Source organism: Rhodoferax sp. ZS1R8 (assembly GCF_056521325.1).
Genome location: NZ_JBWMBA010000006.1, coordinates 1 through 113,484 on the forward strand (window position 1 = coordinate 1; position 113,484 = coordinate 113,484).

The window sequence follows — 113,484 nt, forward strand, 5'->3', positions numbered from 1 at the left end:
CTGTGCTCCTGTTGTGAACCGAGGCCAATTGCCTCATTGCACAACATAGGCATGCACAGGTACTCAGCGCAAACTACATGCGCTGGAGAGGGGCTACCGCGCGAGCGGTTTAGTCCTAAGGCCCATTGCGTACTTTCGCTAGGCGCCAAAGTGGACGTTCAAATCCAGCATTGACGTTTGACTTAAGCGGCGGGACGAAGGCGCGTTCGCTTGAAGGAAGGAAGGGTTAGGCCGTACTAGCGACCTCGTGGCTTGGTATGAGTACCGAGCGAACGCCTACTTTTGTGTACCCGTATTTCTCGAAGAGGCCGAACGAGGCTACCTCAAAGCCGGGTGCAAGGCATGCATGCGTTGCACCCAGCAAGAGCGCCTTGCTCTCAATTGCAGACATGATCACGTTGCAGAGACCCTTCCTGCGGTGCTCTGTCTTAGTAAACATGTCCGACACGTAGCCGAATTCGCCGGATAGGTACACGAGCTGCCCCTTGGCAATGACTTCGCCGCCACTGACGGCGTAGAAGTTATGGATTGATGAGTCGCGTGCAGCGCCTGGATTGGAGATTCCAGGGAGGGAAGCGTAGCGCTCCATATCCTCCGGGGACACGACCTCACACACCGTCACTCCAGTTCCTAGTGGGCGGGCCAACTGATTACTGAGGTTGCGGCCAAGGACGTTACTCACCCACGCCTGCACATACCCTGCCTCAACGAACTTCGCAACCTCGGAATCGAGTTCGGGCGAGAAGAAGTTGACGACATGCTCTTCAGTCTTGGCCGTCCCGCCGCGGATTGCTTCCAGGCTCTCGCTGGGAGAGCCCTCAGAGAAGAACTCCCGCGTGTACGCGAACTGCCGCGGCCACGGCCAATCAAGTGCCGACGCGTATCGGACCTCTGTCGTCATTCCGATCTCTTGCACTAGGGCACCGACCTCGACGCGCTCTCGGTGGGCCAGGGATCGGATGAAGGCGTGGACGGCGTTGTATTCCATGCTGCGAGTGGAAAGTACGGTAGACAGTGCGGCCTAACGAACAATGTTTGGAAGAACCATGAGAATCGTACCAAACTTGAAGTCTACGACTGACTCATTACCGGCATCTCAGTAGACGTCCCGTAAGCCGACTTTCGCGGATGACAGGTTTCGCCCCACTTCGGACCGATGGCTTCCCAGCGTGGGGCTGACAATTTGAGTCAATTGTGTTCCAGAAAGTGGCCACAGACCGAAGGCCGCAACTGGCCCCGACCAGCGGTGGCCGCGAATGTCCGCACCGTAGTTGTAGGCAGACCAGTTTTAACTCACAGCATTCGCTTCGTGCGTCTGGGTCATCCGAGCATTAACCCTCGCCGCGTGCGGAGGGGTGACCACGTGCAGTTTGCAAGGCGGCAAGCTCGACCAGTGCGCGGCGTGACGATTCTTGTCGCGGTTCGTTGAGTTCTATTCGAATCGCGAGGGCCTCAGAGATACGTGCCCCCGCATCGGCGAATCGCTGCTGCTCAGCGAGACTACGGCCCCAGTGGTGCAGCACCAACGCTTCCAGTCGACGCCAGCCGCTTACCCTCGCAAGTTCAACGGCCTTAACGAAGAACAGATCGGCCTGGTCCCGTCTACCGCAATACTGAAGGGCGGTTGCATATGCATTCCAGAACCAGCCCACTGGCTCATATTGGAGATGCATCTCAGCATGAACCATATGCTTCTCCAGGAGCAATACTGCTTCAGCTTCCAGTCGCGCGGTGGTGAGCATGCTTCCGAGGTCGGCTGCCGCATCGACAATTGCAAGGGTCTCGCCAGTTTTAACTGCGGTTGCCAACTTGGCCCGCATTTCGGCAATGCTACCCGCAAGTGCGACAGGGTCCGGTGCGCCAAATCGCATGAACTCGGCTACGGGGTAGGTCACGCGTCAGTTCGCTTCGAAGGTTGACTTCGCGATGTTCAAAGCAGTCGCGGCAGTTGGCCAGCCTGAGTAGAAGGCAAGATGGGTAATCGCTTCAACAATCTCCTCCTTTGTGAGACCGTTTTCCAGGGCTTTCTTTAAATGAAAAGGCAATTCGTTCTGCCTGTAAAGCGATACCAGGGACGCAACCGTAATCAAGCTGCGTTCTCTCTTTGAAAGGCCCGGACGTTCCCATATGTCGTTGAAGAGAACGTCGCTGCTCAACTCAATGAATTTCGGTGCCAGTTCGGCAAGTGGGTGTGAATCAAGTGTCGTGTTTGAGGTTGTCATACGCGGCGTGGGTTCATGGGGGAATGTCAACTGCTTCAATCACTGGCTGACCAATTCAAATCAGTATAGGCGGGCTGTGGCCGGGGCATGCGGGAGATCCGTGACGCTAAGAGAGTGCCGGCCCCACCAGCGCTATACCCCAGATTTTCTGTTGGGGGCGACAAAGCTCTACTGGGGTTAAGCTTCAGGTTTCCTCGCCTAGAACCTCGTCATGAAATCAACTCTTCTCAGTTTTATCCCTACTTTGGCACTTTCCACAGCGCTTGGGCTCGCTGCCAATGCCAACGCTTCGGGCCCGAAAATCGGTAGCTTCGGCGTTGACCTGAGCGCGCGTGATTTGTCGGTCAGGCCCGGCGATGACTTCAACCGCTATGCCAACGGCCAATGGCTGGACGCCTATCAATTCAAGGACTATCAGGTCAGCTTCGGTTCATTCAACAGTTTGCGCGAAGACTCAGAGGTACAAACGCGGCAGATTTTCGACGCCTTGGCCAAGCGCACTGATCTTGCACCAGGCAGCAACGAGCAGAAGGTGCGAGACTATTACGCCAGCTATATGAACCGTGATGCGCGCAACGCGGCCGGTATCAAGCCGCTTAGACGGGTGCTGGACAAGATTGCGGCGATCAATTCAATGCCGGCGCTCGTTGCGGCCTTCGGCCGTTCCAATGTGGATGGTACGAATGCTCCCGTTAACGCCAGCGTTAGCCTTGATCGCAAAAATCCAGATCGCTACCTGATCGACATCAGAGTTCGCGGGTTCGGATTGCCGGACAAAGACTACTACGTCAATCCGGAACCGCGCTTCGTCGCGATCCGCGCTGCGTATGTAGAACATATCCAAAAAATGCTCGGCTTTGCCGGTGTGGAAGACGGCAAATCTCAAGCAGAAGCAGTCTTTACACTCGAAGCGGCGCTGGCCAAGGAGACCTGGGAGCGGGCTGAGTTGCGCAACCGCGACAAGACCTTTAATCCAACCCAGTTTGCCGATTTGTCGAAGCTGTATCCCGGCTATGACTGGACCATGCACTTTAAGGCGCAGGGTCTGCCGATTCCCGCTGAGGTCAACATCGACACGCCGAGCGCAGTTGCACCAATTCTCAGCATCGTCAACCAGACGCCCTTGCCGGTCTGGCGCGACTATTTGACCTACAGTGCCATCGACCACAACGCAGGCCTGCTCAGCAAGGAAATCGACGACGCGGCGTTCGCTTTCAAAGGCACGATTTTGTCCGGGCAAAAAGCACAAAAAGACGACTGGAAGCGTGCGATCGAGATCGTCGGTGGCAGCCGGGGTTTGGGCGATGCTGTCGGCCAGGTGTATGTGGCCAAGTTCTTCACCCCCGAATCGAAGGCATCGATGGATGCATTGGTGGCCAACCTTCGCCTGGCCTTGCGCCAGAACCTGAGCAAGATTGATTGGATGGGTGAAGCCACCAAAGCGCAAGCCTACAAGAAGCTCGACGCTTTCAAGCCAAAGATCGGTTATCCAAACAAATGGAGAGACTATGAGTCGGTCAAGATCGTGCCCGACAACCTGATGGCTAACGTATTGGCGATGCGCCAGTACTACGCGAATGACGAAAGCGCCCGCATTGGCAAGAAAACCGACCGCGACGAGTGGTTCATGACGCCACAGACAGTGAACGCTTATTACAACGGCGCATTCAACGAAATCGTGTTTCCGGCGGCAATTTTGCAGCCTCCGTTCTTTGATGCAAATGCCGATGCGGCGGTGAATTACGGCGCTATCGGTGCCGTGATAGGCCATGAAATGGGCCACGGCTTCGACGATCAGGGCAGTAAATCTGATTGGCAGGGCATACAACAGAACTGGTGGACCGATGCCGACCGTGCGAATTTCGAAGCACGGGTGAAAGCGCTCGGTGCGCAATACAACCGGTTTTGTCCGTTGGACAAGATTTGCGTCAACGGAGCCTTGACCATGGGTGAAAACATTGGCGATCTCGGCGGCTTATCGATGGCATACACCGCCTATCACCTGAGCCTGCAAGGCAAGGAAGCACCGATTCTCAACGGACTGACGGGAGACCAGCGTTTTCTCTTGGCCTTTGCCCAGGTCTGGAAAACAAAATACCGCGACGAGGCTCTGGTCAATCAGATCAAATCGGATCCGCACTCGCCGGCAATGTTTCGCGCCAATGGGCCGGTGCGCAATTTCGAACCCTGGTACAAGGCGTTTGATGTGAAACCGGGCGACAAACTGTATCTGCCACCGGAAGAACGCGTTCGCATTTGGTAAGCCGACAAAGCGGGGGCGTTCTCCCCGCCGGTTTAGCCTAAGCCTCACTCCCCGCTCTGCTGCTGCAACGCCCACATCTCCGCATAACGCCCCTGTGCCGCAAGCAGCGCAGAATGATTACCCCGCTCGATAATCCGCCCGGCATCCATAACCAGGATTTCATGGGCATCTACTACCGTGGACAGCCTGTGCGCGATCACCAGCGTGGTCTTGTTGCGGGCGACGCTTTGCAGTTCGGCCTGAATGGCGCGCTCGTTAGCCGAGTCCAACGCCGACGTGGCTTCGTCAAAGATCAATATCGGCGGATTCTTCAGCAGGGTGCGGGCAATCGCCACGCGCTGCTTCTCGCCACCAGATAGTTTGAGACCACGCTCGCCCACCATGGTGGCGTAGCCTTTGGGCGTGGAACTGATGAAGTTGTGGATGTGCGCAGACGCGGCGGCGTCTTCCACCTGCTCGCGCGTGGCGCCGGGCTTGCCATAGGCGATGTTGTATTCCACGGTGTCGTTGAACAGCACGGTGTCTTGCGGCACGATGCCAATCGCCTGGCGCACGCTGGCCTGCGTCACCTGCTTGATGTCCTGCCCGGCAATCAGAATGCGGCCTCCCTCGTGCGGGTTGCTGACATCGTAAAAGCGGAAAAGCAGCCGCGCCAGGGTGGACTTACCCGAGCCCGACGGACCAACCACGGCTACTGTCTTGCCGGCAGGGATTTTGAAACTGATGTTGTGCAAGATGGTGCGGCCGCCCCCGGGATTGGCTGCACTGGGCAGGTCGTAGGAAAAGCTGACATTCTCGAATGCCAACGGCGTATCGCCCTGCAGCTGCAGCGGCTGCGCGCCGGGTAGGTCTGCAATCTCGCGCTCTCGCTCCATCAGTGTGAACATCTTTTCCAGGTCGGTCAGGCTCTGCTTGATCTCGCGGTAGATAACGCCCAGAAAATTCAACGGAATATAAAGCTGAATCATGAAGGCGTTGACCATGACCAGATCGCCCAGCGTCATTCGACCATCTACAACGCCCTGGGTGGCGCGCCATAGCATAGCGACGAGTCCGGTGGCGATGATGAGTTGCTGGCCAGTGTTCAACATGGACAACGTGGTCTGGCTCTTGAGCCGTGCACGCCGCAGACGCTCCAGGCTTTCGTCGTATCGCTTGGCCTCAAAGCCTTCGTTGTTGAAGTATTTAACGGTCTCGTAGTTCAGCAGTGAATCTATTGCCTTGGAGTGGGCGGCCGAATCAAACTCATTGGCCTCGCGGCGGAACTTGGTGCGCCACTCGGTGACCAGCACGGTGAAGGTGATGTACAGCGCCAAAGCACCCAAGGTGATCCATGCAAACCAGACATCGAACTTGACCGCCAGAATGGTCAGCACCATGGCCACCTCCAGCAACGTGGGCACGATGCTGAACAGAGAGAACGAGATCAGCGACTCGATGCCGCGCACGCCGCGTTCAATGTCGCGCGTCATCCCCCCGGTCTGGCGCTCCAGGTGGAAGCGCAGGCTCAAAGCGTGCAGGTGTTCAAAGGTCTGTAGCGCAATGCTGCGCGCTGCGCCTTGCGTGGCCTTGGAGAACACCAGTTCGCGCAGTTCGGTGAATGCTGAAGTAGACAGGCGCAGCGCACCATATCCCAACAACAGCGCAACCGGCACGACCAACACCGCAGCCGGGTCACCGGGCTTGTAGCTCATGCGGTCCACCAAATTTTTCAACAGCAGTGGCACGCCCACGTTGGTTAGCTTGGCGCCCACCATGAAAAGCAGCGCAAAGACCACGCGCCACTTGTAGGCCCATAGATACGGGAAAAGCCGCCGCATCGTGGCCCAGTCAGATTTGGGTGGGGTGGCGGATGCTGTGGGTGTGGGTACAGGAACAGAGGCTGGGTGGCTAAGATCGCGCATGGGGGAGAAGTATTTTGGTCAGTCCTGCAAGAGGTTAGGATTGTGCCTATGTCTACGAATTCAAGCCCATCCGGCCTCCAACTGCCCAAAGACGAGGAACTGGTCCTCAAAGTCATCCCCATGCCGGCGGACTGCAATGCCAATGGCGACATCTTTGGCGGCTGGGTCATGGCCCAGGTCGACTTGGCCGGCTCCGTACTGCCCGCGCGCTATACCCAAGGCCGCATGGCGACAGTGGCCGTCAACGAGTTTGTGTTTAAACACCCGGTACGGGTCGGTGACATCCTGTCGTTCTTTTCCAAGGTCACGCGCATCGGGCGCACATCCATCACGGTCAAGGTGGAGGTCTACGCCGAGCGCTATGGCACACAGGGCCAGTACATCAAGGTGACGGAAGCATCTGTGACCTATGTGGCGATTGACGACCAGGGACGGCCGAGAGAAATTCCCCGCGCGTCGACGCCTGCCTGACAGGCCACCGGCCGTGCGCAAAACCAAATAGTGCATGGAAATGGGGCGGCTTATTGGCGGATTGGCATCCGGCATATTCCTGAAAATCTGGGTACAACACTAGGCCTAAGAGCGTTCTTCGCACACAGGCCGGTGCTATTACCCAGCGTAAAGGAAGCACCATGTCCGTATCCAACGTTCACAACACCACGACCAATGCCGTTGCCAGCGCGAGCGCCAGGAACAGGGCCGCGGCAAACACCGCCGCATCGTCGTCCTTTGCCAGCGTACTGAGCACTGCCAGCAACGGCACACCCTACACGGACGAAGAGGTGAAGAATTTCTTCGCCAGCAAGCCCACGGCCAAGCAAATAGCGGACAGGGCGGCATCCCTGGGGCTCACCGAAGACCAGATCGCGCAGGCCATGACCGTCGGTGGCTTTGAGGGCAGCAAAGACAATGCACTGAAGGCCCAGATCGAGGGCTTCGTAGCCAACGCCGGCAATGGATTTGCGTGGGATGCGACCGGCGTGCTGACCACCGCAAAATCCACCGTGCAGGCAGCATCCACCGAAAAGGTCATGCCTGCGGCAGCGGATATCAAAGCCTTTTATGCCAGCCATCCCACCGACGCGCAAGTGACGGAAAAGGTCAAGTCGCTGGGGCTCAATGCCGCGCAGATGGTGCAGTTCCAGGCCACCGGAACCGGGATGAACATGAAGCAGATCAGCGCGCCGGTGCTGGAAACCATGTTTGTAGACGCCGCAAACCGCTTGGGAACAGATATTGGCGGCGGCAAGCATGGCGGGTGGACATCGTATTTTTCGCCGACGTTGGGACGTGCCATCAACAAAAGCGAAATGCAAACTTTCTTCGCTGGCAAGCCCAGCCAAAGCCAGATATTCCAGAAGGCCTCGGAATTGGGATTGGGCGTTTCGGCCGTCAACAACATGATGATTGGCCTGGGGATTACCAAACCTCAAGACATGAACAGTGCCTACGCCCAGATGGACTTCTCACTGTTCCAGGGCAAAGACGGCTACAGCCAGGACCAATACGGACACATCGTTGCAGGCGGTGGCAAGGTCTACGTCGAAGCTCCCGACCACTCGAGTGGATCCTGGCAGCCCAGAACGTCAGGCGACGGCTCGACGGCGACTGCATAACACCTAGCAGGCTGGTAAGCTCGCGGCTATCGGTACCCTTTTTTACTCCCCTTCTGCTGCTGCCGGGTTGTCAGCACTGGCATACTCGAGCAGAGAAAATGGCAGATTAAAAAAAGGGAGTGTCCATGCAATTTTTGAACGTTAGCCGCGCCGCCGCGATAAGCGGTGTGGTTGTGGTGCTGACCGCGTGTGGCGGCGGAGGTAGCGGCAGTAGTTCGACTAGCGGGTCCACCCCGACACCCGTAGCGCCCACGCCTTCCACCCCGGCGCCCATCGCAACCAATCCTGCCCCACCCATCCCAGCTGCCAAGTGGCGCGCCACAGGGGCACTTCAGACGGCACGAGCTGCACACACAGCCACTGCATTGCCCAACGGCAAAGTTCTGGTTGTCGGCGGTTCCACCTCAGCCGCTGGCGTCGGCACCTCCGGTGTCGAGTTGTATGACCCCGGGACGGGGTCCTGGTCAGCAGTCGGAGCGCTACTATCTGCCCGGTTTTGGCACACCACCACGCTGCTACCCAACGGCAAGTTGCTAGTCGTTGCAGGTTTCGTGCAAGGCACGCGCAATGTTGAGCTATACGACATGGCCAGCAATGCCGCGACAGCCGGCCCCAATCGACCCACCACCAGCAACCGCGGCCACACAGCTACGTTGTTGCCAAACGGCAAAGTGCTGGTCACCGGTGGCTACGCGGGTGACAACACCAACCTTCGCGCAGCCGATCTCTACGATCCAGCAACCAATTCCTGGACAACTGCCGCGCCCATGACCCAACCGCGCAATGGACACACGGCCACGCTGCTTCCAGATGGACGCGTGCTGGTCTACGGTGGTGGTTCCTCGGCAAGCGGGGCCGAAATGTATGACCCTGCATCCAACACCTGGACGGCCGTTGCCAAGCCTCCCGTCGAGCACTACATGGTTTCAGCCACACTGCTGCCGAACGGCAAAGTGCTATTTGTCCCAAGCCTCGGTATCGATGGGCAAGCGGCCGAACGCAGGGCAGCAATGTATGACCCGGCTGCCAACACGTGGACGCTGGCAGGCACAATTTCCACAGATCACGTGAACCACACTGCAACGCTGTTGCCCAATGGCACGGTGCTGGTAACCGGTGGCGGGCGCTACTCCGCCGCAACCGGATTCACGACGGCAACGGACATCACCGAGCTGTATGACCCGGCGAGCAATACCTGGTCAATCACCAATGCACTGGTGGTGGGTGCGCGATCGGGGCACTCGGCAACCCTATTGCGCAGTGGCTCCGTGCTGGTCGTCGGCGGATCAGAGATCGATGGTTTTGGACAGCCCCCACGTGCAGACGCGGCCCTTTATGAATAGTTGGACGTTCACCCAAACTTCAGCAGACACCCAACGCAGTTGACGCACGCTATTTAAAGCATAGCAACTTGACGAGCACTGGCCGGGGCTGTAGCTTAATTTTCTTTGAACTCGCCATGCCGCCCATCCCCCGCAGCGAAGCGCGCGGCGCCTTCCAGTCCGTCCGCAATGCAGCCTTTGCCACGCACCCATTCCTGGTGCAGCGCATGCGGCATGTCCAGATCCCACTGCGCGTAGGCGCTGGCTCTATCTGCCAGCATGGTGTGCTGTGGAAAGCGGGCCAACTGCTCGGCCAATGCCACAGCGGCGGCTAGCGCTTCCCCAGTGGGAACCACGCGATTGCACAAACCCATCCGCAAGGCCTCTGCTGCTTGCACCTTGCGCCCCGTCAGTATCAGATCCATCGCGTGGCCCATACCGATCAGGCGCGGTAGACGCACGGTGCCGCCATCGATCAAAGGCACACCAAAGCGACGGCAGAACACGCCGAAGTAGGCGTCCTCCTCCATGACGCGCATGTCACACCACAGCGCGAGTTCCATGCCACCGGCCACCGCAGCGCCGCTAACGGCGGCAATCACGGGCTTGGACAACAACAAGCGCGACGGGCCCATGGGGCCGGCCGGCCCGGGCCTTGCGCTTGCATAGTCTTCGGTAGCAAAGTCCAGACTCGCAAAGGGATTCGTACCCTTTTGCATCTGCCCTGCCATGCGTGCACCGGCCTGCAGATCCCAGCCCGCACAGAAGTGCCCATGTGCCCCATGGAAAACCGCCACGCGCGCGTCGGGGTCAGCATCGAACGCCACAAACGCGTCGTACAACATGCGGGCCGTGTCGGCATCAACGGCGTTGCGTACGTCGGCACGATTGAGTGTTACCACGATGACAGCGCCTTGCTTGCGGGTTTCTACGGGGGCTTGCATGCAATGCATTAAACAGTCTCGCGGGAGACACCGTGATCAGTGACAACCCTAACGGGGAATCGGGTAGCACCAGCTATAACCGTGGAGCAAAAAAATAATAGGAGACGATGTGCTGTTTCTTCAACTGGTGATCAGCGGGATTGCACAAGGGTGCATCTACGGGCTGATTGCACTGGGCTTCGTGCTGATCTACAAGGCCACCGAGACCGTGAGCTTCGCGCAAGGCGAGCTGATGATGCTGGGCGCCTTTGGCGGACTCGTGGGCATGACCATGCTGGGTTTCCCTTACTGGCTGGCCGTCATCAGCGCGATTGCGGCCATGGCCCTGTTCGGCGTGGTGCTGGAGCGCGCGGTCATCCGTCCCATACTGGGGCAGCCCGCTTTTTCGGTGGTGATGCTGACGATTGGCATCGGCTACGTGGCACGCGGCGCCATCACCATGGTGCCCGGTATTGGCACCGACACACAGGCACTACCGGTTCCGTACAAGGATGAAATCTGGAACGTCGCCGGTGTGGTGCTCAATGTGGAGCACATGGCGGTGATTGGTGCGACGGCGGTGTTGTGTGTGCTGCTGTTCGCGCTGTTCCGCTACAGCAAGCTCGGCATCGCGATGCAAGCTGCTTCGCAAAACCAGTTGGCCGCCTACTACATGGGCATACCTGTGCAGCGGCTCAATGGCATTGCCTGGGGTCTGGCCGCTGCGGTGGCGGCGATTGCAGGTCTGCTGCTGGCGCCCATCACTTTCGTGCATGCCAACATGGGCTTCATCGGGCTCAAGGCTTTTCCCGCTGCCGTTGTCGGGGGCTTCGGCAGCCTGCCCGGCGCCATTGTGGGTGGGCTTGTGATAGGCATCGTGGAGTCGCTGTCGGGCTTCTATCTGCCTGACGGTTTCAAGGACACCGCAGCCTATGTGGTGGTGCTGGTCATGCTGATGGTCAAGCCCAACGGATTGTTTGGTGAAAAGCTCAGGAAAAAAGTCTAATGCGTTTCATCTTCAAAACTGACTACGGCCAGGACATCAACCTCGCCAAACATGGCGGCCATCTGTTTTGGTACGGCGCATTGCTGCTTCTATTGCTGGCAGCGCCCTGGCTGTTTGCTGAGTACTGGCTGGCACAACTGACTTTGGTCCTGATCTATTCCATCGCAGGTCTGGGCCTAATGCTGCTTGCCGGCTTCACCGGCCTGTTCTCGATGGGGCATGCGGCCTTCCTTGGCGTGGGGGCCTATACGCATGCGGTGCTGACGAATATGGGCGTGCCCTTCCCGATTGCGCTGGCCTGCGCCGCCGGCCTGTCGGCAGCCGTGGGTTTGGTCGTGGGGTTGCCGGCCCTGCGCGTCAAGGGCATTTACCTGGGCATCGCCACGCTGTCCTTTGGCTTCATCGTCGAAGAGGTGTTGGCGCGCTGGGAATCGGTGACCGGCGGCAACGCTGGCATTCACATCAAAAAGCCCAATATCTTCGGCTGGGTGCTCGACTCTGGCGAGCAGTTCTACTTTCTGTGCCTGCTGATCACCGTGGCGGCCACACTAGGCATCCTGAATTTGCTGCGCTCCCCCACCGGTCGCGCGTTTGTGGCGATACGCGATTCAGAAATCTCCGCACAGAGCATGGGCATCCATCTGGCGTACTACAAGACCCTGTCTTTTGCGATTTCCGCCGCGCTGGCCGGCGTTGCAGGTGCTCTGTATGCACACAACCTCCAATTCATTTCGCCGGACCAATTCAACATCCTGCAGTCCATCGACCTGCTGTTGATGATCGTGATTGGAGGCGCGGGTTCGGTACACGGGGCGTTTCTGGGCGCCATCTTTCTGATCAGCATGCCGCAAGTCATCGCCATGTCCAAAGACCACCTGCCGGCCGTAGTAGGCCAGGCCCCGGGGCTGCAGGGCCTGGTCTACGGCCTGGTACTGATTGCCTTCGTGCTATTTGAACCCCAAGGCCTGTACGGGCGTTGGCTGAAGATCCGAACCTACCTGCAGATGTTCCCGTTCTACCGCAAGGGCATGTTCAAGCGGCAAAAGTCTTTCCAGAAATCTGACAGGCTGAAGTAATGAACAACACTCTCCTTTCAGCCAAAGATCTCAGCGTGCGCTTCGGCGGAGTGCTGGCGGTAAATAACGTCAGTTTTGACGTCAAGCCAGGCGAGGTGTTCACGCTTATCGGCCCCAATGGCGCCGGCAAGACCACAGTGTTCAATCTGATCAGCCGCATCTATACGCCCACCACCGGAAGCATCGATTTCCACAGTTCCAAGGGCATGCTCCAGCTCACTGCGCAGCCGCCGCAGAACGTGGCCTCGCTGGGTATAGCGCGCACCTTCCAAAACATCGAACTGTTCGAACACGCCTCCGTGCTGCACAACCTGTTGATCGGCCGGCACACGCACCGCGCCACGGGCTTGTGGCAAGACCTGTTCTTTACGTCCAAAGTCCGCGATGCGGAGCTCAAGGCGCGCGAAAAAGCTGAAGAGGTCATAGAGTTTTTGAGCCTGCAACACTACCGCGACACCTTTGTAGCCGGCCTGCCCTACGGCGTGCGCAAGGTCGTCGAGTTGGGGCGCGCCCTGTGCACCGAACCCAAGTTGCTGCTGCTAGACGAACCCTCCAGCGGATTGAACGTGGAAGAAACCGACGACATGGCCTTCTGGATTCAGGACATCAAACACGAGTTGGGCATCACCGTGCTGATGGTGGAGCACGACATGTCGCTGGTCTCCAAAGTATCGGACCGGGTGCTGGCCATGAACCAGGGCGAAATGCTGGCCATGGGCACACCACGGGAGGTTCAGAACGACCCTGGCGTTATCGAAGCCTATCTGGGCTCGGTGGATGATGTGTCATCGCTGCGCCGCCAGGCATCTGGCCAAAGCTTTGTTGCGGGGCGCGCATGAGCACATTGCCCCCGCCCATCAGCGATCTGCCCGTGCTGAAGCTGCTCAACGTCGAGAGCGCTTACGGGCCCATCAAGGCTATACGCGGCGTAAGCCTGCAGGTGCGCCGCAGTGAGATTGCTACGGTTCTCGGCTCCAACGGCGCCGGCAAGACAACGATTCTGAAGACCATCTCCGGCATCATCGATCCGCGCAAGGGCAGCATCGCGTTCAAGGGCGAAGACATCACAGCGCAGGACCCTGCCCTCATCGTGCAGCAGGGCCTGAGCCACGTGCCTGAAGGGCGTGAAGTGTTTCCGCTTCTCAGTGTCTACGACAACCTGCTGATGGGTGCCTATACCCGCTCGGACCGCGATGGTGTTGCCAAAGACATGGAGACCGTCTACGCCTACTTCCCGATTTTGAAGGAGCGCGCCACACAACCCGCAGGCCTGCTGTCGGGCGGGCAGCAGCAAATGCTGGCGATCTCGCGCGCGCTGATGGCCAACCCTGATCTGATCCTGCTAGATGAGCCCAGCCTGGGGTTGAGCCCGAAGCTCACCAAGGAGATTTTTGAGATCGTGGTGCGTATCAACCGGGAACGCGGCACCACCATCCTGCTGGTAGAGCAAAACGCCAATATGGCGCTCAACGCATCCGACTACGGCTATGTACTGGAAAACGGCCGCATCGTCATGGAGGACACCTGCGCCCACCTGCGCGAGAAGGACGACATCAAGGAGTTCTACCTGGGGCTTAAGGAAGACGGTGTACGCGGCGAGCGGCGCTGGAAGAAAAAGAAGACCTGGAGATGAATGTGACCCCCACGCTCCACCGCTCCGCGGGTCGCTGCCCCCCAAGGGGGCCAATTTGCCTTGGGGCGGCCCGGCGGCAAATCGTGACCCCCACGCTCCACCGCTCCGCGGGTCGCTGCCCCCCAAGGGGGTCAATTTGCCTTGGGGCGGCCCGGCGGCAAATTTTTAGGACCTTTTCATGAGCCAACTCTGGGACACATCCAAGATCCAGCCGTGCAACGACATTGTCCTGCCAGGCGAGACCATTCCCGCCATGTTCTGGAATGCGGTCACCCAACGCGGCCCCAATGTCTGGATGCGACAAAAGCATCTGGGCCTGTGGCGCAGCTGGACGTGGACACAAACCGCAGAGGCCGTACGCGAAATTGCAGGTGGCTTGCTAGCGCTGGGGTTTGCCAAGGGCGATTGCGCCTCCATCCTGGCCAACACGGTTGTCGAGTGGGTCTTTGCGGATCTGGGCGTGCTGTCCGCGGGCGGCGTGTCCAATGGCATCTACCCGACCGATGCCGCTTCGCAGGTGCAGTACCTGTGTGCGGACTCACGCACCACCATTCTGTTTGTCGAGGACGACGAGCAACTGGACAAGGCGCTTGAGGTCCGTGCGCAACTGCCTGGCCTGCGCAAGATCGTCGTATTTGACATGGACGGCCTGCGCGACCTGAACGACCCCGGCGTCATCAGCCTAGACACCCTGCGAGCGGTGGGCCACGACTACCTGATCAAAAACCCCGGCGTGGTCGAGCAACGCGTGGCTGCGTGCAAGCCCACCGACTTGGCCATTCTGGTCTACACGTCCGGCACCACCGGCAAGCCCAAGGGTGCCATGCACCTGCACCAGGGGCTGGTGTTTACCGTGCGCGGCTACAACGCCCTCGTCGCCCAGGACGCGCGCGATGAGCGCATGTGCTTTCTGCCGCTGTGCCACATTGCCGAGCGCATGGGCGGTGAGTATTTTGCGATGTACACCGGCGCCAAAATCAATTTCGTCGAGAACCCCGAAACCATTCCGGAGAACGTGCGCGAGATTGCGCCCACCGTCTTCACCGCTGTGCCACGGGTCTGGGAAAAGTTTTACTCCGGCGTGATGATTTCCTTGAAGGAAGCCGGGCGCGTGCAGCAGGCGGCCTATGCCTGGGGCATCGGTGTCGGCACAACCATCGCCGACCGTGTACTGGCGGGTCAGCCAGTCAGCAGCTGGCTCAAGCTCCAATTTACGCTGGCACGCTGGCTCGTGCTGAACAATGTGCGCAAGCTCATTGGCATTCACCGCGCGCGTTTTCTGGTAACCGGCGCGGCCCCGATATCGCCAGACCTGGTGCGCTGGTACCTGGCGCTGGGCGTGCCCATGCTGGAGGTATGGGGTATGACCGAGACATGCGGCGCCTCGACCGGCGTTCCGGCTGGCAAGATCAAGCCTGGCTCCATAGGCCCAGCCGCAGCCTTCAACGAGGTCAAGCTAGACCCAGCCACCGGCGAAATTTTGGTGCGCGGCAAGAACGTGTTTGCCGGCTACTTGAACCTGCCCGAGAAGACCGCCGAGACCCTGGACAAAGACGGCTGGCTACACACCGGTGACGTGGGTGTCGTGGATGCGGATGGCTATTACCGCATCACCGACCGCATGAACGACATCATTATCACGGCGGGCGGCAAGAACATCACGCCCAGCGAGCTGGAAAACGACCTCAAGTTCTCGCCTTACATCACCGACGCGGTGGTCATTGGTGACAAGCGCCCTTACCTGACTGTCATCATCATGATCGACCAGGAAAACGTGGAGAAGTTTGCACAGGACGCCGATGTGCCTTTCAGCAACTATGCGTCGCTGACGCAATCGCAGGCCGTACAGGCGCTGATTCAGGCCGAACTGGATCGGGTGAATCATAAGTTTGCCCGGGTGGAGCAACTGAAGAAATTCTTCCTGCTCGAAACACAGTTGACAGCCGAAGACGAGGAACTCACACCCACCATGAAGCTCAAACGCAAACTGGTGGAGAAAAAATATGCAACCCAAATTGACGCCATGTATGTCTAATGGCCCCCGCCCTACACCCGCAACCCCTTCCACAACCCCTCCCACGACCTACTGGACGCCCATGAAAACTAAAACTGCCCTTACCCTCGCCGCCCTCACGATGCTGGCCGGCACCGCCTTTGCTCAGCAGGGCATCAGCAAAAACGAAATCCTGATCGGCACGATCCAGGACCTGTCCGGCCCACTGGCGGGCTACGGCAAGCAAGCGCGCGCCGGCATGGAAATGGCCATTGAAGAGATCAACGAACAGGGCGGCGTCCATGGCCGCAAAATCAAGCTGCTGGTTGAGGACTCTGGCTACGACCCCAAGAAGGCGATTTTGGCGGCGCAAAAATTGGTGAACCAGGACAAGATCTTCATGATGGTTGGGCATATCGGCACAGCGCAAAACGAGGCCGCCATGCCCGTGCAGTTTGAGAAGGACGTCATCAACTTCTTTCCGCTGACCGCCGCACGCTCCATGTACGAGCCGTTCCACAGACTCAAGTTCTCGGTGGCCCCCACCTACTTTGAGCAAATCCATTTGTCGTTGCCCAAGCTGATACGCCAAAAGAACGTCACCAAGGTCTGCACGATTTACCAGGATGACGATTTTGGCCAAGAGGTTTTGCAGGGGACTGAAGAAGGGCTGAAGGCCGCCAAGATGACGCTGACCGACAAGGCTTCGTTCAAGCGCGGTGCGACCGACTTCTCGTCGCAAGTGGCCAAGATGCAGGCCAGCGGTTGCGAACTGGTTGTGCTGGGCACGATCATCCGCGAGACCATTGGCACGATAGGCACCGCCCGCAAAATGGGCTTCAACCCCATTTTCATGGGCAGCAGCGCTTCCTACACCGACATCATCCACAAGGTGGGTGGCAAGGCTGTGGAGGGCTACTACGCGACCAATACCGCGCAATTCCCCTATGCCGATGACGCTTCGCCGGCCGTGCGCCGCTGGGCCAACAAATACAAGACCCAGTTCAACGAGGACCCGTCTGTTATCTCCGTATTTGGCTACACCTCGATCAATGTGTTTGCCAACGCCATGCGTGACTCCGGCGACCGCCCCAGCACATCCAAGTTCATCCGCGCCATGGAAGTCACCAAGGTTCCGGGCGATATATTTGGCGCGCCGCCGCTGAAGTTCACACCCACGCGCCGGCTGGGCAGTGATGAATCCCGCCTGTCGCAGATTCAGGACGGCCGCTGGAAGGTCGTCATCGATTACGCCAGCAAGTAACTGAGCGCCACCACGCCTTCTTGTAGCCGCCCCCCTCTCAGGACACCCATGATGCAATTCAACACTGCGCTAACTATCGCAGCCGTAGCGCTGGCCGGCACGGTTGCGACGCACGTCTGCGCCTCGACCGCGACCTCCCAAGGCGTGAGCAAGGACGAGATTTTGCTCGGCTCCATTCAGGACTTGTCGGGCCCCATCGCCGGATTTGGTAAACAGGCTCGCCTGGGAATGCTTCTGGCAGTGGACGAAATCAACGAGCAGGGCGGCATCAACGGCCGCAAGCTCAAGATCATCGTGGAAGATTCTGCCTACGACCCCAAGAAGGCAGTGCTGGCTGCGCAAAAATTGGTCAACCAGGACAAGATCTTCATGATGGTGGGCCACATTGGCACGGCACACAACATGGCCGCCATGCCGGTACAGTTTGAGAAGAACGTCATCAACTTCTTCCCCATCACCGCCGCGCGGGAAATGTACGAGCCCTTCCACAAGCTCAAGTATTCCTATGCTGCCACTTACTTTGACCAGATGCGCAATGCTGTGCCCAAATTGATCAAGGAAAGAGGCGTCAAGAAGGTCTGCACCATGTACCAGGACGATGACTTTGGCCTGGAAGTGCTGAAGGGCGCAGAGGCTGGCCTGAAAACGGTCAACATGGAATTTGTCGAGAAAACATCGTACAAGCGTGGCGCCACAGACTTTTCGTCGCAGGTGTCCAAGATGCAGGCCGGCGGCTGCGACATGATTGTGCTGGGCACCATCATCCGAGAGACCATTGGCGCCATTGCCACGGCGCGGAAGTTGGGCTACAACCCCATCTTTCTGGGCTCCAGCGCCTCGTACACCGACCTGATCCACAAGCTGGGTGGCAAGGCTATGGACGGCCTATACGCGACGATGACCGTGCAAAACCCCTATCTGGATGAGGCATCGCAACCGATCCGCTTCTGGGCCAGCAAGTACAAGACCAAGTTCAATGAAGACCCCACCGTATTCTCGGTGTACGGCTACTCCATCGTTACCAGCTTTGCCATGGCGGCCGGCCGTGCGGGCAAAAACCTGAATACCGAAAGCTTCATCAAGGTCATGGACAGCCTGACTATCGAGCCTGATTTCTTCGGTGGCGCAGTGCAGTCTTTCACTGCAACCAAGCGACTCGGTAGCGATGCATCGCGCCTGTCGCAGATTGTGGATGGCAAGTGGAAAACAGTTTCCGACTACTTTGGCAGCACCGCAGCAGCAGCGCCTGGCAAGAAATAGGTTCAGCCCAAGCACACACAACAAAGAGCCACCCGCGGGTGGCTCTTTTATTCCTGCAGCGCTACTTTGCCTGCGGTGCGGCCGCTATGCCGGGCGGCTGGGGGTGAAAGCGAACCATGGCATGGGTGTCGGTGAATTGACCGTCGCGCATGGCGTAACCCCGCATCGTGCCCTCGATCTCAAAGCCGAATTTTTTGTACAGGCCGATCGCCCGGACGTTGTCTACATAGACGGTGAGCTCCAAGCGCAACGCACCCACCCAGCGGTCCGCGTATTCGCACATCGCCGCCATTAACGCACTGCCCACGCCCTTTTCCTGAGCGGTGGCGATCACAGATATACCCAGCATCCACGCATGGCGGCGGCGTTGCGATGCGCCTGCGGGGTGCAGGCCGGCTGTACCGACCACCGCCCCGTCCAGCTCGGCCACCAGCAACAGATCGGTCTTGCCGGGCGCTGCGCTCTCAACCAGGCGCGAGCGCCACAACTCTTCATTGGTGTAGGGCATCTGCATCAAACCGGGGTACACACTGGGGTCGCCCATGATGCGGGCATAGGCTGCTGCGTCTTGCACGCTGGCACGGCGAACGGTGAGGGACATGGTGGCTGGTTCCGCGCGGGGGCGGTCTGAACAAGGAACCCCGTTTGTATCAGGAAACGATGTACGCGCCAGCCCCGGTGGACAGTAGCTTGCCATCAGCACCCAGAAACTCCATGCGCGTGGACGCCACGCGCGAACCCAGGCGCATGACTTCGGCCCGCAGCTCGAAACTCTCGCCAATTCCGGGGCGCAGGTAGTCAATACGCAGGTCGATCGTCCCCAGCTTGCTAAAGCGGTGCAGGCGCTGCAACGGCGCCTCATCCATGTGGCGCGCACCAATGGCAGCCATCACGGCCAGGCCGCCCATGGCATCCAGCCCGGCGCTGATGACGCCACCGTGGATGCGGTTGAAGCTGTAGTGACCCACCAGCTCGGGCTTCATCGCGATATGGGCGATGACCTGCTCAGGTTTGATGGAAGCTATCTTCAAGCCCAGCACTTTGTTGAAAACGATGGACTCTTCAAAGATGCGGGTCAGGCCTTGCAGGAATTCGGGTTCGAACGCGACGGCGTCGGGCGTCGCGGCTGTATGTGGTGTAGTTTTAGGCATGGTGCAGTATCAGATACCGAGCTGACGAGAGGCCAACTCTTTCATGATTTCTTCGGCACCACCGCCAATCATCATGACCTTGACCTCGCGGTAGATGCGCTCAGAGGCCGTGCCGCGCATGAAGCCCATGCCACCCAGAATCTGTACCCCCTGATCGGCGCAGAACTGCATGGTTTGGGTGGCGTGGTTCTTTAGCAGGCAGACCTGGGCCACCCACTCCGCGCCCTTGGCCGATTTGTCGCCCCGGTCACCGGCATCGGCGCGGGCGGACACGGCGTTCAACCACGCGCGCGTCGACTCGATGCGCATCTTCATGTCCATCAGCTTGTGGCGGATCACCTGGTGGTCTACCAGCGTAGTACCAAAGGTTTTGCGCTGCTGCGCCCAGGCCAGCGCTTCGTCGTAACAGCACTCGGCAAAGCCCAGCGCCATGGCCGACATGGACAATCGTTCACCATTGAAGTTGGTCAGAATGATCTTGAAGCCTGAGCCCTCTTCGCCGACCAGATTGCCCACCGGCACGCGCACGCCGTCAAAACGGATCTGTGCCGTGTCGGAGCACAGCCAACCCATCTTCTTGAGAGGGCTGCGTGACAGGCCCATCGCATCGCCCGGAACCATCAGCATCGAGATCCCCATCGGTCCCTTGTTCTGCAGGTCCGTGCGCACCGCCACCGTCAGCCAGTCGGCACGTACGCCGGAGGTGATGAAAACCTTTTCGCCGTCGACAACGTACTCGTCGCCCTCTCTGCGCGCCGTGGTTTTGAGCGCAGACACATCGGTGCCGCCACCGGGTTCGGTGATGCACAGCGCAGCGATCTTCCTGCCGGCCAGCACATCGGGAATCACCTGCTGCTGTAAGGCGGCGCTGCCGTGGCGCACCACCGGCGGCAGACCAATGTTATGGCTGAACAGGCTCGCCATGAGGCCGCCGCTGCCGCCGTGGCGGGCTAGTGCAATCGTCATTGCATTGCGCAGACTCCACGGTGCGGGCGTGCCGCCAAACTGCTCGGGGTAGCCCATGGCCAGCCAGCCCATGTCGGCGGCGCGCTGGTACAACTCGCGTGGGAACTGACCCGCCTCTTCCCAAGCCTCCAGATGCGGTTTGACCTCGGTCTGCACGAAGCGGCGCACGCCGTCCTCTATGGCGGCAATATCTTCTGCGCCAACGGTGAAGTCATCCATGCTCATGCGGTCTTGCGTTTTGCCACGCCCATGGTCTTGGCGATGATGCCCATCATGACCTCGTCCGCACCACCACCTATCGACCCTAGCCGGCCATCACGGAACAGGCGTGCCACCTTGTTCTCCCAGGTGTAGCCCATGCCGCCCCAGAACTGCAGGCAGCCATCGGCCACGATGCGGTTGAGCCGCCCGGCTTTCAGCTTGGCCATCGATGCCAGCTCCAGCACGTCCTGGCCGCTGACATACAGCTCGCAGGCGCGGTAGGTCAGCGCACGCAGGGCTTCCACCTCGGTCTTCATCTCAGCGAGCTTGAACTGCACCCACTGCTGGTCGGCCAGTGTGGCGCCAAACATCTTGCGCTCCTGTGCCCACTCCACCGTCCATTGGATGCAGTTGTTCAGACTCTGCAGGCCACTGGCTGCGCACCACAGGCGCTCTTCCTGGAACTGCTGCATCTGGTAGACGAAACCTGCACCCTCCTGACCGATCAGGTTGCGCTGCGGCACGCGCACCTCGTCGAAATAGATCAGGCCGGTGTCGCTGGAATGCATGCCGATTTTTTTGATCTTCTGCGCCACCTCAATGCCTTTGCGAAGCTTGCCGTTCTCTCGCATGGGCACCATGACCAGGCTTTTGTTCTTGTGTGCGGGCCCGTCGCCCGTGTTGACCAGCATGCACATCCAGTCGGCCTGCAGGCTGTTGGTGATCCACATCTTCTGGCCGGTGATGACATAGTCGTCGCCATCCTTGCGCGCCCGGCTGGTGATGGCCGATACATCGCTGCCCGCACCCGGTTCGCTGACACCGATGCAACCCACAGCGTCACCGGCAATAGCCGGCACCAGGAATTCTTTCTTCAACTCTTCGCTGCCAAAGCGGGCCAGTGCCGGCGTGCACATATCGGTCTGCACACCAATAGCCATGGGCACGCCACCGCAGTCCACATGGCCCAGTGTTTCGGCCATGGCCATGCCATACGAGTAGTCCAGCCCCATGCCGCCATAGGCCTCGGGTTTGGTCACGCCCAGCAGGCCAAGGTTGCCCAGCTTCTTGAAAACCTCGTGCGCCGGGAACTGCTCGGCTGCTTCCCATTCGTCCACATGGGGGTTAATTTCGGCGTCGATGAAACGCTTCAGGGTTTTCTGGATTTCGAGGTGTTCGTGGGTGAATTGCATGGTATTGCTCGCAAAAAATTGTGCGGTCTAGACCTGAAACACCTTCGGTGTCTCGGCCCTATGAAAACCGTTGAAGGGCTTGACCGCATCGCGCGCCTGCACGGCGGCATCGGGCACGCGCATGGGGTAGCCGGTGCGCGCCTGCGGCCGGGCACCGTCTATGCGCAAGGTGGTGCCGCTGATGAATGACGCGGCCGGGCTCAGCAAGAACACGATGCCGGCAGCCGTCTCCGCCTCGGTACCAAAGCGGCCGGCGGGAATGGTCTTGGCCATCTCGCGGATCATGGGCGCCATCTCGGCGGGATAGTTGTCCATGCCGCTGGATGCGATATAGCCCGGCGCCACCGCGTTGACCCGCACGCCTTTGCCCGCCCACTCCACCGCAGCAGTTTCGGTGAAGCTGACCATACCGGCCCGCGCTGCGCCGCTGTGGCCCATGCCGGGCATGGAGCCCCACATGTCAGCCACGATGTTGACGATCGCGCCACCCGTCTTGTTCATACCTTGCAGATAGCATTCGCGCGCCATCAAAAACCCGCCGGTCAGGTTGGTGTTGACCACCGCCTCCCAGCCCTTGGCGCTGATGGCTTCCAGCGGTGTCATGAACTGGCCACCGGCGTTGTTGACCAAACCGTAGACCGGGCCGTGCTGCACATTGACGGCCGCCACGCACTGCTTGACCGCATCTTCCTGGCGGATGTCACAGACCTGGAAGCTGACCGTGCCACCGTCCTCTGTGATCTCGTCCGCCACCTTTTGCAGCTTCTCGACCTTGCGGCCGACCAGCGCCACGGTGGCACCCAGCGCCGCCAGTTCATGCGCCGCGCAGCGCCCAATGCCCGAGCCACCGCCGGTGACGATGACGACTTTGCCCGCGAATAGGTCCGGGGCAAATACAGAACCGTAAGACATCATGATCCCTTCAAAAACAAATCCATCGCAGCGTCCGACAGCTCCTGCAGCGACGCACCTTTCGTGGCATCAAACCACTGCACCGACCAGTTCAGCGCACCCAGAATCAGCAGCCGGGCCAGGCGCACCGGCGCACGCAGTTCACCGCTGGCCTGCAATGCGTTTAACACCGGCAGCCAAAGTGCCTCGTACTCGGCAATCAACTGCCCCAGCGCCTTGTGCTGGCGCGGCGGCAGCGAGCGTGCCTCGTACAGCATGACCGGCACGAAATCACTGCCCGGCCCCAGCAGCACGTCGAAGTGCACGGTGACCAGCACGCGCAGTTGGGCCGCCGGCGACAAGTCTGCATAGCCCGGCCCCTGCGTAGCGGCCAGCAGACGGGCCAGTGCAGAGCGCATGCCCTCCTCCATGACGGCATACAGCAGCGCATCCTTGCTTTTGAAGTGGTAGAACGGTGAGCCGCTTTGCATGCCGGCGGCGGCGGCAATGTCGCGCGTGGTGGTTGCGGCAAAGCCCTTTCGCCTGAACAGCTGGGCGGCGGACAACAACAAGGCCTGGCGGCGGTTGCCATCGTCACGCTCGTCCACCGTTTTGCGGGGGCGGCCACGCGGGCGCTTGGGAGAGGTGTCGGGCGGCGGCGGCGCTACGTCTGGCTTCATGCCGCTGACGATACCAAATCCAGCTATTTATAGCAAGCGTTTGCTTTGTAAAAATATAGGGCTAGTGGCCATGCGTGCATTTTGAACCAATCTCTAGAGCCAAAATGGCCTGTAGCCCTCGTGGAACGAGCGTAAGCAGCTCCTGAATTTATAGCAATCAAGAAGGTTTGGCTTGCGGCAGCACACGGGGCAGCACCAAGTTAAAGTGCGTGCCGCCGCCCAGCACGGACGTCACGGTGACGCGGCCGCCAAGCGTCTTGCTCACCAGGTTGCGCACAATGGCCATCCCCAGGCCGGTACCGCCCTTGCCGATCTTGGTGCTGAAGAAGGGCTCAAACAGCTTGGCCAGATGGTCGGGTGCCATGCCTACGCCGTTGTCGATGAACCCCAAGCGCACCTGGTCGCCGTCTTGGCGCGCTTCAATGGTCAGCACGCCGTTGCTGCGGCCCTCAAATGCGTGCAGATACGCGTTGTTGACCAGATTGATGACCACCTGCCCCAACGGGCCGGGCAGGCTGTCCATGGCAAGGCCTTCGGGTATATCCACCACCACTTGGTGCGGGTGGTGTTTGAGGCCGGGGCTCAGCGTGTGCAGGATCTCATTGACCATTGCGGCCAAGTCAAAGTTGCGGCGCTGCTCGCTGGCCTGGTCGGCAGCCACCTGGCGGAAATTTGCAAGCAATTCAACCGAGCGTTCCAGGTTGCGCTCTAACAGAGCCAACCCTTCGCTGGCCTGCTCCATGTACGTCGCCAAGCCCGATCGCTTGAGGATACCGGCGTGCATGTCGCGCACCACATCGCGCGTGTGCTCGGACAGTGTGCCTGCCACCATCTTGCAATTGCCCAGCGGTGTGCCCAGCTCGTGCGACACACCGGCGATCATCGTGCTCAGCGTGGCATTGGCGGCGCTGTGGGCCAGCTCTTCTTGCGAATGCTGCAGGCGTTCCAGTGCGTGCAGCAGCTCTGCAGTGCGTTCGGCGACACGGGTTTCCAAATTTTGGTTCAGGTCTTGCACCTGGCGCAGGGTCTGGCGAAGCATCAACTGCGAACGGACCCGCGCCCGGACCACCGAGGCGTTGACAGGCTTGGAAATAAAGTCCACTGCCCCGAGACGCAAGGCAGCGGATTCTTCCTCCGGGTTGTTATGACCCGTCACAAAAATAATCGGAATGTCGCGCGTGCGGGCGTCAGACTTCAGGTGCATACAGACTTGGTGACCGTCCATGACTGGCATGACGACATCCAACAAGATCAGGTCTGGCAGTTGCCGTGCGCACAGGGCCAGCGCTTGCGCGCCGGTCGTGGCTGAGCAGATTGCGTAGTCGTCTTTGAAGATATGGTGCAGCAGCTGGATGTTGAGTATCTGGTCATCCACCAGCAACAAGGTCGGTTTGTGCGTTGTGGATGCTGTCATATCAATGACAGACTCTGCGCTAAAACGATCCGCAAGGCAAGCGGTGGCCAGAATTTGCTGGTCCACGCGCTGCGGGGAAGGGATCGGCAGCATCGCCCCTGCACAAGGCTTCAGGGCTTTGCGGTCAATCCCTGGGAAGTGCCCAGAGGCTGGTTGTTGACGACCTTGTAGCGCAGCGTGCCCTCCTGCCACCCATACTGGCCCAGACGCTCGGTCGGCACGCCGGACAGCAGAAGATCCGCCACGAGACTGTAGTGCTGCCCCTTTACGATGACGGAGGCCGTGGCATCGAGTTCGATGCGAAAGGTAGCGCCACCATCCATGCCCATCAAGGCATTGCGCAGGTCGACCGGGTCGGCAAAAGCCGGGTACAAGGCCTGGTTGTTGCCCTGGGTATCAATGAAATGCCAATAGCCGTCGCTGCCCACCATCAACCGCGCATTGCCGGTGACCGCCTCTGCCTGCACCGACACACTGGGCTGCACCACATAACGCACATCACCCAGCGTGGCCGTGATGACGCCGTTGTCCGCCAGCACGGCGTTCAGGCCGGGCAGCAGAGACGCCAGCTGGTCCAGGCTCACCAGGGCCGGAATGATGGTCAGCGATTGGCCCTTGCGCACCACCTGGTAGCGCCCATCACCCACGGGGTAGACGCCATCGGCACGCGGGTCGCCCCCGCTCTGGTGATTGGCTGGCATGAACGCCAGCTTGCCGCCCCTGTAGCCACTCAGCGTCACGGTGCCCTGCGCGTTCTGGCCTAGCAACTGCAGCGGTTGCCCCACGGCACTGGAGAGCAGTGCCACCAGATCGGCCAGGTAGGCCGGGCCTTCGCCCGCAGCCATGTTGACGATGGATGGCCGCAGGCTGGTGCCGGGAATAGTCACAGGCAACAGCGGGATGCTGGGCTCGGGTGGCGCGCTGGGCGTGACCTTGTTCGACGCCACCGAGGCGCTGCCACTGGCGGCCGCATTGGCGGCGACCACGGTGAAGGTGTAGGCCACGCCATTGCTCAGCCCGGCGACGGTATGGCCCAGGGCCGCGCTGCCAGCCTGCGTATCCACCCCACCCGCAGGGGTGGAGGTGACGGTGTAGCCGATGATGGCACTGCCGCCATTGCTGGCAGGAGCGCTGAAACTGACGACGGCCTGGCCGTTGCCCGCCACAGCACTGACACCGGTGGGAGCGCCCGGTGGCAGGGCGGGGGTTGCCGCGTTCGATGCCGTCGAGGCCGGGCCGGTGCCGTAGCCGCTGGTGGCGGTTACGGTGAAGGTGTAGGGCACGCCGTTGGTCAAGCCGGTGATGGTGTGGCTCAAGGCCGTGGTGCCAGCCTGCGCATCCACACCGCCGGCCGGGCTGGCGACCACCGTGTAACCGCTGACCGTGCTGCTGCCGCTGCTGGCCGGTGCGCTGAAGTTGACGGTGACCTGCCCGATGCCCGGCACCACAGCGACGATGCTGGGCGCACCGGGCAACTGGCCGGGCAGGATGGCATTCGACGCCGCCGAGGCCTGCCCGGTGCCGATGGAATTGCTGGCCACCACGGTGAAGGTGTAGCTCTGGTGATTGACCAGGCCGGTGACAGTGTGGGTGGTGGCCGTGGTACCGGCGTGGGTGTCGACGCCGCCGGCCGGGCTGGAAACCACGGTGTAGCCACTGATCGGCGCGCTGCCTGCGGCCGGCGCGCTGAAGCGCACGCTGGCCTGGGCGTTGCCCGCCATGGCCGCCACGGCGGTCGGTGCGCCTGGGGTATCGGCAATGCGGCGCAGGCGGTGGGTATTGAGATCGGCCACGTAGACGATGCCGGCGGCATCTACGGCCAGGCCCGAGGGGTAACTGAATTGCGCCGCCGTAGCCGGACCACCATCCCCGCCGGAGCCCGCCGCGCCGGTGCCAGCGAAGGTGCTGATGGTGCCGTCGGCTGCGTCCACCTTGCGGATGCGGAAGTTGCCGGAGTCGGCAATGTAGAGGTTGCCGGCTCCGTCGAAGCCGATTCCGTTGGGGTAATACAAACGCGCCGCGGCCGCCGGTCCACCATCGCCGCTGAAGCCCATTTGGCCGCTACCGGCGAATCTGCTGATGGTGCGGCTGTGGGCATCAATCCGGCGCACGGTACTGCAGGTGGAGTCGGCGACATACAGGTTGCCGGCGGCATCGAAGGCCATACCCCGGATCGACCTCACACTCGCCGCCGTCGCCGGGCCGCCATCGCCACTGCAGCCGGCCACACCCGCCGTGCTGCCGGCGATGGTGCTGATGGCTCCGCTGGCCGCATCCACCTTGCGGATGCGGGCAGATTCGGCAATGTAGAGGTTGCCGGCAGCGTCTACGGCCACGCCCGCCGGGTAGCGCAACTGGGCGGCCGCCGCCGGGCCACCGTCGCCCCCCGTACCCTCGGTACCGGTGCCGGCCACGGTACTGATGGTGCCGCTGGCCGCATCCACCTTGCGCACGCGATGGCTGAAGTTGTCCGCAATATAGAGGTTGCCGGCAGTATCCCGCGCCACGCCGGTCGGAACGTCCAGGCTGGCCGCGGTGGCGGGGCCACCGTCCCCGCTACTGCCCCGCACCCCGTTGCCGGCCAGCGTGTCCACCCGGTTGGTGGCAAGGTTCAGTTGGTTGAGCATCCACGAGTCGGTGAAGTACAGGTTGCCGGAACCCTGCGCCAAGCCAAAAGGTCCCCGCAAGGGTGCTGCAGCAGCGGCCATGTTGTGCCAGGGGGAAATGGTCTGGGGGCTGCCATTGCCGATCAGCGTGGAGATTCGTCCGCTGGTCGCATCCACCTTGCGCACCCGGTTGTTCTGGTTGTCGGCGATGTAGAGATGGCCCGCCGCATCCACCACGACGCTGGAGGGCGAGCACAACTGGGCTGCCGTCGCAGCGCCGCCGTCGCCGGCAAAGCCACAGGTGCCATTGCCGGCCACGGTACTGATGGTGTTGCTGCCGGCATCCACCTTGCGGATGCGGTGGCTGTCCAGTTCGGCGATATACAGGTTGCCGGCGGCATCGAACGCCAGGCCGACGGGGGATGACAGTTGCGCCGCGGTGGCCGCGCCACCGTCTCCGGCAAGGCCCATGGTGCCATTGCCGACTACGGTTCTGATGGTGCCGGTGGCCCCATCCAACTTGCGGATGCGGTTGTTGCCCCAATCGGCAATGTAAAGGTCGCCGGTGGCGCTGAGCGCCATGCCCATGGGTAGCTGGAGCAAAGCCGCAGTGGCCGCGCCGCCATCGCCGCCAAAGCCATACGAGCCAGTGCCGGCTACGGTGCTGATGGTGCCGGTGCCGGCAGCCACCTTGCGCACGCGGGCCGCTCCTTCGGTGATGTACAGATTACCGCCCGCATCGACCATGACCCGGGGTCGGACGGTCCAGTTTCGCCGCCGTGGCGGCCCCGCCGTCGCCGCTGAAACCGGCGGTGCCGGTACCGGCCACGGTGCTGATGGTGCCGCTGGCTGCGTCCACCTTGCGCACGCGGTGGTTCTGGTGGTCGGCGATATAGATATTGCCCGCCGCATCCACCGCCAGGCCGGCGAACAACATGTTGGTGTCACCCGAGAGCTGGGCCGCCGTGGCAGGCCCACCGTCGCCCCCAAAGCCACCGCAACTGCCGTCACCGGCGACGCGGCTGACGACGCTGCCATCGGCGCTGAGCCGCGCCACCCAGCAGTCGTTACCAGTGTTGAGGCCGCTGGACATCACGACCAGCCGGCCGGTGCCGTCCAGGCCCAGGTCGGAGGGTGCGTTAATGCCGGTGCCCAGCGGCGCGCCGCCGGTAGGGCCGGTAGGGGCGCCGCCGGCAACGGTGGCAATCAGCGTGGTGGCCAGGGCTGCGTCCGCCAAGCAGAGCAGCACTGCGGCCAGGCACAGCCCGGTCCTGACCCAGCGTTTCACCACCGCCATCATCGCAACTCCGAGGATGGGGGCTGGCGGGACGCTCTCTCGGTGGCCACGGCTGTGCCAGAAACGCCCTCCACCAGCCTGGGCCACATGCGGCCCAGGCGCCATGCCAGGCGGGCGCGGCCCGGCAGCACGATGACGCCGACATTGCGCTCCACGGCGTCCAGCGCTTCCCGTGCACATTTCTCGGCCGAGTAGGGCGGGCCGGCCAGCGCCGTCAGGAAGCGGCGAATGTCCGGCCCCCAGGGGATGTTGAATTCGTCGGGATTTTGGGCATCCAGAATGGGGGTTTCAATGGCCGACGGGCACAGCACGCTGACCCGCACACCACGGGCGGCCGCTTCGATGCGCAGGCTGGTGGAAAGCCCCACCACCGCATGCTTGGTCAGCGCGTAGGGCGAGAGCAGCGGCGCCGGCCCCAGACCGGCAAGCGATGCAGTGTTGACGATGTGCCCAAACCCCTGCTTGCGCAAAATGGGGTAGGCCGCCAAGACGCCATGGAGCACGCCATAGATGTTGACGTCCACAATGCGCTGCCAGGCCGCCAGCGGTATCTCATGCGTTTCCCCGCCAATGCCCATGCCCGCGTTGTTGAACACATAGTCCAGGCGGCCATGTTCGTCCGCGAAGGCTTGTATAGACCGGCGTACGGCGTCCGCATCACGCACATCCAGCGCCAGCGCCGTCGCGCGTACGCCGCACTCGCGCGCCACGCCCTGCGCAGCCTGCAATTGAAGATCGGCCACGCACACCGCGACACCGCGTGCGGCCAAAGCCTTGGACAGTGCACGGCCAATGCCTGAACCGCCACCGGTCACGAATGCTGTCTTTGTTGAATTCATGTATTCCTCACAATTGGTTTGTTTTCACCACCCCGTCTGCTGTCGGCACGGGGACAAGTAGCATGCCTGGCTGCTGCTAGGGCTTGACCGTGAAGGCCTGCGCCGTACCCAGTGGCTGGTTGTTGGCCACGCGGTAGCGCACCGCGCCGCCCTCCCCAACGCCGTCTTGCCATCCGCTTAGTCCCAAGCGCCCGGTGGGTACGCTGGTAAGCGTGGGTTCTGGTACCAGCGTATAGGGCGCGCCCTTGAACAAGGTCGCGGCGGTGCCGTCCAGCTGGATGGTCAATGTGGCAATTGCATCCAGGGCCTGCAACGCATTACGCAGCGCCACCGGGTCCGCGTAGGCTGGGTACAGGGTCTGGCGGTTGCCCTGCGCATCGGCGAAGTGCCAATAGCCATCACGTTCCATGGACAGCTGTGCGCTACCCGTAGCGCTGCCCACTTGCACCTGCACGCCCGGTTGCAGGGAATAGGTCGTGCCCTGGACAGTGGCGACCAACACGCCGTTGTCGGCCTGCCTGATCAGCACACCAGGCAAAAGGGGGATGAGTTGCTCCACATTCGCCAGCGCAGGAGCCAGTACCAGGGACTGCCCACTGCGCACCACCTGGTATTGCCCGTTGGCCTGGGCACCGGTCAGTGGATAGACACCGTCGGCGCGCAGGTCCCCACTACCTTGGAACTTCAAGGGTATGAAGGCCAGCTTGCCACCGCGGTACCCACGGAGGGTGACTGCACCGCATGTGCTTTGCTCCACGAATACCAATGGCTCACCCAGAGCCGAAGACAACAGCTTGACCATGTCGACCGTGAAGGCCGGCCCTAAATCGACTTTCAGATTGACGATGTCGGGCCAAGCAGCGAGCCCGCAGACGGGCGGAAGAGCCAGCGTGGACATAGTGGGAAGCGCCAGCGTGGGCATAGTGGGAACGGTGCCGGCCGACAATGGGGCCACCACTTCAATGCCGAACTTGCGCCGCGTTTCGGAAAAGATGGCGTCACCCGCCTTGTTGGCAAAGACGATGCAGCTACCCGCCGCGACACCCACCAAGGTTTTCCCGCTGACGGTGCAGTTGGCGCTTTCGGACACGTAGCTGACCAGGCCCGCGCCACTGCCCCCCGTGGTCCTGAGTGTGACGCTGCCACCTATAGGAAAACTTTCGGCGCTGGCGCTCACAGACAAGCCCGACTGGAAGGCCTTCTCCACGTCAAAACTCTGCGAGACCTGGCCCGCCGGGTCGTAAAAGCCATCACCCCGTTGGTCCACCGCAATGGTGCACGTGCCCGCCATGACCAAGGTCAGCGCGCCACCGCCGGTGATCGTGCATACCGCGGGGGTGGTGGATGTGAACGAGGGCGGCAATCCCGACGATGCGGAGGCGCTCAGCACGGGAGCCGTGCCCAGCGTTTGTGCTCCGGGGTTGTCAAAGAAGATGACTTGGGCGCCCGTTGCGCTCCAGGCCGGGAGGACTTGGCTCCACAAACTTGCAGCGCAAACCAGGCTGCGAACCAGCTGCAAAAAATAGGGGGAGTTCATAGGATCGCAGGACACGTCTATACCAAGAAATAGCGAATACAGAGGCGCATACAGACACCGCTCTCAGGGCGTCATCGAAAAGCCCTGGGCCGTACCCAGCGGCTGGTTGTTGGCCACGCGGTAGCGGGCGGCGCCTTCCAGCCATGCGCTCTGCCCCAACTTGTCGGCAGGCACGTCCGACAGCGTGTATTCCGGCACCAGGGTGCGCCGCTGTCCCTTGAACACCGTCACGACCGAAGCGTCGGGTTGGACACTGAACGTGGCGCTCCCATCCAGTGCCTGCAAGGCGTTGCGCAACGCCACCGCGTCGGCGAAAGCGGGATACAGAGTCTGGCTGTTTCCAGTCGAATCTATAAAGCGCAGGTATCCATCACCACCCGTGGTCAGACTAGGCTTGCCTGGGGGGTTGACAAGCAACTGCACGACAACACCGGGTCGCGCCACGTAAGTCGTGCCATTGATCTTGGCGCTAAGAACGCCAGCCTCGTCCATGCGGATTTGTGCGTCCGTGGGCAACATGCCCACCAACTCGGCAAGGCTCTGAATAGCAGGCGCAACGGTGACGGCCGTGCCGTTCACCACTACCTGGTACTGGCCGTTGTCCAGTGGGTAGAGTCCGTCGGGCCGCGCGTCATTGCTCTGGTAGGCAATGGGAATGACGCTCAGGTTGTTGCCATGGAAGCCTGTCAACACCAGCACGCCGGACGCGGTTTGGCCGACAGGCCGCATCGGGGTCTGCAGGGTGTTCGACAACACAGAAACCATGCCAGACAAAATGCGCGGTCCGTTGCCGCTAGCCATGTCCAGCCACGCGGGGCCAGACGGGATGGATGCGTTGCGCGAGGGGACCAAGGGATCCACCGTCACGTTGATCACGCGCGTGGCGCTGGCAATCCCGTCACCCACTTGCACCGTGAACGTGTCGCCACCCGAGTAGCCGGCGGCCGGTGTATAGGTCAGCGCGCCGCCAGGCGTGATGTCCCCGCCGCCAGTGCTGGCCGTGGCACCAACAAGGCTCAGCGTGCCATGTGAAGGCGCTACACTTTGCGTCCAGGTCAACGTCTGCCCGACATCACTATCGCCCACGTGCAGCAGACCACTTATGTTGGTAGCCGTTGCGTTTTGGGGCACCGACAGGGTGCCAGCGCCAACGCTGACGAAGGTCGGCGCGGAGTTGGGGAAGTAGGTCATCTCGATAGAGCCATTTCCGCCGCCTGAGCCGCTATTGCCGAAGACGCCGCCGTTGTTGGCCACGGTAATGACGGCACCGGCTGGTCCGACGCTACCACCGCCTCCGCCCCCAGCGCCATAGCCAGAGGTGTCGTAGGCACCACTACCGCCGCCGCCATAACCGCCACCGCCGCCGCCCTGTCCATACCACGCAGCGGGCGCGCCAATGCCCAGGCCATCACCTTGGCCCCAGGCCCCAGCAGGTCCGCTGCCCCAAGCGGGCCCGCCATTGCCGGAACCACCTGAACCGCCCGAGACGCCAGTACTGACCATCCCCCTGGAACCACCTGCTCCGCCCACGACGTTGGCACCACCGCGACCACCCTGGAGGTAGTAGTCATCTTGCCCTGGTGAACCATTGCCATCGCCTCCTGCCTTGAAACCGCCGCCGCCGCCGCCGCCAGCAATAATTTGCTGCGTGGTGTTAGCGTCGATGTTGGTCGAACCACCTCCCACGCCCCCAAGACCATAGGTTTGCCCTCCACCGCCCACGAACATCGCAAGTACTTGTCCGGGCTGCACGGGCAGAGTGACCGTCACCGCACCACCACGACCGCCAGGGCCGCCACCACCCCCCGCAGAACCGCCGCCACCCTTCGCCACAATGTGGATCGATGTCACACGGGCGGGGACCACCCACCTGACCCCGCCTGGCGTCGTGAAACTGGCCGTATCGGCCCAGCTTGCACCAGCGAGCAGCGCCCCAAGGAAACAAAGACCCAACGACACGGTGTAGCGGGCAAGACGCTGCGCAGACACTTCTGTTTTATGACTATTTTTCATGACACCATTTCTCTTTTAACCAAGCATTTGACCGGCACAAGGGCGCATGCTAGAGAACAATCCAGCTGTTGTGACCCCTCCGTTTGGATGGGCCGTCCAACTGGACGGGTGGATGAAAAGTGCTTGTGCAGCAGATGGGGAACAGGTCTAATTCCTGGCATGCCGACTGCTCAGCTGCTTCTGATTGACGACCACGCCATGTTCCGGGCCGGTTTGGTACTGGTCCTTCACGCAGGCCTGCCCGACGTGCAGGTACAGGAGGAAAGTTCGCTCGAAGGAGCCCTGCGCAACCAGACCCGTGCACCGGATGCCGTGCTGCTGGACATCCGTTTAGAGGGTTTGAACGGGCTGGACGGCATCGCGCTGTTGCGACGTCAGTGGCCGCAGACGCCCATCATCATGCTGTCTTCGGAATCGAGCCCCGAAACCGTGAGGCAAGCCCTGGCACACGGTGCCTCTGCCTTTGCGTCCAAGGCCCAGACACCGGACCACATCCTGGCGCTGATTCAGCAGGTGTTGCACCAGGACACGACAACGGCTGGCACCGCTTCGGCCCGAACGGCTGCTGCGACCACGTCCGCACGCCTGACACCGCGCCAGAACGAAGTGCTTGACCTGTTGAGCCAGGGCTTGCCAAACAAAGTGATAGGCCGGCGCCTGGGTCTCACGGAGAACACCGTGCGTTGGCACGTGCAGGCGGTACTGGAGTTTCTACAGGTGGCCAGCCGGGCCGAGGCTGTCTACGTGGCGCGGCAACGGGGCCTGATTGGCTGATGCGGCACAGCGACCTACTGGGTCTCGCTGAAGACCGCATTCTCATCGAACAGTTGCGGCTGTTGTACCGCAATGTGCGCAGCCAGCTGGTACCTACGCTTCTTCTCGCAGTCTTGCTGTTATGGGCCTTGGTGGACAGCGGTAACCGACTGGTGCTAGGTATTTGGTGTGCAACGGTGATCGCATCCAAAGTGATGTTCACCCTGTATGCGCGGCGCAAACTGGCCGCTGACGGGGCACGCGGCCGCCTGCGCGTGCAGGTGTGGACCCTACTTGCCTTGAATGCCCTGGACGCAGCAGCGTGGGCTATGCTGGCTTGGTGCACACTCGACCAAGCTTCGATTGCCAATAGCGTCTTGGTACTGGCCTGCCTGTCAGGCATTGCCGGCGGTGCCGTGGCGCTGCTCGCACCGATACTGCCGGTTTGCCTGGCCTTTGTTGCCGTGGAATTTGTGGTGCTGGCGTTCAAACTATGGCAATTGGGCGACCCATCCTATGGCGTTCTGGGCGTGGCCAGCCTGTTCTATCTCGCCGCTCTGGCCGACCAAGCCCATAACAGTGCGAAGGCCGCCCGCGCAGCCATAGAGCTACGTTTTGAAAATGTCGATCTCATCGAACAGGCCCGCAAAGCGCACCACGAGGCAGAAGAAGCCAACCGCGCGAAATCCAAATTCCTTGCAGCTGCCAGCCACGACCTGCGCCAGCCTATACATGCGCAAGGACTGTTCCTGGAAGTATTGGGCAAAAGCGGCCTTTCCCCCGAGCAAAGCAGGCTACTGCAAAACGCCCGCGCAGCCTCCGAAGCCTCGGCAGAAATGCTCAACACGCTGCTTGACTTTTCGCGCGTGGAAGCCGGTGTTATTGAGCCATATATGCTCTCCTTTCACCTGCAGCCCCTGCTCAACAAGATCACAAGGGAATTAGCGCCTCAGGCAGACATCAAGGGCTTGGTATTGCGTCTGCGGGACACTTCAGCGGCAGTGCACACAGACCCAGCATTGGTAGAGCTGATCGTGCGCAATCTGGTGTCGAACGCAATCCGCTATACCGTCCAAGGCGGCGTATTACTTGCCTGCCGATCGCGTGGCAGCCAAACCCTGTTAGAGGTATGGGATACCGGCATAGGCATAGAACGCGCGCAGCAACAGGAGGTGTTCCGCGAGTTCCACCAGCTCGGCAATCCGGAGCGCGATCGTAGCAAGGGCTTAGGCTTGGGGCTGGCTATTGCCGAGGGTCTGGCGCGTGCGCTGGGCAGTGGATTGAGCCTAACCTCTACTCCAGGACGCGGCAGCGTGTTCCGGCTGAGCCTGCAAACGGCGCAGGGAGCCCTGGTCAGCGGCGAACTGGAGGGGACCGCCATGACCTTGCGCCAGATTGACGCACAGGTGCTGGTCGTTGACGACGATGCCGCTGTGCGCGAGGGCATGGTGCAGCTATTGCGGGGCTGGGGCTGCACTTGCACGGCCGTCGAAGGCATGGATGGCGCTCTGGCGGCGGCACGTGCGCAAAAGCCCGATATTGTCATAAGCGACTACCGCCTGCGCGAACAGCGCACCGGTGCCGAGGTCATCGCTGCACTACGAGCGGAATTTGGCACGCTCCCCGCCCTGCTCATTACCGGCGACACTGCGCCGGCGCGCTTGCGCGAGGCCCATGCTAGCGGCATACCGTTGCTGAGCAAACCAGTATCTCCCAGCCAACTACACCGGCGCGTGGTGGATGTGCTTGATACGACCGGCGGGTAGCGGGCGTCTACTACCCTGTAATGGGTAGTTTAGACACTCAACAACTTATTTCCCGGCTGCCCCCGTCGATTTGAATGTCCCCGCCTTAACCATGACCATGTTCTCAGGCTTCAGGTACTTCTTGATAGAAGCGTTTACCTGTTCTGGAGTCAACGCTTGCAACTTCGTCGGGAAGTCATCCAGCCAGTTGGCGTCATAGCCGCGATTGACTGCGCTTAAGAGTGCACCAGCCATACCCGCCGTAGTGGCCAACCCCACCTTGAAGGAACCGATCAGATTGCTCTTGCGGGCGGTGACCTCAGCCGGCGTGACACCAGCTTCGTACCAAAGCTTGAGCTGACGCTGCGTTGAGGCGATACCCTTGTCCAGCAAATCGGGCGCAAAGGTAGCCACGATCCGCCAGTCCCCATCGTTGTAGCTGTCATTGGCCGTGAAAGAACTCACGCCGTAGGTCAGCCCCTCTTTGTCACGCACATTGGCCATCAGGCGTCCGGTAAAGCCGCTACCCAAAATAGCGGTAGCCAGGCGCAGGGACTGATAGTCCGGGTCGGTATAGCGCAGACCGCTGGGCTGGCCCCAGGCGACAGACACGCTGGTCTTGCCGTCCATCACTACATTCTGGGTCGTAGCGGTCACCGGCTCAGCCGGCTTGGCCGCCCGTACAACGGCGCGGCCACCGCTCCAGCCGCCAAACGCGCGTTCAATCTCGCTGTGCAGCACGGCGACATCTACGTCGCCAGCCACCACCATGTTCATGCCGGCGGGGCCGTAGTTGGCCTTGTGGAAGGCCACCACGTCGTCCAGCGTGGCCGCTTCAATGGCGGCCAGCATATCGTCGGGTGCGGTGCTGCGGTTGGGGTGACCCACTGGGTAAACAGCACGGTTGAAGGCGTCGCTGGCGCGGTAATCGGTACTCTCCAGGCTGCGTTTGATGCCGCCGGCCATCTGCTTCTTGGCCTTGGCAAACTCTTCGGCACTAAAGGCCGGTGTGCGCAACTGTTCGGCGACCAGGCCCAGAACCATGGGTACGTCTTTCTTCAGTGCACGAGCGGTAATGTCCAGCATGTCCACCCCCACGCGGAAGGTGATGGTGGCGCCCACTGATTCCAGCTTCTCTGCAATCGCAAACTTGTCCTGCGTCTTCGTACCCTGGTCCAGCAGCATGCCGGTCAGTGTGGGGATGGCGGGGTTGCCGCCCGCGCCCACTGCGCGGCCAGCAGGCAGCGATGCACTGACGGTGACCACGTCCTTGACGCCCATCGGGTAAGCGATGACGTCGATACCGGCCACCTTGCTGCGCTTGGCATTGGCTGCGAACTTGGCGGTGGTGCCGGTTGCAGACGCGGCACCCGCGCTGCCAGCAGACTCCTGGGCTGCAGCCATCGTAGGCTGGTCGTGGCTGTGGGCGGGGTCGCGGTAGTAAAACGGGCCGCCGACATGGCTGTCCTTGAAGCCAGGCTTGGCACCGGCGGCACCGGCCGCAGCAGCGGCTGGCCCGTCAGCGGTTGGGATAAACCAGCCAGTGGTGCTGGAGTCTTCCACCAGATATTTCTGCGCCACGCGCTGGATGTCAGCCACGGTAACTTTCTTTGTGGCTTCGTCCAGGCCATAGAACAGGGTCCAGTCACCGGCGGCAATGTATTCGTTGATATTGCCGGCAATGCCAAATGAGCCGTCCAGCTTGAAGGCCGCATCGGCGGCAACCTTGGCAGCAGCGGACTTGAGTTCGGTTTCGGTCACGCCGTCTTTCTTCAGGCGTTCGATCTCTTGCACGACGATGGCTTCCACCTCGTCATGCTTGGCGCCGGGTGCCAGCGGTACAAACACGATGTTCATCGACGTATCGTGGAAGATGCCCAGCTCGCCCTCCACCCCGGTGGACAGATTCTTGTTGGTGATCGCCCGGTACATGCGGCTGTTCTTGCCGTCGGTCAGGATGGCGTTCATCAGCTGCACGGCCGCAAAGTCGGCATGCGTTGCCGGTGGCACCTTGTAGGCCACGGCCACCACACCCAATTGGCCCGGGCGTTTGACAACCAGGCGGCGCGCACCGTTCTGCTTGGGCTCTTCGGTGTACATCTCGGGGATGGGCTTGGGCGAACGGGGGTAAACACCAAACGACTTCTTCACCATCTCCAGCGTCTTGGCGGGCTCGAAATCACCAATGATGGTGACGGTCGCGTTATTGGGCCAGTAATAGGTGTCGTAGAACGCGCGCAGCTTTTCTATGGACACCTTCTCAATATCACTCCGGTGGCCGATGGTGCTGTGGTGGTAGGGGTGGGCCACAAACGCGGTCTGGTAGATCTCTTTGTACAGCGCCTGGATCGGCGAGTTCTCGCCGCGCTCAAACTCGTTGCGCACCACGGTCATCTCGGGCTTGCGGTCATCTTCGCGCAGCAGCAGGTTGCGCATGCGGTCGGCTTCCATGCCCATCACCGTGCCCAGGTGCTCGCTGCCCATGTTGGCGTAGTAGTTGGTGCGGTCCAGCCACGTGGTGGCGTTGTACAGGGCGCCGGTGCGTTCCAGCAACTGGTCCACGTTATTGCCCTTGACCCGGGTGTGGTTCTTGGAGCCCTTGAACATCAAGTGCTCCAGCAGGTGCGTGGCGCCGGTGGTGCCGGTCACCTCGTTGCGCGAGCCCACACGGTAGGTCACCATGAAGGTCAGCGTCGGGCTGGAATGCTCGGGCATCAACAAGACCTGCAGTCCGTTGGACGCGAGCGTGTATTCATCGATGCTGCCCACCGTTTTAACGTGGGTGTAGCCTTTGACTGCCACCGGTGCCGCTTGTGACAGCACGGAGGACAGCAATAGGCCTGCGGTAAGAAGAAGTCGTTTCATGGTTCTTTCCGGGTCAATAAAAGACAAGGCGCAGACATTAGCACAAGCCAGCCCGCACGCTATTGACCGGCTGGTTCAATGACTGTCCCGGCAGCGCGCCGGCCATGCCGGCACCACAGCGCGCGTGCACCGGGGTTCCTCGCAGAAGTTTTACTTCTTCAACTTCTTTAACCCGTAGTCGGCCAGGCGCTGGGACCAGGTCTGAAAGATCTGGATGCAAAACACCAATGCCAGCACCCACAGAATCAGGCCGTGTGTGCGCCAATCCGCACTGTGCGCATGGCTCAGCAGGGCACCACCGACCATGGCCGCACCGGCATACAGCACGCGGTACAGCAAGGCCATGCGGAACAACAGGATGGGCAGTATGACAACGGCCATCAGCGCCCACACCACGGCGAAGATCTTGATACCCAGGAAGAACAACGGGTTGGCGCGCAGCAGGCCGAACTTGATCAGCGTCTCATACCAGCCCTCAAAGTGGTGCGGGTAGCGCCGCAGCACCACATGGGCGCCCAGCGTCCACGCAAAGGCCAGGCTGATCGCCAGCGGAAACTGGTCGGCAGACAGCACCTCTTGCACGCCGAACAACAGCAGCACAAACGTGGGCAGCACCAGAATGTGCCAATAGTTATCCCGCGTGGGCGTTAGCAACCAGATGCCCATGTACAAGGCAATCATGCAGTACAGAAATGTATCGGTGCTGGCATAGCCCGCCAACCACGCAAAGTGCTGGTCCATGAAGATGAACACCGCTGCCACCGCCGGCACCAGCGCCATCCAGTCCACGTTGTGGCCATTGCGTATTTCGTTCAACAGTTTTTCGTAGGCCGGAAACTCGCGCAGCGGAAAGAACAGAAAAAATGAGGCCGTGCCAAGCACTATTGCATCCAGGGCCGATCTGGGCCACATACCCGGCTCGTGCCACAAGGCCAGCCCCCCAATGACCAGCAGCGCAAACAGGATGCCATGCACCGTGCCACCGTTGGCGACAAACTCTTGCGTGGCTGCCGCAGATGCGCGTGATGCGCCCAAGGCATGCAGCGTCGTCGCCTTGGCCTGTAGCACGCGGTGGCGGGTGTGGCAATCCAGGCCCATTGCCAACATCCGCGCCACGAAGCGGCGCTTGTCATCCCACAGCTTGGCCAGCGCCAGTGCCCACCCGTGCTGCGTATACCGGTCGGGGCGAAAAGCGGCGTAGACCTCGGCCACGTTCAAACGCTGGTGTAAGGCTTGCGCCAGATGGAACCCCAGCATCTGGTCCACCCGAAAGTCCAGGCCCCATTGAAAATGGCGCGTCAAGGCCACCAGCACGTCCACCGGCAAATCCGATTCTTGCGCGACAAACTGCGCGAACGCGGCGGACGCCTGGTTGTGCACGGTGATGGGCAGGTCGTCCAGCACGGCCTGAAAACGCGGCCAGGCCTGCGCCAGGCCCATGCTGCCGTGGTGGGCCCACACGCTGGCGCAATCGGCCACCATGCTTTCTACCGTGGGCAAAACTTCTAGTGGCTCCGGCGCCGGCCCTAGCCAAGGTTCCTGTTTATGCTCCGCTTGCACTACTGGTTGTGGCTCCAGTTGCACAGGCAGAGGCTCGGCCTGCGGCTGCGCAATCGGTGATGCATCGGCCTCTACCGGGCGCGCTTCTGCAGCCGGGGCCGGCGTCGCGGCCTCCTCCACTACCGACTCGTGTTCTTCTTCGCCGTAGTCCACGTAGTACTTGGCGTAATGCTGTGCGCGGTCATAGGCCTCGCGCAGCCGCTGGTATGCCTCGGCATCGTCATCGGGCCGCGTCGTCTTCAGCTTGACCGAATACGCCCGCTTGATGGCGCGCAGATCCTGCGTGGCCTCTATGCCCAACTGTTCCCACACGTTCATCAGAACACGAAGCCTTTGTCCAGGCTGTCCAGCGCCTCGCGGAATGCGTCACGCGCCTTGGCGATGTCGCGCGGGTCTTGGGTGTCCAGCGCCATCTCGAACTGCGCTATCCAGCGCTGCAGCCACTGCCGCTGGTCGCCCAGGCGGTCTTCGTACAGGCGCTTGGCGCGCTCGATCAGGTAGATGTTGTCTTGTTCGTCGCGCGGGTGCACCTTCAGCGACTGCAGATGCGTCAGCGCCAGCGCAATCTCTTCCGCCGTCATGTTGGCACCCACCGGCTGTATGACCTTGGAGGCGACCAGTTGCTTCTGGCCGTCGGTCACCTCTACCTCCAGCATGCCATTGGCGTCATACGAGAAGCGCACGTTGACGCTGACGTGGCCGGCAGGCTTGGGCGGCACCTCGATCTCCAGCGTGCCCAGGCGCATGTTCTCGCTGCCCACCGGTGATTCGCCCTGGCGGATATCAAACAGGATGTGTTTCTGGTCGTCGGAAACCGTGTTGTAGCTGCCCATCTTGGACACCGGCACCGGCGTGTTGCGCTCAATGATGGGCGAAAAGCGGTCCCCAAAGGTGCGGCCATTGATCGTCTCGCTGGCGATCACGCCCATCGAATACGGCATCACATCGGTCAACACCACCTCGTTTAACGCCGCGTCGCGCGCCTTCAGCGCTGCCTGGATGGCTGCACCGCAGGCAATCGTCTCGTCGGGGTTGATAGTGCGCAGCGGCAGGCGCTGGAACAGCTTGGCCACCGTCTGGCGCACCAGCGGCATACGCGTGGCGCCGCCCACCAGGATGACCTCGGCCAACTCATTGGGCTCAAGCCGCGCATCGGCCAGCGCGCGCTCAATGGGGCGGCGCAGGCGCTTGACCAGCTCTTCACTGCCCTTCTCGAAGTCTTCACGCGTGATGGTGTGGGTGATGGCCTCGCCCTTCCAGCTGAAACGCATCTCGGCGCTGGTGCTGTCGCTCAGGTCGCGCTTGGCCTGCTCGGCACTGCGCCACAAGGCCTTGGACCCAAGGATGTGCTCACGGTCCTTGTCCGACAGTTCCTTGCAGCGCGCCAGGAACAGGCCCTCGATCACCGCCACAAAATCTTCACCGCCCAGCCGTGTGTCGCCGGCGCTGGAGCGCACCTCGACCACGCCGTCGAAGAATTCGAGCACCGACACGTCAAACGTGCCACCGCCCAGGTCAAACACGAGGAAGGTGCTGTGGTCCGGCCGCTCCTGCAGGCCGTAGGCCAGGCCAGCGGCCGTGGGCTCGTTGAGCAGGCGCTCCACCTGCAGGCCCGCCAGCTCGGCTGCGTGTTTGGTGGCGCGCCGCTGCACCTCGTTGAAATACGCCGGCACCGTGATCACCGCTTCAGTCACCGGCGTGCCCAGATAATTCTCAGCGTCGGCCTTCAGCGCCTTCAGCACCATGGCCGACAACTCTTCGGCGCGAAAGTCGCGGTTGCCCAGCTTGATGGATTTGTCAGTACCCATCCAGCGCTTGAAGGTGACTGCCGTCTGGTGCGGGTGGGTGCTGAGCCGCTCGCGGGCGGCTATGCCGACCATCATGGTCCCGTCATCGGCCAGGCTGACCGCGCTGGGGGTCAATACGTGCCCCAGGGCGTTGGGGATGAGGACGGGTTGCCCGTCCCGGTATACAGCCACGAGGCTGTTGGTGGTGCCAAGGTCAATGCCGACGTACATGGTGTGTCAATGGGTGAGTGCTGGGGCAAGCCCCGAATGGGTGACCCGAGATCATATGGGCACTCTGCCAGCGGAAATTGCCAGCGTACAATATCGGCCCGTCTGGTTGACTAGTGGTTGCTTGTCTTCGCTGCTAACAGGACGGATTTCTACAACACCAAAAGGGAAAACATGTTTTTCAAAAAATTGGCAGCAGTTGCAGCCATCGCTCTGATCTCCACCGCCGCCTCCGCCCAAGCCACCAACAATGGTTACTTCGGCGAAATCGCCTACACATCCACCACCTTCAAGGTCGACGGCCTGGCTGGCACCTGGAATCCTTCCGCACTGCGCGGCACCTTCGGCAAGGGTCTGAACGACAACCTGGCTGTTGAAGCCATGGTTCTGCTCGGCACCAGCGACGCCAGCAACCTGGGCGTGACCGTCAAGCTGTCCAGCGGCGCTGGCATCTACCTGAAGCCCCGCGTCATGCTGGGTGACTCGTTTGAACTGTTCGGCCGTCTGGGCTGGGCCAACATCAACTCCAAGGTTGGCAGCACAGACGCACGCGACAACGGCGCTTCGTACGGCGTGGGCGCAAGCTACAGCTTCACCAAGGCCATCAGCCTGAACGTGGACTACATGATGTTCAACAACCAGAACGGTTCCAAGATCGACGGCACCACGGTTGGTATCGGCTTCAAGTTCTAAGCAGCAGCGGTTTTTCTCAAAAAGACTAAAGGGGCCCTCGGGCCCCTTTTTTCATGGGCGCTACAGGTTACGCACCACCGCCCGCCCACTGGCGCACATAGCCTGGCGCAGGCTGTGTGCACAACGGGTCTGCCACCGGCGCGCCGCGCTGCTGCACCAGCGGCAGCACGCCCACCCAGGCGGCAACGCCCATGTCTTCGGCGTCGTCCTGCACGCCACCGGTGCGCACCTTGCAAGCCGCCTCATCCAACGCAATGCGCATCACCGTGGTCGCAGCCAGTTCCTTGGCATTGCCGGGCCGTGCTTCGTTTTCGCGACCAGGCGCTATGTGGCGCATGAAGGCCTCCATCGCCTCGGCCTTGGTCTCCACCTTTTCAAACTGGCCATAGACCATGGCCGAGCGGTAGTTCATCGAATGGTTGAACGCCGAGCGCGCCAGCACCAGACCATCGATATGCGTCACCGTCACGCAGGCCTGCGTGCCCTTGGCCAGCAGCTTGATCAGGCGTCCGCCGTTGGAGCCGTGGATGTACAGGTGTTCGCCCTCGCGCCAGCAAGCGGTGGGGATGCAGTGTGTGCCCTTGTCGTCCACAAACGCCACGTGGCATACATAAGCCGAGTCCAGTATGGCGTGCAGCGTGGCGCGGTCGTAGTGCGCGTTCTCGGCAATGCGGCGGATGCGGGTGCGATCGGTGGGAGCGGCGGCGGCAGTCTGATTCATGAGGTTCCATTCAAAGCAAGGAGGCAGAATGTAGGGCCATCGTGGCCCCTATAAAAGGTCCACGGATGCACTATTTTTTAGGGCCACTAATACTCTGCCGCCATGGACTACCAGTTGCTGTTCTCTCGCTTCACCACCACGGCCGCGCATGCGGGCCCTTGGCCGCGCCAGCGCCAGTTGCACGAATGCCTGCGCTACAGCATCCGCAGCGGCACGCTTGCCGCCGGCACTCGCCTGCCCGCCAGCCGCACGCTGGCGCAAGAACTGGGCGTATCGCGCAACACCGTGCTCTACGCCTATGACCAGCTGGCCACCGAAGGCTTTGTGCTGCCCGACCGGCGCGGCACCGTGGTGGCCCCGCTGGCGGCGCTGGCCGTGCCCGCACGCCCGGCGCCCGCGCTGCGCAGCCGCCTGTCACGCCGCGCACAGGGTGTGCCGCGGCTGCCGGATGCCGAACTGTCTGCCGCCTTTGCCCCTGGCGTGCCGGCGCTGGGCAGCTTCCCCACCACGCTGTGGCGCCGCCTGCTGGACCGGGCCTGGGCCAGCATGCGCCCCGCGCAGCTGAACTACGCCGACCCGGCCGGCGACGTCAACCTGCGCAATGCCATTGCCGAACACCTGCGCGTAGCACGCGGCGCGCTGGTGGAGCCCAGCCAGGTCTTCATCACCGACGGCACCCAAAGCAGCCTGGACCTGTGCGCCCGCGCCTTTGCCGACCCCGGCGACACCGTGTGGATGGAGAACCCCGGCTACCAGGGCGCACACGCTGCCTTTAAAGGCGCGCAGCTTCGCCCCATCGGCATCGTTGTTGACGCCGACGGAATGGCACCCAGCGCGCGCGACTGGCAGCAGCACCCGCCCAAGCTGATCTACGTCACTCCATCACACCAATACCCCACCGGCAGTGTGCTGAGCCTGGAACGGCGGCTGGCTTTGATAGCGCAGGCGCACAAGGCGGCAGCGCTGATCATTGAGGACGACTACGACAGCGAGTTCCGCCACGACGGTCCGCCACTGGCCTGCATGCAGGGCCTGGCGGCAGACGCGCCCGTGCTGTACCTGGGCACCTTCAGCAAAACCATGTTCCCCGGGCTGCGCATAGGCTTTGTGGTGGCGCCGGCCAGCCTGGTGCCACCCATGGCCGCGCTGCTGGCGCGCACCGCCCCACGTGGGCGCACGGCCGACCAGCTGGCGCTGGCCGACTTCATGCGCAGCGGGCAGTTCAGCCTGCACCTGCGCCGCATGCGCAGACTCTACCGCCAGCGGCGCGATGCGCTGGTGGCCGCGCTGCAAGCACAGCTGGGCAATGTGGCCGATGTATACGGCGGCACGGCCGGCATGCACCTGGCGCTGCGCCTGCGCGACCCGGATGCGGACGACACCGCCATGAGCGCACACCTGCTGCCCCAAGGCATCGTCGCCCCCGCGCTGAGCCTGCACGCCGTGGGCACCCGTGCCCAGCCGTGGCGCGGATTCTTGCTGGGTTATGCCCAGGTGCCGGTGGAGCAGATACCCGGGCTGGTGCAGAAGCTTGCCAAGTCGCTACACATTCGATAGCTGCTTACGCATGGTGTACGGGGGCTAGAGCCCTTTTTCGACCATGTCCAACAGCCGCTGGCCAAACATCTCATAGTGCGGCCCCACCGGCGCGGCCAGCGGGCCATCGACCACCAGCATAGCCAGGCCGTGCACGGCGGACCAGGCCAGTACCTCGGCACCCGGCCGCTGGGCGGCGGGCATGGCGCCGGCCTGCATCAGCAGGTCTAGCGCATCACACAGCAGCTCGTACGGGCTGCGCCCGCCTGGGCCGGCGGTGGGCCATTCGGGTGTGGCCTGTATCAGCTTGTCGGACAGCGCAAACGCCGTGCGGAACAAACCCGTCTGCGCCTTGGCAAAGCGCAGGTAGCCAGTGCCCACCGCGCGCACGCTGGCGCGGGCATGGTCGGCCGGTGGCAGCTCGGCCGGCAGCGCGGCCAATTCATCTTCCATGGCCTTGGCCACCGCCGACAGCGCCGTGGCGCGCACCGCCAGTAGCAGCGCCTGCTGGCTGGCGAAATGGCGGTATGCCGCGTTGGGTGCCACACCCACGCGGCGCGTGGCCTCGCGCAGCGTTACTGCCCCCGGCCCACCCTCGCGCGCCAGCGCAATGCCAGCCTCAAGCAAGGCACGGCGCAGGTCGCCATGGCGGTAGGTTTCGCGAGCAGGTGGTGGGTTATGGGGTGGAAGCATGGTTGGCAATGTGGACACTGTCCATTATCTATGCTATCTTTTGTGTACGCTGTACACAAAAGCCCACGACAAGCGGCTTAGACCCACGGATTTATCACCCAGGAGACACACCCAACCATGCCCAACACCAGCAAACCCAACACCGTAGAACTGCACCGCGTCTTGCGCGCGCCGCCCGAGCGCATCTATCGCGCCTTTCTGGACGCCAGCGCCATGGCCAAGTGGCTGCCGCCCTATGGCTTTACCTGCACCGTGCACCACCTGGAGGCCAAGGTGGGCGGCACCTTCAAGATGTCGTTCACCAACTTTGGTGCCAACAGCAGCAGCGGCTTTGGCGGCGAATACACCGAGCTGGTGCCCAACACCAAGATCGTCTACACCGACGTCTTTGACGACCCCAACCTGCCCGGCACCATCACCAACACCATCACGCTGACCCCCGTGCTGTGCGGCACCGACATCCACATCGTGCAAGAGGGCCTGCCCGCGGTCATACCCGTGGAGATGTGCTACCTGGGCTGGCAAGAATCGCTGCTGCAACTTGCCACCCTGGTCGAACCCAACATTCCCGGTTAACCCCCCCCAACCACCACCCCCAGGAGAACCCACATGACACTAGAACCCTACTTGTTTTTCAACGGCCGCTGCGAAGAGGCCATGAACTTCTACAAGGAAGCCATTGGCGCAACCATCAGCTTCCAGATGCGCATGAACGAAGCGCCAGAGCCACCACCGCCCGGCGCTATTCCCCCAGGCTTTGAGAACAAAATCATGCACGCCAGCCTGCGTGTGGGCGAGATGAACCTGATGGTGACCGACGGCAACAGCAATATGCAACCCAGCTTCAAAGGCTTTGCGCTGTCGCTAGGCGTAGCGGACGCGGCCGAGGCCAAGCAAAAGTTCGACGCGCTGGCCCAAGGCGGCAAGGTAACCATGGCGCTGGACAAGACATTCTGGTCGCCCTGCTTTGGCATGCTGGAAGACAAGTTCGGCGTGGGCTGGATGGTCATCGTGCCCTCCCCGGACATGCCTGCGCCATGAGTGACGCCGCAGCTACAACAACCACCGCGTCAACCACCTACACAGGCAGCTGCCACTGCGGCCAGATCAAATTTGAAGTGGACGGCGAACTGACCAGCGCCACCGACTGCAACTGCTCCATCTGCCAACGCAAGGGCACGCTGATGTGGTTTGTGCCGCAGCACCAGCTGCGCCTGCTGACCCCACGCGATGCCATGCGATGCCATGCGCAGCTACACGTTTAACAAGCACGTCATCCAACACCACTTTTGCCCCACCTGCGGCATGCACCCCTTTGGCGAGGGCACCGACCCCAAGGGCAACGCGATGGCTGCGGTGAACATCCGCTGCCTGGAGGGGGTGGATGTGTATGCGATACCGGTGCACCACTTTGATGGGCGGGCGGTGTAGGTGCTACATTTTTTATAGCGTACTAGGTATATTTCACGAGGGCTAGCGGCCGATTTTCATTCAACGATTGGCTGAATCCGCCTCTGCCTCGGGCCACAGCTGAGGGCAGGAACCGCCGGGCATGCCAATATCTTTGCCAACTCACGCGTTTTCGTAAGTAGGTGATTTGGAAGGATTTACTGCCATTTGTGCCAGCATTCTTGCCAACCTTTGCGCCAAGCTTGATGCGGACGCCGAACACCAATAACTCCTCACTCTCATTCCACACGGGAGTCAACCGATTTACCTCCAATAAGCCAATTGTGGCGATTGGTTTGTTTGAAGACTTGGCGAGAAGTACTGTTTATTTATCAGGGGGATAATTACCGGACATTTTGTCCGGTATGATGACCTTTATGAATATACCGCCGACCACTTTGAATGACGCCGCCGCGCTGGAATATCTTGCTGCAGCCCGCCAACATCACTCGCAAACCGTCATTGCAAAACACCTCGGCGTAAGTGAACGCCAAGTCCGGCGTTGGGAAGTTGGGGAATCACACCCGCCCCAATATGTCGGCATGGCATTGCAGCGACTGCTGCCGTTTCAGCCAGCGAGTAACCCTAAAGCCGACTTCAAATTCATCGATTTATTCGCCGGAATTGGCGGCATCCGGTTGGCGTTTGAGGCCATTGGCGGCGAATGCGTATTTACCAGCGAATGGGACAGCTACGCACAACGCACCTATATGGCCAATTTTGGCGGTCAGGAGCCAATTAATGGCGACATCACCAAGATAGACGCTGACGACATTCCCGACCACGACGTTTTGTTGGGTGGTTTTCCCTGCCAGCCATTCTCCATTGCTGGCGTGTCCAAGAAAAATGCTTTAGGCCGGGCGCACGGGTTTGCGGACGAAACGCAGGGCACGCTGTTTTTTGATGTTGCGCGCATCATCGCCGCCAAACGACCAAAAGCATTCATGTTGGAGAACGTTAAAAACCTTCAGTCGCACGACAAGGGGCGTACCTTTGCCGTGATTATTCGCACGCTACGCGAAGAGTTGGGCTATCAGGTTTTTCACAAGGTCATCGACGGTGCCCATTTTGTTCCGCAGCATCGCGAGCGCATCCTTATTGTCGGGTTTCGTGATCCTGTCGATTTTGATTGGGACATGGTTGATTTGCCACCCAAAGGCAATCACAAACTGGGCGAAATCATTCACAAAAAAGCCGGAGAACCAGCATTGGATTCAGACGGCGCCAACTACTACGACCACACCAAGCGCAAAGCACTGGACAAGTACACATTGACTGATAACCTTTGGCAGTACCTGCAAAACTACAAAAAGAAACACCAAGAAGCTGGTAACGGTTTTGGTTTCGGATTGGTCACGCCAGAAAGCGTGACACGGACACTGTCAGCGCGCTACTACAAAGACGGCTCTGAAATTCTCTTCAGCCAAGGCCCCAAAAAGAATCCACGCCGATTGACTCCCCGGGAATGCGCCCGGTTGATGGGGTTTCCTGATACGTTCAGGATTCCGGTGTCGGATACGCAGGCCTATCGCCTTTTTTCCGAAGCAGCAGTGGTTCCGATGGTGCAAGCGGTCGGTAAACTGATTGCCTCAATCATTTCACCCAAGGAGTCGGCTGATGCGGCTGATGCCGTCATCGTGCCGAGCAACATCATGGCAACCGGACTTTGGACCAAAGAGCAAATTAAGCTGGCGTTCCATTTGTATTGCCAAATTCCCTACGGGCGAATTTATGGCCGCAACCCAGAGATCATGGCACTGGCAAAAGTAATTGGTCGCACTTCAGATGCAGTGGCAATGAAGATGTTGAATATCGCTAGCCTCGACCCGGCCATCACCAGTACAGGGCGTTCCGGGCTAGGGAATGCTTCGGCGCTAGATCGTACGGTTTGGGATGAGTTTCATGCTGACTGGGAACGATTGGCGGTCGAATGCCAGTTGTTGCGTCAGCAACTGGATGACAGCGTAATTCCAGATTTAGATACTGCTGACGATCCGATTTCGCTAGAAGACTTCACAGGCGAAACACGACAAGTACTCACAACCCAGCGCGTCAAGCAGCAGTTTTTTCGTCGTGCCGTACTCAGTAGCTATCGTGGACGTTGCTGCATGTCGGGCCTTACAGACTCGCGCTTGTTGATAGCCAGCCATATCGTGCCCTGGAGTAACGATAAGGCCAATCGACTAAACCCGAGCAATGGACTTTGCTTATCGGCCATTCATGACCGGGCGTTTGATAAGGGACTGATTTCGCTGGCCGATGATTTCACAATCATCGTTTCCGAAGATCTGAAACGGCGAGATGACGTGTTTGTGAAGGAAGTTCTCCTCCCGCTAAATGGGCGAGGAATAGAGGCCCCAGAACGGTTCGCGCCGCAAATTGAATTTGTGGCTTGGCACAGATCAACGATCTTCACGGATAACAAAAAAATTGCAACGACTTGAGGATGACATCTGCTTGATCAGGGCACAGGAAATTTCAGAAATGACACCGCACGCATTCACTATATTTGAGTATTTGTATCGAGATGCCTCCAACTACAAAGTTTGGGGAACTCTATTACTGGATGGCGTCGCCAACGAAACCGATCGCCAAGTTCTAGCGTCAAAATTTGAATCGGGTGAATTTTTTATTGCAGAACAATTGGGCATACCAACGCTTTACGCGGACCTTTGGGAGTTCAGTAACGGTCCAACGGAAGATGATCACGTCTGGCATTCGTTTTACGCCTTGCGGGACGTCACACCAGACGATACAAGCACCGAGGTTTTTGGCTCGGTGGCGGACTTGATAGCAAAAATTAAGTCCATTAGAGAATGGAATTTAGAACTGTCGCCACATTGGAACATCTAAGAATTTCACGATTTACCGCTCACATGAGCTGCGTTTTCGGGATGGCGTAGCGCCAACGACGGAACAAATCGTTCAGCGGGTCGTCCGCAACTTCATTCCGCTGTACCAAGTGATGCTCAATGCGTCGCAGCAGCGAAAAACCCGCGTCGGCACCGGCTTTGAAGCCCACATTCGCACGATGCTTGAAGCCGGACAAATCCCTCATGCCGAACAAGCGGTGGTTAGCACGCGCAGACCAGATTTTATATTGCCCAACAAGCCGCTTTATGTCAGCAAGTCAGCTGATGCACTGGTGCTGGCCGCTAAAACCACTTTGCGTGAACGCTGGAAGCAAGTCCCAATGGAGCAGCGCAACTGCACCGTTTTTTTGGCGACAATGGATGAGAAAGTCACCCGGTCTGCTGTCAGAGATATGGCAAATCTCCAGATCACGCTTGTTGTCCCTGAGTCCTTCAAAACTTTTGGGACTGTCGTCGAGTATGCCAAAGAGCCGAACGTTTGACGTTCAAGCAATTCTTCAGAGAGGAGATTGCGACTCGCCGCAAACCACGTTGGATTGAGTTGGGTGCGTGGTGACCCACTTCGCATGGATAAAAGGGGCCAAGCTCGAATCCTTCTGCCCAGTTTTGCCACGCGCTTGCGTAGTTGCACTGCTTTTAATACCTATCCGCGCACATCCAAGGGATCTCCGGGCTAATTTAATTCGCAAAATTAGCGTTTTCACGTCTCTCGCTCTGGCCGTGAACTTCCACGCGCCAGCATCTCCGCCATCCGCTTCTGCCGCGTTTCGGGCCGCTTCGCGCTGTGCAGCCGGTGGTAGATCGCGAACTGGCTCGCGCGTTTGAGCGTGGCGTAGAAAGCGTGGGCGGCGGGGTCTTTTTGCAGCGCCGCCAAAAAGTCTTCGGGCATCACCATGGTGGCGCTGCAAGCGTAGGCGGTGGCCCAGCGGCCATCGCTGCGCGCGGCCTCTACCTGCGCTAGGCCGGCGGCTTGCATAAGCCCTTGCGCTATCAGCCGCTCGGCATGCTGCACGTTTTTCTGCGACCAGTTGGAGCGCGCGCGGCGTGGCGTCAGGCGTTGCAGAAACGAGGTGTCGGAGCAGCGCCGCCATACGCTCCCGGTTGGGTGATCCCGCTCACGTCGGCAAGTGCGTTTCTCGGTCAGCTGAAGGCACTATTGTTTTGATAGCGAGTCGCCCTTATTAGACGAGGGCTACCGGCTCATTTCGCACATAGCCCATAGGCTGTACTGCGCCCCCCGCCCTCCAGCCGACGCAGCACGCCGCGCGCCAGCAGATCGTTGATGTCGCGCAGTGCTGTGTCGGCAGAGCACTTGCCCAGGGCGGCCCACTTGGCGTTGGTGAGCTTGCCTTCAAAGCCGTCCAGCACGCGGTTCAGCACTTGGGTCTGCCGCGCGTTCATGGGCGTGCCGGCCCAGCGTTGCCAGAACTGGGCCTTGTCCAGCACGCCCGCCAATGTGGCGTCTGCACCTTGCACGGCGCGCAGCAGGCAGCCCAAGAACCAGTTGAGCCAGGGCGTCACGTCGATCGACCCTTTTTGGGTGGCCTCCAATTGGTCGTAATAGTCTTTGCGTTCGCGCTGTATCTGAGCGCTGAAGCTGTAGAAGCGTTGGCTGGTGGCCTCTGCGCGGGCCAGCGCCATGTCGCCCACGGCGCGGCTGATACGGCCATTGCCGTCGTCAAACGGGTGCAGGGTGACCAGCCACAGGTGGGCCAGCCCCGCTTTGATGAGGGCGTCGCCTATGGGTGCGGCCTCAAACCACTCCAAGAACGCGGCGGTTTGCACAGATAGGGTACTGGCGGGCGGCGCGGTGAAGTGAACCCTCTCTCGCCCCACAGCGCCGGACACCACTTCCATGGGGCCACTGGCGTCCAGGCGCCATGCGGCCACGGTGATGCGCGCCCGCCCACTGTAGCCGGTGGGGGACAGGGCTGCGTGCCAGCCAAACAGGCGCTCTGCGGTCAAGGGCTGGTCAAAGCTGCGGGTAGCGTCCAACACGACGTCCACCACGCCGTCCACATGCCGGTCGCTGGGGGCCAGCGCGCCAATGTCCAGCCCCAACCTGCGGGCGATGGACGAGCGCACGGCGTCGAGGCTGAGGCGTTCGCCTTCGATCTCGCTGGTTTTTATGACTTCTTGGGTGAGTACCTGCAAGGTGGCTTGCACGCGCTGCGCCAAGCCCAGCTCTGCCATGCGGCCCATCAGCTGGCCCTGTGCCCGGTGCACTTGGGCCAAGGGTGCAGCCAAGGCGGCGGCGTCATAAATGAGGTGAGGCCATTCAGGCAGTTGCCAGATATAACGAGGGGCGTGGGTGGGGCGGCGGGTGCGCATGCGGTGATTATGACCCATATTCACCGCGTTTTATGCGGTGAATAACGCCGCATTCGGCTTACGGTATGGCGCCCCTCGCGCTAGCCGCAAGTTTCAAGGGCTCTCACCACGCGCCAGCTTCGCCAGCATCTCCGCCATCCGCTTCTGCCGCGTCTCTGGCCTCTTGGCGCTGTGCAGCCGGTGGTAGATGGTGAACTGGCCCGCGCGTTTGAGCGTGGCGTAGAAGGCGTAGGCAGCGGGGTCTTGTTGCAGTGCCGCCAAAAAGTCTTCGGACATCACCATGGTGGCGCTGCCGGCGTAGGCGGTGGCCCAGCGCCCATCGCTGCGGGCGGCCTGTACCTGCGCCAGGCCGGCGGCTTGCATGTGCCCTTGCGCTATCAGCCGCTCGGCATGCTGCACGTTTTTCTGCGACCAGTTGGAGCGTGCGCGGCGCGGCGTCAGGCGTTGCAGAAACGAGGTGTCGTCCAGGGCGTTGCGCACCCCGTCTATCCAGCCCCATGCAAGAGCGGCCACCACGCAGTCGTCCCAGGTGACGCTCGGCTGGCCGGTGGCCTTTTTGAAGATGCGCACCCACAGCTCAGTCTCGCTGGCGTGGTGGGCCCGCAGCCACGCGTGGAGCTGCTCCGGGATTTCAAAGGTGTGGTGTGCTGATTTGCTCATGAATTGATAGCTGCTCGCGCTTATTTGACGAGGGCTACTGCCCGCCTTTATTATCAATGCCCGCCCATTCGGCGAGTTTCGCCTGCAGCTCTTCTTTGCTGGGCAAATAGAGTTGGTATTCCCGCGCATGGATGTTCGCGTCTTTGGGTAATGATTGTCCATACGCTGTCTGGACAATTGGCTGCGGTATCCCACTCTCGAATAAGCCAGACGCTGTCTGACCAATTCTTTGGGCGTGCGGTGCATAAAACTGGCGCATGAGTTTGAGGTTGGTTACTGAAAAGCAGCTGCCAATTTCGGCAGCCCGGCGTTCAGCCAAGCGCTTGGGCATTTGCATGCCGTATTCCGCCCGGCCCTCGCCTTGTTGTTCAAACTCAACGATGTGCCGATCAATCTCAAAATTGGTGTGCACTTGCACTACTTGCCCATATTTCATGCGGGCTACATCTGCTTTTACTTACAAGCCCTATTTGACAGGGATAGGCTGCTCAGCCGGCACAGCCACCGCCGTCACGCTGTTCTTGGGGCTGCCGTCGATGATCTTGTCGGAGTACACCAGGTAGACCAGGGTGTTGCGCTTCACATCCACCATGCGCACCACCCGCACGTGCTTGAACAAAAAGGATGAGCGGGCGTTGAACACCTCGTCTTGCTTGTCGATCTTCTCTTTGAAGTGGATGGGGCCTACCTGGCGGCAGGCCACGGCGGCGTCTGCCGTGTCTTCTGCAATGCCCAGCGCACCAGCGTAGCCGCCGGTCTTGGCGTGCGACAGGTAGCAGGCCACGCCGTCTACCGCCGAGTCGTCAAACACGTCGACCACCACCTTGTCGTTGGGGCTAAGCAGTTTAAAGGTGGTGCTGACGCTGCCAATGGTCTCGGCGCTGGCGGCCAGCGCAAGGCTGCTGAGCAGCAGCGAGGCAAGTAGTGTTTTCATTGCAAAATCTCTTGGTTTAAAAAGGGGGCTGTTGCTTCATTGTGTGTCCATGCACACACAGGCCAACAGCGTACCGTGCCGGTATTACAAACCTTAGGAAAACTTGCCATGCAACTGGGCTACACCATCCTCTACGTGCCAGACGTGCCCGCCACGCTCAAATTCTATGAAGCCGCGTTCGGGCTCACCACGCGCTTTCTGCATGAAAGCGGCGACTACGGCGAGCTGGAAACTGGCAGCACGGCGCTGGCGTTTTCAGCGCACCGGCTCATGCAGCAACTTGGCAAGAACCCGCAGGCGGCCAGCCCCACAGCACCCTGCTTTGAGATTGCGCTGTGTACGCCAGATGTGGCCGCCGCGCTGGCACGCGCCATTGCCGCCGGGGCCTCGCTCATGCGCCCGCTAGAGGTGATGCCCTGGGGCCAGACGATTGCCTACGTGGCCGACATCAACGGCTTTCTGGTGGAACTGTGCACGCCCATGGGGTAATGGTACGAAGCCTTGATCACCGACCCCTACTTCTACGCCGTAACCATCCCCGCAGTCCTTTTGCTGGGCATCAGCAAAAGCGGCTTCGGCGCAGGCTTCGGCTCATTGGCAGTGCCCATGATGGCGCTGGCCGTAACCGTGCCGCAGGCGGCTGCCATCCTGATGCCGGTGTTGCTGTTGATGGACATTCTGGGCATAGCCGCTTTTCGCAAAGACTTTGACCGCGCGCTGTTGCGCTTCATTCTTCCCTTCGGGGTGCTGGGCATCATCGTGGGGGCGCTGCTGTTCAAGCTGTTGAACGCGCAGACTGTGGCGGCCATCGTGGGTATCTTCACCTTGCTGTTCCTGGCCCAGCGTGTGGCGTTTCCGCCCAAGCCTGATAGCCCCTTGCCGCCCAAGTGGCTGGGCGCGGTGCTGACCACGCTGTCGGGCTTCACCAGCTTTGTGGCGCATGCGGGCGGCCCGCCCATCAACGCGTATGTGATCCCGCTCAAGCTGTCGCCCATCAAGTTCACCGCCACGATGGCGTTTTTCTTCTTTGTGGTGAATCTGTGCAAATGGATTCCCTACGCCTGGCTGGGCCTGCTGGACACGCGCAACATGACCACATCACTGGTGCTACTGCCGCTGGCGCCCATTGGCGTGTGGATTGGCGTGCACTGGGCGCGGCGCATCAGCCAGGTGGTGTTTTACCGCTTCTTGTATGGGGGCATGCTGTTGACCGGGCTGAAGCTGGTGTGGGATGGCTTGCTGGCCTAGAGTAGGGCCAGGTTTAGGTTCAAGCGTAGGTAACGGCACCCGTGGCGGCCACGGTGATGGTTTTGCCGGTAGCAGCCTTGTACGTCTTTGACCTGACGGTGTCCACAAACACGTATTCACCCTGGACAACCGCGGCTGTGGCTGTCATCAACAGGTAGCCGCGCTTGGTGGTTTCTGCGTAGTTGAGGTCATTCATAAGCCCCATGCCTTTGCCGTGCCCTCCCGGGGCGACCACCGTGCCGTCCAGCGAACTGGCCAGCGCGCCCATCCCTACTTCCTCCCACCCGGGCGATGTCACTGACGCACCGGCAAACTCAACACCCACCTTCTCCCCCGCGTTCGTCGTGAGATTGGCAAACCAGGCATTGTGCGAGTCACCCGACAGCGCCACCAGCTTTTTGCCCTGCGCCTTGAAGGCTTGCAGGATGGTTTCGCGCTGGGTGGAATAGCCGTCCCACGCGTCCAGGTTGTAGGGCAGGCGCGGGTTGGTGGTGGCACTGACCAAGGCCGCCTGCGTTGACGTACGGGCTGGAGCCAGCACTGACTTGGCCGTCAGGTAGTCGGACACGGATTTGTGCATGGCCTGTTGGTTGGCCGCCGTGGGGCTTGCCATGGTGGCGTTGGCGGCTGCTATCACTTTGGCAGGAAACAACATGCGCGCCATGATGTCCTGGTTGCCCAGCATTTGCCAGGTGGCGGTCGACGCTGCCATGCCACTGGTGAGCCAGTCTTGCTGGGTGGCGCTCATCATGCGGTGGCTGGCGTCCGCCCCGCTGGCGAGGGCGCTGGCCTGGCGGGCCAGCCCGCCATCGGCATCACCCTGGTTGTCGTACTGCTGGTCGCGCCCCTCGATGCGGGTGTCCAGCATATGCAGCGTGAAGATGTTGCCAAAGTCGAAACGGCGGTAGATCTTCAGCAGGTTGCTGGCATCGGGGGTGCGGATGGGCATCCACTCGTGGTACACGCGGGCGGCGATGGCCTTGCGTGCGCTCCAGTTTCCGTGGGTGGCGTTGTTGTGGTTCCCCGCGCCGCCCGCCCATGCATTGTTGGCGAACTCATGGTCGTCCCACACGGTGATCCATGGCATGGCGGCGTGCAGGGCCTGCAGGTCGGGATCAGAGCGGTACAGGGCGTAGCGTGTGCGGTAGTCTTCCAGGCTGACGATGTCGTTCGTGGGTGCCATCACACGGGTCAACGCAGTTGCTTCCGCGTTGCCCAACTTGGCGGGGCCCGAGCCGTATTCGTAGATGTAATCGCCCAGATGGATGGCGTATTGCGCGTCCGATTTGGCGGCGGCGTCATACACGTTGAAGTAACCGGCTGAATACAGGGCACACGAGAAGACAGCAAATTTGACGCTGGCAGCGTTGCTGGCAGGCAGCGTGCGGGTGGTGCCCACTGGTGACGCATTGCGTCCAGCGTCCATGAAGCGGTAGTAGTAGGTATTGCCCGCGGAGAGGCCGGTGGCGTCGACCTTGTTGGTGAACGCGGTGTTGGCGGTTGAGGTCACGCTGCCAGAAGCCACGATGGTGTCAAACGTACGGCTGGCGCTGATCTGCCAGGTCAAGGGCACGCTTTCATTCGCGTTGGGGATCTTGGCGTGGGTCCAGAGGATGACGCGGTCGGCCAATGGGTCTCCGCTTGCCACGCCATACCGGTATTCAGCAGCGGGATGTTCCACAACCGCCGAACCGGAGCTAGCGCTGGCTCCCCCACTGGAGCCGCCCCCCCCGCACGCAACAAGCCCTGCTCCACTAGTGCTGATAGCGGCCACGGCGCCTGCCGATTGGATAAGAAATTTGCGGCGGCCTGCGTGCTCGTGCGACATGACGGTGGTGGCTTCCGGCTAGAAAGCCCGCGTAGAAAAGTTGAATGTAGCCGGACTATCTCTTAGTTGTTACTAAATGTTTGTAACTTTTGCGATGCTCCTATATGTGTAGCGCCAACGGCAGGTTTAATGAGGCTTATCGGCGTATTGACAAAACGTACGTCTGTTACACATTCGACAAATTTTGGGGCGACGGCGCACTCGGCCGTGGCCGTTGCGGCGGGTTGCTACCAGCTCGTCCACCAGGCCTAAGCCACCAGCTGTGGATAGTCTCGCACCATGCCTTCCACGCTCAAATGCATGTCGGCACTGGCGGCGAAATGGTTCATGAGCGCGTCCACCACCACACGCACGCGCGGCGCCAGGTAGCGCCGGTGCGGATAGTGCACCACCACCTCGCGCACACCGGGGTCGTGCAGGCCGGGCAGCACCAGTTGCAAGGCGCCGCTGCGCAGGTGCGGCAGCGCGTGGGTCAGGCCGCCCTGCACAATGCCTGCCCCCGCCAGTGCCAGATCGATCAGGGCCTCGGGGTCATTGACGGTGAGTTGGGCCTGCGGGGAGTGTTCCGCACGGCTTCCGTCTGGCAGCTTGAATGCCCACAGCGTAGGCGGCCCGCTGCTCAGGCGCACGCCGGCGCAACGGTGTTGGGCCAGTGATTCCACCGTGCGGGGCACGCCGGTCGTGCGCAGGTAGTCAGAGCTGGCCAGCAGCACCAGCGGCAGCGCGCACACGCGCCGCGCGATGAGGCTGGAGTCTTCAATCAGCCCGCCGCGGATGCCAATGTCATAACCCTGGGCCACCAGGTCCACCGGGCGGTTGTCCAGATCCACGTCGATGGTCAGGCCGGGGTAGGCCGCGCTGATGGCGGGCAGTGCCGGCAAGACCCAGCGCCGGCCAAACGCCATGCCCACCGAGATGCGCACCCTCCCCACCGGTGTGCTGGCGGCTTGCGACACCCCGGCCACGGCCTCGTCCAGCAGGCGCAGGGCCTGGCGCGCATCGTCCAGAAAGCCTTTGCCCTCTTGCGTGAGCGACAAGCGCCGGGTGCTGCGGTTCAACAGCCGCACGCCCAGCTGCTGCTCCAGTTTGGCCAGGCTTTTGCTGACCGCAGCGGCCGTCAGGTCCAGGCGGTCAGCCGCGGCGGTAATGCTGCCACTGGCGGCAATTTCGACAAACGCGAGCAGGCCTTGGAGATTTTTCATAGCGCAATTATCAACTTCTGCTCATCAATCAAATAACCATTGATGAATTTTTCTTTGTCCGTGGCAAATCTACAGTTCACCCATCGCAACACCACTCCTTGAAAGGGAACACACCATGAAAATCGGAATCATTGGCTCTGGCGACGTCGCCCAAGCATTGGGCGCAGGCTTTACAGCCAAGGGCCACCAGGTACTGCTGGGCACCTCCAACCCCGCCAAGCTATCGGATTGGAAATCCGCCAACAGCGCCGCGCAAGTAGGCAGCTTTGCCGACGCGGCAGCGTTTGGTGAACTGGTTGTGCTGGCGGTCAAAGGCCACGCGGCAGTGGCAGCCATCAAAGCGGCTGGCGCGCAGGCGCTGGCAGGCAAGGTGGTCATCGACGCCACCAACCCGATTGCTGATGCGCCACCGGTCAACGGCGTGCTGCAGTTTTTCACCGGCCCCAATGAGTCGCTGCTGGAGACACTGCAAGCCGAGTTTGCGGCCGTGCACTTCGTCAAGGCGTTCAACTCGGTGGGCAGCGGCTTCATGATCGACCCGCAGTTTGAAGGCGGCGCACCGACGATGTTCATTGCCGGCAACGACGCCACCGCCAAGGCCACGGTTAGTAAGTTGCTGAACAGCGTGGGCTGGGACAGCGCCGACATGGGCGCCGCCACCGCCGCCCGAGCGATTGAGCCGCTGTGCATGCTGTGGTGCATACCCGGCCTGCTGCGCAATGAGTGGGCGCATGCGTTCAAACTGGTGAAGCCGGTAGCGGCGCGGTAGGCGCTACCCAAGCCACTTCACGGCGCTGTAATGGGCGTGGGCTAGCATGTTGGGCATGAAACACCAACACGCAACCCACGCCTCTATGTTGTCTGCCCTGCTGCTGGCTTGCAGCTTCTCTGCCATCGCGCAAGACAGTACCAACAAGATCACCAACATCCAGCTGGGGCCACGCCCCTACTTTTTGGTGAACGACATGGTAGACAGCCCGCTCAAGACCAAGCTGCAGAGCTGCGGCAACGGGCCGTTCAAGAAGACGGCCTTCTCCATCGGCCACCGCGGCGCGGCGATGATGTTCCCCGAGCACACCAAAGAGTCGTACGAAGCAGCGGCGCGCATGGGCGCGGGCATTGTGGAGTGCGACGTGACCTTCACCAAAGACAAAGAGCTGGTCTGCCGCCACGCGCAAAACGACCTGCACACCACGACCAATATTCTGGTGACACCGCTGGCCGCCAAGTGCACCAAGCCCTTCACGCCGTATGACGCGGCCACCAACACGCCCGCATCGGCCGAATGCCGCACCAGCGACATCACGCTGGCCGAGTTCAAGACCTTGCGCGGCAAGATGGACGCGTCCAACCCCAAGGCCACCACGGCGCAAGAGTTCTTGGGCGGCACCGCCAACTGGCGCACCGACCTGTATGCCGGCCCCACCAGCGGCACGCTGATGACGCACCAGGAGAGCATTGCGCTGTTCACTCGGCTCGGCGTCAATATGACCCCCGAGCTGAAGGCCCCTGTGGTGACCATGCCGTTTGACGGCTTCAGCCAAGAGGCCTATGCGCAGAAGATGATCGATGCCTACAAAGACGCCAAGGTGCCGGCCAGCCACGTGTTTGCCCAATCCTTCAGCAAGGCCGACATCCTGTACTGGATCAAGGCCGAGCCCGCGTTTGGCAAGCAGGCGGTGTTTCTGGATGAACCCGCAAAGATCACCGACCTGCCCAGCCTGGAGAAGCTGCACAGCTACAAGAAAGACGGCATCCAGATCGTGGCGCCACCCATCTTTGCGCTGCTGGATGTGAACAAGGACGGCAAGCTGGTTGCATCCACCTACGCCAAAAACGCCAAGGCCGCCGGCCTGAACATCATCACCTGGAGCCTGGAGCGATCCGGCGTGATGGCCAGCGGGCACGGCGGCTGGTACTACCAGACCGTCAACTCGGCCATGAACCGCGAAGGCGACATCCTGCAAGCGCTGGACGTGCTGGCCAAGGACGTGGGCATTATGGGTATCTTCTCGGATTGGCCGGCCACGGTGACGTATTACGCGAATTGCATGGGTTTGGAATAGGCTGAACAGCGACGCGGGACAATGCGCACAGCATGCCCCACGAAATAGCTACATCGCCCCACGCCGTCTCTCGCCTGCGCACCGCCCGCCTGGCCCGCAGCTCCAAGCCCTTCCGCGCCCGCGGCGGCTCTGACCAGCCGCGCTGTGCGGGTTGCCGCATGGTGACGAGCCACTGCCTGTGCGCGGTACGTCCGGTGGTGGCGACACGGGCTGGCGTGTGCCTGATCATGGCCGACATTGAGGCGCTCAAACCCAGCAACACGGGCTGGCTGATTGCCGATGTGATTGCCGACACCTTCGCCTTTGGCTGGGCGCGCACCGAGGTAGACCCCGCGCTGCTAGCCCTGCTGGCCGATCCGCAGTGGCAGCCCTATGTGGTGTTCCCGGGGGAGTTTGTTGCAGCCGAGCGGGTCGTCACGCAGTTGAAAGAACACAACAACGAATCAGGGCAATTCCCCGCCGGGCCGCCCCAAGGGGAATTAGCCCCCAGTGGGGGCAGCGACCCGCGTAGCGGCGGAGCGTGGGGGCGTCCATTGTTCGTCTTGCTGGACGCCACGTGGCCAGAAGCGCGCAAGATGTTCCGCAAGAGCCCATATCTGGACAAACTGCCAGTGCTGAGCTTGGCCCCAGACCAGATCTCGCGCTACAAGCTGCGCCGCTCCCGCCGTGATGACCACTTCTGCACCAGCGAGGTGGCGGCACTGTGCCTGGACCTGGCGGGCGAGCCCCATGCCGCTGAGACGTTAGAGGCCTACCTGGATGTGTTCACGCACCACTACCTGCGGGCCAAGAGCCAATTGCCGGCAGAGTGGGACGGCGACGCGCACGTGCGGCTGCGCAGTCTGGCCAATCAGGTCCCCTAGAACCCGCTATTTTTTTAGTAGCTGCTTACGCCGTCTGCACGAGGGCTAGCGGCCGATTTGGCATGTGGTTCCGGCTGCAGGTAAGTATTTCGGCAAGTTTTACCCACCTGGGCTCGCCACGCGGGCGTTCAGCGCCGACATCTAGCCCGGATTTATGCCTGCGCATGCGGGAACACAAATTGCCCGGAGGAGCACATAGGCACCGCTCAAGGAATACACATGACTGCAGAAAAATCCAAACCACGCCGTTGGCTGGTGCTGGCCGCTATGGCGCTACTGGCCTTGGTGCTGGCATTCTTCGTGGCCGCACCGCACACCCAAGCCGCATGGTGGGGCGCTTTGCGCAACCCGACGCCACTGGCCCACGCCAACTTTTTGGACCAGGATGCGTCGCTACACGTCCACCAGGTGGCTGACCAGATCGTGGGGTCGGCAGATCACCAGCAGCAACCCTTTTTGATGGTGGACAAGGTCAACGCGCGACTCTTCGTCTTTAATGGTGACGGCTCGCTGCGTGCCAACTCCCCGGTGTTGCTGGGGGCCGCCCAGGGTGATGACTCCGTGCCCGGCATAGGCCAGCGCGCCATTGCCGATATCAAGCCTTTTGAGCGCACTACGCCTGCCGGCAAGTTTCTGGCAGAGGAGGGACGCAACGCCAAAGGCGAAGACATTGTGTGGGTGGACTACGACGCGGCCATCTCCATGCACCGCGTGCGCGCCACCAACCCCGCAGAGCAGCGTATGGAGCGCTTGGCCACCCCCACGGCAGAAGACAACCGTATCTCTTACGGCTGCATCAATGTGCCCGCTGCGTTCTTTGATGAATACGTAGCGCCAATCTTTCACACAGCCAAATCCAACGTGTATGTGTTGCCAGAAGTGAAGACCGACAGCCAAGTATTCCATTGGCCACTGGCCGCGGGTACGCCAATTGCCGCAAGGTGATTGCCTGGTGCATTTGTTCCAGATGCACTTTGTCTTTAAAACTGAACCAAGGAGTTAGACCATGAAGAAACTTATCCATGTAGGTAGCATCGGCACAGTGATTGCCGCAGTAGCGGCTGTCACGGCTTTGGGCCTCGCCCAAGCCCAAACAGGTGTCTCTGGCGGATCCTCTTCCGGCGGAACCGGCAGCTCCACTGGCTCAACCGGTGGCTCGACCAGCGGCTCTGGCAATACAGGCACAGGGTCTGGTAGCGGCAATTCGGGTAGCGGCAGCGCGTCGACTGGCAACAGCGGTACGTACGGTAGCGGTGGCTCAGCCAGCACTGGTGGTACGAATAGCACTAGCGGCAGCAGCACCAATGGCATGAACAGCAGCGGCGGCACCAACAGCACGTCCGGTACCAACAGCACGGCCGGCACATCTGGCAGCGGTAGCAGCAGCGGCACTGGTAGCCAAGGCAACACCAGCGGAACCAGCGGCGGTGGACGCAATACCAACAGTGGCTCTACTGCCGGCAATACGGGTGGCAGTGACACCATGGGCAACAACGGCACCATGGGCACCGGTTCCAGCGGCAGCAGGAACAACAGCGATACCATGACCACTGGTGGTCGGTACGCGCGTAACGACCGCAACTAAAGAGGACACGGCAACCTCGGGCACTGTCATGTAGACACTGCCCTCAAAAGCACCGTTGATCAACGGTGCTTTTTTTACGTGTCTAGCGCCAGCCGCGATGCCAACCATACCCCGGGTGGCGCCAGCCCCAGCCATAGTGCGCGTGGTACCGCCAACCGTACCCCGGGCCCGGCGTCGCGTAGGTGGGCGCCACGTATACGACGCCAGGTGGTGCGACGTAAGCGGTCTCCGCGCCGCTGGTGGGCACCACGATGCAGCCGCCGAGCGAAAGAACGGCGCCGGAAACGACAATGGCCGCTACGTAATGAATGGGTCTACGTTGCATGGAGTTCCTCCTAATGTCCCCGTACAACGCCCAGCGATGGGCTCCTGTCGACACTGCAACGGTAAAGTTTCAGCAAACCTGCGTAGGCAAACGTATCGCTTAGCCGACAGCTTGGCCGAGCCAGCGCACGGCTTACACTGGAATGGAAGACGCTTCCCCCGCCACCCGAAAGCCACTTACCCATGTCCATACAACTCCATCGCAAGCCCGGCGCCCCTATGGCCCAAAGCCTGTCAGTACGCCAACACCAGTTCACCAGCGACGCACCGATAGCCGACGGTGGCGGCGACGAGGGCCCCAGCCCGCACGAGCTGTACGACGCGGCATTGGGCGCATGCAAGGCCGTGAGCCTGATGTGGTTTGCCAAGAAGAAGGGGATTGCCGTGGACGACATCCGCACCGAGGTGACCAGCGACGACAGCCAGGAGCGGGCAGGCATCTACAAGCTGCACACCAAGGTGGTGATCAGCGGCCCGTTCAGCGATGCAGAATTTGCGCAGCTGGCCGCTGTGGCTGAAAAATGCCCCGTACACAAACTGATGACCACGGTGACCACTGAAGTAACCACCACAGTGGAACGTGCCACATAACTACCCCGCAACCGTTGCAGCCGCACACTCCCGAAGTGGCAAGGAATAGAAGAAGGAATAGGCGTGCAATCTGCCGATAAGAATTTGTTTGACGAGGCCTATTACCAGCGCTACTACTTCGACAAGAAGACCAGCGTTGTGGATACGGAACACGTAGCCCGTCTGGGCGCCTTTGTGTGCAGCTACCTGCAGTTCATCCGCGTGCCAGTGCGCCGCGTGCTGGACGTGGGCTGCGGCATCGGGCTGTGGCGTGATGTGATCAAGCGCCACTACCCGCATGCCGAGTTCCACGGAGTGGAGTACAGCGAATATCTGTGTAACCGCTTTGGATGGGAACGCGGATCGGTCGTGGACTACGCGGCCAAGGCGCCGTTTGACCTGGTTATCTGCCAGGGCGTGCTGCCCTACCTGAGTGCGGCAGACGCCAAGCAGGCCATGCACAACCTGGGCCGGCTCAGCACCGGCGCGCTGTATGTGGAGGCCGTAGCGCGCGAGGATTTTGAGCAGGACATCGTCGACGAGACACTGACCGATCCACGCTTGTTCAAGCACCGGGCGCAGCTGTACCGCCAGGGGCTGAGCGATGGTTTTATCGAACTGGGTGGCGGGGTGTGGCTGAGCCGCAAGGCAGACCTGCCGGTGTTTGCGCTGGAGCGCTCAGACGGGCGATAAAGCTTCGCCATACCTGTGGCTCTAGCAATTGCGTTGCAGGTCCGTTACGGAGCCACTTTGCGAAACGTCACATTCAACCGCCTGCGCCCCACCAGCGGGTGCTCGCCATCCTTGACCGGCAGCACGCCGTGGAAGCGCAGCCGCGCCGGCCCGCCCCAGACAACCACATCGCCATGCACCAGCCGGTAGCGATCCGCACGGTCGCTGCGCTGGAAGCCGCCAAACTGGAACACGGCAGGCAGGCCCATGGACAGTGAGACGATGGGCGCACGCAGGTCGAACTCGTGCCGGTCCTGGTGCAGGCCCAGCTTGGCACCAGGGGCGTAGTAGTTGATCAAGCAGGAGTCGGGCACAAATTGGGGGTACCCAGCCGCGGTCGCGGCACGCAAAGCAAAGTCCATCAGGCAGGCCGGCATATCGGGCAAACGCTCACCCGGCACCCAACCCACCGGTCCGCAGCGCGTACTCGCCACCGACATCATGCCGCCGCCCGGCATCTGCCAATGTCGCGGTGGCTCTTGGGCAATGACGGACTCCACGGCCTGCAGCAGCTGCGCATCCACACCCAGCGCAAACCCGCGCATCAGCACTGCGCCAGGGGCCAGCGACACCCGCAGCGCATTGGCCTCGGGTGGTGGGTCTTCGAAAAGGTCCAAGGGGATCATGAGTGGAGTCTGAGCGGGGCTTGTGGATTGCAAAATCCGAACATATACTGTATTTTTACACAGTATTTTTAGACGGACAAATGCCATGCCCATCACCCTGGAAACCCTGCGCCGCTACGCGGTGGCGCGCACGCTGTTTGCGCCGACCACGCTACCCAGGGCAATCGCCAAACTCGGCTTTGTGCAAGCCGACCCGCTGCGAGCCCCGGCGCGCGCGCAGGACCTGACGCTGCGCCACCGCGTCAAGGGCTACCGAGCGGGTGATCTGGAGCGGCGCTATGCAAAGCTGGGCATAGAGGAAGACTTCTTCGTCAATTACGGCTTTGTGCCGCGTGCCACACACGCGCTGATGCACCCGCGCACGCCACGCACGCCACTGCCTGCAGCGCGCCGAAAGCAGATGGACGCGGTGCTGGCCTTTGTGCACGCACACGGCGTCGTACACCCGCGTGCGGTGGACGCGCACTTCGCACACGGCAAGACGCAGAACTGGTTTGGAGGCTCCGGCAATGCCAGCACCGATCTGCTGAACGACATGCACTACCGCGGCCTGCTGCGCATCGCGTCGCGCGCCAGCGGCGTGCGCACCTATGCTGTACGCGACATCGCACAGGACGTGCCCGACCCCGAGCAAGCCATGGACGCCTTGATCGACGTCATCGTCAACAAATACGCGCCGCTGCCCGAGCGCAGTTTGGGCGAGCTGGTCAGCCACCTGCGCGGTGGGGCGCCGCAGTGGGCACACTTGCGCCGCGATGCGCTGGTGCGTGCCAAGGAGCGTTTGGCAAGTGGCACGGTGGAAGGCCTCACCTACTACTGGCCCGCTAGCGAGAACCCTACATCTCGCCGCCACGCGGCCCAGGAATGTGTGCGCCTGCTGGCCCCATTCGATCCGCTGGTCTGGGACCGTCGCCGCTTCGAACACTTATGGGGATGGGCTTATCGATTCGAGGCCTATACGCCTGCCCCAAAACGGGTGCGCGGCCACTACGCGCTGCCGCTGCTGTGGCACGACAAGGTGATTGGTTGGGGCAATGTGGCGGTAGTAGATGGCGCATTGCAAACCGACATAGGTTATGTAGCAGGCAAACCGCCACGTGATGCGGCGTATCGGCACGCGCTGCAAGCGGAGCTTGAGCAGTTGCGGGCGTTCTTACACCTACCGGCGACAATCTGATCATTCACAGATACGCAACCCAAGTACCATGCCCCAAGATTTACTCCCACGCCCCGAGCCCACCATCACCCCACAGATGTGCGAAGCCTGCACCAGTGTGCAGCAACATTGGCGCCGCGCGAAGGGGCATCCGGAGTTGATGCAAGGCACACACCGCATGGTGGCGCACAAGCATGGCTCGGTAACCATTACCAAATACCGCTGCGAGCGCTGCGGCACGATCTGGGAATATGAAAACAACAAGGTCAACCGCCACGCAGGTTGGTCTGTGTTGAAACGCTAGGCAGCGGCAGCAGGAGATCTGCGATAAGCGCGCCGTTGAAAGAAATGTGTGTCATCCGAATGATCGCGAGCTACGTTGTAGCAGGGATCACCAAGCCTTTGTTTGATGACAACATGTTTTACTCAAAAGGACTTTTATGAATAAATTGCTCGCTACTCTGATCGCTACTCTGGTTACCGGCGCTGCTTTTGCACAAGCCTCTGCACCTGCCCCTGCCACACCAGCTGTGATGAAGGCAGAAGCCAAGGCCGAAAAAGCAGTTGCCGCTGCAGTGAAAAGCGAAGCCAAGGTTGACGCCAAGGCCGACGCCAAAGTTGAGAAGGCAGAAGTCAAAGCCTCTGAAGAGAAGACCAAGGCCGTAACCAAGTCTGCCCACACCAAAGCCAAAGCCAAGGCACACGTTGCCAAGGCTGACCCTGAAGACAAAGCCAAGGCCACTGCCAAAGCAGAAAAAACCAGCGCCAATGCTGACGCAAAAATGGACAAGACTGCCATCAAGGCAGACGCCAAGGTAGAGACCGTTAAGACCAACGCTGTTGCTGACAAGAGCGTTGCCAAGGTTGAGACGAACGCAGTGAAAGCAGAAGCCAAGGCCGATGTGAAGGCAGCTGGTAGCAAGTAATTTGCACACCTTTGTTCGCAGGCCTCGCCTGCGAACAAATCAAAAAAAGGACAGGTCTGACCTGTCCTTTTTTTATGTGCGCTCGGACCTTGTGGTCCGATTGTTCTGACTTAAGCAGCGGCCCGTTCGTAATCCGTGTAGCCCTTGGCACCGGGTGTAAACAGCGTACCCATATCAGGCGCGTTCAGCGGCAGGCCCTTCTGGAAGCGCTGCACCAGATCTGGGTTGGACACGAATGCGCGGCCGATGCCAACTAAATCTACCAATCCATCGTTGACCGCCTGCTGGCCCGAGGCCAGCTCAAAGCTGCCGCCAATGAAGAAGGTGCGTGGCCAGGCCTTGCGCAGGGCTTGCTTGAATGCGGCGGGCACGGGTGGCGCGCCCATCGCAGCGTGGTCGACAATGTGCACATAGACCAGGCCCGCATCGGCCAGTTGGGCCAGCAGCTTCAAGTAGGTTTCTTCGACCTCGGGGTAAGCCACCATGCCGGAGTTGGTGCCATAAGGTGACAAGCGAATGCCCAGCCTGTCGGCACCAATCGCCGCGGCGGCTTCACGTGCCACGTCGACAACAAATTTGATGCGCTTGTCAATACTGCCGCCCCAGGCATCGGTACGCAGGTTGGTCGTGGGGCTGATGAATTGCTCCAGCAGGTAGCCGTTGGCCCCGTGCAGTTCGACACCGTCGAAACCCGCGGTGATGGCATTCTTGGCCGCCTGCACAAATTCGGCTTTGGCTTGCAGGATGTCGGCCTCGGTCATCTCTTGCGGTACGGGGTAGTCTTGCGGTCCGGCTGCATCGGTGTACATCTGCCCGGCCAGCGCCACGGCGCTGGGGGCCAGAATCTTGGTGCCCGCTTCCATGTTGGCCGCGTGGCTGACCCGACCGGTATGCATCACTTGTGCAAAAATTTTGCCGCCCTTGGCATGTACGGCATGAACCACCGGCTTCCAGGCTTGCACCTGTTCATCGCTCCACAGGCCGGGGATGCGCGCATAACCCTTGCCATTGGCAGACGGCGCAATACCCTCGGTCACGATCAGGCCAGCCGTGGCGCGTTGGCCGTAGTACTCAGCCATAGGGTCTTGGGGTGTGCCCGTGGCATCAGCACGGCAGCGTGTCATGGGGTTCATGACAAAACGGTTGGCAAGCGTGATGCCGCCCATGCGATAAGGTTCGAAGAGGCTGGTGGCATGTGTAGCAAGGGTCATAAGAAAAAACTCCGTTATCGAGGTCAGGTTGAAACAAAACAGGTTGCGCTACGGTGCCCGATTGCAAGTGCACCGCGCTTCGCCGATCGATTGAAAAAAACTCTCAGGGCGATAGCTGTGTTGATGGTCACAGCCGCCCTTGCTGGCGCAGTACATGGGCGCGCTGGCGTATGCCCAGCTGCCCCTGCTGCAATGCATTGGCACTGGTGTGTACAGAATAAGGTCCCATGAACAAGTCATGCGGATGGCGCACGCCGGAGCCCAGCACAAAGGCTGTATCAGTCTGCGCTTCAAAGGTGACAGCCCCGCCCGATTCATCAAATGCGATCAGGTCACCGGTGGCAAGTGCGGTGGGTGCGCTCAACGCGCCCTCGCCCACCGCCACCCATGCCACGGTATGCCCGGCGGGTGGCTCAAAGCGCCAGGTTTCGCCCGCCACCAGGTGCACGGCCAGGTAGCTGATGTCAGACGGTGCGGGGATGGGACTGGTCTGCCCACCATAGCTGCCTAGCAGCACACGCGCGGGGCCAGCCAGTGGCACGCTTTGCGGCCCCAAATAGATGCTGTGCGCGGTGGCCAACTCCAGCTGCGGCGGCATGGCTACCCACAGCTGAAAGCCCAGCACACGTTCGGAGTTGATAGGTGAACCGGTGTGCCACACGCCGCCACCGGCCATCATCCACTCCACGCCACCGGTAGGCAGCGTGCCGCGGGCGCCGTGTTCGCCGGTCGTGTCTTCGTACCCGACCTGGCCGCTGATCAGATAGGTCAGCGTGGCAATGCCCGAGTGCGGGTGCATGCCAAAGGCGGGCGGCTGGCCCCCGGCCGGCGCTTCGAACCGGTCCAGAAAGATGAAGGGCTTGAGCATCTGGCCCAGGTCTGACGGGCTGACCAGCCGGGTGATGGGCCCGTGGGTACTACCCCGGGTGCTGTGAACAATATTGCGGTGAAGGGATGTGCGTGCATTCATGGTGCTAGTAGCGTAAGGTCGCACTCATTACTTGAGTAGATGCCACAATCGGCATTGACTATGCCAATTTTGTTAGGAATATGATGCTGGATCTGAACCAGATGGCTCTTTTTGTGCAGGTAGTGCAGGCGGGCAGCTTTGCTGCGGCCTCGCGCCGACTGGGCATGCCACCCACGACGCTGAGCCGGCAGGTCGCGCAGCTGGAGGACGCGCTGCAGGCTCGGCTGCTGCAACGCACCACCCGCAAGCTGACGCTGACCGACGCAGGACGCACGTTGTTTGACCAGTGCGCAGGACAAATTGACGCGCTGAAGGCGGCCGCTAGCCAACTGGCGGGCGAGAGCCAGGACCCCAAAGGCAGCATACGGGTGGCGGCATCGGCCGGGTTTTTTGAGTTCTTCCAGATGGAGTGGATTGCAGAGTTTCTGGACCGCTACCCCGGCGTGCAGCTGGAATTTGTACTGGCCGACGCGATGGCCGACTTCATTGGCGAAGGCATTGACGTCGCCTTTCGCGGCAGCGGCGAACTGCCCGACTCCAGCCTGGTGGCCCGCAAGGTGGCCAGCGGCTACCTGGCACTGGCGGCCAGCCCGTCCTACCTGGCAGCACGTGGAACACCGCTTAGCGTGGAAGACCTGGCCGCACACGACTGCATACGCGCTGTGGGCCAGACCGCCGGGCCCACCACGTGGCGGCTGAACGGGCCGGATGGCCCAACGCAGATCACCGTGAACGGACGCTTCAGCGCCAACAATGGCCCGGCGCTGAAAAAGGCGGCCATCGGCGGGCTGGGCATCTGCCTGCTGCCGATTGGGTCGGTGCAGCCCCACTTCCGCTCGGGCGAACTGGTAGAGGTGCTGCCAGGCATTGCCAGCAGCGTTGGCAACTTGTATGTCGTCTACCCCAGCCGCCGCCACGTACCGCGCGCCGTGACGGCCTTTGTGGAGATGACGGTGCAGCGGCTGGCACCGCTGATACTGCCGCCATTCACCGGGAGCACAGCTTCCGGCTAAAATTTGCTACAAAAACAGTAGCGGCTTACGCTCGTTCCACGAGGGCTACAGCCCGGTTCGTATTAGAACAACGGGCAAAAATACGGCCTGACGTGATTACTCAACCATATGGTTGACAGTTGCCGGTATGGAACCTATCATCAACCACATGGTTAACAATGAAACGCTGTCGCTGGATCTGGTCTTTCGCGCGCTGAGCAGCGGCCCCCGCCGTGACATCCTTAGGCACACCGCGCGGCAACCCTGCACGGTGACCCAGTTGTCCGCGTACTTCGACATGAGCCTGGCGGCAGTGTCCAAACATGTGGGCGTGCTGGCCAAGGCCGGGCTGGTGTCCCTGTCGCGCGAAGGGCGTCTGCAGTGGTGCAGATTAAAACCCGATGCCCTGACACCCGCCCGCACGTCCATCGACGCGCTGTACGCGTTCTGGGATGCACGGCTTGACGCGCTGGAAACCGTTCTGGCCGATGGCGCACCCCAACCACCGTTGCCCAGCGAAACCTGAAATGCCACTACACGCCACCGTATCACTGACCCGGGTGCTGCATGCGCCGATCGAACGGGTGTTTGCCGCCTGCAGCCGCCCCGAATTGATCGCCCAGTGGTTGATCTGCTGCGACAACGACAGCAGCACAGCCACTGCCACCAACGTGCTGGAAATTGGCGGCCGCTACAGCGTGCAAATGGCGCGCGACGGGCAGACTTTTGCCCGCATCGAGGGCGAGTACATAGCCATCGATGCGCCGCACCGCCTGGTCTTCACGTGGCGTTCGGCCAACGTGGGCGTGCAGGACAGCGTGGTCCGCATCGATCTGCGCGACACCGGCACACACACCACCGAACTGCAGCTCACCCACGCGGTGGACCCCGCGTCGCTGGACGGCCAACGCTTCGCCGTGGGCTGGGCCCAGGCCCTGGAAAACCTGTCAAAACTAATGGAGGCGCTCCCATGATGCAAACCGATCCCACCCCACTGGCCGTCGTCCAGGCCTACTTCCGCGGCTGGACGACCAAAGACTACGCCGTAGCCGCGCAACAGTTGTTACCGGCCCTGGCAGTGGAGGTACCCGTTAACCATTACCCCAATGCCGCCACGTTTGTACAGGCATTGACCCAATTCGGCAACATGGTGACCCGTGTCGACTTGCTGGCAGAGTTGGCATCCGACAGCCAGGCTATGCTGCTGTATGACATGCAGGTCCAGGGCATGGGCACGATACGGGTTGCAGAGCACTTCACGGTGCAGGGCGGCAAGATCACCCGGCTGCGCCAGGTGCACGACACCCACGCCATCCGTGCCGCAGGGCTTGCCGCACCGTGAATGCACCCGGCTTGCCCAAAGACTTTCAGGCGATCGTGGATGCGTTTGCCAGCGTGCCCGGCTTTAGCTGCAGTGAGGGGTGGGCCAAGGGCAATACGGTGCTCAAAATCCACGGCAGCATCTTTGCGATGCTGGCCAATGGTCATCTGGTCGTGAAGCTTCCAGCGGCCACTGTGGACGCGCTGGTGCAAAACGGCACGGGAACCCGGTTCGATCCCAAGTGCACGGGCAAAGGCATGCGCGAATGGTGCGAGGTCCCCATGGGTCGGGGAGACTGGCCAGCGCTGGCGCAAGCGGCTTATACCTTCGTCGGAAAAAATCCGGCGATCAATCGGTAGCGACCACCAGGGTTTGCCAGCCCACCCGGCAGCTACCGACCTTGATGCGCAAATCACCCGAGCCCTTGACGACCAGGGTCACCGTCTTCTCGCTGACGTTGCCCCGTGTCCACGGCATGAAGATGCTGATGCCGTGGTGCAAGCCCCGGCCCCAGCCGTCCAAGTGGCCCATGTCCTGCACCGATTCGGCGGGCGACACCACGGAGTAGTTGCCGCCCTCCACCGTCAGGCGCAGGCTCTCCGAAATTGGCAGGCCCTTGGCGGAACTCAAACCGTAACTCCCCAGGTAGCCGCTGTTGCGCACGCGGACTTCCACGCGCAGGTGGGCGTCGCCCAGCTTCTCGGTCTTGGCATGTTCCACATGGATGCGGGGCACCAGGGCCGCAACGCGCAGGAAGGCCGCGCTTTGTGCCGCGCACGTCTCGGCCAGTTTTGCCAGCGGGGGGTTGCTGACACCCACACGCCCGTCGTAACCGCCTACCTCGACGGCTCCAAGCTGGGGATGGTTGACAGCGCGCCAGGGCTTGAAGATGCAGCCCTGGTTGATGTCGCGGTCCATCTTCCACAGCGCCACAAAATCCTTGCGCTGCAGGTGCGTGTAGTGGTCCACAAACGGCTTCTTGCGTTCTATGCCCAATTGGGCAAACAGGTCCCACAACTCCACTACATATGCCAGGCAGCCGCGCTGGTGGTAGGCCCAGTCCACCAGATCGCCGTGCAGGGGTTTGTCGGGCTCGTACAAGAATTCATGGAAGCCGCTCACGGTGGGGTAGCCAGTGTGTTCGGTCGTCCACGCCTCGGCTTGCCTGTAGACAGCCAGGTCGGTCTGGTCCATCTTGTTGTCTGGTTTGTCACCCATGGGGCGAATCACCACGCCGCCAAAGGTGTGCAGGTTCAGCCAGGCAAAGATGTGCGGGTGGCTAATCGCAAAGTCCATCACCGCGCGGGTCTCGGGCGCACTGCCGGGGTAGTGGCCGGCACCGGCCTGCTCGGGCTCTGGCTTCCAGTGGTGAGAAAAATTGCGGTTGAAGTCGTACTGGTTGTCACCCAGAAAGTAGGGGTCGGGAATGTGCTGCCCATCAAAATTGGCGATCAGCCCTTCCGGGTACAGCTTGTAGAAAGGACCAATGTCTTCCGGCAGGCGCGGCACCATGACCGGGGGGCTCAAAGGCTGGCCGTCATCGCCCCGCAGCTCCACCACTTCGCCATGCGGGTCTTGCTGGCGCATCGTGGCCATGAGGCCGTCACCATCTACATCACTGGCCACCCAGTGCGGGTGTGACTGGTTGGCCCGCTCGTTGACCGGGCTGGAGCGCACGTAGCGCCCGGTCTTGAGAATGGCCTCGGCGCCATCGGGTGACATACGTGGCACCACATAAAACAGCGTGTTGCGAATCGCCTCCGCCATATGCGCGGGCAGGGGCTTGCCGCCGGCCTCATCTTTGCCACCATAGATGGCAATCACGTCCTCGGCCATGGCCAGCGCGACGCTGGAACCGCACACTTCAACGGCATGCATATTGCCGTCAATCCACACCGCGGGGCGGGCCTGCTCCGGGTTACGCCCAATCGTTAGCAGCGGGATGTCGCGCCCCTGCGCGCTCTTGCCCAGGCTGGACACTGACACGTAGTCAGGGTAAGACGTGGCCCAGGCCGAAAGCTGGGCGGTGAGTTCGGCGTAGTCTAGATATTGGGTGCGAAACATAGGTTGGGGTGTGTAGTTGCCAACCCATACTCTACCCGGGCTGGCCACTCAAGAGGCACCACCCCAAGTTTTGAAAGCAAGTCTTCGCTCAATCAAACTCAGCGCGATTGCGGCCGGAATTCTTGGCCCGGTACAAGGCGGCGTCTGCCCGGGCAATCGTCTGGGCCACGGGCTCTGCCTGCCGGTACTGGGTGTAGCCCAAGGAAATCGTCACTTTGAAGTCATCACCCAATTCCGGAAACTTGAGTGCTTCAACGGACTGGCGCAGACGTTCGGTGCAGGCCTTGGCGCCAGAAACGGGCAACTCTTCCAGCACAACCAGGAACTCCTCACCACCGTACCGGGCGCAAAAATCATTGACACGAATCGCCTCCTGCGCGGCTTTGGACACCGCTTTCAAAACAACGTCGCCTTGCATATGGCCGAAGCCGTCGTTGATACGTTTGAAATGGTCAATGTCCAGCATCACCACCGAAAAAAGGCGTCCGCTTCGGTCCGCCCGCGTCTTCTCACGCTCCAACGCATCCATCAGGTAGCGACGGTTGTAGAGACCGGTCAACTCATCACGGATCGCCAATTCCTCAATGCGGGACAGCGCCTTCTCCAGCTCGGCATTGACTTCCTGCACCTTGCCCATCTCCACCGCCAGTGCGTCGCTGTTGCGCTCCGCGGCAAGTTTGGCTTCTTTGATTTCAACGCGCTGCGTTGCATACTGACCCGAGAGTCCGCAGATGAACAATGCAGAGGGTAGAAAACAAAAAGTGTAAAAAACCTCCAGCGCAAAAGACCCAGGCTGCTTCAAAAAGTAGATAGCATAAAAAGACCCTGCAATCTGGATGATGCTGGTGCCGAAAGTGATGGCAATGGATTGCGCCATCCGGGTGTGGGCCAAGGAAAAAGCTAGCGCCATCAACGCAAAAAATAGCGCCATGACCCGCGTCTCACGCAGCACCAGCAACCATACGGTGTACATCACCAGCCAGACCGCGAACTGCCCAAAAAACACAAAACTGGTGAACCGCGGGGTAACGCTTTTCTGGAACTTGATCAACAACGCGAAGACCAAGGATGCGCCGAATGTGAGGCCGCTGACCCCCAAGATATCAACGTAGTTGACCGACGACAGTCCCAACAGCAGCGCCAGCAAAGTAGCGACCTGGGTGATGGCGTAGGCCAGCAACACAAAGAGTGTGTACTTGAGAAGCAGACTGCGGCGCCGCTGATCGTTGTCGAACTTCATGGTTTCCGATGCCCAGGATGATGTGAGTATGACAGGCCGATACTACGCGGTGGCAAGCCAGTTTCAAGTCAACAGTTCCATCCGAATCGTCTTCACAAAACCCATCACGGTTGCCAGTTGCTCCAACCCTGCAATCGCAATACGCAAGAAGCTTAGCTGCGTCCCCTCCGTCAACACGACGACCGCCTTCAGCTCAGCATCATGCGGATGGTCAAGCACTTCGACTTGCCGCGCGCGCACGCCCGCATCCGCCAGATAGCCAAGGACCTGCGGCAAGGTCCGCGATAGCTGTGCAACATCCACACGCAGGTAGTAGGCCGTCTGCACGTCATCAATATTGGCTACCGGCAGTTCGACGATTTCACTGGGCTGAAATGCCAGCGACGGCACGCGGCGCGCAGGCTCCATACCGCTGGATCGGGCCAGGTCCACCAGGTCGGCGATGACGGCCGATGCCGTCTGCTCCGAACCCGCACCTGCGCCGTAGTACATGGTGACACCCGCTGCATCGCTTTTGACCATGACCGCGTTCATCGAACCATTAACCTGGGCCAACAGATGATTGGCGGCAACCAGCGTGGGGTGCACGCGCAACTCCAGCCCCTGCGCATTGCGTTTGGCAATGCCCAGCAGCTTGACGCGGTAGCCCAAATGCTCGGCAAACGCGATGTCGATTGCGTCGAGTTGCGTGATGCCCTCCACATACACCTTGTCGAACTGTATGGGGACGCCAAAGGCGTTGGATGCCAGCAGCGTCAGCTTGTGCGCAGCGTCCACCCCTTCCACATCAAACGCAGGATCGGCCTCTGCATAGCCTTTGGCCTGCGCATCGGTTAACGCGTCGGCAAAGCTGGCGCCCTTGTCCTTCATTTCCGACAGGATGTAGTTCGTGGTGCCATTGATGATGCCGGCGATCCATTCGATGCGGTTGGCGGTCAGGCCCTCGCGCAACGCCTTGATGATGGGTATGCTGACGGCCACGGCACCTTCATACGCGACCACAACGCCCTGTGCCTGTGCCGCGGCAAAAATTGCGCTGCCGTGCTCGGCCAGCAGCGCCTTGTTGGCGGTGACCACATGTTTGCCGTTTGCAATCGCGTGCAGCACCAGTTCGCGTGCAATAGTGGTGCCACCGATCACTTCTACGACGACGTCAATGTCCGGGTGGTTGACGACGAGGAAGGGGTCGTCGACGAGTTCCACATCTTCCTCATCCACCAGTTGGGCGGCACGCTGCAGGTTGCGCACAGCCACCATGGCAATCTCGATCGGTCGGCCGGTTCTTCCCGCAATCAGCTCCGCATTGCGTCGCAGCACCGTGTAGGTTCCCATGCCCACCGTGCCCAGGCCCAGCATGCCCACGCGCAGGGGCGCGATGGCGTGCAGCGGCATAGCGTGGAAATGGCTAATGACAGCAAAGCTGGCTTGGTGATCTTGGTACATAAAACTCTCTCTCCGACGAACGATTGCTAACCCAGCTGCCTGTGCTGGGGTTGTTCTATCGGGGGGGAGAGACACCAGTAGGCAGCCGGAACGGCCACCTGAACGACGCTCAGGCGGCCGTGTTCATAATGGTGGTAATCATGTTGTGGGCCATCACGGGCGCACCGCCACATACCGTTTGCACGGTGTGAGTAGGGTAGGGCTTGAGATGGCACAACATGGGTTTGAGCATACCACGCTGCTTTACCATCGCCGCATGCTCAGCAGCGACCACCCCAACCACGCGACGCATCGCGACGACACCGAAGCCGACACCAAGCGCCCTTTTGTACTGGTGCTGGGTGGCGCAAATATGGACATCTCGGGCAGCACAACGCGCCCGCTGGTGCTGTCCGATTCCAACCCCGGCCATATCCGCTGCGCACCCGGTGGCGTGGCCCGCAATGTGGCCGAAAACCTGGCGCGGCTGGGCAACACCACCCGCCTGCTGACGGCCGTCGGTGACGACCTGTATGGACGCAGTTTGCTGGAGACGACCCGCCAGGCGGGCGTAGATGTCAGCGGCAGCTGGGTACTGGCGGACGCAGCCACGTCGACCTACCTGTCGCTGCACGGGCCGGACGGCGACATGGCTGTGGCCGTCAATGACATGGACATCCTGGCATGCATCACCGCCGCGCGCCTGGCGCCTCGTACACCGTGGGTGCAGCAAGCTGTTGCACTGGTCGTGGATTGCAATGTGGATGCCCCAGCTTTGGAATGGGTTTTTGCCAACCACGCGGGCACGCCAGTTTTTGTGGATGCGGTGTCGGCCTTCAAGTGCCAACGCGTAGCGCCCTGGCTGGCGCAGGTCCATCTGTTGAAAGTCAACCGACTGGAAGCCCAGGCGCTGTGCCAGTTTGAGATCCAGACCGATGCCGACATCGAACGGGCTGCGCAATGCCTGCACACGCTGGGCGTGGAGCAAGTGGTGCTGAGCCTGGGTGAGCGTGGTGTCTACTGGAGTGTGCGCAACGCAAGCCAGGGCTGGTGTGCCGCATTGCCCTGCACGGTCGTCAACACCACCGGCGCTGGCGACGCGCTGATGGCCGGGCTGGTGCACGCCTTTGTAGCCCAGCGCGATTTGCGTGCGGGTATACCGTTTGCACTGGGCTGCGCGGCGCTGACGCTGACGTCTGAACACGCCAACCACCCTGCTCTATCGGTGGCAGCCGCAGAACAGTGCATGCACAATTCCAACCGACTATGACAAACACAAACTCCTATCTCGACATCCACTCCGAAGTTGCGCACGCACTGGCACACAAGCAGCCGGTCGTGGCACTAGAGTCCACCATCATTTCCCATGGCATGCCGTATCCGCAGAATGTGGCGACCGCGCTGGAAGTGGAAGCCGAAGTGCGCAAGCACGGTGCCGTGCCGGCAACCATCGCCATCATCAATGGCCGGCTCAAGGTGGGCCTGACGCCGCCCGAGATCGAAGTGCTGGGCACGACCGGGCGCAGTGTGACCAAGGTCAGCCGACGCGACATCCCCTTCATCGTAGCGGCCAGCGCAACGGGTGCGACCACCGTGGCGTCCACGATGGTGATTGCCGCGATGGCCGGCATACGCGTGTTTGCCACCGGTGGCATAGGCGGCGTGCACCGCGGCGCCGAGTTGAGCTTTGATATTTCGGCCGACCTGCAGGAACTGGCACAGACGCCCGTGGCCGTGGTCTGCGCGGGTGCCAAGTCCATCCTCGACCTGCGCCTCACGCTCGAATATTTGGAGACGCATGGCGTGCCGGTGGTCGGTTACCAGACGCCGTGGCTGCCAGCGTTCTTCACGCGGGACAGCGCATTCAAGGTGGACTACCAACTCGACACACCGCGGGCCATTGCCGAGGTCATGCACGCCAAGTGGGCCATGGGCCTGCGTGGTGGCATGGTTGTGGCCAACCCGATCCCGGAAGCGTTTGCAATGCCGCGCGCCGCCATCGACGCGGCGGTGGAGCAGGCGCTGCAAGAGGCACAGGCGCAGCACATTGGGGGCAAGGAGTCGACTCCGTTCTTGCTGGCCCGGGTCTGTGAGCTGACGGGCGGCGACAGCCTGGCCGCCAACATCCAGCTGGTGCTGAACAATGCACGGCTAGCGTCTGCCGTGGCGCAGGCTTACGAGGCAATCACCTAGGTGACCGACGGCGGCGGTCTTTGCTTCTAAGCTTGTTGCCATCTCAACCTGCCACGCACCCAACCCTGGAGCATTGCCACCATGAATGAACTCTTTTCCCTGCAAGGCCGCACGGCGCTGATCACTGGCGGCTCGCGCGGCATTGGCCGCATGATTGCCGAAGGCTTTTTGAAGCAAGGCGCCAAGGTCTACATCAGCGCGCGCAAGGCTGCGGCCTGTGACCAGACCGCCGCTGAACTTTCGGCCTTTGGTACCTGCGTATCGCTGCCAGCCGATGTATCCACTGTCGAAGGCGTTCGCGTGTTGGTAGCCGCCTATTCCGCGCGGGAAGACCAGCTCGACATCCTCGTCAACAATGCCGGTGCCGCCTGGGGTGCGCCCTTTGCCGAGTTTCCCGAAAGCGGCTGGGACAAGGTCATGGATCTGAACCTGAAGACGCCGTTTTTTTTGACGCAAGCTCTCCACGGCCATCTGCGCAGGGCGGGCCAGCAGCGCGTAGCAAAGGTCATCAACATCGCGTCCATCGATGGTGTTTCCGTCAACCCCATGGAGACCTATTCGTACGCCGCCAGCAAGGCCGGACTGATCCATATGACGCGGCGTATGGCGCTTCACCTGGTAAAGGACAACATTGTCACCACCGCTATTGCACCCGGCGCCTTTGCGTCTGAAATGAATAAGGATGCACGCGACCACGCGATTGAGGTGTCGGCCCGCATCCCCGCCGGGCGCATCGGCACGACGGAGGATATGGCTGGTGCCGCGATCTACCTCGCATCCCGCGCTGGTGACTACGTGGTCGGCTCCACGCTGATCGTCGATGGTGGCGTGACGCACGCGCGGGGATAGGTGACTTTGCGGATTGCGTTGTTGAGAGCCGAGCGGTGACTTTGAGGCCACTCTCGTCGATGCAGCGGGAACTCAGGTTCGAGAGCGGGAGCCGGCATTTCATTTCTTGGTTCAACGCGATATAGTGGTTAGCCTATATCACTTGATTCGTAGGTGCGCATGACACAGTTGAGCAAGCTCGATAACTACAAGCAGTACATGGCAGCCAAAGGTATCAGTGAAGCCACTGCCTTCCCACCTGCCTGGGGCGTGCTCTGGTCCATTGGCATCAAGATTCCGCCGCCTCCATTTCTGGGCTTCGTGTCGCTCGCGCTGATTGCGGGCGGCCTTTTTGGTCCGCTGTTTGGACTCGGTGCTTGGCTACTAGGAAATCGCGGACTTCGCGAGATGCCGGTTAGTAAAGCCCTCTGGGTCGCGCTATTTACTGGCGCCGTGTTCGGGCTGATCATGGCTGCCTACTACCGTCACATGGCGCGCAAGCACCGCCTGGGCTCGTGGGCTGGGTTCTCGGCGTAGGGGCCGCACACCTGGCTTAGGCGTTAAAGCTGCAAACTCTGTTTTTTTTCTGAACCCAATAATGCGCCGCGAAACTATGTCCCTTCAGCTTGTTCTTCACAGCAACCAGCTTGGTCCTCATAGTCGTTCCGCGGATAGAAGTGTCCTCTCTGCAATTAGTCGCAAAGTCGCCAAAATTGGGTATGTTTCGTCAGGCCCCGATCCGGATCGGACCTTCTTTAAGGATCGAGCAACCTATTACTCGGAAATCGGCGCGAAGCTCGACTTCTACGTCGACGAGGCATCGGACTCGGGTGACAGCATTGCGAAGCTTCAGCAATGTGACGCCATTCATCTATCAGGCGGCAACACGTTTACTTTTTTGCAGTGGCTTCGCAGATCGAATTTATTCCATGCGTTGACTCATTTTGCAAAGAGTGGAAGGCCGTTGATCGGGGTCAGTGCAGGCGCAATCATGCTCACAAAATCAGTTGCAAGTGCAGCCCTTTGCGGAGATGTCAAACCGAACGATGTGGTTGACGAAAAGGGACTGTCTTTAGTGCAGTTCGGATTTTGGCCCCACTTTCCACCGCACAGCGGAGCACGCCTTACAGGATGCCCCCTCCTTGAAACCTACGACACGCTGTATGCCTGTCCGGACGGTTGTGCAGTGGTTGTCAACGATATGCAAGTGAAGTCATTCGGTCAGGTTGAGCTTTTCGGTCAACAACCCTAGTTCGATAGCCGAAAATTAGTTATTGCTCCCTTGCTGCCCAGTCCGGCGTTGGCGTATCGACACTGGGGCAGTTGCGGCTCTTCTCAAGTATCGCAATAGGCATAGTGCCGTGTGTGTTGAAAGATGGAAAACCAAAGACAATGTTGCCGAGACCTGCAGCTATTAGACATCCGCTTTGTGCCATTGGATCCAAAGTCGCCAACCGCCGCTTACTAACGCCGCACACCGGGCCCTTCGCGTTTTCTGTGGTGCTTACGGTTGCGCTAGTTTGACCCCTACTCGCCGAAACGTCAGATTGATGCGCTTGCGTCCCAGCCATGCATGGTCTCCATCGGCCAGCGGCATGACCCCGTGGTAAGCCAAGCGCGAAGCCCCGCCCCACACAACTACATCGCCGTGCGTCAATCGATAGCGCTGCGTCTTTTCGCTGCGCTTGAGGCCACCGAACAGGAACACGGCCGGCAGACCCAACGACACCGACACGATGGGTGCGGATAAGTCCTTCTCGTCCTTGTCCTGGTGCAGCGACAGCTTGGCACCGGGCAGATACGTGTTGATCAGACAGGACTCGGGAGCGAAGTTGTCGTAACCGGCCTGGGCAGCCGCGTTGCGTGCCAGGTCTACGAAGCAGGCCGGCATCGCGGGCCAGGGCTGCCCGGAGAGCGGATCTTGCGCGGCGTAGCGGTAACCTCGCGTATCCGACACCCAGCCCAGCGATCCGCAACTGGTGGTGGCCACCGACATCGTGTAGCCGCCAGGTGTTTGCATGTGGCGCAGCGGCGCTTTGGCGATGACGGCATCTATGGCTGGCAGCAACTGCCCGTCCATGCTCTGCGCAAAACCGCGCAGTAGCGCGGCGCCCGGAGCGAGCGACATCTGTGCGGCTTCGGGCGAGGTTGGCAGGTCGTTGAAGAGATCTTGCGGAATCACCGATTGCTCTGTTTTTGATAGTGAATACTGCAGTATCGACGAGGGCTAACGGCCAGTTCTTTCAAATACCATCTGCCGCTACACCCGTACTGCGCGTTGCAGCGCGGCGCGCGCCAACAGCCGCGTGGAGTCCAGCGTAGGCAGTGTGGAGTTGGCATCGCTGATGATCAGCGGTATCTCGGTGCAACCTAGGATGACGGCGTCGCAACCCTCCTCACGCTTCAACCGCTCAATGACCTGCTGGAAATAGGCAACGGCCTCGGGTGTGACCACGCCACACACCAGCTCATCCATGATGATGCGGTTGATCTCAACGCGCTCTTGCCCCGTGGGGCGCACAAATGCCAACCCCAGCGCGGCCAGCTTGTCGGGGTAGACCGCACTGTCTACCAGCCAACGAGTACCGGTGAGCCCCAGGCGGCGATAGCCGCGCGCCGCAGCTTGCTCCGCCACAACCTCGGCAATGTGTAGCCAAGGCAAGGGGGAGCGCGCAACCACATAGTCAAATGCCTGGTGGATGGTGTTGTCCGGGCAGATCAAAAAATCGACGCTGGCGGCCGCCAGCTTGTGGGCCGATGCCAACATCAGGTCTCCCACCCCTTGCACATCACCCGCGTTGAGACAGCGCACATAGTCGGCTAGCGACGGCGTGTGCATCGACACCTCGGGGTGTGCATGGGGGCCAAGCAATTGCGCACCTTCGCTGCAAATGGTGCGGTAGCACAGTGAGGCGCCTTCGGCGGAGCAGCCGACAATTCCGATGTGTTGGGGCATGGGTGGAGGGTTGTACGGGGTGCGTAGGATAGGCTACTCCAGTTGGTGATAGGGCAGAATTTTTTCAAGGGTCTCTTCGCACGCAGACCCAATGTAGCGCGCCACGGCGGCGCCTGCAGGCGCGCATACGCATGTCGTCTGAGTGGGGGACAATGCAGTCCTTTCCCCGATTAGCCATATTGCCCACACATGAAAGCCCCTCCCCGACTGCAATCCCTCATTGAAGAAGGCCTGATCGACAGCGTCGTGCGCCAGTTGATGAGCGGCAAGGAAGCCATGGTGTTTGTTGTGCGCTGCGGTGATGAAACCCGCTGCGCCAAGATCTACAAGGAAGCCACCCACCGCAGCTTTCGCCAGGCCGTGGACTACACCGAAAACCGCAAGGTCAAGAACTCCCGCTCGGCGCGCGCGATGGCCAAGGGCAGCAAGTTTGGCCGCCAGGAGCAGGAAGCCGCGTGGCAAAGCGCCGAAGTCGATGCGCTGTACCGCCTGGCGGCCGCCGGCGTGCGCGTGCCGCAGCCCTATAACTTTCACGACGGCGTGCTGCTGATGGAGTTGGTGACCGACGCCAACGGCGACGCGGCCCCGCGATTGAACGATGTGGCCTTCACCGCCGAGCAAGCCTGCACCCACCATGCCACGCTGGTCGCCGAGGTGGTGCGCATGCTGTGCGCGGGCGTCGTGCACGGCGACTTATCCGAATTCAATATTTTGCTGGCACACACGGATGGTGATGGCGACGGCGCCGAGGGTGGCGACGTGCCGGTCATCATCGACCTGCCACAGGCGGTGGACGCGGCTGGCAACAACCACGCACAGCGCATGCTGCTGCGCGACGTCAACAATCTGCGCGACTTCTTTGGCCAATTTGCACCCGAACTGCGCGACACCGACTACGGCCCCGAGATCTGGAGCCTGTACCAGGCCGGCCTGCTCAGCAACGAGACCGTGCTGACCGGGCGCTTTGAACGTGCCCATGCCGATGTGGACATGCAGGCCGTGCTGCGCGAGATCGATGATGCCCGGGCCGAGGATGCCGCGCGCAGGTTGCGTATGCAAACTGCTGCGCCAGCCGGACACTAGGCAAAGGAACGATACGCATGCAGCGCAGAGTTATTGGAAGGATGGCGGCAATCGCGGCCCTGGCGTGCACGCGCTGGGTGTCTGCGGAGGAAGCAGACACCGATTCGCCGGCCAGGCCGCACCACACCGTTTCCCTGCAGCAGCTCCAGCGCGCGCTGGCGCAGCGCTTCCCGCTGCGCTATCCCGTGCCCGGCGTGCTGAGCCTGAGCCTGCAACTGCCCGAACTTCGGCTGCTGCCCGAACAGAACCGCGTCAGTGCAATGATGGCGGTGGACGCGGCCGGCCCCGCGCTGCAGCGCAGCCACCAGGGAAGTTTTGAGACCAGTTTTGCGCTGCGCTACGAGGCCAGCGACCGCACGCTGCGCGCCCACCAACTGCGCTTCACGCGGCTGCAGTTCCCCACCCTGCAGCCTGCTGTCGTGGACATGCTCAACACCTACGGCCCGGCACTGGCGCAGCAATCGCTACTGGAAGTGGTTGTGCACCAACTGCGTCCGCAAGACACGGCCCTGGCCGACGTCATGGGTTTGCAACCCGGCAGCGTAGCCGTCACCGATGCTGGCTTGGTCATAGGCTTTGTGCCAAAAGCCCCCGCAAAGGCACCATAATCGAAGCTTGTTCTATACCCATTTCAGTAGCCCCCTCCCATGGTCGACACGACGATTGTCTTTGCAGATTTCACAGGCAGCACCGGTCTGTACGAATCACTAGGCAACTCCAAAGCGGCCGAGACACTGACACGGGCCACGCAGTGGATCGGCAAGCTGTGTGAGGCGCGCGGCGGCCGGGTCATCAAATACCTGGGCGATGGCGTGCTGATGGCCTTCTCCGAAAACACCGGCGCCGTGCACGCCATGGCGGAGATGCAGCGCTTGCACCACGACCGCATCAGCAGTTGGCCCGAACGCGTGCGCATGAAAATCAAGGTCGGTATGGCGCGCGGCCCCGTTGTCGAGCAGGACGGCGACTGCTTTGGCGACGCGGTGAATTTGGCTTCACGCCTGAGCGACTTGGCCGGGGCCGAGCAGATACTGGTATCGCAGAGCGTCATCACCGCACTCGTCGACCACGGCAGCACACGCTCGCGTAACCTGGGGCTGATGGACATCCGCGGCAAGGCCGAACGGGTGGAGGTGCACCGCGTCGAGTGGCAGGGTGATGAGTCGTCTGAATTTTTGACGATGCCGGCCTCGCTGGACATGCTGACGGCATCGGCCGTACGGCCCCTGAGCAGCATCACGCTGACCTGCATGGATGTGAGCATCACGTTTGCCGGCCTGGATTTCCCCATCTATGTGGGGCGCGAAAACGACTCCCACTTTCCGGTCAACGACCAGCGGGTGTCGCGGATGCATGTGCGCATAGACCGCAGGGGCGGTAACCTGATATTGGAAGACCTGAGCAGCTACGGCACGTGGGTGCGCTTTGATGGCAACGACTCCGTCATCCCGTTGCGGCGCCAGGAGTGCGCGCTGCTGGGCAATGGCGAGTTCACATTGGGCGCATCGTTCGACGACTTTAGCGCACCGTGCATCAGCTTCTCGATACAGGAGGCCGTGGGGGCGTGAAGCCCTTGGCGCAACGAAACCTGGAGTAGAACTTGGGCTGTCATGCTCCTGATTTTATAGCGGCTTACGCAAGCTGCACGAGGGCTACAGCCCAGTTTTACTTGAATGCTTCAGCAAAAACCCTGTTTGCACGGGCCCATTGCGCTGCGGACACAATGGCGCTGAGTTTTGTTTACCACCAACCGTCAAACCCAAGGAAACGAATGTCCAGCCTGTCCCGCTTCCCTATCCACGCCAAATGGCCAGCCCAACACCCCGAGCGCGTGCAGCTGTACTCGTTGCCCACGCCCAACGGAGTCAAGGTGTCCATACTGCTGGAAGAAACCGGCCTGCCCTACGAGCCGCACCTGGTCAGCTTTGACACCAACGACCAGATGTCGCCCGAGTTTCTGTCATTGAACCCCAACAACAAGATCCCCGCCATCATCGACCCCAATGGTCCCGGCGGCCAGCCGCTGGCGCTGTTTGAATCCGGTGCGATCTTGATCTACCTGGCCGAGAAGACGGGCCAGTGCCTGCCCAGCGATCCGGCCCGCCGCTACGAGACCATCCAGTGGCTGATGTGGCAAATGGGCGGCGTGGGGCCCATGTTTGGCCAGGTGGGTTTCTTCCACAAGTTTGCTGGCAAGGAGTTTGAGGACAAGCGCCCGCGCGACCGCTACATCGACGAGGCCAAACGCCTGCTGGGCGTGCTGGACAAACGCCTCAGCGGCCGCGCCTGGATCATGGGCGAAGATTACACAATCGCCGATATTGCCATCTTCCCGTGGGTGCGCAACCTGATCGGCTTCTATGCTGCGGGCGACTTGGTTGGCATCGACAATTTCCCGGAGGTCAGCCGCGTGCTGGCCGCGTTTGTGGCGCGGCCAGCCGTAGTGCGCGGCCTGACCATACCGAGTCGCGGTTAGCAGGCCCCGCGGCGGCGAGATGACGCGAGTCGTATAGTGGCTCCCTGAGCCCCACGCCATGGCCGACGCACCAACCACCCCGCTGCCCGAATCAGAAGATCGCCTGGTCGCGAAACGCCGCGCCCTTGCCGGCGTGGATGGTGACGGGACGCGCTATGGCCTGGCGCTATCGGGCGGCGGACTGCGCAGTGCTACCTTCTGCTTCGGCCTGCTGCGCGGCTTGGCGCGCGAGAAGATGCTGACCCGTTTTGACTACTTGTCCACCGTGTCCGGCGGCGGTTATATCGGCTCGGCACTGGGGCGCTTGTACCAGCCTGACACCACGGCAAGCCAGGTGCAGCAGCGCCTGGACCAGGACGACACGCTGCTGCTGTGGTGGCTGCGCAGCAATGGCCGTTACCTTACACCGGCCGGCTTGCGGGACCGCGGCCAGGCTGCAGCGTCCATGCTGCGCAATATTTTGTTTTCGCAATTCGAGCTGGCTGTGCTGCTGTTGCTGTGCGCGGCCACGATATTGTTGCCCTATGTGCTGATGGGGGTTGCGGGCATGCAGGCCGGGTCGCTGTGGTGGTGCCTGCTGGCGCTACCGCTATTCGCTGGCACGCACAGCCTCTTTCGCTACTGGCTGTGCCGGCCGTGGCCCAGTGTGCAGACACAGTTGGCCAATCTGGGCGGTACGCTGTTGACCGGTGGCCTGGCCGCCTGGCTGGGCAGCCACCTGCTGGTAGCTTGGCAGTCCATCTACGCGAACGGTATCACTGCGCTGCTGGCATTGCAGACGCTGGGAGTGCTGATGCTGTTTGCGCCTTTTACGGCGGCCGTACTGTCGCTGCGGCCACCCCCCGCAGATGACCTGGCGGCGCGGCGCCTGCGGCACACCAAACGGCTGGGTGCTGCGCTGTGGTGGTTTGGGGCACTGGCTTTTGTCGGCCTGCTGGACTGGACGGCGACACAATTACTGCTCTGGTTTCCCGGCACGTCGGCACCGCACGCCAAAAGCCTGGGGGGCTGGGCGCTGACCATTGCATTGTTGCGTGCCAGCCTGCCAACACTGCTGCGCTGGATCGCCAACTGCCGCGCCAAGCCGCTGAAGACCCAGACCCTGCTCAACGCCGTGGGCCTGCTGTTGCTGCTGCTGTTGGCGCTGGCTTGGCTGACGGCCCTGCGCGCGCTGTTACAAGCCCAGGGTTCCTGGGCGGCGTGGCCGGTACTGGCGGCCACGCTGGTCTATGTGTGGCTGACGCGGGCTGACATCGATGCGTTAAATCTGTCGTCGCTGCACCACTTCTACCGCGCGCGCATTGAGCGGGCCTATGTGTCGGTCGGCAATTACGCCGCCCGCGGCCAGGCCTCTGCTAAGACGCGCTTTCCCGATGGCTCGCCGTTGCGCACCGCGACGCACGCCGCCACCGAGCGGGTCGCCAGCTTGATAGAGTCAGTCGATGGCGACGACATCGCGCTGGCTGACTACCAGCCCCACGCCCACGGTGGCCCCATCCACCTGATGGGCTGCTGCATCAACCAGTCGGTGGATGACCGCACCGGCAACTACAACGCCGACCGCCTGGGTATTGCGCTGGCCGTCAGTGCGCTCGGTGCCGAGACCGGTACCAACATGCCCACGCCGCTGGCCCAACTGCCGGCCGTAGGAACCCTGTCGCGCTGGGTGGCCATCTCCGGCGCGGCGGCCGGTAGCGGCATGGGCTCCCAAACCTCACCAGGTCTGGCCGCACTGATGTTCATGTCTGGCCTGCGCCTGGGTTACTGGACGCCCAATCTGCTGCCCCCGCCCGAGCCTACGGCCAAGCCACCCGTACCTTACTTCGCGACACGCTTGCCCAAGCCGGCGCTGTTACTGGCCGAGTGCCTGGCGCGGTTCCCCGGTTTGCGCAGCAATGCCTGGTATGTGTCTGATGGCGGGCACTTTGACAACACCGGTGTCTACGCATTGCTGAAACGCCGGCTCGAAGTCATTGTGTTGGCCGACTGCGGCGCCGACCCTCTGTATGGCTTCGGAGACCTGGAGAACATGGCGCGCAAGGCCGAGATCGATTTTGGCGCTAGCATCGATTTTGTGGATCCGGCCAGCCTGGCGGCGCGCACGGCCGAAGAGGCCGCCCTGTTTGCGCTGGTCGGTACAGTCAAAACGGTCAACGCTGCTACGGGGCCACAATGCCTGTTGCTGGCACGCATACTCTACGACGGTGGTGCGCCACCAGGACTACTGGTCGTCGTCAAGCCGCGCCTGCTGGAGGCACTGCCGTTGGAGATTGCCGGTTATGCGTCGCGCAATGCCAGCTTCCCCCAGCAGGCCACGTCTGACCAGTTTTTTGACGAAGCGCAATGGGAGGCTTACCACCAGCTGGGGCTGCGCCAGGGACAGCTGCTAACCGCACAGGCCCTTGCCATTTTCAGATACCACCTCAACGGCGACCGTGACAACAACAACGAAGACAGCTACTGACCATCATGCTGGGCTCGGTGGCATCTTTGGCAGGCAGTTTGCGTTGGCTAGTAGGAACTATCGACGTTCCGTAACAGATGCACGTGCCCGACTACAAATCCATAGGGCGTGACATTCGATAGTCGTTTTTCCCGGAATGCTTGGCCTCGTACAAGGCCAGGTCCGCGCTCTTCATCAGCGTCTCCACGTCTTCGCCATGGACTGGATAGACGCTCAGACCCACGCTGGCAGTCACGTGCACGTACTGGCCCTGAATGCGGTAAGGCTTTGATACGGCCTGTATCACCGTTGCGCCCAACTCGGCAGCATCGTCAGCATGGCTCAATTCCGGCAGCGCGATCATGAATTCATCTCCACCCAATCGCGCAACCGTATCCTCTTGGCGTACGGTAGCTACCAAGCGAGCAGCTACTTGGCACAGCAGGTCATCGCCCCCATCATGGCCAAAGGTATCGTTAATCTGTTTAAAGCCGTCCAAATCGATGAACATCACTGCCATGGTGCGCTGACCCCTGCGCGCATGGGCAATGGCCAAGGCTAGCCGGTCCATCAGCAGCCGCCTATTGGGTAACCCCGTCAACTCATCATGCAGCGCCAGCGACTTCAGTTCCTGGTTTTGTTGATCGAGTCGTTTGTAAAGCAGGCGAACTTCCAGCATGTTGCGGATGCGCATGGTGAGTTCGACCACATCAAACGGCTTGACGATAAAGTCTTTTGCGCCCGAGGCGAGCGCCCGCAGCTTTTGGTTTTGATGCCCCGTGATAACCAAAATGGGCGTGTAGCCAGCAGGTTCCGCCTCCCGCATGGACTCCATTACCTTGAAGCCATCCATGCCTGGCATCTGCAGATCAAGCAATATCAAATCGTATTGGTTGCGCTGATGAAGTGCGCAAACGGTCTGGGGTTCTGTCGTTGTCGCAATGCATTGAAAGCCGCCGCCTCGCAAGAGTTCCTCCAACAAATCGACATTGGCTTTCTGATCGTCAACAATCAGAATACTGGCGTTCAAAATATCGGCAGTAGTGATTACCATGGCTCTCGTGGCAGCACTGTGCCTATTTGCCCGGGGCTGGGCCTATGTTTAGAAGCTTAAACTATATCTCACGATATTCTGTGCGCTTGCAAACATAGGCCCTTCGGTTGGTAACGTTTTGCAGTGGTCCGTAGCCTAGGCCAAAGTTCCCAACACGAACAATTGGCGGAACGTGTATTCACCGCGCTCGGTGAACTGCACCACACGCAAATCTTTAGCACGCCGGGCCCAACCCAGCTCGAACACACAGACGAGCAGCGCTGCACCCAACGCACCGGCCAAATGGTCGCGACGCTGCGCGTGGAGGGTGTGACACACGACTACGGTTTACCAGCGCCGGAACTGGCAACTGCGGATTAACGGCAGGCGCAATGGGTATTGACGACGATGGAGGCCATCACGGTTGGTGCTTTGACGTTGCCGTGCACAGCAACAATTCATGCGGCCCCGTCCAGCCATTTCCTGCTTCGAATACGCTTAACTGCTTTTGCATATCGTCCCAAGCCGCGTGCTGTTTCGCCTGACTCAACGGTGCGAGAATTTGCATGACCGGCGCTCCCGCACTGCGAACGAAGTCAATGTAATGGCGGCTGGTCGCCAGGTTGAATGGAGCGGCAAGGGGCTGCACATCGATTTCTAGGAAGCCGGCCTGGTCCAGCAAATCCACGACCAAGCCCGGCTTCCCGAGACTCATCAGCGTGCCGGGCGCAAAAGGCGAGCCGCCCGGTCGTCCCGCATGTTTGAGCGCGGTGTGCATCATGATCTCGAGACAAGGATTGCCCTGCGGGCCAGCGAACACGAGGGCACTAAAGTGGCCGCCTGGCTTTAGCGCGGCGTGCGCACCTTTTAGCGCGGCAAGCGGATCGGTGCAAAACATCAGCCCGAGTCGACACACGGTAGCGTCGAATCCTGCCCCCTCAAGCTTGAGTGATTGCGCGTCGGCGACGCGAGTTTCTACATGCAAGAAACCTTCGGCTTGGGCATTGTGCAGGGCCATTTCGAGGATACGCATTGAAATATCGGTAGCGAGCACATAGCCTACTTTGCCCACGCGGCGCGCGATATCAAGCGTTTGGTCGCCAGCACCTGCGGCAATGTCCAGAACGCGCGAGCCGGCTCCGATTTGCGCTGCATCAAGCATCATGCGCGTGGCGTTGTGCAACCACTGGCGAATGATGCGCGTGTGGACGTTCCAGCCCGCGGCTGCGTAGTCCCAGGGATGCCAATCCGGGTCGCGTGGAGTCACCTGGTCGTCACCCGTAAACGCGCTCATTCTGCGCGAATCCCGGTGGTGCGAAGGGTTCGTTGCCAGTAGCGCTGTTCGACTTCGATGCGTTTCGCCAATGCGGCTGGCGTGCTCGATGCCGCCGCCATTCCAAGATCCGAAAACGCAGCGATCAGCTCCGGGCGAGCAATAGCGTTGTGCAAAGCCTGTGACGTGGCATCGACGACCGCTGCCGGCACATGCGCAGGCATGAAAAACGCAAACCATTCCCGCACCACGAGATCCGCAAAACCGAGCTCGACCAGCGATGGCACGTCCGGAAGGTACACGCTGCGCTGCGGGCCTGAAGTGGCCAGTACGCGAATCTTGCCCGTCGCCTTGTGCGGGCGCAGCAAGCCTTCCGGCAACACCAACACCGCAATATGCCCGGCGAGCAAGTCAACCATCGCTGGCGGCCCGCCGGCATACACCACGTGCTGCCAAGGCACATCCGCCTCGCGAAACAGCATCGCCTCCAGCAGGTGCGGCAGTGTACCGATACCGGGGGATCCGGCGTTTGCGAGTTTCGGATTCGCGCGCATCCAATCGAGCATTTCGCCAATGGTGGTCACACTGGCAGGTACCGCCGGGCCAACGGCCAATCCCAATGTCATTTCTCCTGCCAGCGATACAGCCTGCAAGTCGCGTGTTGGGTCATAGGCAAGCTTGTCGTACAGATACGGATAGACGGTGGCCACGGCGCCTTGGGCCAGCAGGACCGTCAAACCATCGGTAGGTGACGCTTTGAGCGCGTTCACTGCAATCTGACCCGCTGCGCCGGGCCGGTTGTCGACCACGGTTGTGCGACCACCCCGGGCCGTCAATTGCTCGGCAATGCGCCGCGCCACGGTGTCGGGGATACTGCCCGGAGGCCCGGAGCACAGCACCCGCAGCGCTGCACTGGAAGTCTGTGCGATGACCGATTGCATGGTTCCTGCGTTAAGCAGCGTGGCAGTGGCGGCACAACCGAACTTGAGAAAGCGGCGTCGTTGGGTATGGGTTGTGATCATGTTTGTTCAAAAAGGTGGGACTGGCCCGAATGTTTGCAGAACCACCCGCCCTATGGGAAGATGCGCGATGCAGCAAGCCGATGCTTGTTGGGCATCACCGAGGCGTTTACAAGGACCAACTCCAGAAATGCGGCTACAACGGATTGAGCAATTCATCAGCATCGTCGACGCCGGAAGTGTTCGTGGCGCCGCGCGACAGCTGGGAATGTCCCAGCCAGCGCTGTCACGTGCCTTGCAACAGCTGGAAGAAGAACTTGGTGTCCAACTGTTGCTGCGCAGCGGACGGGGAGTATTGCTCACGGCAGCGGGCAGCGCTTTCCTGGCCCGCGCGCGGGTTGCGGAGGCGGAGTTGCGCAAGGCGGCCGAAGAGGCCAGGAGTACGGTTGACGACGGAAGCGGCCTGTTGTCGCTAGGACTTTCGCCTGTGGGCGCGAGCCTGTTCCTGCCCGAACTCGCGCTCACGCTGCAACGTGATCGGCCACAGACTCGCATCCGAATTCTCGAAACCACACCCAGCGCCCTGCTGCCACTCGTACGCGACGAAGTGATGGACCTCGCCGTGACACAACGCACGCGCATCAACCTGGACGCAGGCCTCGACTACCGGCCACTGGCCGAAATCAATGTGCGTATTGCCGTACGTCGCGGGCATGCTTTGCTCGCCTTGGGTAAAGTGCATTTGTCGGATCTGTTGGACGCAAAGTGGCTCTACATGACCGCACACGACAGCGCAGACGATGTTGTGAGTCGATCGTTTATCGCCGCAGGCTTGCCCGCGCCGCAGCCAACAATACACTGTGGCTCCTACTTCGTTGCGCTTGATTTGATTGCTGCGACCGACATGCTTGGTGTACTGCCACCGGCGTTACTACATTCCTGCATAAAGTCCGGGCAACTTGATGAGCTGGTACTGGCGCAACCGCTTTTGCCGATCCATCTGGGGCTGTACACCCGAGTGGGATCACCTGCAACTGCGTCGGCGAAAGCTGCTGCCGACGCGATCATTTCCATCGCACACCGTATCGCGCTTACCGGTGCATTGCGCAGCACAACACCGCTGGCTCAGCAGACTTTGCGGTAATTTCAACAGGCGCTCGTCACGGCTGTTACAGGAATACGAAGGGGCTCCCCACTGGCCGCGTACCCGTTTACCAGCGGCAAATAAATATCCGATAACAACTGGTCCGGGGCCGTGTCGCGCGGGTTGTTCAGGTAGTCCTCAAAAACCGGGCTGTCGGCCGCCTCATAACCCGACTGCACCAGCCAATATCCATACAGCCACTGGTAAGCTGCACGCATCGTGGCATACGGCCCCTGGTGGCGCAACACGGCGCACCAGCAATCGCCCAGCGTGAACGGTTCCAGCGGCGGCTGGGCCATTGCATCGGGCGGCAGGCTCAGGCCCGCGCGGGATCGTAACTGCGACTCCGGCACGGCAAACGGGTCGTCGTAATAGACCGCCATCCAGCGCATGTCTGGCTGGGCCAGGCCCTGCGCGGCCATGCGTGTGTAGGCCTGCTCAAAGGCTTTGCCGACCTGCATATACGGTCCGCGGTGGGCAAAGCCTGCCATCGGTACGGCCGGCACCCACCGCACCTCCACCGGATAGCCTCCCGTGTTGGCCTCTTGGCCCTGGGCCAGTGCCTGGCGGAAGGCGACGTGGGCGCCCTCGGTGCGGTAGCGCGTTGGGCTCATGCCATACACAGCAGTAAAGGCCCGCGTGAACGACTGCGCATTGGGGTAGCCGCACTTGCGCGCGATCTGCTCCACCGTGAGCGTGGTGTTGGCCAGGTAACCCGTGCCCCGCGTCAGGCGCAGACGCCGCACGGTGTTGGCAATGCTCTCGCCATTGAGCGCCTGGTAGACGCGGTGCCAGTGGAAGGGCGACAAGTGCGCCACCTCGGCCAGCTTGTTAAGGTCCAGCTCCTCGGCCAGGTGGTCGTGGATATAGGCAGTGACGCGGCTCAGGCGCTCTTGGTAGTCGGTCCAGGTGTGGCCTTTGTTCATTCAATCAGGTATTGGGGGCTGTGGCACTGAGGCCAATCGAAACGGTGATCTCGCCATTGGCGTGGTACTGCTCGTATTCTGCAATGAAAGTCTTGGCCAAATCGCTGCGCTGCCAGATGGTCTGCCAGGCGGCACCCACAAGATCAAAGCGCCCCTTCTCCACGCCGAACACAGCGCGTGTGGAGGCCGGCACAACGACCCGCACCATGCCTGCAGGCACCTGCGCATCGGGTGCTACCGCCGCGCCGATGACCAGCGAATACAGACCGTTGTTGCTGCTGCCCGCATGCTCAAAATGCGTGTAGACGGCGAACACGTCTTCGCCGCGCTTGCCGGTGATGGAAGCCAGCACGTTCTCCTGGCCAAAGCGCTGCCACAGCGGCGGTATGGTCTGCGCGGCAACCGTATTGGATGTGCGCAGTTCAATGCCGACAACGGTGATGGCGTCGGGCAGGGTGGCGAAGGATTGGGGGAACTGGGGAGTGGTCATGGTGTTGTTTCTCTGACTGGGTTGAACATGCATCACAGTCTAGAAACAAACACCTGACAAATCTTGCGGAGTTGAGATCGCTATGCTTTCTATAGCGGCTTACGCTATCCCCACGAGGGCTACAGTCGATATTTGCCTAAAGTCGCGCGGCCTCAACGGGAACCAAAAACCTCTGTACGGTGGTGGGAGGCCTGCTGCATACGGCATGATTATGGCTACTGCGCAGCATGCAGACAGCGCGCAAACCGCAAAGGGGTTTCTTCCATGCCATCCATTTTTCACCTGGCCTTCCACGTGCACGATCTGGACACATCGCGCCAGTTCTACGGCACGCTGTTGGGTTGTCGCGAGGGGCGCAGCACAGCCACCTGGGTTGACTTTGATTTCTTTGGCCACCAGATTTCGCTGCACCTGGGCGCGCCCTTTGCCACCAGCAACACCGGCAAGGTGGGCGCGCACCTGGTGCCCATGCCACATTTGGGCGTCATCCTGCAAATGGCCGAATGGCGCGCGCTGGCCGACAAGCTGCAGGCGCACAACGTCAACTTCGTCATGCCGCCCGGCATTCGCTTTGCCGGCCAACCGGGCGAACAGGGCACGATGTTTTTCCTGGACCCGTCGGGCAACCCGATCGAGGTCAAGGGCTTTGAAAGCCTGGATACGGTGTTTGACAGTTAGAACGAGTGCCGTCGGGCACAATGGCCGGCCACAGAAAAAAGGACGTCTGCATGTCAAAGAATTCCCTCGTCTGCGCGCTGGTGGCTGGCGCCGTCGTCGTCTTGGCGTTTGTATTGAATCCGTCTGCGGAGCAGCACCGCACCAAGATCAAAGCCGCAGTCGCTGATCGCAGCCCACTGGCCGGCGCGCTGGGGCTTGGAGCAATCGCCGCATTTGCATCGACCTACCACCCACTGGGCGTGGCCTCGTACACCACGGTCAATGGCAAAACGGTGTCCTGGGGGGCATTCGGCATGGTGTTCTTCGTTCAGCCGTCACAAGACAAATAGGCAGGTCGGTATGAACTTTGGACTCGTCGCGCACCGCTTGCACCGCCTGGGACCCGATAGCAGTCTGCTGCGTTGGGCACGCGCCTGCGAACACGGCTTGCAGACGCTGCGTCTGGGGTTGCATGCCACCGGCGGCGCCTATGACGCGTTGACCAAATACAAGCTGCTGGATGGACAACTCACCGCGGTGGGCAACGGGCGGGACGGTGGGCTGATGCGCCTGGTGTCGCGCATGGCAGGCGGCCTGCAGCCGCAGGACGCGCTGGAGGGCGTGTTCTTCCTGATCGACCCGGTGGACCCGACCTCCATCTACCCAGAGGCCCTGGCGCTCAAACGCCAGTGCGTGATACACGGCAAGCCGTTTGTGTCCACACTGGCAGGCGCCCTGGAATGGGTGGCGGTGGAGTTGGCCAATGGCGGTCTCAGTGCTACTGCCAGCGTGCCTGAAGCCGCGCCGATGTTCGCGCTGGAGAAGCAAGTCGCGGCGCTGATTGCCCACGATGCGCTGAAAGACACCATGGTGGCCTTTGCCGCCGAACACTTCGACACCCTGTCGCGCTTTGGAGGGCGCGTGGCAACCGGCACGACCGGCAGCCGCCTGAACGCAATGGCTTGGTCGCGCGGGTGGCCGGCGCTGCAGCCCTGGGTGACCTGCTACCAAAGCGGCCCGTTAGGAGGAGACGCGCAGATTGCCGAACTGGTGCTGGACCAGCGTTGCGACAAGGTCATCTTCTTTGAAGACCCGCATGTGGCCCGCCAGCACGAGGCTGACATCCAGCTGATGGAGCGCGCCGTCTGCAGCACCCGCCACGCCACCACCTGCTACAACACACCGGCCATGGCGCGGCAGTGGGCGCAGGCTGTGGCGCTGTTGCGTTAACGATCGCCGGCCGCAGACCCCAGGCAAACCCCAGGCGGGCCGAACGCAGACGGAAGGCCGCCTGTCACTGCTGCAGCAGTGCAGCCGCTTCCCGCTTGCCCAGCTTCAAGGCAGCCGCGATCTTTTGCAGCTGCGCTGCGCGTGGCTGCACAGCGCCGGATTCCCATTTATGCACGGAAAGGGAGGACGCTGCGAGCAGCTTTGCCATGTCGGTTTGCGTCAATCCCAATTTAGACCGGTGGGCGGCGAGGCGCTCAGCACTGAAGCGGATACGGCCAGGCGACTTGGGTTCTTCAGCGGCGGATGGGGCTTTGGCAGCCTTACCAGACGCACGCTTGACGGTTTTAAGCTCAGACACAAGGGCCTTCAGCTGGCGCTTCAATGCTGCAATCTCGGAGCGGTGTGCAGTGGTGATTTTGCGAAGCGATTGCAGCTCACCCTTGAGCTCTTTGCGCGCTACGCGTGTAATTTCGGATTTGAGGGATGTGATCAGCGAACTCATGGGGGCTTTCAATAGCTCTAATGTGGTGTGTCCAACGAACGAATCAGCGAGAGGGGAGTGGCCACCACCCGCGCGTCGTTTATACCTGACTATGCTTTCTGTCGTCTGAATGGAACAAACCAGCCTTGTGCTGCAGGCCCGCACAAACGCATCAGCCATTGCACCTCCGCCGAAATCACTCACAAATTCATAGCAGCTTACACACGCTGCACGAGGGCTACAGCCCGATTTGACCACAATCTATCTGTTCGGCGGGCCTGCACTGCACATCGCTGTGGGCCCGTTCAAACGCCCACACATAGCGCCACCCCCCGTGTCAGCCTACCGCTTGCACACGCCCCCGGTACGACGCGCCCAGACTGACGACCCGCGTGGTATCCACGACCTGCGTGCCAGGCTTGGGCGCAAAGGCTGGCGACGCCAGCAGTGCGGTGCACAGCTCCAACACCAGGTCGTCCTTGATGGCAGGGTCATCGTGGTTGTGAAAGTGCTGCTGGCCTGCCAGGTCGCGCGTGAACCAGCCATTGGGTTGCAGGTACAGGCGCAGCAGCGGGTGGTCGGTGCCATCCCAGGCATGGGTGAAGTCAAACTCCAGCGCCTGTATGCGCCCGTGCAAGGCCACCGCGCGGGGCCCGGCCGTGATCTTGCAGCCCAGGCCGTAGCAGGTGATGCCCGACCCGGCAGCGGCGATATTGCCCAGCTCCGGCTTCCAGTTCGGTGACGGCGCCTTGGCGCACTGCACAAACTTGGCGTACAGGGCTTCGAGTTCCTTGATGGCGGCAGCAGCTTGGGTGGCTTGTTGTTGACTCAACTCTTGCATGGATGGGCTCCAATCGAAGGCAGTGCCTGCTGGCGTGCCTGGCGGGGATCGCCAGCGCTTCAGGTGGCCCATTGTGGGTGGGGCAACGCTGCGCAACACGCGTCAAAGTGTGTGAGTTGTAACGCGCCGTAACCCCCTTGCAGACCACCAAAAACGGCCCGCGCATCAGGCCAGCAGGTACTCCCGAGTTAGCGTGCGTGCCCGGTGCAGCCGGCTCTTGACCGCCGCCGGCGTCAGTTGCAGCTGGTCCGCAATCTCGGCGATCGAAAGCTCCTCGAAATCGCGCAGCAGCAATATCCAGGTAATGCGGCGGCAACGACTGCAAGGCCGCCGCCAGATCCACCCGCAGCTCGTCGGCCGAGTGGGTGGCCGCCCACTGCTCTACCGCTGCTTCGTCGTACGGGTCGTAGTGAAAGGCCTGCCGCCCCAGCCGGCGGCATTCGCGCTTGACCACCTGAACCTGCGGTCCTAATGCAATCCTGATGCCCACGGTGGTACGCTGGGCGCGCCATGCAACATGCCGCTACCCATTCCATTTCTACACCGCGGCGCCAGTCCGCCTTACACCGCTGGCTGCTGCTGGCGGGCCTGCTGGTCGCCGCAACGGTGCTGGGATTTGCGCTGGACCACCATGTCTCGTTGACCAGCCAGGCCATGGTCTATGTGCTGGCCGTTGTCATCGCGGCCTACACGCTGCACTGGCGAGAATCGGTTGCGGCGGCGGTGGGCGCGGTCACCGCTTTCAATTTCTTCTTCGTGCCACCGCGCTGGACGCTGGAAGTCGAGAGCCGGGAGCACCTGATCACGCTGTTCACTATGCTGCTGCTGGCCCTGGTCATCAGCCATTTGGTCGCAGGCCTGCGGCGCGAGAGCGACACAGCCCGACTCCACGCGCGCCGCTCGCGCCAACTGCAGGAATTGGCCACGGCCTTGGCCAGCGCAAACAGCGAACCAGGCATCCAGGCCTTGGGCCAGCAGGCGCTGGACAGAGCCTTCGCCGGCCCCAACGTGCTGGCTTTGTGCGATGCCCACGGCATGCTACAACTTTCTGATGCCCAGCGCTCGTCGCGGGGGGACGGCCTGAATTGCTGCATGCGCGAAGCCGCCGTGCTGGGGCCGGGTACCGGGCGCTGGCCCGGACTGAACGCGTGGTATCTGCCATTGTTGGCATCGGGCCAACGCTGTGGCGCGGTATGCGTTGAACCTGCCGATGCGGCCGACGCAGATGGTCGCGCACACGCACAGGCTTTGTCCACGTTGCTGGCACAGGCGCTATTGCGCCAGCGGCTGGCTACATCCATGCACGACGCGCACACCGAGGCCCAGCGCCAACAGGTGCAAAGCACGTTTCTGGCGGCCATTTCGCACGACTTTCGCACCCCGCTGGCGGCCGTCGTGGGCGCTGCGTCGGCCTTGCAGACCCAGCGTGACAAGCTGGACCCAACGGAGCAAGACAGGTTGCTGGCCAGCATTGTCAGCGAGGCGTCGTACCTGTCTACGGTTACAGAAAATACGCTGCAGCTGGTGCGCTTGTCCAATGCCACGCAAGACATCCGGCTGGACTGGGAGTCCGTGGAAGAAATTGTCGGCTCGGTGCTGGCCCGCCTGCGCCAGCGTGACCCCACCCGGCGCATCAAGTCCCGCGTGCCCGAAGGCCTGCCCCTGATCCAGGCCGACCCGGTGCTGGTTGCGCAGCTCTTGGGCAATCTGCTGGACAACGCGCTGCACTACAGCGCCGACGCGATTGACCTGATCGTCGGCACCGCAGACGACAGCTTGCAGATTTCCGTCAAGGACCGTGGGCCCGGCATACCGGACGGCCAGCAAACCGCCATTTTTGAGCCATATTCGCGCAACGACCATTCCGGACAGCGGGGCGCCGGGCTGGGGCTTGCCGTGTGCAAAGCAATCGCCCAGGCACACGGCGGCACGCTGTCCGTGTTCCGGCGCAGCGGGGGCGGTAGCAGCTTTGTGCTGACCTTGCCGGTGGACCCACAGCAACCCGTATCGGAGGTACCGACATGAGCCTGCGTGTGCTGGTAGTGGAGGACGACCGTGAAATCCGGGCGCTGATCCAGTCGTCGCTGTCGGTGGAGGGGTTTGACGTGCAGACCGCCGTGACACTGTGCGAGGCCAAAGCATTGCTGGCACATTCCCCGCCCGACCTCATCGTGCTGGACCTGGGCCTGCCCGATGGCGATGGGGTGGAGCTGGTGCAGCAAGTGCGTAGGCAACACACCACACCGATTTTGGTAGTCTCCGCACGGCACCAGGAGGCACAAAAAATTGCTTTGCTGGATGCTGGTGCAGACGACTACCTGACCAAACCCTTCAGCGTGGCCGAGCTGCTGGCCCGCATGCGGGTGGCGCTGCGCCACCGTGGCACGGCATTGGCGGCGGCAATCACGGTCCATGCGCTGGAGGACCTGTGCGTGGACTTGCGGTTGCACCAGGTTCAAAGGGGCGGCGAAACCGTGCACCTCACACCCACAGAGTTCAAGCTGCTGGCGCGGCTGGTGCGCAGTGCGGGCCGCGTGGTAACGCACCGGCAACTGTTGACCGATGTGTGGGGGCCTGAATTTACGGAGCATACGCACTACCTGCGCCTCTACATGGGCCAGTTGCGGGCCAAGATCGAGCACGATCCCGCAGAACCCCGGCACCTGCTGACAGAAACCGGGGTCGGCTACCGCCTGGCGGTGGACTGAAGCCTGGCCGCGGCAGCGCAGCGCCCCGCACTTGCGCTGCTGACACGGTACTTATGCGTTCCTGATGCTTGCTGCCCGACAGTGCAGTCTTCTTCACCAAGAATAGTTTGCAATGGTCAAAACCACGAACAAGGACAGCCTCGCGGCTCTCACACTGGGCGCTCTGGGCGTCGTGTACGGCGACATCGGCACCAGCCCGCTGTACACGATGAAAGAGGTGTTCAACCCCCACATGGGAATACCGCTGGATGCGGCGCACATCATTGGCGTGGTTTCCGTCATCTTCTGGGGGCTGATGCTGGTTGTCACGCTCAAATACGTTGTGTTGATTTTGCGGGCCGACAACCGGGGCGAAGGCGGGATCATGGCGCTGACCGCATTGGCCGTCAAAACCGCTGGCGGCACACCTCGGGCCAAGACCGTGCTGCTGTTGATCGGCGTATTTGGCGCTGCGCTGTTTTATGGTGACAGCGTCATCACCCCGGCCATATCAGTACTCAGTGCAGTGGAAGGGCTGGAGGTGGTAACCCCGGCCTTCAAGCCCTACGTGTTGCCCATCTGCATGGCCGTTATCGTCGGTCTGTTTGCGATGCAGCGTTTTGGCACGGGCGTGGTGGGCAAATTGTTTGGTCCGGTCATTGTGGTCTGGTTTGCGGTGCTGAGCCTGGTGGGTGTGGTTGAGATCGCGCAACAGCCGGCGATTTTGGCCGCGCTCAACCCGCTCAACGGTCTGGCGTTTCTCTACGACCAGGGCTGGCATGTATTTGTAGCTGTAGGCGCGATCGTGCTGGCATTTACGGGTGCAGAGGCGCTGTATGCCGACATGGGCCATTTCGGCAAGCGCCCCATCCAGTTGGCATGGACCGGCCTGGTCTTGCCTGCCCTGGCGATCAACTACATGGGCCAGGGCGCGCTGCTGATGCGCAACCCGGCGGCCATTGAGAACCCGTTCTTTCGCATGTTCCCCGAAGCCTTTCTGATACCCATGGTGGTGCTCGCCACCATTGCCACCGTCATTGCGTCGCAAGCCGTCATTTCTGGCGCCTATTCGATGACGAAGCAGGCTATGCAGCTGGGCCTGCTGCCCCGCATGCAGGTCCACTACACCAATGCCAAGGAAGCCGGGCAAATCTATATGCCTGGCGTGAACTGGCTGCTGCTGGTCTCGGTGCTGCTGGCGGTTGTAGGGTTTGGAAGCTCCTCGGCAATGGCCGCTGCCTATGGCATAGCCGTGACCGTAACGATGCTGATCACCACGATACTGACCTTTTTCGTTGTGCGACACGGCTGGAACTACCCGCTACCCGTAGCGCTGGCAGCCACCGGTGCATTCCTGGCGCTGGATGCGCTGCTGGTCGCCTCTTGCTCAATCAAGCTCTTGCAGGGCGGTTGGTTCCCACTGGTTCTGGGAATGGCCATCTTCATGGTGATGGCCACCTGGCGCCGTGGCCGCGAACTGCTGATGGACAGCATTCGCCACGACGACCCGGAACTGCTGCCCTTCATAACTGCACTGTCTGCCGACACCGCGCACCGCGCGTCGCGCACCGCTGTGTACGCGGTTGCCAACCCAGACACCGTGCCCCAGGCATTGATGCATAACCTCAAGCACAACCAGGTGCTGCACGAGCGCAACCTGATACTGACCGTGGTGTTCCATGATGTGCCGTGGATCGCGTTTGACGAGCGCGTACAGGTGGAAGCACTGGTCGCCGGCTTTTGGCGCGTGCAGGTGAATTACGGCTTCAAGAACACCCCTGATATCCCCAAAGCACTCGAATTGTGCAAGGCCCAGGGCCTGGCCATCAATTTGTTCGAGACATCCTATTTCCTGAGCCGCGAGATCGTGGTGCCGACCCACGGAACAGGTATGGCCCATTGGCGCGAAGCCTTCTTTGCACTGATGTCGCGCAATGCGGGAAGCGTGGCGGGCTTCTTCAAGCTACCCAACAACTGCGTCATTGAACTGGGGACGCGGGTGCAGATCTAGCCATTGCGTGAAGGGCCTGCAGCGTGTAGGGGTTTCGAGGTTTGCTGACACAATCGGTCCACTTCAACGTCCTCTCTCATCACATAAGGTGCATGCATGCAATACCGCCGTCTGGGCCGCAGTGGCCTCCAAGTCAGTACCCTATCTCTCGGTTCGTGGGTCACCTACCACAACCAGGTCGATGTGTCGGCCGCCAAGGAAATGCTGGCCGCGGCCTATGACGCCGGTGTCAACTTCTTTGACAACGCCGAGGTCTATGCGCTGGGCAAGAGCGAAACCGTGATGGGCGAGGCCATCAAGGCACTGAACTGGCCGCGGCTCAACTATGTGGTGTCCACCAAGTTCTTCTGGGGCCTGTCGCGCGACGAGCAGCCGATCAACCGCAAAGACACGCTGAACCGCAAGTATCTGATGCAGGCCATAGACGGATCGCTCAAGCGCATGGACCTGGACTTCATCGACCTGGTTTACTGCCACCGCCCCGATCCGCACACCCCCATCGAAGAAACCGTATGGGCCATGAGCGACATGATCAGCCAGGGCAAGGCGCTGTACTGGGGCACCAGCGAATGGTCGGCCAGCGACATCCGCGCCGCATGGGAGATTGCCGAGCGCCACCACCTGCACAAGCCGGTGATGGAGCAACCCCAGTACAACGTGTTGCACCGCAAACGCGTGGAGGTGGAATACGCCCGCCTCTATGAAGACATCGGCCTGGGCCTGACCACGTGGAGCCCGCTAGCCAGCGGCCTGCTGACCGGCAAGTACCGCAGCGGGGTGCCCGAAGGCAGCCGCGGTTCTGTGAAGGGAATGGACTTTTTGCTGAAGGGTCTGACCGACGCCGCACGCAATGCCGCAGTGACCAAGCTGGAAGTGGTGGCGTCCGAACTGGGCTGCACGCTGGGCCAGTTGGCGATTGCCTGGGCTGCACACAACCCACGCGTCAGCACCGTCATCACCGGCGCTTCGCGCATGGCGCAGCTGCAGGAGAACCTGGGTGCGCTGGCCGTGCTGGACAAGCTGACCCCCGCCGTGATGGAAAAGATCGACGCCGCTACGCTGGCACTGGCCGAGTAAGCAGCCGGGCCGACAGCCGGGCGCGGACCCATGCATTCATGGGTTCGCCCCAGTATTTTGAGACCAGGGCTGCAATGCCCGACGACACCAGCAGGAAAACCGCCAGCCACGGCAGGCGCATGGCATAGCTCAGGTGCTCGCGGTCCGTGATGTTGCGCATGACCGCCAGCACAATGACATGAAACAGGTACAGCTCGTAGCTGTGCCGGCCCATCCAGCCCATGCCGCGCATTGCCAGACCGGGCTTGCTACCAACGCGCTGTCCTTGCGGTCTGGCTATCAGCAGTACCGCGGTGCAGATGGAGACAGCGGTAAACCCGAATGACTCGTGGCCGCGGATGCCCCACAGGTACGTGGCTACCAACCCCAGCGCGCCGAGCCCGCGAAACGCTGTTTCCAGTTTGGGTTGAGGCTGCCAGCGCTGCGCCACCATGGCTGTGAGGCATCCGATGGAGATGGCATCAAAACACGCCAGGTAGCCGCATTCAAACAACAACTCATCGCCCGCATTCTGGTAGCGGTAGACCGGGGCCAGAACGATGAAGAACACGCACAGCGCAACCAGCTTGCGCTGGCTCTTCAGCGCTATGCAGGCCAGTGGAAAGACCAGGTAAAACACCTCTTCCACGGATAGCGACCAGTAAACATTCAGGCAGTAATTGAACCAGCCCACGTGGGCCATCAGCACGTTGTGCCAGAAGCTCAGCACAGACCCGGCCGCCAACAAAAAGAAGGAGGCGGGGAAGTCATGGCCGTCATCGCTGTTGTTGAAGAAGGGCGCCTCCAGGAGACCCAAAGGCACGATGATGGCCAGCGCCAACAACAGGCTGGGGAAGATGCGTGCAACCCGCATCGCATAAAACGCACGCCAATCGATGGCTTGCAAGCTGCCAAAACGCCGCAATGCATGCGATGTGATCAGATAGCCCGAGATAACGAAAAACATCGTTACCCCGTAGTTGCCGTTCAACAAAATTGCGCCCAGGACCCTCTTGCCCAGCACGTCACCGAGAGGACTGTTGCCCAAGCCGAAGGCCAGCGTAAAGTGGAGCAACATGACCAGCAGAATGGCTATGCCGCGCAACAGATCGATTGAGGAGTCGCGCGTGACGCCGGGAAGCGTGGAAGAAGTGGTCACTGGATAGGGCGGCGGCGGGCCGGCGGGATGGCAGCTGGGCCGCGATTTTGCAACAGTATTGCGGCGCAGGTGGCGACCCGCTGAAGATTATTCATGATTCAATGCCAAAATCTGCAGCACTCCAAAGCCCGTCTCCACAGGACACAAGGACCCGCCGATGCGCCGGTGCAAACCGCATTGGATACCGCCTTACCTCTGGCTCTGAAAGGACTGCCATGACACCGACCGAGTTCGCCACTTTCAAGTACCAGCATAACGACGGCGTCAGCCGTAGCAAGCAGCGGATGATTTTTACGGTGGTCAGCCTGGTCGTGGCGATAGCGGTCATTGGCCTGACCGCCTCGCCGGTTGGGGCCTTTTTGCTGGTCGTGCCCGCCATTGCCTGGTTTTCCGTACCACGCCAGCTGTTGCTAGGCCCGCGCTACCTGTTGTGCGGCAATGCCATCGTCTACTTTGGCAATGTGAAGCGCATGACGCTGACGCGCTCGCAGGGCAAGCTGCGGCTGGAGTGCACCAACGGCAAAGCCTTTGTACTGGAGCGCGACAAGTTCCCCACCGGCGCCCGCAAGAAGGACAAGATTGCCAAGAACAAGGCCAAGAAGTTTGACAAGGTGTCCAGCAAGATCATGGACAAGGTGCGCGCGGCATCCGCCAATGTCGTGATGATGGGTGCCTGAGCATGAACGCCGCCTTGCCGGTGAATGTTATCGAGCAGGCCGCTCCCAAGGCGCCCAGCCGTTTCATCCACCTGCTGTACGTGCCGACACTGTGCTGCAACCTCAGCTGCAGCTACTGCTACCTGGGCAAGCAGACCACCGAGGCCGCACTGAAGCTGGATGCAAGCCGCGCGGTGGCCACGCTGCGCCACGCTCTGGATGCGATGCAGCAAGCGGGCGTGCTGGCCTTCAACGTATCGCTGCATGGCGGCGAAGTGACTACGCTGCCACAGCCGATTTTGGAAGAGCTGTTTGTCGCCATACGCGGCCACTACCTGCAAAACTTCGACGCGCTGAACGCACAGGGCCACAAGAAATCATCGCCGCACATCAAGACCAACCTGTTCAAGTTTGCGCCGCTGTACGAACTGTTCGACCGGCACAAGGTGTCCATCAGCGCCAGCATTGATTTGCCACTGGCCCTGCACGCCAAGCACCGTACGACGCGCGGCGGCACTGACTGGCTGCCCCGCACGCTGGACAACATCCGCCTGCTGGCGCGCTACCCGCACGCCAAGAAGATATCGGCCACGCTGTCCGCCGAACACCTGCGCGACATCCCCGCCCTGGTGAAAGACATCTGGTACATCCACCGCGAGCTGGGCTTTGACATGAACCAGTTCAACCTGATGTTTGCATTCGGCTCCGAACTCAACCGCGCAGCCAAGGGCGATGGCGCGCTGGCCCCGGCCACCGCCGCACAGCAACAGCAGCTGTACGACGCGTTGAAAGCCGAGTTCACCGGCACCGAGCTGGAAGAAGGCCTGCTGCGCAACTGGTTTGATGAATTCAAGCCGTCCTACTGCACCAACGCATCCAACTGCGGCGAGCGCTTCTACCTGCTGCAAAGCGATGGCGCGGTCTACTCCTGCGTGCGCGGCCAGGGCATTGCGGAATTTCGCTACGGCAATGTGTTTGAGGACCCGATTATCGACATACTGGACAACGGCGCACGCAAGATTCGCCAGGTGCACCAGTCGCTCGGCTTTGACAAATCCTGCCAGGGCTGCGGCCACCTGTCGACGTGCAACACGGGTTGCCCGGTCGTCAAGTACCAGAGCCGCAAGGCGCGCTCGTATACCTGCGGCCTGCAGAAGACGATCTACGCGGACAACCCCTTGTCCTACCCTGCCGATGCACCCGAGGAGCAACAAGACTATGCCCAGCACTATGCCCACCGCATGCACCCCAGCCTGGCTTTTGCCAAAGCCCCGGCGCAGCCCGCGCCCGACCGCCTGATGCTGCCCAACGACCTGACCGATGCCAAGAACACGCTGCAGGCACTGATCGCCAGCAACGCCGTTCTGCAGAGCGTGTTCAGTGCACCCGCCTTTGTGCTGCACCTGGGTGACGAAGCGGTACCACTGGATTCGCAATTGTTCAAGCAGCAGCGCACGCAGCACACGCTGGTGGCTGGTGACAACATCGTGCTGCACCTGCGCCGCGACGTGTTGCTGGCCCACTGCGACGAGCCCATCCGCAACACGCTGTACCTGCAGCTACTGCGCGATACGCCGGTGGTCTATGGCGACGAACAGCGCACCAAGCAGGAGCATGTGTTCACCTACCAGCTATACGCCAACTGCCTGCAAGCCAGCGAGGTTTATGGCGACGAATTTCTGCAGTGCGATCTGTCAGGGCTGCTGCAACTGCACAGCGCCCACTTCCAGCGCGGCGTGCTGAACAACCTGTTTGTGACGACCAGCTACCTGCGCGACTACCACTACCAGAAGCAGAAGAACAACGCCTTCTACCATGTGCAAACGGCCAACTTGCCGTTCCAGAACTTTGAGTTCCACTACCTAGCGTGACCCCCTACCCTGACACCCCCGCACTGAACCGGAGCCAACCGCCATGCAACCCCAAGACTTGCAACGCACCGCCTACACCGTGGAATGCTTTCTGAACGCGCTGCGCCTGGACGACGGTACCGAGCGCACCGAGCTGGAGGAGACCCTGGTGCACTGGTTGATGGACGCGTCGCGCCTGAAAGACGACCACTTGATCTACCAGCGGGGCGCGGTGTCCTGCTATAGCCGCGGCCACGTCACCGCCCACTACGAGGTGCCCAAGGCACGGCAGGAGAAGACGCTATGGTGCAACGCCGCCAAACTCTCGGCCATCGACGGCCCCGCCTTCAGCCAGAACGCGCAGTTGGTGATGCTGGGCACCGCTGGCCTGCTACTGGCCATGCCCGGCACCACCGCAGGGACCGCTGCCGCTGCCAAAGACAAGCAACGCAGCAGTAATAACAACAACAATAACAATAACAACAACAATAACAACAACGGGTAGGGCAGACCGCTATCAGCTCGTTGGTTGTATCGATCCGTTAGTTGTCCCAGTCGCCACCATCACCACCCCCGCTATCCCAGCCGCCAGCATCGTTGATGCCAAAGTCGGCACCGCCCATGTCGGGGTTGCTGTTCAACAAAGACTGGTAGTCGTTGTCGCGCGTACCGCCGCTACCACCGCCCAGCGAGCCGGTATCCGCGCTGTGGTGGCCACCCATCAGGTTGCGCCCTATGGCTTCGGCGGCCATGACACCGGCACCCACGGCCAGGCCGGTAGCCACGCCACCCAGAATGCGCCCGCCCATGCCGGAGCCCGTAGGCGGTGCGTAGCCACCCGCGGGTGGGTAGCCCGCGGTGGCCCCACCCATGCCAAAGGCCTGGGGACCGCTCAGGCCACCCTGCGGCACATACCCGCCCGCAGCAGCCTGCGGAGCCGGAGCCTGGCGGCGGAACATGAAGTAGCCCGCCACAATGGCTGCACCCGCCAGCAGCAGAGGCAGACCCCAAGAGGACGAAGACGACGCTGGCGCCTGGCTGGTATGCGTGGGGCTTGCGGAGCCAGCATCGGCCACCGATACGCGATCGGGCAGCGTGCTCGTGCTTGCCCGCGGCGCGGCGCGTGTGGCCGACAGTTGCGTGCGCAGCGCCTGTACCGCCTCCGGTTTGGCAAATGCCAGCCCGGGCGATAGCTTCTCGGCCGTGGCCAGCGAATCGCGGGCACGGACCAGATCGCCCTGGCGGGCGTACAGCTCGGCGCGCACGAAGTGGGCCTTGGCGCTTTGCGGGTGGCCGATCAGCACCTGCTGGACCATGACCTGCGCCTGGTCCAGCTTGCCGGCCTGCGCCGTGGCATAGATCTGGTTCAGCGTGGGCTCGGCCTGGGCCATAGCCAAGCCGGACGAACCCGCCAGGGCCGCGACCAGCAGCCAAGGGGCCACGCGCCGGGATAGGGAAGAAAACCGCATAGACCTTACCTCCTTCAAACAGACTTGTTTGTAGGCAGCAAATGGCGGCGGGCCGTAGCAAATCAAGTGTCTGCCGTGTAAAGCGGAGGAAGCGCTGCAGAAAATGCTCCTATTTTGATAGCTGCTTACGCACATCTGACGAGGGCTAGAGGCAGATTTGGTCAACAGATTTTGCTGCAGCCAGGCTTTGCTGTGTCGCCCGTTACCATAGCGTCCATATGACTCCCAAACCGCGCATCCTTCTGGTGGAAGACGAATCCGGCATCGCCGATACGCTGCAATATGTGCTGTCCACCGACGGCTTTGCGCCCGTGTGGTGCAGTACCGCGGCCGAGGCCCTGGCGCAGTTTGCCTCCGAGTTGCCGGCGCTGGCCGTGCTGGATGTGGGCCTGCCAGACATGAACGGTTTCGAGCTGTTTCGCCGCCTACAGGCTCTGCCTGGCGGCAACCAGGTGCCGATGCTGTTCCTGACCGCCCGCAGCGACGAGATTGACCGCGTGGTCGGCCTGGAGCTGGGCGCGGATGACTACATTGCCAAGCCGTTTTCGCCGCGCGAGCTGGTGGCGCGGGTGCGCACGATACTGCGCCGCAGTGCCCGGCCTGCTGTCGCCACCCCCGCCACGCCCGAGCCCATTGCAGCACAAGCGCCAACCTCCGCGGCGCCAACACCCGCGTTGTGGCTGCTGGACGAAGAGCGCCACCAGATCCGCTTCTACGGCCGCTTGCTGGAACTGTCGCGCTACGAATACGGCGTGCTGCGCCTGCTGGTGCAAAAGCCGGGGCGCGTGTTCACCCGCGACGAGCTGCTGCAAAAGGTCTGGGGTGACGCCAACGACAGCTTTGATCGCACGGTAGACGCCCACATCAAGACGCTGCGTGCCAAGCTCAAGCTCGTGGCGCCGGGGCTGGAACCGATCCGCACGCTGCGCGGCACGGGCTATGCGCTGAACGAGGACTTGCCGGGAGTTCCACAGTGATGGGTGGGACCACCGAACGCAGCGCAGGGCCGCCCCAAGCTTGTTCAGCCCTCTGGAGGGGCAGCGGCGCAGCGTGGGGGCCCTTTGTCTAAACGTACGCGCATTTTTCTCGGCATCCTGTTCATCTACGCGGTGGGCCTGGCCGCCGTGCTGTACCACGTGGTGTCCGACCTGGACCCGCGCTACCGCGAATCCGCCGAAGAGTCGCTGGTCGAAACCTCGCAGTTGCTGGCTTCACTGGTGGAGCAGGACGTGCGCGGCGGTGCGCTGGACACCGCTCGGCTGGAGGCGCTGTTCAAGTCCGTCTACGCCCGCCAGTTCGAGGCGCAGATCTTCGACATCCGCAAGACCCGCGTGGAACTGCGCACCTATGTCACTGACCGCAGCGGCACCGTGGTGTTTGACTCCACCGGGCAGTCGCTGGGCAAGGATTTCTCCCAGTGGCGCGATGTGCGCATGACACTGAAGGGCGAATACGGTGCCCGCACCTCACTGGACAATCCCAACGATCCGCGCTCCGCCGTGATGTACATGGCCGCACCGGTGTACTGGAACACCAATACGCAGGGCTCGGGCAGCGGCGAAATCATCGGCGTGGTGACCGTGGGCAAGCCTGTGCAGACCTTTGGCCAGTTTGTCGCCGCGGCGCGCAGCCGCACGCTGTATGCCGGCATGCTGTCGGTCGTGGCCGTGCTGGTGCTGGCCGTCACCGTATCGGTGTGGCTGGTGCGCCCCTTTGGCCTGATTGCCGACTACGCGCGCTATGTGCAGGCGCAGAAGGGCTTCCACCCGTGGCGCCTGATCCGCCGGGCCTGGGAGCTGCTGCGGGCAGCTTATGACGAGATGCGCGACGCCCTTGCGGGGCGCAACTATGTGGCCGACTACGTGCAGACCCTGACGCACGAGGTCAAAAGCCCGTTGTCTGCCATACGCGGTGCGGCTGAGCTGCTGCAGGAGCCGATGGAAGAGGCGCAACGCCAGCGTTTCCTCGGCAATATCCAGCGCGAGACGCAGCGCATCCAGGAGATGGTGGACCGCATGATGGAGCTCACCGCACTGGAAACCCGCCGCGTGCTGGACACCGTGCAGCCCATCGCGCTGTTGCCCCTGCTCGAAGAACTGGCCCATGCATCGCACGGCGTCGCGGCGCAGCGGCGCATCCGCATCACGGTGGCGGCCGATGTGGATGCGGCGGTAGAGGCCGACCCCTTTTTGCTGCGCCGCGCCGTCAGCAACCTGCTGGACAACGCGCTGGATTTTTCGCCAGACGGTGGACTGGTAGAGCTGGGTCTGCACTTGGATGGGCGCTGGGTCTGCGTCACGGTCAGCGACCAGGGACCTGGCATACCCGACTATGCGCAGGACAAGGTGTTCGAGAAGTTCTACTCGCTGACCCGACCGCATTCCCGCAAAAAAAGTACGGGGCTGGGGCTGAGCTTTGTCAAAGAAATAGCGGCGCTGCACCGTGGGCGTATTGCGCTGAGCAACCGTACCGACCGGGGTGGTGCCGGTGCCATGGCAGAAACCTCAGGTGCGATTGCCACGCTGTGGTTGCCGCGTAGCGCCAAGACCCGTACGCCCTAAACGCGGGTGCGCAGCCCACCCACTTTTTTCACACAGACTTCACACAGGTCGCCACAGCCTTCAAACTGATTTCTCGCAGCCGCGGGATGCTCTCTCCACCGTGCACCGTTGCACACCGTTTGGAGATCACCCCACCATGGCCACCGCAGCCCCAGCGTTTACCGCACACCACCCCTCCCCCCGTCCCGTTCGCATGTCCCGCTGGCTGTGGCTGGCCACCACCGCGCTGTCAGCCGCCTGCTTTGTCATCTTGGTCAGCAGCCCTGCACAGGCACAAGACCGCGACGCAGCCCCTCGCCTCAAAACCGAAAGCCCCTACTTCTTTGTCAAAAGCGACAACCCCGGCGTAGACCAGTTGCCGCTCAAATCCACCCAGGTGGATGTGCGTGTCAGCGGCGTCATTGCCGACGTGACGGTGGTGCAAACCTACAAGAACGAAGGCCAGCGCGCCATCGAAGCCAAGTACGTATTCCCCGGCTCCACCCGCGCGGCCGTGCATGGCATGAACGTGCGCCTGGCCGACCGGCTGATCACCGCCAAGATCAAGGAGAAGCAACAGGCCCGCGTGGAATATGACGCTGCCAAACAAGCCGGCAAGACCGCCGCACTGTTGGAGCAACACCTGCCCAATGTGTTCCAGATGAATGTGGCCAACATCCTGCCCGGCGACGACGTTAAGGTGGAGCTGCGCTACACCGAGCTGCTGGTGCCGACCAACGGCAACTACCAGTTTGTGTTTCCCACCGTGGTGGGCCCGCGCTACAACAGTCCCCAGAGCAGCCAAGCCAATGCCACCTGGGTCGCACAACCCATCATGCCCAAGGGCCAACATACCGGTGCAGCGTTTGACATCCATGTGACGCTGAACACGCCCATCGGCCTGAAGGAAGTGCGCTCCAGCTCGCACGACGTCCGCAGCGCCACCGAGCAGGGCGGCGCCACTGTCGTCAGCCTGAACCCGAACGTGGAGCCGCACAACAACCGTGACTTCATCCTGGACTACCGCCTGGCCGGCGACAAGATTGAAAGCGGCGTCATGCTCTACAAGGGCCAGGACGAGAATTTCTTCCTCGCCATGGTGGAGCCGCCCAAAGCCCCGCCAGCCAGCGCCATCACGCCCCGCGATTACATATTCGTCGTCGACATCTCGGGCTCCATGCACGGCTTCCCATTGGAGACTGGCAAGGCGCTGCTGCGGGAGTTGATTGGAAACCTGCGGCCCAGCGACACCTTCAACGTGCTGCTGTTCTCGGGCAGCAACCGCTTCCTGAACGAACACTCGGTACCGGCGACCAAGGCCAACATCGACCAGGCCGTGCGCACCATTGAACAAATGGGTGGCGGCGGCAGCACGGAGCTGATACCGGCCCTGAAGCGCGTCTATGCCGAACCCAAGGCCGCCGACGTGTCCCGCACTGTGGTCGTCGTGACCGATGGTTATGTGACGGTGGAGCGCGAAGCCTTTGAGCTGGTGCGCAACAACCTGTCCAAGGCCAATGTGTTTTCGTTCGGCATTGGCTCCAGCGTCAACCGCCACCTGATGGAGGGCTTGGCCCGTGCCGGCATGGGCGAGCCTTTCATCATCACCAAACCCGCAGAGGCTGCCGAACAAGCGGCCCGCTTCAAGACCATGATCGAATCCCCCGTTTTGACCAATGTGAAGCTGCGCGTCGAAGGCCTGGACGTCTACGACGTGGAGCCGCGCAACCTGCCCGACCTGCTGGCGCAACGCCCGGTCATCGTGTTTGGAAAATGGCGTGGCGAGCCTAAGGGCAGGCTCATTCTGGAAGGCAACTCCGCCAGCGGCCCCATCCAGCAAGCCATGGACATCAGCGCCAACCCGGGCTCTGACACCGCCGCGCTGCGTCACCTGTGGGCCCGCCACCGCATCGCGTCGCTGAGCGACCAGGAATCGTTGGTGGGTGGTGATGCCTACAGCAAGGCCATCACCGAATTGGGCCTGAAGTACAGCCTGTTGACGCAGTACACCAGCTTCCTGGCGGTGGACCAGGCGGTGCGCAACCTGGCGCCACAAGACAGTGCCAGCGTCAACCAGCCTTCGCCGTTGCCACAGGGTGTGGAGAACACGGCGCTGGGCGCTGAGGTGCCCAGCACACCCGAGCCGGCCACCTTGGGTGCGATGCTGGTGACGCTATCGGTACTGGCCATGCTGACCACACGCCGCCGCCGCGCACGTGCCCACCATTTCACAAGCTAAATATGAAACCCCCACGCTTGTCACTTCGTTTGCTGCGCTGCCCCCCATGGGGGCGTCGCCTGCCTTGGGGCGGCCCGGCGGCAGTCGGGTCGCACCTCCCCCGCCTGTTGCACAACCCGCAGTTCGTGCGCTTTGGCATCGCCATCGACACGGCCTCCGAATGGCGCTGGCTGTCGCTGCTGGTGGTGGCGCTGTGGCCTACGTGGTGGTGGATGGGCCAGCGCATGGTCGATGGCTCGGACGATCCGCTGGGTGTGCTGGCGCTTGCCGCACTGGCTGCCCTGCTGTGGCAACACCGCCTGCGCTTGCGGGCCGCACCGCGGCTGGGCCTGCAGGTGGCGGCGTTGGCTGGTGCAGTAT

112 protein-coding genes and 2 pseudogenes (1 of these 114 only partly in view) are annotated in these 113,484 nt (G+C 61.4%); 65 read left to right on the forward strand and 49 right to left on the reverse strand.

Translation table 11 applies throughout. The features are described from left to right. Positions 1-226: 226 nt before the first annotated feature. From AC097P_RS19500 to AC097P_RS19510, 3 genes are all read right to left on the reverse strand, one after another. Positions 227-988, reverse strand: coding sequence for a GNAT family N-acetyltransferase (locus AC097P_RS19500; protein ID WP_479612100.1), 762 nt, complete (start codon positions 986-988; stop codon positions 227-229). A gap of 343 nt (positions 989-1,331) precedes the next feature. Continuing rightward, entirely contained in the window at positions 1,332-1,895 is a 564-nt protein-coding gene (locus AC097P_RS19505) for a hypothetical protein (RefSeq protein WP_479612101.1), read from the reverse strand. 3 nt (positions 1,896-1,898) lie between these two features. After that, positions 1,899-2,222 carry a carboxymuconolactone decarboxylase family protein gene (locus AC097P_RS19510; protein ID WP_479612102.1) on the reverse strand — a complete coding sequence of 108 codons (324 nt, stop codon included), beginning with the start codon at positions 2,220-2,222 and terminating at the stop codon, positions 1,899-1,901. Positions 2,223-2,433: 211 nt separating this feature from the next. Here AC097P_RS19510 and AC097P_RS19515 point away from each other — a divergent pair, with 211 nt between their 5' ends. Continuing rightward, the gene (locus AC097P_RS19515; protein ID WP_479612103.1) at positions 2,434-4,485 is read left to right on the forward strand and encodes a M13 family metallopeptidase; all 2,052 of its coding nucleotides are present in this window, start codon (positions 2,434-2,436) and stop codon (positions 4,483-4,485) included. A gap of 44 nt (positions 4,486-4,529) precedes the next feature. Here AC097P_RS19515 and AC097P_RS19520 read toward each other — a convergent pair whose 3' ends face one another. Continuing rightward, positions 4,530-6,305: an ABCB family ABC transporter ATP-binding protein/permease gene (locus AC097P_RS19520; RefSeq protein ID WP_479612104.1), complete on the reverse strand. Its 1,776-nt coding sequence runs from the start codon at positions 6,303-6,305 to the stop codon at positions 4,530-4,532. Between the two features lie 132 nt (positions 6,306-6,437). Between AC097P_RS19520 and AC097P_RS19525 the strand changes: the two genes are divergently transcribed. The 3 genes from AC097P_RS19525 to AC097P_RS19535 all read left to right on the forward strand — a co-directional run bounded on the left by AC097P_RS19525 (position 6,438) and on the right by AC097P_RS19535 (position 9,348). After that, positions 6,438-6,860, forward strand: a complete 423-nt coding sequence (locus tag AC097P_RS19525) for an acyl-CoA thioesterase (protein ID WP_479612105.1) — start codon at positions 6,438-6,440, stop codon at positions 6,858-6,860. A gap of 161 nt (positions 6,861-7,021) precedes the next feature. Beyond that, a complete protein-coding gene (locus AC097P_RS19530) occupies positions 7,022-8,005 on the forward strand; it encodes a hypothetical protein (protein WP_479612106.1) in 984 nt (327 codons plus the stop codon). A gap of 125 nt (positions 8,006-8,130) precedes the next feature. Beyond that, positions 8,131-9,348, forward strand: coding sequence for a Kelch repeat-containing protein (locus tag AC097P_RS19535; protein WP_479612107.1), 1,218 nt, complete (start codon positions 8,131-8,133; stop codon positions 9,346-9,348). 95 nt (positions 9,349-9,443) lie between these two features. On the opposite strand, the gene AC097P_RS19540 is transcribed toward AC097P_RS19535, so the two are convergent. Beyond that, positions 9,444-10,271, reverse strand: a complete 828-nt coding sequence (locus AC097P_RS19540) for a crotonase/enoyl-CoA hydratase family protein (RefSeq protein WP_479612108.1) — start codon at positions 10,269-10,271, stop codon at positions 9,444-9,446. A gap of 109 nt (positions 10,272-10,380) precedes the next feature. On the opposite strand from AC097P_RS19540, the gene AC097P_RS19545 reads away from it, so the two are divergent. From AC097P_RS19545 to AC097P_RS19575, 7 genes are all read left to right on the forward strand, one after another. After that, positions 10,381-11,256 carry a branched-chain amino acid ABC transporter permease gene (locus tag AC097P_RS19545; RefSeq protein ID WP_479612109.1) on the forward strand — a complete coding sequence of 292 codons (876 nt, stop codon included), beginning with the start codon at positions 10,381-10,383 and terminating at the stop codon, positions 11,254-11,256. Continuing rightward, positions 11,256-12,332, forward strand: a complete 1,077-nt coding sequence (locus AC097P_RS19550) for a branched-chain amino acid ABC transporter permease (RefSeq protein WP_479612110.1) — start codon at positions 11,256-11,258, stop codon at positions 12,330-12,332. The genes AC097P_RS19545 and AC097P_RS19550 overlap by 1 nt, the downstream gene beginning before the upstream one ends. After that, the gene (locus tag AC097P_RS19555) at positions 12,332-13,171 is read left to right on the forward strand and encodes an ABC transporter ATP-binding protein (RefSeq protein WP_479612111.1); all 840 of its coding nucleotides are present in this window, start codon (positions 12,332-12,334) and stop codon (positions 13,169-13,171) included. Before AC097P_RS19550 ends, AC097P_RS19555 begins: the two co-directional genes overlap by 1 nt. After that, positions 13,168-13,965 carry an ABC transporter ATP-binding protein gene (locus tag AC097P_RS19560; protein WP_479612112.1) on the forward strand — a complete coding sequence of 266 codons (798 nt, stop codon included), beginning with the start codon at positions 13,168-13,170 and terminating at the stop codon, positions 13,963-13,965. Before AC097P_RS19555 ends, AC097P_RS19560 begins: the two co-directional genes overlap by 4 nt. Before the next feature lie 178 nt (positions 13,966-14,143). Further along, positions 14,144-16,000 carry an AMP-dependent synthetase/ligase gene (locus AC097P_RS19565; protein ID WP_479612113.1) on the forward strand — a complete coding sequence of 619 codons (1,857 nt, stop codon included), beginning with the start codon at positions 14,144-14,146 and terminating at the stop codon, positions 15,998-16,000. Between the two features lie 61 nt (positions 16,001-16,061). Then, the gene (locus AC097P_RS19570) at positions 16,062-17,222 is read left to right on the forward strand and encodes an ABC transporter substrate-binding protein (RefSeq protein ID WP_479612114.1); all 1,161 of its coding nucleotides are present in this window, start codon (positions 16,062-16,064) and stop codon (positions 17,220-17,222) included. Positions 17,223-17,273: 51 nt separating this feature from the next. Continuing rightward, a complete protein-coding gene (locus AC097P_RS19575; protein ID WP_479612115.1) occupies positions 17,274-18,482 on the forward strand; it encodes an ABC transporter substrate-binding protein in 1,209 nt (402 codons plus the stop codon). Positions 18,483-18,543: 61 nt separating this feature from the next. Here AC097P_RS19575 and AC097P_RS19580 read toward each other — a convergent pair whose 3' ends face one another. From AC097P_RS19580 to AC097P_RS19635, 12 genes are all read right to left on the reverse strand, one after another. Continuing rightward, entirely contained in the window at positions 18,544-19,083 is a 540-nt protein-coding gene (locus AC097P_RS19580) for a GNAT family N-acetyltransferase (RefSeq protein ID WP_479612116.1), read from the reverse strand. Between the two features lie 49 nt (positions 19,084-19,132). Further along, positions 19,133-19,633, reverse strand: coding sequence for a thioesterase family protein (locus tag AC097P_RS19585; protein WP_479612117.1), 501 nt, complete (start codon positions 19,631-19,633; stop codon positions 19,133-19,135). Between the two features lie 9 nt (positions 19,634-19,642). Next, a complete protein-coding gene (locus AC097P_RS19590; RefSeq protein WP_479612118.1) occupies positions 19,643-20,824 on the reverse strand; it encodes an acyl-CoA dehydrogenase family protein in 1,182 nt (393 codons plus the stop codon). Beyond that, positions 20,821-21,993 (reverse strand): acyl-CoA dehydrogenase family protein, encoded by a 1,173-nt coding sequence (locus AC097P_RS19595; protein ID WP_479612119.1) that lies wholly within the window; start codon positions 21,991-21,993, stop codon positions 20,821-20,823. Before AC097P_RS19595 ends, AC097P_RS19590 begins: the two co-directional genes overlap by 4 nt. A gap of 27 nt (positions 21,994-22,020) precedes the next feature. Continuing rightward, positions 22,021-22,905: an SDR family oxidoreductase gene (locus AC097P_RS19600; protein WP_479612120.1), complete on the reverse strand. Its 885-nt coding sequence runs from the start codon at positions 22,903-22,905 to the stop codon at positions 22,021-22,023. Beyond that, entirely contained in the window at positions 22,905-23,564 is a 660-nt protein-coding gene (locus AC097P_RS19605; protein WP_479612121.1) for a TetR/AcrR family transcriptional regulator, read from the reverse strand. The genes AC097P_RS19600 and AC097P_RS19605 overlap by 1 nt, the downstream gene beginning before the upstream one ends. Positions 23,565-23,721: 157 nt before the next feature. Beyond that, complete coding sequence (locus AC097P_RS19610; RefSeq protein WP_479612122.1) at positions 23,722-24,978, reverse strand: response regulator; 1,257 nt, start codon at positions 24,976-24,978, stop codon at positions 23,722-23,724. 110 nt (positions 24,979-25,088) lie between these two features. Continuing rightward, positions 25,089-28,331 (reverse strand): NHL domain-containing protein, encoded by a 3,243-nt coding sequence (locus tag AC097P_RS19615; protein ID WP_479612123.1) that lies wholly within the window; start codon positions 28,329-28,331, stop codon positions 25,089-25,091. Then, positions 28,312-28,881, reverse strand: a complete 570-nt coding sequence (locus AC097P_RS19620; protein WP_479612124.1) for an NHL repeat-containing protein — start codon at positions 28,879-28,881, stop codon at positions 28,312-28,314. The genes AC097P_RS19615 and AC097P_RS19620 overlap by 20 nt, the downstream gene beginning before the upstream one ends. Further along, positions 28,881-29,720 (reverse strand): SDR family NAD(P)-dependent oxidoreductase, encoded by an 840-nt coding sequence (locus AC097P_RS19625; RefSeq protein WP_479612125.1) that lies wholly within the window; start codon positions 29,718-29,720, stop codon positions 28,881-28,883. Before AC097P_RS19625 ends, AC097P_RS19620 begins: the two co-directional genes overlap by 1 nt. Positions 29,721-29,796: 76 nt before the next feature. Then, a complete protein-coding gene (locus AC097P_RS19630) occupies positions 29,797-31,257 on the reverse strand; it encodes a hypothetical protein (protein ID WP_479612126.1) in 1,461 nt (486 codons plus the stop codon). Between the two features lie 63 nt (positions 31,258-31,320). Continuing rightward, complete coding sequence (locus tag AC097P_RS19635; RefSeq protein ID WP_479612127.1) at positions 31,321-33,270, reverse strand: Ig-like domain-containing protein; 1,950 nt, start codon at positions 33,268-33,270, stop codon at positions 31,321-31,323. A gap of 159 nt (positions 33,271-33,429) precedes the next feature. On the opposite strand from AC097P_RS19635, the gene AC097P_RS19640 reads away from it, so the two are divergent. Continuing rightward, the gene (locus AC097P_RS19640; RefSeq protein WP_479612128.1) at positions 33,430-34,044 is read left to right on the forward strand and encodes a response regulator transcription factor; all 615 of its coding nucleotides are present in this window, start codon (positions 33,430-33,432) and stop codon (positions 34,042-34,044) included. Further along, positions 34,044-35,789 (forward strand): ATP-binding response regulator, encoded by a 1,746-nt coding sequence (locus AC097P_RS19645; protein ID WP_479612129.1) that lies wholly within the window; start codon positions 34,044-34,046, stop codon positions 35,787-35,789. Before AC097P_RS19640 ends, AC097P_RS19645 begins: the two co-directional genes overlap by 1 nt. Positions 35,790-35,834: 45 nt before the next feature. On the opposite strand, the gene AC097P_RS19650 is transcribed toward AC097P_RS19645, so the two are convergent. The 3 genes from AC097P_RS19650 to AC097P_RS19660 all read right to left on the reverse strand — a co-directional run bounded on the left by AC097P_RS19650 (position 35,835) and on the right by AC097P_RS19660 (position 42,211). Continuing rightward, on the reverse strand, positions 35,835-38,633 hold the full coding sequence (locus AC097P_RS19650; RefSeq protein ID WP_479612130.1) for a M16 family metallopeptidase: 2,799 nt from the start codon (positions 38,631-38,633) through the stop codon (positions 35,835-35,837). A gap of 150 nt (positions 38,634-38,783) precedes the next feature. Next, positions 38,784-40,511, reverse strand: a complete 1,728-nt coding sequence (locus tag AC097P_RS19655; RefSeq protein WP_479612131.1) for a hypothetical protein — start codon at positions 40,509-40,511, stop codon at positions 38,784-38,786. After that, the gene (locus AC097P_RS19660) at positions 40,511-42,211 is read right to left on the reverse strand and encodes an Hsp70 family protein (protein ID WP_479612132.1); all 1,701 of its coding nucleotides are present in this window, start codon (positions 42,209-42,211) and stop codon (positions 40,511-40,513) included. The genes AC097P_RS19655 and AC097P_RS19660 overlap by 1 nt, the downstream gene beginning before the upstream one ends. A 171-nt stretch (positions 42,212-42,382) precedes the next feature. On the opposite strand from AC097P_RS19660, the gene AC097P_RS19665 reads away from it, so the two are divergent. Further along, positions 42,383-42,901: an outer membrane beta-barrel protein gene (locus tag AC097P_RS19665; protein ID WP_479612133.1), complete on the forward strand. Its 519-nt coding sequence runs from the start codon at positions 42,383-42,385 to the stop codon at positions 42,899-42,901. 67 nt (positions 42,902-42,968) lie between these two features. Here AC097P_RS19665 and AC097P_RS19670 read toward each other — a convergent pair whose 3' ends face one another. After that, a complete protein-coding gene (locus AC097P_RS19670; RefSeq protein WP_479612134.1) occupies positions 42,969-43,622 on the reverse strand; it encodes a pyridoxamine 5'-phosphate oxidase family protein in 654 nt (217 codons plus the stop codon). A gap of 102 nt (positions 43,623-43,724) precedes the next feature. Between AC097P_RS19670 and pdxR the strand changes: the two genes are divergently transcribed. Beyond that, on the forward strand, positions 43,725-45,179 hold the full coding sequence (gene pdxR, locus AC097P_RS19675; protein WP_479612135.1) for a MocR-like pyridoxine biosynthesis transcription factor PdxR: 1,455 nt from the start codon (positions 43,725-43,727) through the stop codon (positions 45,177-45,179). Positions 45,180-45,203: 24 nt separating this feature from the next. On the opposite strand, the gene AC097P_RS19680 is transcribed toward pdxR, so the two are convergent. Beyond that, on the reverse strand, positions 45,204-45,851 hold the full coding sequence (locus AC097P_RS19680; RefSeq protein ID WP_479612136.1) for a TetR/AcrR family transcriptional regulator: 648 nt from the start codon (positions 45,849-45,851) through the stop codon (positions 45,204-45,206). 117 nt (positions 45,852-45,968) lie between these two features. On the opposite strand from AC097P_RS19680, the gene AC097P_RS19685 reads away from it, so the two are divergent. The 7 genes and pseudogenes from AC097P_RS19685 to AC097P_RS19715 all read left to right on the forward strand — a co-directional run bounded on the left by AC097P_RS19685 (position 45,969) and on the right by AC097P_RS19715 (position 50,655). Further along, positions 45,969-46,427, forward strand: coding sequence for an SRPBCC family protein (locus AC097P_RS19685; protein WP_479612137.1), 459 nt, complete (start codon positions 45,969-45,971; stop codon positions 46,425-46,427). A 33-nt stretch (positions 46,428-46,460) separates the two neighbouring features. Further along, positions 46,461-46,892 (forward strand): VOC family protein, encoded by a 432-nt coding sequence (locus tag AC097P_RS19690; protein WP_479612138.1) that lies wholly within the window; start codon positions 46,461-46,463, stop codon positions 46,890-46,892. Further along, positions 46,889-47,282 (forward strand): annotated as a pseudogene (locus AC097P_RS19695) (GFA family protein). The gene AC097P_RS19690 and the pseudogene AC097P_RS19695 overlap by 4 nt, the downstream one beginning before the upstream one ends. A 416-nt stretch (positions 47,283-47,698) precedes the next feature. After that, positions 47,699-48,886 (forward strand): annotated as a pseudogene (gene dcm, locus AC097P_RS19700) (DNA (cytosine-5-)-methyltransferase); the annotation flags it as partial. Positions 48,887-49,408: 522 nt separating this feature from the next. After that, positions 49,409-49,744, forward strand: a complete 336-nt coding sequence (locus AC097P_RS19705; protein WP_479612323.1) for an HNH endonuclease — start codon at positions 49,409-49,411, stop codon at positions 49,742-49,744. A 40-nt stretch (positions 49,745-49,784) separates the two neighbouring features. Next, the gene (locus AC097P_RS19710; protein WP_479612139.1) at positions 49,785-50,153 is read left to right on the forward strand and encodes a hypothetical protein; all 369 of its coding nucleotides are present in this window, start codon (positions 49,785-49,787) and stop codon (positions 50,151-50,153) included. Positions 50,154-50,220: 67 nt separating this feature from the next. Next, on the forward strand, positions 50,221-50,655 hold the full coding sequence (locus AC097P_RS19715) for a type II restriction endonuclease (protein WP_479612324.1): 435 nt from the start codon (positions 50,221-50,223) through the stop codon (positions 50,653-50,655). Between the two features lie 218 nt (positions 50,656-50,873). Here AC097P_RS19715 and AC097P_RS19720 read toward each other — a convergent pair whose 3' ends face one another. The 5 genes from AC097P_RS19720 to AC097P_RS19740 form a co-directional block, all read right to left on the reverse strand. Continuing rightward, entirely contained in the window at positions 50,874-51,149 is a 276-nt protein-coding gene (locus tag AC097P_RS19720) for a YdeI/OmpD-associated family protein (protein ID WP_479612140.1), read from the reverse strand. A 224-nt stretch (positions 51,150-51,373) separates the two neighbouring features. After that, positions 51,374-52,504 carry a Fic family protein gene (locus AC097P_RS19725; protein ID WP_479612141.1) on the reverse strand — a complete coding sequence of 377 codons (1,131 nt, stop codon included), beginning with the start codon at positions 52,502-52,504 and terminating at the stop codon, positions 51,374-51,376. A 93-nt stretch (positions 52,505-52,597) separates the two neighbouring features. Beyond that, a complete protein-coding gene (locus tag AC097P_RS19730; RefSeq protein ID WP_479612142.1) occupies positions 52,598-53,164 on the reverse strand; it encodes a YdeI/OmpD-associated family protein in 567 nt (188 codons plus the stop codon). A gap of 34 nt (positions 53,165-53,198) precedes the next feature. Then, positions 53,199-53,576 (reverse strand): DUF1016 N-terminal domain-containing protein, encoded by a 378-nt coding sequence (locus tag AC097P_RS19735; RefSeq protein ID WP_479612143.1) that lies wholly within the window; start codon positions 53,574-53,576, stop codon positions 53,199-53,201. A gap of 54 nt (positions 53,577-53,630) precedes the next feature. Then, complete coding sequence (locus AC097P_RS19740) at positions 53,631-54,098, reverse strand: CreA family protein (protein ID WP_479612144.1); 468 nt, start codon at positions 54,096-54,098, stop codon at positions 53,631-53,633. Between the two features lie 108 nt (positions 54,099-54,206). Between AC097P_RS19740 and AC097P_RS19745 the strand changes: the two genes are divergently transcribed. Both AC097P_RS19745 and AC097P_RS19750 read left to right on the forward strand, forming a co-directional pair. Further along, positions 54,207-54,587 carry a VOC family protein gene (locus AC097P_RS19745; RefSeq protein WP_479612145.1) on the forward strand — a complete coding sequence of 127 codons (381 nt, stop codon included), beginning with the start codon at positions 54,207-54,209 and terminating at the stop codon, positions 54,585-54,587. 12 nt (positions 54,588-54,599) lie between these two features. Next, positions 54,600-55,346 (forward strand): sulfite exporter TauE/SafE family protein, encoded by a 747-nt coding sequence (locus tag AC097P_RS19750; protein ID WP_479612146.1) that lies wholly within the window; start codon positions 54,600-54,602, stop codon positions 55,344-55,346. Positions 55,347-55,365: 19 nt separating this feature from the next. On the opposite strand, the gene AC097P_RS19755 is transcribed toward AC097P_RS19750, so the two are convergent. Together AC097P_RS19755 and AC097P_RS19760 are read right to left on the reverse strand one after the other, a co-directional pair. After that, a complete protein-coding gene (locus AC097P_RS19755) occupies positions 55,366-57,027 on the reverse strand; it encodes an alkaline phosphatase D family protein (protein WP_479612147.1) in 1,662 nt (553 codons plus the stop codon). A 395-nt stretch (positions 57,028-57,422) separates the two neighbouring features. After that, positions 57,423-58,376: a LysR family transcriptional regulator gene (locus AC097P_RS19760; RefSeq protein ID WP_479612148.1), complete on the reverse strand. Its 954-nt coding sequence runs from the start codon at positions 58,374-58,376 to the stop codon at positions 57,423-57,425. Positions 58,377-58,491: 115 nt separating this feature from the next. On the opposite strand from AC097P_RS19760, the gene AC097P_RS19765 reads away from it, so the two are divergent. The 5 genes from AC097P_RS19765 to AC097P_RS19785 all read left to right on the forward strand — a co-directional run bounded on the left by AC097P_RS19765 (position 58,492) and on the right by AC097P_RS19785 (position 62,890). Further along, positions 58,492-59,145, forward strand: coding sequence for an NADPH-dependent F420 reductase (locus AC097P_RS19765; RefSeq protein ID WP_479612149.1), 654 nt, complete (start codon positions 58,492-58,494; stop codon positions 59,143-59,145). Between the two features lie 55 nt (positions 59,146-59,200). Continuing rightward, on the forward strand, positions 59,201-60,442 hold the full coding sequence (locus tag AC097P_RS19770; protein ID WP_479612150.1) for a glycerophosphodiester phosphodiesterase family protein: 1,242 nt from the start codon (positions 59,201-59,203) through the stop codon (positions 60,440-60,442). A gap of 32 nt (positions 60,443-60,474) precedes the next feature. Then, positions 60,475-61,305: a tRNA-uridine aminocarboxypropyltransferase gene (locus AC097P_RS19775; RefSeq protein WP_479612151.1), complete on the forward strand. Its 831-nt coding sequence runs from the start codon at positions 60,475-60,477 to the stop codon at positions 61,303-61,305. 219 nt (positions 61,306-61,524) lie between these two features. Continuing rightward, a complete protein-coding gene (locus AC097P_RS19780; protein ID WP_479612152.1) occupies positions 61,525-62,250 on the forward strand; it encodes a hypothetical protein in 726 nt (241 codons plus the stop codon). Positions 62,251-62,311: 61 nt separating this feature from the next. Continuing rightward, positions 62,312-62,890, forward strand: a complete 579-nt coding sequence (locus AC097P_RS19785; RefSeq protein WP_479612153.1) for a hypothetical protein — start codon at positions 62,312-62,314, stop codon at positions 62,888-62,890. Between the two features lie 82 nt (positions 62,891-62,972). Here AC097P_RS19785 and AC097P_RS19790 read toward each other — a convergent pair whose 3' ends face one another. Then, positions 62,973-63,215, reverse strand: coding sequence for a hypothetical protein (locus tag AC097P_RS19790; protein ID WP_479612154.1), 243 nt, complete (start codon positions 63,213-63,215; stop codon positions 62,973-62,975). 182 nt (positions 63,216-63,397) lie between these two features. Here AC097P_RS19790 and AC097P_RS19795 point away from each other — a divergent pair, with 182 nt between their 5' ends. Further along, positions 63,398-63,805 (forward strand): OsmC family protein, encoded by a 408-nt coding sequence (locus AC097P_RS19795; RefSeq protein WP_479612155.1) that lies wholly within the window; start codon positions 63,398-63,400, stop codon positions 63,803-63,805. A 63-nt stretch (positions 63,806-63,868) separates the two neighbouring features. Beyond that, the gene (locus AC097P_RS19800; protein WP_479612156.1) at positions 63,869-64,477 is read left to right on the forward strand and encodes a class I SAM-dependent methyltransferase; all 609 of its coding nucleotides are present in this window, start codon (positions 63,869-63,871) and stop codon (positions 64,475-64,477) included. A 44-nt stretch (positions 64,478-64,521) separates the two neighbouring features. On the opposite strand, the gene AC097P_RS19805 is transcribed toward AC097P_RS19800, so the two are convergent. Continuing rightward, positions 64,522-65,139, reverse strand: a complete 618-nt coding sequence (locus AC097P_RS19805; protein WP_479612325.1) for an alpha-ketoglutarate-dependent dioxygenase AlkB — start codon at positions 65,137-65,139, stop codon at positions 64,522-64,524. 88 nt (positions 65,140-65,227) lie between these two features. Here AC097P_RS19805 and AC097P_RS19810 point away from each other — a divergent pair, with 88 nt between their 5' ends. The 3 genes from AC097P_RS19810 (at position 65,228) to AC097P_RS19820 (ending at position 67,224) form a co-directional block, all read left to right on the forward strand. Then, the gene (locus AC097P_RS19810; protein WP_479612157.1) at positions 65,228-66,319 is read left to right on the forward strand and encodes a DNA glycosylase AlkZ-like family protein; all 1,092 of its coding nucleotides are present in this window, start codon (positions 65,228-65,230) and stop codon (positions 66,317-66,319) included. Between the two features lie 28 nt (positions 66,320-66,347). After that, complete coding sequence (locus tag AC097P_RS19815; RefSeq protein ID WP_479612158.1) at positions 66,348-66,602, forward strand: hypothetical protein; 255 nt, start codon at positions 66,348-66,350, stop codon at positions 66,600-66,602. 136 nt (positions 66,603-66,738) lie between these two features. Then, positions 66,739-67,224, forward strand: a complete 486-nt coding sequence (locus AC097P_RS19820; protein WP_479612159.1) for a hypothetical protein — start codon at positions 66,739-66,741, stop codon at positions 67,222-67,224. A gap of 110 nt (positions 67,225-67,334) precedes the next feature. Here AC097P_RS19820 and AC097P_RS19825 read toward each other — a convergent pair whose 3' ends face one another. After that, the gene (locus AC097P_RS19825) at positions 67,335-68,435 is read right to left on the reverse strand and encodes an alkene reductase (protein ID WP_479612160.1); all 1,101 of its coding nucleotides are present in this window, start codon (positions 68,433-68,435) and stop codon (positions 67,335-67,337) included. A gap of 127 nt (positions 68,436-68,562) precedes the next feature. Beyond that, positions 68,563-69,405: a pirin family protein gene (locus tag AC097P_RS19830; protein WP_479612161.1), complete on the reverse strand. Its 843-nt coding sequence runs from the start codon at positions 69,403-69,405 to the stop codon at positions 68,563-68,565. 83 nt (positions 69,406-69,488) lie between these two features. On the opposite strand from AC097P_RS19830, the gene AC097P_RS19835 reads away from it, so the two are divergent. From AC097P_RS19835 to AC097P_RS19855, 5 genes are all read left to right on the forward strand, one after another. Beyond that, positions 69,489-70,418, forward strand: coding sequence for a LysR family transcriptional regulator (locus tag AC097P_RS19835; RefSeq protein WP_479612162.1), 930 nt, complete (start codon positions 69,489-69,491; stop codon positions 70,416-70,418). Positions 70,419-70,545: 127 nt separating this feature from the next. Then, positions 70,546-70,923, forward strand: coding sequence for an ArsR/SmtB family transcription factor (locus tag AC097P_RS19840; RefSeq protein WP_479612163.1), 378 nt, complete (start codon positions 70,546-70,548; stop codon positions 70,921-70,923). Position 70,924: 1 nt separating this feature from the next. Further along, the gene (locus AC097P_RS19845) at positions 70,925-71,371 is read left to right on the forward strand and encodes an SRPBCC family protein (protein ID WP_479612164.1); all 447 of its coding nucleotides are present in this window, start codon (positions 70,925-70,927) and stop codon (positions 71,369-71,371) included. Next, positions 71,368-71,739 carry a nuclear transport factor 2-like protein gene (locus AC097P_RS19850; RefSeq protein ID WP_479612165.1) on the forward strand — a complete coding sequence of 124 codons (372 nt, stop codon included), beginning with the start codon at positions 71,368-71,370 and terminating at the stop codon, positions 71,737-71,739. Before AC097P_RS19845 ends, AC097P_RS19850 begins: the two co-directional genes overlap by 4 nt. Next, the gene (locus tag AC097P_RS19855; RefSeq protein WP_479612166.1) at positions 71,736-72,077 is read left to right on the forward strand and encodes a hypothetical protein; all 342 of its coding nucleotides are present in this window, start codon (positions 71,736-71,738) and stop codon (positions 72,075-72,077) included. Before AC097P_RS19850 ends, AC097P_RS19855 begins: the two co-directional genes overlap by 4 nt. Here AC097P_RS19855 and AC097P_RS19860 read toward each other — a convergent pair. The 3 genes from AC097P_RS19860 to AC097P_RS19870 all read right to left on the reverse strand — a co-directional run bounded on the left by AC097P_RS19860 (position 72,067) and on the right by AC097P_RS19870 (position 76,399). Beyond that, positions 72,067-73,782, reverse strand: a complete 1,716-nt coding sequence (locus AC097P_RS19860) for a M14 family metallopeptidase (protein ID WP_479612167.1) — start codon at positions 73,780-73,782, stop codon at positions 72,067-72,069. The two genes, AC097P_RS19855 and AC097P_RS19860, sit on opposite strands and share 11 nt — an antisense overlap. Positions 73,783-73,870: 88 nt before the next feature. Next, complete coding sequence (locus AC097P_RS19865; protein ID WP_479612168.1) at positions 73,871-75,022, reverse strand: GGDEF domain-containing protein; 1,152 nt, start codon at positions 75,020-75,022, stop codon at positions 73,871-73,873. Between the two features lie 63 nt (positions 75,023-75,085). Beyond that, positions 75,086-76,399: a homoserine dehydrogenase gene (locus tag AC097P_RS19870; protein WP_479612326.1), complete on the reverse strand. Its 1,314-nt coding sequence runs from the start codon at positions 76,397-76,399 to the stop codon at positions 75,086-75,088. Positions 76,400-76,721: 322 nt separating this feature from the next. On the opposite strand from AC097P_RS19870, the gene AC097P_RS19875 reads away from it, so the two are divergent. From AC097P_RS19875 to AC097P_RS19895, 5 genes are all read left to right on the forward strand, one after another. Beyond that, positions 76,722-77,714, forward strand: coding sequence for a PfkB family carbohydrate kinase (locus tag AC097P_RS19875; protein WP_479612169.1), 993 nt, complete (start codon positions 76,722-76,724; stop codon positions 77,712-77,714). Beyond that, on the forward strand, positions 77,711-78,637 hold the full coding sequence (locus tag AC097P_RS19880) for a pseudouridine-5'-phosphate glycosidase (RefSeq protein ID WP_479612170.1): 927 nt from the start codon (positions 77,711-77,713) through the stop codon (positions 78,635-78,637). Before AC097P_RS19875 ends, AC097P_RS19880 begins: the two co-directional genes overlap by 4 nt. A gap of 81 nt (positions 78,638-78,718) precedes the next feature. After that, positions 78,719-79,486, forward strand: a complete 768-nt coding sequence (locus AC097P_RS19885; protein WP_479612171.1) for an SDR family oxidoreductase — start codon at positions 78,719-78,721, stop codon at positions 79,484-79,486. Between the two features lie 159 nt (positions 79,487-79,645). Further along, complete coding sequence (locus AC097P_RS19890; protein ID WP_479612172.1) at positions 79,646-80,002, forward strand: DUF6404 family protein; 357 nt, start codon at positions 79,646-79,648, stop codon at positions 80,000-80,002. Between the two features lie 76 nt (positions 80,003-80,078). Then, complete coding sequence (locus AC097P_RS19895; protein WP_479612173.1) at positions 80,079-80,717, forward strand: Type 1 glutamine amidotransferase-like domain-containing protein; 639 nt, start codon at positions 80,079-80,081, stop codon at positions 80,715-80,717. 252 nt (positions 80,718-80,969) lie between these two features. On the opposite strand, the gene alkB is transcribed toward AC097P_RS19895, so the two are convergent. Both alkB and AC097P_RS19905 read right to left on the reverse strand, forming a co-directional pair. Continuing rightward, positions 80,970-81,644 carry a DNA oxidative demethylase AlkB gene (gene alkB, locus AC097P_RS19900; protein ID WP_479612327.1) on the reverse strand — a complete coding sequence of 225 codons (675 nt, stop codon included), beginning with the start codon at positions 81,642-81,644 and terminating at the stop codon, positions 80,970-80,972. An 81-nt stretch (positions 81,645-81,725) separates the two neighbouring features. Continuing rightward, positions 81,726-82,421, reverse strand: a complete 696-nt coding sequence (locus tag AC097P_RS19905) for an aspartate/glutamate racemase family protein (RefSeq protein ID WP_479612174.1) — start codon at positions 82,419-82,421, stop codon at positions 81,726-81,728. Between the two features lie 189 nt (positions 82,422-82,610). Between AC097P_RS19905 and AC097P_RS19910 the strand changes: the two genes are divergently transcribed. The 5 genes from AC097P_RS19910 to AC097P_RS19930 all read left to right on the forward strand — a co-directional run bounded on the left by AC097P_RS19910 (position 82,611) and on the right by AC097P_RS19930 (position 88,444). After that, positions 82,611-83,504 carry a PA4780 family RIO1-like protein kinase gene (locus tag AC097P_RS19910; RefSeq protein ID WP_479612175.1) on the forward strand — a complete coding sequence of 298 codons (894 nt, stop codon included), beginning with the start codon at positions 82,611-82,613 and terminating at the stop codon, positions 83,502-83,504. Between the two features lie 17 nt (positions 83,505-83,521). Then, entirely contained in the window at positions 83,522-84,112 is a 591-nt protein-coding gene (locus AC097P_RS19915) for a DUF1439 domain-containing protein (RefSeq protein WP_479612176.1), read from the forward strand. 39 nt (positions 84,113-84,151) lie between these two features. Then, complete coding sequence (locus AC097P_RS19920) at positions 84,152-85,072, forward strand: adenylate/guanylate cyclase domain-containing protein (protein WP_479612177.1); 921 nt, start codon at positions 84,152-84,154, stop codon at positions 85,070-85,072. A 203-nt stretch (positions 85,073-85,275) separates the two neighbouring features. Beyond that, on the forward strand, positions 85,276-85,980 hold the full coding sequence (locus AC097P_RS19925; protein ID WP_479612178.1) for a glutathione S-transferase N-terminal domain-containing protein: 705 nt from the start codon (positions 85,276-85,278) through the stop codon (positions 85,978-85,980). Positions 85,981-86,038: 58 nt separating this feature from the next. Further along, positions 86,039-88,444, forward strand: coding sequence for a patatin-like phospholipase family protein (locus AC097P_RS19930; protein ID WP_479612179.1), 2,406 nt, complete (start codon positions 86,039-86,041; stop codon positions 88,442-88,444). Positions 88,445-88,535: 91 nt separating this feature from the next. Here the strand turns inward: AC097P_RS19930 and AC097P_RS19935 are convergent, their stop codons facing one another. The 4 genes from AC097P_RS19935 to AC097P_RS19950 all read right to left on the reverse strand — a co-directional run bounded on the left by AC097P_RS19935 (position 88,536) and on the right by AC097P_RS19950 (position 91,751). Further along, positions 88,536-89,477: a response regulator gene (locus tag AC097P_RS19935; RefSeq protein WP_479612180.1), complete on the reverse strand. Its 942-nt coding sequence runs from the start codon at positions 89,475-89,477 to the stop codon at positions 88,536-88,538. A gap of 135 nt (positions 89,478-89,612) precedes the next feature. Continuing rightward, entirely contained in the window at positions 89,613-89,795 is a 183-nt protein-coding gene (locus AC097P_RS19940; protein WP_479612181.1) for a hypothetical protein, read from the reverse strand. A gap of 79 nt (positions 89,796-89,874) precedes the next feature. Further along, positions 89,875-90,750, reverse strand: a complete 876-nt coding sequence (locus AC097P_RS19945) for a class I SAM-dependent methyltransferase (protein ID WP_479612182.1) — start codon at positions 90,748-90,750, stop codon at positions 89,875-89,877. Beyond that, positions 90,747-91,751, reverse strand: a complete 1,005-nt coding sequence (locus AC097P_RS19950; RefSeq protein WP_479612183.1) for a tripartite tricarboxylate transporter substrate-binding protein — start codon at positions 91,749-91,751, stop codon at positions 90,747-90,749. Before AC097P_RS19950 ends, AC097P_RS19945 begins: the two co-directional genes overlap by 4 nt. A 67-nt stretch (positions 91,752-91,818) precedes the next feature. On the opposite strand from AC097P_RS19950, the gene AC097P_RS19955 reads away from it, so the two are divergent. Next, positions 91,819-92,832 carry a LysR family transcriptional regulator gene (locus tag AC097P_RS19955; RefSeq protein WP_479612184.1) on the forward strand — a complete coding sequence of 338 codons (1,014 nt, stop codon included), beginning with the start codon at positions 91,819-91,821 and terminating at the stop codon, positions 92,830-92,832. A gap of 2 nt (positions 92,833-92,834) precedes the next feature. Here the strand turns inward: AC097P_RS19955 and AC097P_RS19960 are convergent, their stop codons facing one another. Together AC097P_RS19960 and AC097P_RS19965 are read right to left on the reverse strand one after the other, a co-directional pair. Then, positions 92,835-93,758: an AraC family transcriptional regulator gene (locus AC097P_RS19960; protein WP_479612185.1), complete on the reverse strand. Its 924-nt coding sequence runs from the start codon at positions 93,756-93,758 to the stop codon at positions 92,835-92,837. A 4-nt stretch (positions 93,759-93,762) separates the two neighbouring features. Further along, complete coding sequence (locus tag AC097P_RS19965) at positions 93,763-94,248, reverse strand: GyrI-like domain-containing protein (protein ID WP_479612186.1); 486 nt, start codon at positions 94,246-94,248, stop codon at positions 93,763-93,765. A 264-nt stretch (positions 94,249-94,512) separates the two neighbouring features. On the opposite strand from AC097P_RS19965, the gene AC097P_RS19970 reads away from it, so the two are divergent. Genes AC097P_RS19970 through AC097P_RS19980 form a run of 3 tightly spaced genes read left to right on the forward strand, consistent with a single transcriptional unit; the run spans position 94,513 to position 96,135 of the window. Next, positions 94,513-94,926, forward strand: a complete 414-nt coding sequence (locus AC097P_RS19970; RefSeq protein ID WP_479612187.1) for a VOC family protein — start codon at positions 94,513-94,515, stop codon at positions 94,924-94,926. A gap of 50 nt (positions 94,927-94,976) precedes the next feature. Then, the gene (locus AC097P_RS19975) at positions 94,977-95,255 is read left to right on the forward strand and encodes a hypothetical protein (protein ID WP_479612188.1); all 279 of its coding nucleotides are present in this window, start codon (positions 94,977-94,979) and stop codon (positions 95,253-95,255) included. A gap of 10 nt (positions 95,256-95,265) precedes the next feature. Further along, entirely contained in the window at positions 95,266-96,135 is an 870-nt protein-coding gene (locus AC097P_RS19980) for a methylglyoxal synthase (RefSeq protein ID WP_479612189.1), read from the forward strand. Positions 96,136-96,199: 64 nt separating this feature from the next. On the opposite strand, the gene AC097P_RS19985 is transcribed toward AC097P_RS19980, so the two are convergent. The 3 genes from AC097P_RS19985 to AC097P_RS19995 form a co-directional block, all read right to left on the reverse strand. Then, positions 96,200-96,637 carry a helix-turn-helix domain-containing protein gene (locus AC097P_RS19985; RefSeq protein WP_479612190.1) on the reverse strand — a complete coding sequence of 146 codons (438 nt, stop codon included), beginning with the start codon at positions 96,635-96,637 and terminating at the stop codon, positions 96,200-96,202. Positions 96,638-96,953: 316 nt separating this feature from the next. Then, positions 96,954-97,457 (reverse strand): hypothetical protein, encoded by a 504-nt coding sequence (locus AC097P_RS19990; protein WP_479612191.1) that lies wholly within the window; start codon positions 97,455-97,457, stop codon positions 96,954-96,956. Between the two features lie 165 nt (positions 97,458-97,622). Beyond that, positions 97,623-97,751: a sigma factor-like helix-turn-helix DNA-binding protein gene (locus tag AC097P_RS19995; RefSeq protein WP_479612192.1), complete on the reverse strand. Its 129-nt coding sequence runs from the start codon at positions 97,749-97,751 to the stop codon at positions 97,623-97,625. Positions 97,752-97,761: 10 nt separating this feature from the next. Between AC097P_RS19995 and AC097P_RS20000 the strand changes: the two genes are divergently transcribed. The 5 genes from AC097P_RS20000 (at position 97,762) to AC097P_RS20020 (ending at position 103,232) form a co-directional block, all read left to right on the forward strand. Then, a complete protein-coding gene (locus AC097P_RS20000; RefSeq protein WP_479612193.1) occupies positions 97,762-97,929 on the forward strand; it encodes a hypothetical protein in 168 nt (55 codons plus the stop codon). Between the two features lie 38 nt (positions 97,930-97,967). Continuing rightward, positions 97,968-99,482 (forward strand): DUF4118 domain-containing protein, encoded by a 1,515-nt coding sequence (locus tag AC097P_RS20005; RefSeq protein ID WP_479612194.1) that lies wholly within the window; start codon positions 97,968-97,970, stop codon positions 99,480-99,482. Continuing rightward, the gene (locus AC097P_RS20010; RefSeq protein ID WP_479612195.1) at positions 99,479-100,165 is read left to right on the forward strand and encodes a response regulator; all 687 of its coding nucleotides are present in this window, start codon (positions 99,479-99,481) and stop codon (positions 100,163-100,165) included. Before AC097P_RS20005 ends, AC097P_RS20010 begins: the two co-directional genes overlap by 4 nt. A 112-nt stretch (positions 100,166-100,277) precedes the next feature. Then, on the forward strand, positions 100,278-102,155 hold the full coding sequence (locus tag AC097P_RS20015; protein ID WP_479612196.1) for a potassium transporter Kup: 1,878 nt from the start codon (positions 100,278-100,280) through the stop codon (positions 102,153-102,155). 96 nt (positions 102,156-102,251) lie between these two features. Continuing rightward, positions 102,252-103,232 (forward strand): potassium channel beta subunit family protein, encoded by a 981-nt coding sequence (locus tag AC097P_RS20020; protein WP_479612197.1) that lies wholly within the window; start codon positions 102,252-102,254, stop codon positions 103,230-103,232. Here AC097P_RS20020 and AC097P_RS20025 read toward each other — a convergent pair. Further along, entirely contained in the window at positions 103,210-104,370 is a 1,161-nt protein-coding gene (locus AC097P_RS20025; protein WP_479612198.1) for an acyltransferase family protein, read from the reverse strand. The genes AC097P_RS20020 and AC097P_RS20025 overlap by 23 nt on opposite strands. A gap of 215 nt (positions 104,371-104,585) precedes the next feature. Here AC097P_RS20025 and AC097P_RS20030 point away from each other — a divergent pair, with 215 nt between their 5' ends. Genes AC097P_RS20030 through AC097P_RS20040 form a run of 3 tightly spaced genes read left to right on the forward strand, consistent with a single transcriptional unit; the run spans position 104,586 to position 107,381 of the window. Continuing rightward, positions 104,586-105,047, forward strand: a complete 462-nt coding sequence (locus AC097P_RS20030; RefSeq protein WP_479612199.1) for a hypothetical protein — start codon at positions 104,586-104,588, stop codon at positions 105,045-105,047. 2 nt (positions 105,048-105,049) lie between these two features. Further along, complete coding sequence (locus AC097P_RS20035; RefSeq protein ID WP_479612200.1) at positions 105,050-106,897, forward strand: radical SAM protein; 1,848 nt, start codon at positions 105,050-105,052, stop codon at positions 106,895-106,897. A 43-nt stretch (positions 106,898-106,940) separates the two neighbouring features. Next, complete coding sequence (locus AC097P_RS20040; protein ID WP_479612201.1) at positions 106,941-107,381, forward strand: hypothetical protein; 441 nt, start codon at positions 106,941-106,943, stop codon at positions 107,379-107,381. A 37-nt stretch (positions 107,382-107,418) separates the two neighbouring features. Here the strand turns inward: AC097P_RS20040 and AC097P_RS20045 are convergent, their stop codons facing one another. Then, complete coding sequence (locus tag AC097P_RS20045; RefSeq protein ID WP_479612202.1) at positions 107,419-108,345, reverse strand: tetratricopeptide repeat protein; 927 nt, start codon at positions 108,343-108,345, stop codon at positions 107,419-107,421. A 218-nt stretch (positions 108,346-108,563) separates the two neighbouring features. Here AC097P_RS20045 and creB point away from each other — a divergent pair, with 218 nt between their 5' ends. The 4 genes from creB to xrtQ all read left to right on the forward strand — a co-directional run. Then, entirely contained in the window at positions 108,564-109,322 is a 759-nt protein-coding gene (creB, locus tag AC097P_RS20050) for a two-component system response regulator CreB (RefSeq protein ID WP_479612203.1), read from the forward strand. Positions 109,323-109,406: 84 nt separating this feature from the next. Continuing rightward, on the forward strand, positions 109,407-110,906 hold the full coding sequence (creC, locus tag AC097P_RS20055; RefSeq protein WP_479612204.1) for a two-component system sensor histidine kinase CreC: 1,500 nt from the start codon (positions 109,407-109,409) through the stop codon (positions 110,904-110,906). Positions 110,907-111,042: 136 nt separating this feature from the next. Further along, positions 111,043-113,124: a VIT and vWA domain-containing protein gene (locus AC097P_RS20060; protein WP_479612205.1), complete on the forward strand. Its 2,082-nt coding sequence runs from the start codon at positions 111,043-111,045 to the stop codon at positions 113,122-113,124. A 2-nt stretch (positions 113,125-113,126) separates the two neighbouring features. Then, positions 113,127-113,484, forward strand: partial view of an exosortase Q gene (gene xrtQ, locus AC097P_RS20065; RefSeq protein WP_479612206.1) — the 5' portion only. 572 nt of this gene lie beyond the right edge of the window; the window shows 358 of its 930 coding nt (coding positions 1-358); the start codon lies at positions 113,127-113,129; the stop codon falls past the right edge of the window.

Coding starts and splice junctions, on each gene's coding strand:
- AC097P_RS19500 (WP_479612100.1), bottom strand. CDS start 988: ATGGAATACAACGCCGTCCACGCCTTCATCCGATCCCTGGCCCACCGA.
- AC097P_RS19510 (WP_479612102.1), bottom strand. CDS start 2,222: ATGACAACCTCAAACACGACACTTGATTCACACCCACTTGCCGAACTG.
- AC097P_RS19515 (WP_479612103.1), top strand. CDS start 2,434: ATGAAATCAACTCTTCTCAGTTTTATCCCTACTTTGGCACTTTCCACA.
- AC097P_RS19520 (WP_479612104.1), bottom strand. CDS start 6,305: ATGCGGCGGCTTTTCCCGTATCTATGGGCCTACAAGTGGCGCGTGGTC.
- AC097P_RS19525 (WP_479612105.1), top strand. CDS start 6,438: ATGTCTACGAATTCAAGCCCATCCGGCCTCCAACTGCCCAAAGACGAG.
- AC097P_RS19530 (WP_479612106.1), top strand. CDS start 7,022: ATGTCCGTATCCAACGTTCACAACACCACGACCAATGCCGTTGCCAGC.
- AC097P_RS19535 (WP_479612107.1), top strand. CDS start 8,131: ATGCAATTTTTGAACGTTAGCCGCGCCGCCGCGATAAGCGGTGTGGTT.
- AC097P_RS19540 (WP_479612108.1), bottom strand. CDS start 10,271: ATGCAAGCCCCCGTAGAAACCCGCAAGCAAGGCGCTGTCATCGTGGTA.
- AC097P_RS19550 (WP_479612110.1), top strand. CDS start 11,256: ATGCGTTTCATCTTCAAAACTGACTACGGCCAGGACATCAACCTCGCC.
- AC097P_RS19555 (WP_479612111.1), top strand. CDS start 12,332: ATGAACAACACTCTCCTTTCAGCCAAAGATCTCAGCGTGCGCTTCGGC.
- AC097P_RS19560 (WP_479612112.1), top strand. CDS start 13,168: ATGAGCACATTGCCCCCGCCCATCAGCGATCTGCCCGTGCTGAAGCTG.
- AC097P_RS19565 (WP_479612113.1), top strand. CDS start 14,144: ATGAGCCAACTCTGGGACACATCCAAGATCCAGCCGTGCAACGACATT.
- AC097P_RS19570 (WP_479612114.1), top strand. CDS start 16,062: ATGAAAACTAAAACTGCCCTTACCCTCGCCGCCCTCACGATGCTGGCC.
- AC097P_RS19575 (WP_479612115.1), top strand. CDS start 17,274: ATGCAATTCAACACTGCGCTAACTATCGCAGCCGTAGCGCTGGCCGGC.
- AC097P_RS19580 (WP_479612116.1), bottom strand. CDS start 19,083: ATGTCCCTCACCGTTCGCCGTGCCAGCGTGCAAGACGCAGCAGCCTAT.
- AC097P_RS19585 (WP_479612117.1), bottom strand. CDS start 19,633: ATGCCTAAAACTACACCACATACAGCCGCGACGCCCGACGCCGTCGCG.
- AC097P_RS19590 (WP_479612118.1), bottom strand. CDS start 20,824: ATGAGCATGGATGACTTCACCGTTGGCGCAGAAGATATTGCCGCCATA.
- AC097P_RS19595 (WP_479612119.1), bottom strand. CDS start 21,993: ATGCAATTCACCCACGAACACCTCGAAATCCAGAAAACCCTGAAGCGT.
- AC097P_RS19600 (WP_479612120.1), bottom strand. CDS start 22,905: ATGTCTTACGGTTCTGTATTTGCCCCGGACCTATTCGCGGGCAAAGTC.
- AC097P_RS19605 (WP_479612121.1), bottom strand. CDS start 23,564: ATGAAGCCAGACGTAGCGCCGCCGCCGCCCGACACCTCTCCCAAGCGC.
- AC097P_RS19610 (WP_479612122.1), bottom strand. CDS start 24,978: ATGACAGCATCCACAACGCACAAACCGACCTTGTTGCTGGTGGATGAC.
- AC097P_RS19615 (WP_479612123.1), bottom strand. CDS start 28,331: ATGGTCGATGCGGGCGGTAATCTGTACATCACCGAAGGAGCGGCCCGC.
- AC097P_RS19620 (WP_479612124.1), bottom strand. CDS start 28,881: ATGGCGGTGGTGAAACGCTGGGTCAGGACCGGGCTGTGCCTGGCCGCA.
- AC097P_RS19625 (WP_479612125.1), bottom strand. CDS start 29,720: ATGAATTCAACAAAGACAGCATTCGTGACCGGTGGCGGTTCAGGCATT.
- AC097P_RS19630 (WP_479612126.1), bottom strand. CDS start 31,257: ATGAACTCCCCCTATTTTTTGCAGCTGGTTCGCAGCCTGGTTTGCGCT.
- AC097P_RS19635 (WP_479612127.1), bottom strand. CDS start 33,270: ATGAAAAATAGTCATAAAACAGAAGTGTCTGCGCAGCGTCTTGCCCGC.
- AC097P_RS19640 (WP_479612128.1), top strand. CDS start 33,430: ATGCCGACTGCTCAGCTGCTTCTGATTGACGACCACGCCATGTTCCGG.
- AC097P_RS19645 (WP_479612129.1), top strand. CDS start 34,044: ATGCGGCACAGCGACCTACTGGGTCTCGCTGAAGACCGCATTCTCATC.
- AC097P_RS19650 (WP_479612130.1), bottom strand. CDS start 38,633: ATGAAACGACTTCTTCTTACCGCAGGCCTATTGCTGTCCTCCGTGCTG.
- AC097P_RS19655 (WP_479612131.1), bottom strand. CDS start 40,511: ATGAACGTGTGGGAACAGTTGGGCATAGAGGCCACGCAGGATCTGCGC.
- AC097P_RS19660 (WP_479612132.1), bottom strand. CDS start 42,211: ATGTACGTCGGCATTGACCTTGGCACCACCAACAGCCTCGTGGCTGTA.
- AC097P_RS19665 (WP_479612133.1), top strand. CDS start 42,383: ATGTTTTTCAAAAAATTGGCAGCAGTTGCAGCCATCGCTCTGATCTCC.
- AC097P_RS19670 (WP_479612134.1), bottom strand. CDS start 43,622: ATGAATCAGACTGCCGCCGCCGCTCCCACCGATCGCACCCGCATCCGC.
- pdxR (WP_479612135.1), top strand. CDS start 43,725: ATGGACTACCAGTTGCTGTTCTCTCGCTTCACCACCACGGCCGCGCAT.
- AC097P_RS19680 (WP_479612136.1), bottom strand. CDS start 45,851: ATGCTTCCACCCCATAACCCACCACCTGCTCGCGAAACCTACCGCCAT.
- AC097P_RS19685 (WP_479612137.1), top strand. CDS start 45,969: ATGCCCAACACCAGCAAACCCAACACCGTAGAACTGCACCGCGTCTTG.
- AC097P_RS19690 (WP_479612138.1), top strand. CDS start 46,461: ATGACACTAGAACCCTACTTGTTTTTCAACGGCCGCTGCGAAGAGGCC.
- AC097P_RS19705 (WP_479612323.1), top strand. CDS start 49,409: ATGTCGGGCCTTACAGACTCGCGCTTGTTGATAGCCAGCCATATCGTG.
- AC097P_RS19710 (WP_479612139.1), top strand. CDS start 49,785: ATGACACCGCACGCATTCACTATATTTGAGTATTTGTATCGAGATGCC.
- AC097P_RS19720 (WP_479612140.1), bottom strand. CDS start 51,149: ATGCAAGCCGCCGGCCTAGCGCAGGTAGAGGCCGCGCGCAGCGATGGC.
- AC097P_RS19725 (WP_479612141.1), bottom strand. CDS start 52,504: ATGCGCACCCGCCGCCCCACCCACGCCCCTCGTTATATCTGGCAACTG.
- AC097P_RS19730 (WP_479612142.1), bottom strand. CDS start 53,164: ATGAGCAAATCAGCACACCACACCTTTGAAATCCCGGAGCAGCTCCAC.
- AC097P_RS19740 (WP_479612144.1), bottom strand. CDS start 54,098: ATGAAAACACTACTTGCCTCGCTGCTGCTCAGCAGCCTTGCGCTGGCC.
- AC097P_RS19745 (WP_479612145.1), top strand. CDS start 54,207: ATGCAACTGGGCTACACCATCCTCTACGTGCCAGACGTGCCCGCCACG.
- AC097P_RS19760 (WP_479612148.1), bottom strand. CDS start 58,376: ATGAAAAATCTCCAAGGCCTGCTCGCGTTTGTCGAAATTGCCGCCAGT.
- AC097P_RS19765 (WP_479612149.1), top strand. CDS start 58,492: ATGAAAATCGGAATCATTGGCTCTGGCGACGTCGCCCAAGCATTGGGC.
- AC097P_RS19770 (WP_479612150.1), top strand. CDS start 59,201: ATGAAACACCAACACGCAACCCACGCCTCTATGTTGTCTGCCCTGCTG.
- AC097P_RS19775 (WP_479612151.1), top strand. CDS start 60,475: ATGCCCCACGAAATAGCTACATCGCCCCACGCCGTCTCTCGCCTGCGC.
- AC097P_RS19780 (WP_479612152.1), top strand. CDS start 61,525: ATGACTGCAGAAAAATCCAAACCACGCCGTTGGCTGGTGCTGGCCGCT.
- AC097P_RS19785 (WP_479612153.1), top strand. CDS start 62,312: ATGAAGAAACTTATCCATGTAGGTAGCATCGGCACAGTGATTGCCGCA.
- AC097P_RS19790 (WP_479612154.1), bottom strand. CDS start 63,215: ATGCAACGTAGACCCATTCATTACGTAGCGGCCATTGTCGTTTCCGGC.
- AC097P_RS19795 (WP_479612155.1), top strand. CDS start 63,398: ATGTCCATACAACTCCATCGCAAGCCCGGCGCCCCTATGGCCCAAAGC.
- AC097P_RS19810 (WP_479612157.1), top strand. CDS start 65,228: ATGCCCATCACCCTGGAAACCCTGCGCCGCTACGCGGTGGCGCGCACG.
- AC097P_RS19815 (WP_479612158.1), top strand. CDS start 66,348: ATGCCCCAAGATTTACTCCCACGCCCCGAGCCCACCATCACCCCACAG.
- AC097P_RS19820 (WP_479612159.1), top strand. CDS start 66,739: ATGAATAAATTGCTCGCTACTCTGATCGCTACTCTGGTTACCGGCGCT.
- AC097P_RS19825 (WP_479612160.1), bottom strand. CDS start 68,435: ATGACCCTTGCTACACATGCCACCAGCCTCTTCGAACCTTATCGCATG.
- AC097P_RS19830 (WP_479612161.1), bottom strand. CDS start 69,405: ATGAATGCACGCACATCCCTTCACCGCAATATTGTTCACAGCACCCGG.
- AC097P_RS19835 (WP_479612162.1), top strand. CDS start 69,489: ATGCTGGATCTGAACCAGATGGCTCTTTTTGTGCAGGTAGTGCAGGCG.
- AC097P_RS19840 (WP_479612163.1), top strand. CDS start 70,546: ATGGAACCTATCATCAACCACATGGTTAACAATGAAACGCTGTCGCTG.
- AC097P_RS19845 (WP_479612164.1), top strand. CDS start 70,925: ATGCCACTACACGCCACCGTATCACTGACCCGGGTGCTGCATGCGCCG.
- AC097P_RS19850 (WP_479612165.1), top strand. CDS start 71,368: ATGATGCAAACCGATCCCACCCCACTGGCCGTCGTCCAGGCCTACTTC.
- AC097P_RS19860 (WP_479612167.1), bottom strand. CDS start 73,782: ATGTTTCGCACCCAATATCTAGACTACGCCGAACTCACCGCCCAGCTT.
- AC097P_RS19865 (WP_479612168.1), bottom strand. CDS start 75,022: ATGAAGTTCGACAACGATCAGCGGCGCCGCAGTCTGCTTCTCAAGTAC.
- AC097P_RS19875 (WP_479612169.1), top strand. CDS start 76,722: ATGCTCAGCAGCGACCACCCCAACCACGCGACGCATCGCGACGACACC.
- AC097P_RS19880 (WP_479612170.1), top strand. CDS start 77,711: ATGACAAACACAAACTCCTATCTCGACATCCACTCCGAAGTTGCGCAC.
- AC097P_RS19885 (WP_479612171.1), top strand. CDS start 78,719: ATGAATGAACTCTTTTCCCTGCAAGGCCGCACGGCGCTGATCACTGGC.
- AC097P_RS19890 (WP_479612172.1), top strand. CDS start 79,646: ATGACACAGTTGAGCAAGCTCGATAACTACAAGCAGTACATGGCAGCC.
- AC097P_RS19895 (WP_479612173.1), top strand. CDS start 80,079: ATGTCCCTTCAGCTTGTTCTTCACAGCAACCAGCTTGGTCCTCATAGT.
- AC097P_RS19905 (WP_479612174.1), bottom strand. CDS start 82,421: ATGCCCCAACACATCGGAATTGTCGGCTGCTCCGCCGAAGGCGCCTCA.
- AC097P_RS19910 (WP_479612175.1), top strand. CDS start 82,611: ATGAAAGCCCCTCCCCGACTGCAATCCCTCATTGAAGAAGGCCTGATC.
- AC097P_RS19915 (WP_479612176.1), top strand. CDS start 83,522: ATGCAGCGCAGAGTTATTGGAAGGATGGCGGCAATCGCGGCCCTGGCG.
- AC097P_RS19920 (WP_479612177.1), top strand. CDS start 84,152: ATGGTCGACACGACGATTGTCTTTGCAGATTTCACAGGCAGCACCGGT.
- AC097P_RS19925 (WP_479612178.1), top strand. CDS start 85,276: ATGTCCAGCCTGTCCCGCTTCCCTATCCACGCCAAATGGCCAGCCCAA.
- AC097P_RS19930 (WP_479612179.1), top strand. CDS start 86,039: ATGGCCGACGCACCAACCACCCCGCTGCCCGAATCAGAAGATCGCCTG.
- AC097P_RS19935 (WP_479612180.1), bottom strand. CDS start 89,477: ATGGTAATCACTACTGCCGATATTTTGAACGCCAGTATTCTGATTGTT.
- AC097P_RS19945 (WP_479612182.1), bottom strand. CDS start 90,750: ATGAGCGCGTTTACGGGTGACGACCAGGTGACTCCACGCGACCCGGAT.
- AC097P_RS19950 (WP_479612183.1), bottom strand. CDS start 91,751: ATGATCACAACCCATACCCAACGACGCCGCTTTCTCAAGTTCGGTTGT.
- AC097P_RS19955 (WP_479612184.1), top strand. CDS start 91,819: ATGCAGCAAGCCGATGCTTGTTGGGCATCACCGAGGCGTTTACAAGGA.
- AC097P_RS19960 (WP_479612185.1), bottom strand. CDS start 93,758: ATGAACAAAGGCCACACCTGGACCGACTACCAAGAGCGCCTGAGCCGC.
- AC097P_RS19965 (WP_479612186.1), bottom strand. CDS start 94,248: ATGACCACTCCCCAGTTCCCCCAATCCTTCGCCACCCTGCCCGACGCC.
- AC097P_RS19970 (WP_479612187.1), top strand. CDS start 94,513: ATGCCATCCATTTTTCACCTGGCCTTCCACGTGCACGATCTGGACACA.
- AC097P_RS19975 (WP_479612188.1), top strand. CDS start 94,977: ATGTCAAAGAATTCCCTCGTCTGCGCGCTGGTGGCTGGCGCCGTCGTC.
- AC097P_RS19980 (WP_479612189.1), top strand. CDS start 95,266: ATGAACTTTGGACTCGTCGCGCACCGCTTGCACCGCCTGGGACCCGAT.
- AC097P_RS19985 (WP_479612190.1), bottom strand. CDS start 96,637: ATGAGTTCGCTGATCACATCCCTCAAATCCGAAATTACACGCGTAGCG.
- AC097P_RS19990 (WP_479612191.1), bottom strand. CDS start 97,457: ATGCAAGAGTTGAGTCAACAACAAGCCACCCAAGCTGCTGCCGCCATC.
- AC097P_RS20000 (WP_479612193.1), top strand. CDS start 97,762: ATGCGGCGGCAACGACTGCAAGGCCGCCGCCAGATCCACCCGCAGCTC.
- AC097P_RS20005 (WP_479612194.1), top strand. CDS start 97,968: ATGCAACATGCCGCTACCCATTCCATTTCTACACCGCGGCGCCAGTCC.
- AC097P_RS20010 (WP_479612195.1), top strand. CDS start 99,479: ATGAGCCTGCGTGTGCTGGTAGTGGAGGACGACCGTGAAATCCGGGCG.
- AC097P_RS20015 (WP_479612196.1), top strand. CDS start 100,278: ATGGTCAAAACCACGAACAAGGACAGCCTCGCGGCTCTCACACTGGGC.
- AC097P_RS20020 (WP_479612197.1), top strand. CDS start 102,252: ATGCAATACCGCCGTCTGGGCCGCAGTGGCCTCCAAGTCAGTACCCTA.
- AC097P_RS20030 (WP_479612199.1), top strand. CDS start 104,586: ATGACACCGACCGAGTTCGCCACTTTCAAGTACCAGCATAACGACGGC.
- AC097P_RS20035 (WP_479612200.1), top strand. CDS start 105,050: ATGAACGCCGCCTTGCCGGTGAATGTTATCGAGCAGGCCGCTCCCAAG.
- AC097P_RS20040 (WP_479612201.1), top strand. CDS start 106,941: ATGCAACCCCAAGACTTGCAACGCACCGCCTACACCGTGGAATGCTTT.
- AC097P_RS20045 (WP_479612202.1), bottom strand. CDS start 108,345: ATGCGGTTTTCTTCCCTATCCCGGCGCGTGGCCCCTTGGCTGCTGGTC.
- creB (WP_479612203.1), top strand. CDS start 108,564: ATGACTCCCAAACCGCGCATCCTTCTGGTGGAAGACGAATCCGGCATC.
- AC097P_RS20060 (WP_479612205.1), top strand. CDS start 111,043: ATGGCCACCGCAGCCCCAGCGTTTACCGCACACCACCCCTCCCCCCGT.